Here is a 114901-nt window from a genome sequence, read left to right as displayed (position 1 = left end):
TCGCTGGGCAGCAAACGCACGCATGCCAAGCGGGTCGAGCGCCTGCTAGAAGCGGGTTTCTCCGAAGATGAGATCGCCCGCATTCACGCACCAGTCGGCCTCGACATCGGCGCCAAATCGCCACAGGAGATTGCGCTATCAATCATGGCGGAGATCACCGCTGTACGGCGAGAGGCGTCGCCTTGAAATTCGGCCCCACCGCCACCGGCTTGGCCGAAGGCGCCATCCTCGCCCACAGCACCCGTTGTGGCGACCGCACGCTGAAGAAGGGCTTGGTGCTCTCCGGTGATGACATCGCGGCGCTGCGAGCAGCCGGCGTCGATAATGTGATTGTCGCCCAGCTCGGCCCCGATGACGTTCATGAAGATGACGCCGCGCAACGCGCAGCCGCGGCCATGGCGGGACCGGGGATCGATACCGCCGCGCCCTTTACCGGCCGTGTCAATCTGATCGCCAAGGAAGCTGGCGTCGTCGTGCTGGATAGCGCGCGTATCGAAGAGCTCAACTCACTCGATGAGTCGTTGACCGTCGCCACCTTGCCCGCGTTCGCCATGGCCGAAGCCGGCCAGATGGTCGCGACCATCAAGGTCATCCCGTTCGCCGCACCGCGCGACGGTGTGGCGGCGTGGGAAGCCATTGCCACGCGCGACGATCCGGTCATTCGTCTCGCATCCTTCAAGCAGCAGCGGATCGGTCTGATCCTGACAATGACGGACGCCACGCCGGACAAGGTACTGGACAAGACGGCCCGCGTTGTCGCCGATCGGCTGGCGGCCTTGGGTAGTGACGTCGTTGCTGAAGGCCGGTGCCACCACAATGCGGATGCTTTGGCATCCGAGATTGCACGTGTCACGCCAGGCGTTGATATGACGCTGATCTATGGCGCCTCGGCGATTACCGATCGCCGCGATGTCATTCCCGCCGCCATCGAACAGGCTGACGGCGCGATCCAGCACTTCGGCATGCCGGTTGATCCCGGCAATCTGCTGCTGCTGGCTGAACGGCAGGGCAAGCCGGTTCTCGGACTGCCCGGCTGTGCGCGGTCACCGAAGCTGAACGGCTTCGACTGGGTGTTGCAGCGCATGCTGGCCGGTCTCGCGGTCACGCGCAACGACATCATGGCAATGGGCGTCGGCGGATTGCTGAAAGAGATCCCTTCACGTCCGCAGCCACGGCGCGAGCCGCAGGAAGGGCGCGTGCCGCGCGTCACCGCCCTGGTACTGGCGGCCGGTCAGTCGCGCCGCATGGGCCGCGACAACAAGCTGCTCGCGCCGATCAACGGCCGCGCCATGATCCGCCACGTTGCCGAGGCGGCCGTCGCCTCCCAGGCCCATGCAACCATCGTTGTCACGGGCCACGAGGCAGAGGCGGTGGGAGACGCGCTCGACGGCCTCGACCTGACGACCACGGACAACCCGGACTATGCGGAAGGTCTCAGCACGTCGCTGCGCGCCGGCCTGGAGGCGGCCGGGGACGACTGCGACGGCGTCATCGTGTGCCTGGGTGATATGCCGGGCCTGACGCCGGCCCTGCTCAACCGCCTGATTGCCGCGTTCGATCCGACGGAAGGCCGCGCCATCGTGCTGCCGACCTATCGCGGCAAACGCGGCAACCCGGTTCTGTGGGGCCGCCGCTTTTTTGAAGCGATGCGATCGGTCGCGGGCGATGTCGGGGCGCGTCATTTGCTGGGCGAAAACGAAGACCTGGTTGTCGAGGTCACGGCCGACGACGACGCGGTTCTCGTCGATATCGATACCCCGGAAGCCCTCCAAGCCGCTCGTCGCGGCTAACGCGACGCGGTTGCCATCTCCGGCGTTGGCGCCGCCCGAAGATCCAGCACAACGCGCACGGCGTTGGGATCATCGGGCACGTTGTGCTCCTCAAATCCCAGACCCGAGGTAAAGTCCCGCATGCGGCGGTTCTCGCGCAGCACCTCGCCGGCCATGTGCGCCGTGCCCCGCGAGCGGCAGTAACGGATCATCTTGCGCATCAACGCAGCGCCCAACCCCAGGCCCTTCAGATCAGACCGCACGACGATGGCGAACTCCGTCATCTCATTGTCGGGATCCGTGACCGTGCGTACCACGCCAAGCGTATCGCCTTTGGGGCCAATGGCGACGAACGCCATTTCCCGGTCGTAGTCAATCTGCGTCAAACGCGCCATCTGGCTGTGGGGCAGTTGTTGGACCTGGCCGAAGAAGCGGAAGCGAACGTCTTCGGGCGTCAGCTTGTCGATGAAGGCGTAATGATGCTCCTCGTCTTCGGGCCGTATCGGACGGAACAGAACGTTGCCGACACCGTCGAAGGCAGCATTCTCCTCAAGCTCTTGCGGATAAGGTCGGATCGCGGGACTGTGCGCAACGCCGGGTTGGGCCAGACCAATGCGCGCATCGAGCGCAATCACCCCCTCCTTGTCGACCAGCAACGGGTTGATATCGAGCTCCTCGACCTCGGGCAGATCGACGGCGATCTGGGCGACCTTGATCAACGTCAGATAAAGCGCGTCAAAGTCGATCGACGGCTGATCGCGGTAACCCTCAAGCCGCAGCGCAATGCGCGTGCGTGAAACCAGCTCGGCTGCGAGCTTCATGTTGATTGGCGGCAACGCCACGGCACGATCGGCAATAACCTCAACGGCGCCACCGCCCTCGCCGAACAAGGCAAAGGGCCCGAAAATCGGGTCCTGACCCAGCCCTAAGATGAGCTGGTAGCCACGCGGACGCCGTGCCATCTCCTGGACTGTGAAACCATCCAGGCGCGCTTCCGGCACAAGCCTGGCGATGCGTTCCTGCATCTCCTCGGCCGCGCCACGCACCGCATACGCGTCCTTCAGATCAAGCACGACGCCACCAACATCGGACTTGTGGGTGATCTCAGGCGACAGGATTTTCAGCGCGACGGGAAACCCGATCTCCTTCGCTGTCGTCGCGGCCTCGCCCGGCGTCGCGGCGCGGCGCGATGTCACGACGGGAATGGTGAACGCCTCCAAGACCGCCTTGGCTTCCGGTTCGGTCAGGAGTGTCCGTCCGTCCGCGCGCACCGCATCGATGACCGCGCGCGCGGCATCGATATTCGGCGTAAACGTCTCCGGGACATCAGCGGGCGTCTCCAGCAGCAGTTGCTGGAGTTCCGTATGGCGCGCGGCGTGAAGAAAACCCCTCACCGCGCTCTCCGGTGTGTCGTAGGTGGCCAACCCTTTGTCGCTTAGAGCCTTCCGCGCGCGAACAGCGCCGCGTCCGCCAAGCCACGACGTAACGATCGGTCTTTGCGCCGACGCAAGCTTGTCAGCCACCGCGGAAGCCGCGTCCTGGGAATCGGCTATGGCCGTTGGCGCGTTCAAGACCAGGAGGCCATCGCTGCCGGGATCGGCGATCACCGCCTCAAGCGCTTTGACATAGCGGTCGGGCGGGGCGTCCCCGATGATGTCGACAGGATTGGCGTGCGACCATGTTGCCGGCAAGACGCCGTCGAGCGCGTTGATGGTTGCCGGTTCCAGTTCGGCCAGACGGCCGCCACCGGCAATCAAGGCGTCGACGGCCATCACGCCCGGTCCGCCGCCATTGGTGACAATGGCCAGACGGTTGCCGGTGACACGACGGCAGCGAGCGAGCGTCTCGACGACGCTGAAGAGTTCTTCGAAGTCATATGCGCGCAACACGCCGGCACGCGCCATCGCCGCGTCGAACACATCGTCCGCGCCGGCCAGCGCCCCGGTATGCGAAAGAGCGGCCTGGGCAGCCTCGCTGACACGGCCCGACTTGATCGCAACGACAGGTTTGTTGCGCGCCGCCGCGCGCGCCGCCGACAGAAACTTCCGCGCGTGGCTGATCGATTCGATGTAGAGCAGGATCGACTTTGTCGCGGGATCACTCGCCAGATCGTCGATAACATCACCGAAATCGACATCCAGGCTGTCGCCCAAGGATACAAAGCGGGAAAAGCCGATGCCGCGCGCCGACGCCCAATCGAGAACCGCCGTGCACAGCGCACCGGACTGAGACACGAACGCGATGTTGCCAGCCTGCGCCCCGCCCGGCGCGAAGCTCGCGTTGAGCGATTGCGACGGCACGATCAGCCCGACGCAATTGGGGCCTAGAATGCGCAACAGATGCGGACGCGCCGCATCCAGCATTGCCTGCGCCAGCGTGCGGTCTTCCGACGCGGCGTTGCCCAGGCCCGCGGTCAAGACGACCGCGGCCTTGGTGCCGCGCGCGCCAAGTTCACTAATCAGGCCAGGCACGGTCGCCGGCGGCGTACAGATAACCGCAAGATCAGGTGTCACCGGTAAATCGGCGACCGAGCCATAACAAAGCACACCCGCGACGGCCTGATGTTTCGGATTGACCGGCAGGACCGGCCCCTGGAAACCGCCCGCCAACAGGTTGCGCATGACCGTGGCGCCGACGCTTTGGGCGCGGTCGGAGGCGCCGATGACAGCGACCGATGAGGGAGCAAAAAGGCGGTCCAGATTGCGCGTTGTCATGGCGACCTTGACGAGGCGTTACGGAGACTGTTGATCCATCAATTCGACGAAGGCACGCACCGCACGTTGGGAACGCCTGTCGGCGCGGCAGACGACGTATTCATCCGTTGTAATATCGGCATCACGCAACGGAATTGCGACAAGGCGCTCATCTTCACCAAACTCCGCTTCGTTGACGACACCGACACCCAGGCCGGCCGCTACCGCCTCGCGCACGGCTTCACGGCTCTCGATCTCCATCACGACCTCCGGCTTGATGCCACGCTCGGCAAGTGCCGCCTCGAACACGCGCCTGGTGTTGGAGCCCTGTTCGCGCAGGATCATGGGCGTGCCGTCCAGCTGGCCGACCGCGATCGAGCGCCGGCGTCCCCAGGCATGACTGCGTGGCACGAAGACAACCAGCCGGTGACGGGCGACGTGGTGGAAGTCGAGGCGCTCATCGTCGACCAGCCGGGCAAGCACGGCGACGTCCGTGCGGTAGGCCAGCAGATCCTCCAGCATGTCGTCGGAGTTACCGATGGCCAGGGACACCTTGATGTTGGGGTAGCGTTCGCGAAATGCCGCCAGGTGGGTCATAACGTGATAGGGACCGTCGGCACCGACGGTCAGAGAACCATGCTCCAAGCCGCCGGATTCATTGAGGATGGTCGCGGCCTCATCAAAGGCTGCGAAGCTGCGTTGTGAGATCGCATGTAGCTCCTCGCCCAGCTTGGTGAGGCTCAAGCGCCGATTGACCCGGTGAAACAGCTCGACGCCATAGGCCTCCTCCAGGGCTTTGATCTGCACCGTGATGGCGGGCTGGCTGACACCGAGGCGCTCGGCAGCGCGGGTCACGCTGCCGGTTTCCGCGACCCCGTGAAAGGCGCGAAGCTGTGCGTAGTTCATAACCTGGATATATCAAACCTTTAACGAATAGTAATTTGCTTTATACAACCGTGCTCCCTAGGTTCAGCGCGACATCCCTGGAGGACGCGCCATGAACCATCCGGACCGGCAACCCCTGCTCCTGACGCCTGGCCCGCTCACCACCAATCCAGCGACCCGGCGCGCGATGGATCGTGATTGGGGCTCGCGCGACACCGACTTCATTGCGCTGACCGCGCGTGTGCGCCGGCGTCTGGAGGAGCTTACTGGCGGCGACGACGGTGCGTTCGTCGCGGTGCCGTTGCAAGGCAGCGGCACCTTTGTCGTCGAAGCCACGCTGGGCACCATGGTGCCGCGCGACGGCAAGGTCTTGGTCCTGATCAACGGCGCCTATGGCCGCCGGATGGCGACCATGCTGGAGATCATGGGGCGGGACCACACCACCGTCTCCTGTGCCGAAAACGAGCCGGTTACCGGCGCCATGGTGGAGGCCGCGTTGTCGGGCGACGGTACGATCACCCATGTCGCGGCCGTGCACTGCGAAACCACATCCGGCATCTTGAACCCAATCGAGGAGATTGCGACGGTCGTCGCAAAACACGGCAAGCGCCTGCTGATCGATGCCATGAGCAGCTTCGGCGCTATCGCGATCGACCCGGCCCGTGTCCCCTTCAGCGCCATCATGGCCTCGTCCAACAAGTGCCTTGAAGGCGTTCCGGGGATCGGTTTCGCGATCCTGCGGGCAAGCGACCTGGCTGAAGCCACCGGCAATGCCCATTCGCTGAGCCTCGACCTGCACGCCCAGTGGAAGGGCTTCGAGAGCAATGGCCAGTGGCGCTTCACGCCGCCAACCCACGTGCTGGCCGCGTTTGACGCAGCGCTTGCGCGCCACGAGAGCGAAGGTGGCGTTGACGGTCGGTTCGAACGTTACAGCCGAAACTGCGAGGCGCTGGTCACCGGCATGCGCGCTCTGGGGTTCCAGACCCTGCTGACGGACGACCTACAGGCGCCGATCATCGTGACGTTCCTGGCGCCGTCGGAACCGGGTTTCTCGTTCCAGCGGTTCTACGATCTGCTGCACGCCAGGGGTTTTGCCATCTATCCCGGCAAGCTGACCGAGGTCGACAGCTTCCGCGTCGGCTGTATCGGCGATCTGGATGCCGACGACCTGCGCGCCGCTGTCGCTGCGATTGGCGAGGTCATCGACGAAGCTTGCGCGTCGGAGAAGTCGCGGCGCACCGATTCCGTCCCTCAATCATCAAGTGAGCTAGAGAGCATAAATCAATGACATTTATATATAATCGAGAGTTTCGAGGGCCGCTCGAAGCGTGCATCTTCGATTGGGCGGGCACCGTGCTGGACTTTGGCTGCATGGCGCCGGCCGCCGCCTTTGTCGAGGTCTTCGAGCGCCATCAGGTGCCGATCACGGTCGATGAGGCCCGCGCGCCGATGGGCGCCCACAAGCGGGTGCACATTCAGGAAATCACGGAGATGGCCGGTGTGCGCCAGCGCTGGAACGACGCCCACGGCCGCGCGCCCAACGACGACGACGTCGAGACCATGTATCAGGAGTTCATTCCCCTGCAGCTAAACTGCCTGGCGGACCATTCGGCCCTGATCCCCGGAACCCTGGATGTGGTAGGCGTGCTGCGCGATCGCGACATGAAGATCGGCACGACCACCGGGTACATCGCCGACATGACGGCGATCAACCTGGCGGAAGCCAAGAAGCAGGGTTTCGAGCCGGATTCGACCGTCTGCTCCGACCAGGTGCCCAAAGGCCGTCCCTACCCCGACATGTGCCTGCAGAATGCTATCAATCTTGAGGTCTCCAGCGTGCAGGCCTGCGTCAAGGTCGACGACACGGTGACCGGCATAGAGGAAGGCCTCAACGCCGGCATGTGGACGGTCGCGCTGACCGTCTCGGGCAACGAGGTCGGCCTTTCCCTGGACGACTGGCAGGCGCTTCCCGGCGCCGATCAGGCGCGTCTGCGCGCCAAGGCCGAAGACAAGATGCGCCGCTCTGGCGCCCATTACGTCATCGACACCGTGGCCGACCTGATGCCCTGCATGGACGACATCCAGGCCAGAATAATGCGCGGCGAGAAACCCTGATGATGTCGCTTTAGGGCTCGAAATCCGCCCGGTGATCCGGCACATTCCGTCGCCGCCTCACCGGAGAGATTGTCATGACGGTTACCCTGGAGGACATTCGCCAGGCTGCCCAGGTCTTGGTCGGCCAGGTCGAGCGCACGCCCTGCAGCCATTCACGCACGTTGTCGGAGATTTCCGGCGCCGACGTCTATGTCAAGTTCGAGAACCTGCAGTACACCGCCTCGTTCAAGGACCGCGGCGCTTTCATCAAAATGTCGTCCCTGACCCAGGCCGAGCAGGCCAAGGGCGTGGTCGCCATGTCGGCCGGCAACCACGCGCAGGCGGTCGCCTATCACGCGCAGCGCCTGGGCCTGGCCGCGACCATCGTCATGCCCGAGGGCTCGCCGACGGTGAAGGTGAAGAACACGCGCCGGTTCGGTGCCCGCGTCGTCCTGTCGGGTGAGACGATCGACGATGCCGCGGTCTACGCCAACAAACTGGCCCAAGACGAGGGTCTGACCTTCGTCCACCCCTATAACGACGAGAAGGTCATGACGGGCCAGGGAACGGTCGGTCTGGAGATCCTGGAGGACGTGCCGGACCTCGACGCGGTCATTGTGCCGATCGGCGGCGGCGGTCTGATTGCCGGGATCGCCATCGCCACCAAGGCGATCCGGCCCGCGATCGAGATCTTCGGGGTCGAAGCCTCGCTCTTCCCTTCCATGTACCAGGCGCTTCAAGGGATGCCGGTGACATCGGGTGGACGAACGGTGGCCGATGGCATCGCCGTCAAGACACCGGGCGATCTCACCATGCCCGTCGTGCGTGAGTTGGTCAGCGACATCTTCCTGACCAGCGAGGAGCAGCTTGAACACGGCGTCCAGATGCTGCTGGAAATTGAAAAGTCCGTGGCGGAAGGCAGCGGCGCGGCCCCGCTGGCCGCGCTCCTGGCCCACAGCGACCGGTTCGCCGGCAGGAAGGTCTGCCTGATCCTGACCGGCGGTAACATCGACTCTCGTATTTTGTCGGCGGTCATCGAGCGAGGCCTCGTGCGTGACGGCCGCATGGTTCGGCTGCGCATCGCCATTCCCGACGCGCCGGGCACGCTGGCCAAGATCTCCGGCATCATCGGCAATGCCGACGCCAACATCATCGAGGTCTATCACCAGCGGGCCTTCTCCAGTCTGCCGGTCAAGCAGGCCGACCTCGACGTCATCCTGGAAACGCTGGACCGCGATCACGTCGTCGACGTTATCGGGCGCCTGACCGCTGCGGGCTTCCTTGTGCGCGAGCTGGGGCCGGACGAATCAACCCTTGCCTAAGGCTCTGACATTGAAAGCGTTTCTGGCGCGCCACGTTTGCACCGGGCCCATTACCCGCATGGAGAGTTGACCGCGCCCGCGTGATCGTCAGACTGCACGCCCATGGAAAAAACCAAGGTCATCTGCGTCGTTCACGGCGACTACTCGAGAACCGGGCGTATTGGCGACAACATCCGCGCCAAGGGGTTTGAGGAGGTCCGCTACTGCCTGCCGACCGGCGACGAGCTGCCGACCGATTTTGACGGTGTCGCCGGCGCGATCGTCTTCGGTGGCCCGATGAGCGCCAATGACGACGACAAGCTGGACTTTATCGCCAAGGAACTGCGCTGGATCGACAAGCTGACGGCCGCCGACGTGCCGTTCCTGGGTGTCTGTCTGGGCGCGCAGATGCTGGCGCGGGTCCTGGGCGCGGAGGTCAAACCCCATGACGAGGGCTGGCACGAGATCGGCTTTTGCAAGATCGCGCCGACCGAGGCCGGGCGCGATGTCATCGGCGACCTGCGCTATGTCTACCATTGGCATGGCGAGGGCTTTGACATGCCGGCGGGCGCCGAACACTTGGCGGTGGGCGCAAGCGGCCACTTCCCGAACCAGGCCTACCGTATTGGCGAGCGGATCTACGGTGTCCAGTTTCATCCCGAATGCACCCTCGAGATGATCGAGATGTGGACCAAGGAGGGGGCGGAAAACCTGTCCGAACCCGGCGCGCAGCAGCCCCATGAGCAGATCGCCGGCGCCAAACGATACGACCACCTGGTCGATGCCTGGGTGCCCGGTTTTTTGGACACGTGGCTCGGACTTGAAAGCCGTGAGTTTGAGGTGCGCTCAGCCGCCTCCTGACCCACAGAAACTGTGTTGTGAAAACCGCGCGGGAGCCCATTGCGGCCCCTTGAACGCGCGCCATGGGCGACCATATATTTCTTAGAATTCTTCTAATTATGGAGTTGCCCCGATGTCCACGACAAGCGCCATTTCCAACGACGCTAGCCGGCGTGTCGCCCACGAGCTCGGCCGCGTCCTGGCCGATACCTACACGTTGATGCTGAAGACCCAAGGTTTCCACTGGAACGTGACGGGCCCGCAGTTCAACAGCCTGCATGAGATGTTCGGCTTGCAGTATCAGGAGCTGTTCCTGGCCGCCGACGAAGTCGCCGAGCGCATTCGCGCCCTTGGCGAGCCCGCGCCGGCGAGCTATCGCGCCTACGCGACGCTGCGCTCGATCGACGAGAACGACGAGCCGATGGACGCCCCGACCATGGTCGCGACACTGGCAGCCGATCACGAGGCGCTGTCACGCTCCGCCGGCAAAGCACGCGCCGCGGCCGAGGATGCCGGCGACGAGGTCAGCGTCGACATGATGGTCGCGCGCATGACCCAGCACGACAAGACGGCCTGGATGCTGAGGGCTAACGCGGCCTGACCCATCCAGCCCGCTGCGCCCGCCGGAAGGAGCCCCTCCCCCTCTGCCGGCGGGCGCGGCCGTTTGTCTGTCTAGATACGTCCCTCCAGAACGCCGCGAACCAGCGGCAGGCGGTCATTGCCCCAGATGAGACGGCCACCGATCAGGAACGTCGGTACGCCGAACACGCCGTTTACCTTGGCCGTTTTGATCTCCTCCTGGTGCTCTTGCTTGACCGCGTCGCTGTCGAAGGCCGCCACGAAGGCCTCGTTGTCGAGCCCGATGTCATCGGCCGCTCTCACGTAGTCGTCGCGGACGACCTCGTCGCCGAGCCTGACAAACATCAGGCGAAAAACCTCGTGGCTGTACTCCACCACCGCACCCAACCGCCGCGCCGCCAAGCACGCGAGGCTCGGCAGATCCCGGTCGAAGCTCAGACGGCCGACCGGCTCGACGAAGGGCACGCCGTAAAGCGCGGCCCATTCCTCGGCATCGCGCTGGCGGTAATCCCAGTCATACTGGCCCGACGCGGGTGGGCCGGTGAATGGATTCTGCTCGCGCGCGTCCATCAGGGCGCTGCTCTTGATCGGGTGCCAAACGATGTCGATATCGTAGTCGGCCTCAAGCGCCTCGATCTGGGTCGCGGCCAGGTAGGAGTACCGGCTGGAAAGCCCATAGTAGAAGTCGACGGTCACCGTCATACCTGCCTCCCTCTGTCAACCGTTTGGCAACAATCCGTTGCGATTTGCGCAGATTGTCTGGCGATCGATTGGACCCATCTGCTTCTCAGATTTAACGAGGAGCCAATCTGATGACCAAAGTTCTGGTGCTCTACTACAGCACGTATGGCCACGTCGAAACCATGGCCGGCGCGGTCGCCGACGGCGTGCGCGATGTCGACGGGGTCGAGGTAACGATCAAGCGGGTGCCGGAGTTGATGCCCGAAGACGTTGCCGTCAAGGCAGGCGCCAAGCTCGACCAGAGCGCCCCCCTCGCCGACCCGAAGGAACTCGCCGATTACGACGCCATTATCTTTGGTACACCGACCCGCTTCGGCAACATGGCGGCCCAGATGCGTAACTTCCTGGACCAGACCGGCGGTTTGTGGATGGCCGACAAGCTGGTCGGCAAGGTCGGCAGCGTCTTTGTCTCGACCGGCACCCAACATGGCGGTCAGGAAACCACCATCACCTCGTTCCACACCACGCTGTTTCATCTGGGCATGGTGGTTGTCGGCGTGCCCTATGCCGAGAAACGGCTGCTGGATATGGACGAGATTACCGGCGGTTCGCCCTATGGCGCGTCGACCCTTGCCGCCGGAGACGGCAGCCGCCAACCGAGCGACAGTGAACTTGCCATCGCGCGATACCAGGGCCGGCATGTCGCAGAAATCGCTCACAAACTTGCGGCCTAGGGAGGATTATCGTGGGACTGCTGATTGACGGTGCCTGGCATGACAAGTGGTATGACACCGACGAAAGCGCGGGCCGCTTCGAACGCCAGGAAGCCGGTTTTCGAGATTGGGTGAGCGCCGACGGCACAAGCGGCTTCAAGGCCGAGGCCGGCCGATACCATCTCTATGTCTCCCTCGCCTGTCCGTGGGCCCACCGGACCCTGATCGTGCGTAAGCTCAAGGGGCTGGAAGACATGATCACCGTCTCCGTGGTCGATCCCAGGATGGGCAGCGAGGGATGGGTCTTCGGCGACTTTCCTGGCGCCACCGATGACCCGGTCAATGGCGCCCGTCATCTGCACGAGGTCTACACCAAAGCCCGACCCGGTATGACCGGCCGCGTCACCGTGCCAATCCTATGGGACAAGCAGACCGGCACGATCGTCAGCAACGAGTCCTCGGAAATCATCCGCATGCTGAACGGCGCGTTCGACGGCCTGGGTGCGGACACGAGTATCGACCTTTGGCCGAGCGACCTGCGCGAGGCGATTGAGGCGGTCAACCAGCCGATCTACGACAACATCAACAATGGGGTCTACCGGGTGGGGTTCGCGACGACCCAAGACGCCTATGAGGAGGCCTTTGAGGACCTGTTTCGCACGCTCGACTGGGTCGAGGACCGGTTATCGAAGCAGCGCTATCTGATTGGCGACCGACTGACCGAAGCGGACTGGCGTCTGTTCACTACCCTCATCCGCTTCGATCCGGTCTACCACGGCCACTTCAAGTGCAACCGCCAGCGGCTTAACACGCTGCCGAGCATCTGGAACTACATGCTGGAACTCTATCAGGTGCCGGGCGTCGCCGAGACCGTCAACATGGATCACATCAAAGTCCACTACTATTGGAGCCACACGACGATCAACCCGACCCGTGTCGTCCCGGCAGGACCGGCGATCGATTACACGATGGCTCATAATCGAGAGCAGCTCTCCGCGGCTTAGAACACCAACGGCCTAGACGGCACCTGCCCGCTTTCCTCCCGGTCCCCCAGGATGCCGCGATGGGTGGTCGAGAGGGGAGTCGGCCGGTGATGCCGAAGGATCCATCGACACCTGGAATCAGAAAGGGCCCCGGGCGTTACGCTGCCGGGGCCCTTTCGGGTTCGATAGTCATGGGTCGATTCAGTTGCTGTTGAATTTGGTGTCGCGAGCGAAACTGGAAATCTGACCGCGATGAATACCGATGTCGTGGAGCTGTGCATCGGTGAGCCGGGAAAGCTCGCGGCGGGTCGACCGAATGCGCCAGCCACGGCGCAGGTTGTCAAACATGGTAGCCATTGGCCTTGTCCCTTATCCAAAGGCGTCGCGGGATCGCGACGTCCAATAAGGCGAACATGTGCATTCGCGGTGCGCGGCACCATGGGAAAAACATCATGACTCCCATGATGTAAGTGCATGCCTCGCAAGGGCCAATCTGTGATCGCCGTTACAGCATCCAGACGACTTTCTAGCGCCTGAATTTGGCGTCGCGCCAGGCCAGGGCCGCCTTCAAGCCCTCTTCCTCGCGGATGCGTTTGAACTCGGCCTTTTCGTCGGTCATGGTCGACTCGATCAGGACATCCATGTCGAGCGCCATCTGCAGTGCGTCTCGCATGCCCATCATATCGTAGGTCCGGTTGATCGCCCGTTTGGTCATCCGAACCGAATGGGCGGCGGCAGCGGCCATGTCCTCGGCCATCGCCATCGCCGCGGCGACCTCCTCGCCATCGGGCACGACGCGGTTGACCAGGCCGAAGTCATAGGCCTGCTGGGCGGTGATCTTGTCGTTGCCGGTCAGCAGCAGCTCCTTGGCCTGTTTCGGACCGGTCATCCACGGCATCAGCATGGCGACGATGCCGGAGCTAAAGCGCACCTCCGGCTCGCCAAAGCGGGTGCTCTCGGCGGCGACTGTCACGTCGCAGGCAAGCGCCAGCTCGAACGCGCCCGCCAGGCAATAGCCGTGCACCGCCGAGACGGTCGGCTTGGGGCAATCCCAGAACTGCATAATGAAATCCAGATCGAAGCGCAGCACGTCTTCCCACGCTGCCGGCGTCTCCAGTTTACGTCCCGTCGAGGCGGCGAGATCGAAGCCGGCGGAAAACGCGCGGCCCGCACCCTTGACCAGGATCGCCCGCACCGCGTCATCGGCGGTGAACGCCGCCATGGCGCCGTTGGTCTCCTCGATCAGGGTGTGGTTGAACGCGTTCAACACCTTCTCTCGCTCGAAGGTCAGGATGCCGACCGCGCCCTCACGTTCGACGGAAATCGCTTCATAGCTCATAGCTCGTCTCCTCCACCGGCAGGCAACACCAGCGCGTCAACCGCCACCGCACCACCACCGGACACCAGAACCGGGTTCACGTCCATCTCCGCGATCGATCCGGCGAGATCAGCGGCAAGTCCGGAAAGCCGCGCCACCACATCCGCGAGACTGTCGAGGTCGGCGGGCTCGCGCCCGCGCGCGCCGGTCAGCAACGGATAGGCCTTGAGCCCCTCCAGAAGACGACGCGCTTCGGCCGCATCGACCGGCGGCAGGAAACAGACGGTGTCGCGAAAGATCTCAACGAAAACACCGCCCAGGCCGACGGTCATCACCGGACCGAATGTCGGATCGTCGACGACGCCGACGATGATCTCCGTGCCGCCCTTGGCCTGCCGCTGCAACGTCACCGCCGGACCGAGCTTCGCGCTCATGGCTCGATAGGCTTCGGCGACCGCCGCACTGTCATCCAAGCCGACCACGACGCCGCCGACATCTGACTTATGGGCGATGTCGGCACGCGCCGTTTTCATGACGACGGGGTAGCCGAGGTCGTCGGCTGCCGCACACGCCTCGTCCGATGTCACGGCCTCGCGCATCGCGGGTATGGCGACGCCCCACGCCGCGATCATGGCAAGCGCGTGCTCACTGGTCACAGAACCCTTAGCCAGCCGCCCTCGCCAAGTGGCGACAACGTCATCGCCGGGGCTCGGCGGCGGCTTGGTCTCCGACCGCTTGCGGTGCCACCGGAAGAAATGGCGCAGCGCCAGAAGGCCAGTCTCGGTGCCCATCAGCACAGGCACGCCGAGCGCGCGAAGCCGCGCGGCTTCGACGCGGTCGATCGTGCTGTGCAGGTTGCCGAGCAGCGCGCACGGCTTGTCGCTCGACTGGTGCAGCGCCGCCATCGCGTTGGCGGAGTCATAGAGAATGCGGCGATCGGGCACCATGTTGGTGGCGATGATGACGGCGCCGACTTGCGGATCCTCGGCCAGGATCGGCGCGATCTGGGGCAGCACCTCGAACCCGCGCTCGCCCCAATAGTCGACCGGGTTCTCCGGCTCCAGGCCGGGATCCAGCACCGCTTCCAAACGCGCGCGCGTCGGCGCCTCGAGTTCGGCCAGTTCGACACCGATATCGGCGGCAAGGTCAACGATCAATTGGCGCTCACCGCCGCTGTCGGTTTGAACGCCCAGTTGACAGGTTGCCGGCGCGCGACCACAGGTCATCATCTCGAGTGTGTCCAGCATCTCGTCTAGATTACGCACCCGGATCAGATTGTGGCGGCGGAAGACAGCGTCATAGGCGGCGTCCGAACCCGACAGCGCGCCGCTGTGGGAAAACGCGAACGCCTGGGACTTCTCCGTGCGGCCAAGCTTGAGCACGACGACCGGCAGGCCCTTGTCGTCGGCCCGCTCGACCGCCGCGATGAAGTTCTCGGGATCGCGTACTGCTTCCATGACGCAGGCAATCGCTTTGACGTCCGGCTCACCGCAAAGATGGTGGATGTAGTCGGCCATGGTCGTCGCGACCTCGTTGCCGACAGAGACACCGAACGCAAAGCCCGCCTGGCGCTGGCTGGCACCGACTCCCGACCAGGTCGAGCCGCTATGGGATAGAAGCGCGACCGATCCCGGCTCGTCATTGCCCGCCAAGTGCGTCATCGAGAGCCAGACGTCATCGAGGGCGTTGAAGAGGCCCATGCAGTTGGCGCCGCATACGGCCATGCCGGCCTCGCGTGCGATCGCCGCGACACGGTCTCTCAGCGGCGGATCACCGGGCGGGTCCTCATAAAGGCGGCCTAAGAGCACCGCCGCCTTGACGCCAGCTTCGGCAGCCTCGGTCATCGCCGCCTCGATCCGGTTGTCGCCGACGGCCATGACGGCGCAATCGGCGGGCTGCGGCAGATCGTCGAACCGGGGCACGCAAGGGTGCCCGACGGCGGTGTCGTTGGTGGGGTGGATGCCGAAGAGCTGGCCGGTGAACCGTGGACCCGCGCCATGGGTCATAACGGCCCGGCCGACGGCGCCTTCGCGCGTCGAAGCGCCCACCACGGCGATCGTGCGTGGGCGAAGCAAGGCGTTCATCGCCTCTTGTGATACGGTCATGGAACTGGGCACCAGGAATTGGGTGGCGCATCGAAGCCCAGGCGCAAACGGACGTCAAGCAGGGGAGTGGGGTTCCGGCGTGACCGACACTCGTTTTTGATTGCTACGTCGATCGGCAAATCTGGATGCGATCATTCAGCGCGTCCTGACGGTGCTGCCAGAGCTCTACGCCGTGGCCGAGGGGTGCGGCTGCTGTTATGCCAGCGGTTGCGGACGTGGTGCGATAGGTTGGAGAGAAGAGGATCTGCTTGAATGACGTATGTTTTGTATGGGCACCGACGGTCGGGGTCTCTGACTGTGGAGATGGCGCTAGCGGAAATCGGTGTTGACTATGAGGTTCGCGATATTGATCTCGAGTCTAACGCCCAGCGCGACGAGAGCTATGCGTCCATCAATCCCCAGCAAAAGATCCCTGCCCTCGTCACACCAGCCGGCGAGACGCTGACGGAGTCCGTCGCCATTCTTCTGACGCTTGATGAGCGTCACCCGGAAGCGGCGCTGCTGCCGAAGGACGAAACCGACAGGGCTCTTGCGTTGCGTTGGTTGTTGTTCATTGCGACCGAGATCTACCCGATCGTCGAGATCAATGACTATCCCGAGCGGTTCTCTCCAACCGAGGAAACTGCGGCTGGGGTGCGCGACATCGCGCGCTCCATATGGCGGCGGCGTTGGCTGCTCGTCGAAAACGAGACGGCGGGAACCCCATACTTCCTGCAGTCCGGTTTCTGTCTCACCGACATCTACATTGCGGTCGTTAGCCGCTGGGCGCAGCAAGATAGCTGGCGTGTTGAGCATTTGCCCAAGATTGAGCAGCTCACGGCCGCGGTCGCCGCAAGGCCAACGACGGCGCCTGTATGGTCCCGGCATCGACCGGATGAGATACCGGATCGCTTCGGCTAGGTGGTGCGGATCAGCCACGCGACCAAACGATCAGATTTGGCGGGACCGCGTCGGCTTCCTCTTGTGATACGGTCCTGGACCTGGGCGCCACAGAGTGGATGGCGCTTCGAAGCCCGGGCGCCATCCCGGATCAAGCAGGCGAATGGGATTCCGGGATGACCGGCACGCTTTTTTTGATCGGCACGCCGATCGGCAATCTCGACGATATCAGCCAGCGCGTCTTGACGACGCTGGGTGATCTCGATGCGTTAGCGTGCGAAGACACAAGGCGCACCCGCAAGATCTATGAGCACTTCCAGCTCTCAAGTCCCAAGACGATCTTCGCCTGCCACGACCACAACGAGGAGCTGGCGGTCAAACGCATCGCCGGGCTGTTGCGCGACGGGCGCAAGGTCGGCCTTGTGACCGACGCCGGCATGCCCGGCATCAGCGACCCCGGTTTCCGCGCGGTGCAGATGGCGCTGGAGGACGACCACGCCATCGAGGTCATACCCGGACCGAGCGCGGTCGAGACTGCGCTTGCTGTTTCAGGCCTCTCGGCCGCCAGCTTCACGTTCAAGGGTTTCCCACCGAAGAAGTCAGGCAAGCGGCGTAACTTCCTGGCCGCCGACGCGGCCATGCCGCACACCATCGTCCTGTTTGAATCGCCGCACCGCACCGGCGGGCTCCTGGTCGACGCGCTCGCCGCGCTGGGCGACCGGCGGGCTGCCGTCTGCATCGAGCTCACCAAGATGTTCGAGGAGGTCGCGCGCGGCTGGATCTCCGAGCTCGCCGAACGGTTTGCCGAGGAGACGCCGCGAGGCGAAGTCACGATCGTCATCGCCGGTAACAACCCGAAGTTCATACGGCCTGAGCCCGAGACCGCATGAAGACGCTTCAGACGCGACGTGGCGCGCTCAAGCTGCCGGCATTTCTGCCCGACGGCACGCGCGCGGTGGTGCGCGGTCTGGACGGCGATGATCTGACCGCCTGCGGCATCGACGCGATCATGGTGAACGCCCTGCACCTCTCCACCAATCCCGGCACCTCGACGGTGGAGGCGGTTGGCGGCATTCACCGCTTTATGGATTGGGACGGCATCGTCGCGTCGGACTCCGGCGGTTTCCAAGCGTGGTCGCTCGCCCACGCCAACGCGAAGCTGGGCAGCGTGACCGACAAAGGCTTCGTCTACCGCCACGAAAAAAAGGGTGCGAAGAACCTGCTGACGCCGGAGAAGTGCATCCGCCATCAGATCGAACTGGGCACCGACATCGTCTTCTGCCTCGACCAATGCACCCATCCCGACGACAGCCCGGAGGTGCAGAAGGCCAGCGTCGCGCGCACGCTTACCTGGGCCAAACGCTGCCGCGACGAGTTCACCGCACGCGTCGGCGAACCCGGCGGTCCGGTCAACGACCGGCCCCTGCTGTTCGCTGTCGTCCAGGGCGGCAACGATCCGGACCTGCGCAAACGCTGCGCAAACGAGCTGGCGGAGATGGGCTTCGACGGTTTCGGTTTCGGCGGCTGGCCGATCGCCGAGGACGGCGGGTTGACCGACATGGTTGCCCGTGTCGCGGAGCTGCTGCCGCCCGAGGTACCCAAGCATGCGCTGGGCATCGGAAAACCCGACAACCTGGTAGCCGCGTGGCGGGCGGGCTATCAGCTCTTCGACTGCGCCATCGCAACCAGAGACGCCCGCCGGCGCCGCCTCTATGTGACTTCAGACTTAGATACTATCTATTTGAACAAAAAGGATTTTTACTCGTTTCTTTACGTGGAAGATGAAGAGCATGCCCGCGATGACACGGCGCTTGATCCCACCCTTGATTCGGGCGGCCCCTCACGCGCCTATCTCCATCACCTGTTCAAGATCAAGGATAGCGCGGCAGAGCGATTGGCGACCAAGCAGAACCTCCGTTTTTATGCGGCCATGATTGAACGTTTGCGCCAAACGGCGTCCAATCCATGATTGCCGAACCTCGTCAGGCGGTCATCACTGACCTCCGCAAAAGTGCCAAGTACGCCACCCTATGCGAGCCAACCCTCGAACGGATCGCCGTCTGGGCGATTGCCCGTCACCCGCGTCCGAAAGACGCGGCTAAGGCCGCCAAACGCAAGCTGCATCAAGTGTTTGGCGCCTACCTTGACCCCGGCGCCGTCGCCTTGGCGGAGCGGGCCGTGGATGAGCTGGGTGACAGTCCGGACAAGGCCGCCCTCGCCCAGGCAGCCGATGCCATCCTGCGCCACCACGCGTCCAGCAAGGAGCGCCTCGCCGGCCTGGGCAGCTTCTACAGGGCGCTCTGGCAAGTCACCGGAGCGCCCGCCAGCGTGCTCGACATTGCCTGTGGCTTCTCGCCCTTTGCCCTGCCGATGATGGGCCTGCCGGCCGAATGCCGTTATGACGCCATTGATATCGACACCCGTCTGATGGCCGTCGCCGAGCGATTTCGCGCCCTCTACGGGCAGCCTGGCCGTATCGAGGCAGGCGACGTCCTGGTCGACCCACCGGAAAAAGACGCCGATGTCGCGTTGGTTCTGAAGACCCTGCCCTGCCTGGATCAGCAGGAAACCGGCGCCGGCGCTCGCCTTTTGCGACAGATCAAGGCGCGAACCATCGTCGTCACCTATCCTGTGCGCTCCCTTGGCGGACGCGACAAGAATATGGCGGCGACCTATCGCGACAGCTTCGCCAAGGTGACGGCTGGCCTGGGTCGGCGGGTCGATGAGATCGAGGGCGAAGACGAGCTGGTCTTCGTGCTGACACAATTATGATGACGAATTCCGTGGAGAATTTGGCGGTTTCGCGCCATTGTTGAGACAATAACGACATGAACAAGAGGAGGCGCATGATGCGCGCATTGGCGTTTGCCGCCGTTCTTGCACCGTCACTTGCCTTTGCCGGCCTCTCCGGCCCGGCCACCGTGGTCGACGGTGATACCCTGGGCCTCAACGGCGAGGAGATCTCGCTTTACGGCATCGACGCGTTGGAGATCACCCAGTCCTGCTCGGTCGACGACGAAGCCTGGTTCTGCGGCTGGGACGCCGCCGACCGGCTGGAAGAAATCATCGGGGGACGCGACGTCAGTTGCGAGCCGATGGGAACCGGCACCGAGGGCGAATCGCTCTATCGCTGCATGGCCGGCGAGGACGACTTGGCCGGCTTGATGCTGGACGAAGGTCTGGCCATTACCGCCGCCGATACCGATGACGATTACGTCGTTCGCGAAACCGCGGCGTCGGAAGCGGGCACCGGCATCTGGGCCGGCACGTTCGTCGAGCCACAGGTCTATCGCGACGGCGGCGGCTGCGGTTGCTCGGCACGCAAGAAGGCCATGCAGGAAACCGCGGCCTACATGAAAGAGCAGCGCGAGACCGAGGCCGAGGAAACCGAAGCCTCCAATTGACGCTTTAGCGTCAGACCTGTTCGAGCAGCGCGGCGATACCCTGGCCGACGCCGATGCACATGGTGACGGCAGCGTAACGTTCGTTGCGCCGACGCATTTCATAGGTCGCCGTCGCGGCAAGACGGATACCGCTTGCGCCCAGCGGATGGCCGTAGGCGATCGCCCCGCCATTGGGATTGACGTGTTCGGCATCGTCAGCGAGCCCGAGATCTCGTGTCACCGCCAGAACCTGAGCGGCGAACGCTTCGTTCAGCTCGATGACGCCGACATCGCCGAGCGCCACGCCGTGGCGATCCAGCAGTTTGCGCATTGCCGGTGCCGGGCCGATGCCCATGATGCGCGGCGCCACGCCGGCGGTCGCCGCGCCGGCAATGCGGGCCAGCGGTTCCAGTCCGTGTGCCGCCAGCGCGTTTTCCGACGCGATCAGCATCGCGCCCGCGCCATCGTTGACGCCCGATGCGTTACCGGCCGTCACCGTGCCGCCATCGCGAAACGGCGCCGGTAGACGTGCGAGCTTATCGAGGTCTGTATCGCCGCGCGGGTGCTCGTCGGTATTGACGACGATCGCGTCGCGCTTGCGCTGGGGCACCTCAACCGGGACCAGTTCGTCATCCAGCAGGCCACCGGCCATGGCCTTGGCCGCGCGTTGTTGGCTGCGCCAGGCATAGGCGTCCTGATCCTGGCGGCTGATCTGCCGCTCCTCGGCCAGGTTCTCCGCCGTCTCGGGCATGGCATCGACGCCGAACTGCTTTTTCATCAGCGGATTGACGAAACGCCAGCCGATTGTCGTGTCGTAGATCTCGGCCTTGCGCGAGAACGCCTGGTCGGCCTTGGGCATGACGAACGGCGCGCGCGACATGCTCTCAACCCCGCCGGCGATGACAAGATCCGCCTCGCCGGTACGAACCAAACGGGCGGCCTGCGCCATCGCTTCGAGGCCGGACCCGCACAAGCGGTTAACCGTGACGCCTGAGACCGTCTCCGGGAGACCGGCAAGCAGCGATGCCATGCGCGCGACATTGCGGTTGTCTTCGCCGGCCTGGTTGACGTTGCCGTAGATAACGTCGTCGACCGCCGACCAGTCGACCTTGGGATGACGCGCCATCAATGCCTTGAGCGGTACGACGGCCAGATCGTCGGCACGTACTGACGACAACGCGCCACCGAAGCGCCCGAACGGTGTGCGCACGGCATCACAGATAAACGCCTCTGGCATCGGCACCCTCACCACTATGAGATGACGTAGTCAGCCGTTATGGGATATGCCTCGCCAGAGCACAAGCCGGAGGATGAGAGTTTGCAAGACAAGACGGTGTTCGTGACGGGTGGCGCGCAAGGTATCGGCAGAGCCATCACCGTGGGCTGCCTGGCGCAAGGCGCGCGGGTTGCCGTGCTGGATATTGACGACGAAGCGCTTCGGGCACTCGGCGAGGAAACCGATGCCGGCGACCGTCTGCTGGGCATGACCGGCGCCAACCACGACGAGGCGCGCGTCGCCGAGACGATCGACCAGACGATGAAACACTTCGGACGTCTCGACGGCCTCGTCAACAACGCCGCGATCAGCCGCAACCGACCGGTCACCGAGCTCAGCCTGGCCGATTGGCAGGATGTCATCGCGACCAACCTGACCGGCGCCTTCATCTGCGCCAAACATGCCGCGCCTCACCTGCGCTTGGCGAAAGGCGCCATGGTCAACCTCGCCTCGACTCGCGCGTTCATGTCGGAGGCCGACACCGAAGCCTATTCCGCATCGAAGGGCGGCGTCTTTGGCCTGACCCATGCGCTCGCAGCGAGCCTGGCGCCGGACGTGCGCGTCAATTGCATCAGCCCCGGCTGGATCGCGACACAAGCCTGGCAAAAACCGACCAAGCGTAGCGAGCCCGACCTGGCGCGCGAGGACCACGACCAGCATTGGAGCGGCCGGGTCGGCGAACCCCAGGACATTGCCGGCATGGCGCTTTACCTGTTGTCGGATGCCGCCGGTTTCATCACCGGCTCCAATATCACGATCGACGGCGGCATGACTCGGAAGATGATCTACGTTTAGGTCGTCTCCGTTGAGCGCAAGAACCGGGTGGCGACCAATCGGATTCAACGTTAGCTCAAACACCTCAAACAGTATCCGGAGGTGTTATGACCATTCGATTTGAAGCCTTGCCCACCGAAGCCGTCAGACTTCTGCAAAACGGCGGAACGGACGCCTATGGCCATGCACCCGACCGCCGCCTGTCCGACGGTGTCGGCGTTCCCTGTCGCCATTGCCTGCGGAACATTGAAGCGGGTGACCGGTATCTCGTCATGGCTTACCGCCCTTTCGAATCGCTTCAGCCCTACGCTGAGACCGGGCCGATCTTTCTGCATGCCGAACCCTGCGCACGCGCCCAACCCAGCGATGCGCCGCCACCAATCCTGTCCAGCCCCAACTACATCGTGCGGGGTTACGATGCGGATGAGGAGATCATGTATGGCACGGGTACGGTCGTACCGACCGACGGCATCGCCGCGCGGGCGGAAGAGCTGCTAACCAACGACGAGGTCGCTTTCGTCCATGTGCGGTCGGCAAGCAATAACTGTTTCCAGTGCCGCATCGATCGCGGATGACAGCAATCCTGGTGCTATCTGATGTGCGACGCGCCGTTGATGTCGACGGTCGTGCCGGTCGCGTGCGACGCCAGTCCGCTGGCCAGGAACGCAATGGTGTTGCCGACATCCTCCGCCGGTGCGATGGCACCCAGCGGCACGTCCTTGATCATGTCGTCCATGCCGTCCTGCTCGATGATGTCGTCGACCATGTCGGTCGCGACAAAACCCGGCGCCACCGTATAGGCGAGCACGTCCCAGTGGGCGCACTTGCGCGCGATCGATCGGGTGAGCGCGACAAGACCGCCTTTGGACGCCGCGTAGTTCATGCGGTCATAGTCATCGCCACGGAACGCCGCCCGGCTCGCGACGTTGACGATGGTGCCGCCACCGCGCGTTCGAAAATGGCTGACGGCGTGACGGCATAGCTGGGCTGCCGCCGTCAGGTTGACCCGCAATGTGCGGTCCCACGACGCCAGGAAGGCATCGAGGTCGCCGTCCGGATCGGCGGGTTCGTAGATGCCGGCATTGTTGACCAGCACATCGATGTGACCCTGCCAGGCGAGCGCTTCGGACCAGATCGCCTCCGTCGCCGCCGGGTCCGCCAAATCGCCCTGGACGAGATGGGTCGACCCGTTCCCAAACTCTGCCGCCAGCGCGGCAGCGGCTTCGCGATTGCGGACGTAATGAATGACGACGCGGGCGCCGGCGCCCGCCCTCGCACGCACGGTGGCGGCACCAATGCCCCGCGCGCCGCCGGTCACCAGGACGACCTTGCCGTCAAACGCAATCATGACGAACCTCCATAGCGGCGACACAAGAATTCGAACACGGCCCGTGCGCCCTGGACGTCGGCGCCCTTTGGCCTGCCCGGGCGATCGCTCAGGTTCCAGCAGAGCGTGTCGATATGAAGCCACGGCACCTCGGTGCCGACAAACGTCTCAAGAAACAGCGCTGCTTGAATGTGATCGGCGAAGGGCCACCCCGCGATCGTGTTGGTATCGGCAATGCTACTTGCCATCTTCTCGCGGTAGTCGCCCCAGATCGGGATCGGCCACATGCCGTCGCCGATCTCGTGCGACAGATCGATGATACCGTCCGAGATCGTCTCGTCGTTGGCAAAGAGCGCCGGCAGGTCGGGACCAAGGGCGACACGCGCCGCCCCCGTCAGCGTCGCCATGTCGATCACCAGGTCCGGTGTCTCTTCGGACGCGGCAGCCAACGCGTCGGCCAGGATGACGCGGCCTTCAGCATCGGTATCGCCGATCTCGATGGCCGTGCCCTTGCGCGTCCTGATGACATCCATCGGACGATAGGCGTTGCCATCCACCGCGTTATCGACCGCGGGAATCAGAACGCGCAGATGCACATCGAGCCCCTCGCCCATCACCATGCGCGCTACCGCCAGGACCGCGGCGGCCCCACCCATATCCTTCTTCATGCGCAGCATGCCCGCGGCGGTCTTCAAGTTCAGACCGCCGGTGTCGATACACACACCCTTGCCGACCAGCGTCACCGCCGGCGCGCCGGCCCTGCCCCACGTCACGTCGATGAGCCGTGGCGGCCGGCTGCTGGCCCGCCCGACCGCATGGATCGCCGGGTAGTTGGCATCCAGCAGCGCGTCACCCTCGATAACACGGAAAGTCGCATTGAAGACCGCCGCCATGTCGGCGGCAGCAGCGGCCACGTCGCCGGGGCCCATGTCTTCGGCCGGCGTGTTGATGAGATCACGCGCCATCCAGACCGCTTCGGCGATCCGTTCGGCGCGGTCGATCGCATCAGCCTCCGGCAGCACCAGGCGCGCGGCGTCACGTGGCGCTTGGCGATAGCGTGCAAAACGATAAGCACCGAGCGCCCAGCCCAGATAGAACGATGCGCCTTGCGACGGCGCCGGCGCAAGGCGGTAGTCACCCGGCGGCAACGCGTGCGCGAGACTACCGGTGGTCCAGACATTCGGTGTCTCACCCAGACCAGCCACGACCCCTTCCAGCCCGCCCTGTATGCCGGGCAGCCCGCACCACGCACCGGCCTTGGCGTCAAAACCCATATCCTTGACCCAGGTCGACAAACGCGCCGGTTGCGCGTCCAACCAACTGGTCAGGTCGCCTGTGCCAACCAGATGGATCGGCAGCGCGTCGGGCGTATCGGCGGCGAAACAAGACAGCATGATGGACTATCGCCCGTAGCGTTCTTCCAACATGGCGAACAAGCCGCGCACGGCCATCGGCTCACCGCCTGCCGGACGGCCGGGCCGGCCGCTGAGGTTCCATCCCATGATGTCGAAGTGCGCCCACGGGATCCCGTCATCGACAAAGTGCTGCAGGAACAGCGCCGCGGTGATAGCGCCCGCGCCTGGGCCTGAGCCCGCGTTGTTGATGTCGGCGACGTCGCCTTTGATCATCTTCTGATAGGGCTGCCAGAGCGGCAAGCGCCAGGCGGGATCCATGTGGTCGGCGCCAGCTCTGCGGATGGTGTCGGCTAGGTCGTCGTCATTGCAGAAAAAAGCCGGCAGGTCGGGACCAAGTGCGACACGCGCGGCACCGGTGAGCGTCGCCATATCGATCAGCAGATCGGGCTTCTCGGTCGATGCTTCGGCCAGCGCGTCGCACATGATGACGCGACCTTCCGCGTCGGTGTTGCCGATTTCGATGGTGATGCCCTTGCGCGTCGTGATGACATCAAGCGGGCGGTAGGCGTTGCCCGCGACACTGTTCTCGACGGCCGGCACCAAGACCCGTAACCGCACCTTCAGGCCTAGCCGCATGATCATGCCGGCCAGAGCGAGCACACTGGCGCTGCCGCCCATATCCTTCTTCATGAGCTTCATGCCGCTAGCCGGCTTCAGGTCCAGGCCGCCTGAATCAAAACACACGCCCTTGCCGACCAGGGTCAGCTTGGGTGCAGCTTTGTCGCCCCAACGAATGTCGATGAGGCGCGGGGGCCGATGGCTTGCCCGGCCGACTGTGTGGATCGACGGGTAGTTGTGGGTCAGCAACTCGTCGCCGACCGTAATCTCGCACGTCGCGCCGCAGCGATCGGCGAGCCCCTCCGCCGCCTCGGCAAGTTCCTCCGGCCCCATGTCTTCCGCCGGTGTGTTGATGAGGTCGCGACCCAAACAGAGGCTCTCGGCCATGGCGGTCACCCGTTCTTCGCTGGCTTCACCGGGGATCGTCAGTCTCGCACACGGCTCGGCGTCGCGGTAGCGCGTGAAACGGTAGCTGCCCAGCGCCCAACCGAGCGCCAGATCGTTCGCCTCGCTGGAGCCGAGCGCACCGTCGACGTCGTAGACCAGGTTCGCCGGCAGCGCGCCCGGCAGGCTCCCGAGAGAAAAGACATTGCTGCCGCCGCCCACGCCGACCAGCACCTGTTCGACATCACCGCTGGCCGACGGGATCAAGAGATGGGTGTGTTCCTTGGCTTCAAACTTGTTGGCGCGGACCCACGCGGCATCGCGCGCGGAGGCAGCCTCCAGCCACTCCCCCAACCGCTCCGGCGTCAGGAGAATGAGTGGGACAACCTCGTCCCCGGCTGCGGCAAAGCAGTCCATCAAGAACCTCGTCGATCATTAGAGGCCGGAGACTAGAGCATGTTTGACCGCCATTACATCAATCATGCGGCTTTGATCTAGACAGGAACGTCCATGTGATCGAGCGGCAGCGCGGTCGAGTACTTCACCTGCTTCAACGCGAAACTGGATCTAATGTTAGAGACACCCGGCGCCTTCGAGAGATGATCCAGCACGAAGCTGCGATAGGCGTTGAGATCGGGTACGACGATGCGCAGCAGATAATCGTGATCGCCGGTCATCAGATAACACTCGACGACCTCAGGCCTGGCGCGCACGGCTTCCTCGAAAGCCTCGAGCAGAGCCTCAATCTGACGTTCCAGCGAGACCTGGGCAAACACGCTGACGCCGATGCCGACCTCGGACGGCTCCAGAAGCGCGACGTATTGGCGGATGACGCCCGCTTTCTCCAGTTCGCGCACCCGCCGCAGGCAGGGCGACGGCGACAAGCCGACCTGGCTGGCCAGCTCCACGTTTGTCGCACGGCCATCGTGCTGCAGGTTCTCCAGAATTCTGCGATCGAACCGGTCCATGGCGAATCCTTGCTCTATTCTACGCTCATACGGCATCTTATTGCGCAGTTTGTGGATTGAACAGGTTTCTTCGCACTGACGTGCCGGATTGCCGCCTCTAGGATGGCGTCCACGCTATCGCAAACCCGACGAGGCACGCCATGAGCGTCACGCCCATTCGCGCTGGTATTGTCCCACCCTCGACCGCGCTTGATGCCGATGAACTGGCATGCCTTAGCGCTCTTGAGCGGAAAATCCTGTGGCTGGCGAGTTGGATGATCCACAACGCCAACCACCTGCGCCCCAAGCGCGATGGCCTGAAGGTCGGCGGTCACCAGGCGTCCTGCGCCTCGATGGTCCAGATCATGACCGCGCTCTATTTCCACGTCCTGAAGCCGGAGGACCGCGTCGCGGTCAAGCCCCATGCGAGCCCGGTGTTCCACGCGATCCAGTATCTGCTGGGTCACCAGGAACGCGAGCCCTTGGAAAAGTTCCGCGCGCTCGGTGGCGTGCAGGCCTATCCCTCGCGCACCAAGGACAACGACGACGTCGACTTCTCGACCGGCTCGGTCGGGCTGGGTGTCGCTATGACCTCGTTCTCGGCGCTGGTCCAGGACTACCTGGCGATGAAGGAGATGCTGCCCAAGGGTGTCGAACCGGGCCGCATGATCGCGCTCGTTGGCGATGCGGAACTCGACGAAGGCAATATCTACGAGGCGCTGCTGGAAAGCTGGAAACACCAGATCCGCAACGTCTGGTGGATCATCGACTATAACCGCCAGAGCCTGGACAGCGTCGTCTCCGACGAGCTCTTTGGCCGCATCGAAGGGTTCTTCGAGGCCGTCGGCTGGGAAATCACGATCCTGAAGTACGGCAAGAAGCAGGAAGCGGCCTTCGCCCAGCCCGGCGGCGAGGCGTTGAGGGACTGGATCGCCGACTGCCCAAACGATCTCTATTCAGCGCTCTGCTTCAAGGGCGGCGCGGCCTGGCGCGAGCACCTGAACGACGTCTTCAAGCCGAAGACGGCGACCGCCAAGCTGATTGCCCAGTACGACGATGAAGGGCTGCATGCCCTGATGACGAACCTGGCCGGCCACGACCTGGAGACGCTGATCGAGGCCTTCGACGCGGTCGACGACGACAGGCCGCGCTGTTTTCTGGCCTACACCATCAAGGGCAACGGCCTGCCGCTGGCCGGCCACAAGGACAATCACGCGGGCCTTATGAGTCCGGAGCAGATGGAGAGCTTCCGGACCCAGATGGCTGTGCCGGAAGGCGAGGAATGGGACCGTTTCGCCGGCTTGGACATCGATGGCAATGAGCTCCAGGCGTTTCTGGACGAGGTCGCGTTCGCCAAGGCCTTTCCGCGCCGTCACGACGCGCCGACGATTGCGATCCCCGAGGAACTCGTGGTCGGCGGCGGCAGCTCCAGCATGTCGACCCAGGAGGCGTTCGGCCGGATACTCAACGAGATCGCCCGCGACGAGGACGAATTGGCGCGCCACATCGTGACGACCTCGCCTGATGTCACGGTCTCGACCAACCTGGGGCCCTGGGTCAACCGGCGCCATCTGTTCGACCGGCGCGACCGGGACGACGTATTCCGTAAGGAAAACGTCATGTCGGCCCAGACCTGGACGAAATCCCAGAAAGGTCAGCATATCGAGTTGGGCATCGCCGAGAACAACCTGTTCATTCTGCTGGCCTCGCTGGGTCTGTCGCACAGTCTGTTCGGCACCCGCCTCCTGCCGGTCGGTACGCTCTACGACCCCTTCATCGCCCGTGGTCTCGATGCGTTGAACTATGCGTGTTACCAGGACGCACGCTTCATGCTGGTGGCCACACCGTCGGGCATCAGCCTATCGCCGGAGGGCGGCGCGCATCAGTCGGTCATGACGCCCCTGATTGGCATCGGGCAGCCTGGCCTCTCTTCCTTTGAGCCGGCGTTTGCCGACGAACTGGCCGTTATGATGCGCTGGGGATTCGTCCACATGCAGGAGGCGGACGGCGGCTCGGTTTACCTGCGGCTGTCAACCCGTCCGATCGAACAGATAGCGCGGGAGATGACCGGTCGGCTGGCGGCCGACATCCTGGCCGGCGGCTATTGGCTGGTCGAACCGGCCCCGGATACGGAAATCGCCGTCGTGTGCTCTGGCGCGGTGACACCCGAAGCACTCGCCGCGGTCGAGGCGCTGCGCGAAGACATCCCCGGTGTCGGCCTCTTGGCCGTGACCTCGGCGGATCGCCTGATGGCCGAATGGCACGGTGCGCGGCGCCAGCGGCGCGCCGGCCACAATCCCGGCGTCAGCCATGTCGAGACCCTGCTTTCGCGCCTGCCCGCCCATGCCGGCCTGATCACGGTCCTGGATGGCCATCCCGCGACGCTGTCGTGGATGGCCGGCGTCGGCCGCCACAAGACCCAGTCCCTTGGCGTCGAGACCTTCGGTCAGTCGGCGGATATCATCGACCTCTACCGGGTCGCCGGCATCGACACCGATGCCATCGTGGACGCCGCCGCCAGACTCTGCCTGACCGCCTGATACCCCGGAATACCGGGCGAGTTATCCCCGCCCGGCCCTGGCGCCCGCCGCCTCATGGTGTAACGTTTCCGTCTCATTCGACAGCGGGGGGAGCACCATGGCGCGCAGTGACTTGTGTTACATGTCGGCGACGGAGGCGATCAGTCTGTTCAAGCGCCGATGGCTGTCACCGGTCGAGCTGATGGAAGCGGTCATCAAGCAGACCGACAAGGTCAATCACAAGGTCAATTCCTTGACCGAAACACACTTCGAGCAGGCGCTTGAGAAGGCCAAGGAAGCCGAAACGAAGTACCGCAAGCGCGAGAAGGTCGGCCCCCTTGAAGGCATTCCGCTTGCCGTCAAGGACGAGGCGGAGATCGAGGGCTACATCTCCAGCAGCGGCAGCCTGCCGCTGAAAGACAACGTCGCGGAGACCACCTCTTATTGTGTCGAACGCAGCTTCGATGCGGGCGCCATCATGCATGTGCGCACAACCACGCCGGAGTTCTCCTGCGCCGGTATCTGCCACACCAAACTATGGGGCGTCACCGGCAACCCGTGGAACACGGCCTATACGCCGGGCGGCTCGTCGGGCGGAACCGGCGCGACGCTGGCCGCCGGCATGGCGACGATCGGAACCGGATCCGACATCGCCGGTTCGATCCGTATTCCCGCGTCGGCATCCGGCGTGGTCGGCTTCAAGCCGCCCTATGGCCGCAACCCGCAGGGCCGCATTTTCAACCTGGACTTTTACTGTCACGAAGGACCGATGGCGCGTTCCGTCGCCGATTGCGCGCTGCTGCAGAACGCCATGTCCGGACCGCACCCCCGCGACATCGCGACGGTCAGGCCGAAACTGAACCTGCCGACCGAGTACAAGTCGGTGAAGGGCATGAAAATCGCGTGGTCGATGGACCTCGGCTATTGCGAGGTCGACAAGGAGGTTCAGAAGAACACCAAGGAGGCGCTGAAGAAACTCTCCGATGCCGGCGCCATCGTCGAGGAAGTCGATATCGGCTGGACGTCCGACACCCTGACCGCGGCGATGAACTATCTGGGTCACTTGTTCGGCAACACCATTGCACCGATTGCGCGGCGCCACCGCAACGAGATGACGAACTATGCCCGGCAGTTCGCCGATTTCGGCAAGATGACGGACGGCGCCGACTACGTCGACTCCCTGGAAGTCGCGAGCGAGATGTATGAGACCTTCGGCCCGTTGATGGAGAACTACGACGTTTTTATCTGCCCGACGCTGGCGGCACCGTCGGTTCCCGCCGAGATGGACTCAACGCGCGATAAGGTGTTGATCAACGGCAAGGAGGTCGACCCCATGTTGGGCTGGGTCATGACCTATCCGTTCAACATCTTGAGCCGTTGCCCGGTCCTGAGCGTGCCCAGCGGACGCGCCAAGAACAATGTCCCGACCGGCGTCCAGATCGTCGGCCGTACCTATGACGATCGCAGCGTGTTCCGCGTCGGCCACGCGATCGAAGCCGCCGATCCCTGGTACACGTCGGCGAAACACAGGCCGAAACTCTGATCCCTCTCATGCGAAGAGCCCCGGCGCCTGACGGCACCGGGGCTCTTTTTCGTTGAGACGGCTGCGGCCGTTACTGCGTGGACGCCGCCAGATCCTGACCGGTCGAGCCAGTGGTCCGATGCGCGGTCAAAAGCGCCTGCGCCTCGGCCATTTCCTCAGGCGTCATGTACTCGGCCAGATGATCGCGGGCCTTGTTGCTGATCGCCAAGGTCTGCGAGGCCAGGTCGTAGTACATATAGGCCAGCGCGAAGTCCTGCGGCGCGCCATAGCCTGAGCCGTACATGAAGCCGGCATGGTACTGGGCTTCCGCATCGCCTTGCTCGGCAGCCAGCAGGAAGTACTCAAGAGCCCGCACGTGGTCACGCGAGATGACATCGCCTTCGCGGTAGAGCAACCCAACCTCGTACTGGGCCTGGGCATACCCCTGATCGGCCGCCATCACCATGAGTGAGACGGCACGGTCGATGTTCTGATCGATGCCGTGGCCTTCCAGATAAGCCTCGCCCAGCTCGAGCTGCGCCGGCGCGAAGTCGCGGTCGACCGCGTCGGCAAAGTAGGCGTTGGCTGTCGTCAGGTCGCGGTCAACGCCGACGCCGTTCTGGTAGAGCATGCCGATGTTGAACTGCGCAGCGGGATAACCTCTATCGGCCAGCGGCTGCCAGATGGCCAGCGCACCGTCGAAATCGCCCTGCTGATAGGCCGTCAGGCCCCGCTTGTATTCGGCATAATTGTCGTCGCCCGCCATGGCGGCCTGCCCGCCCAGCGTGGTGACGACGAAAAAAGCAATCGCCAAGGTGGGAACGAACTTCAGCAATTCTCGCAAAGGACCAACCTCCTTCAATGCACGTGTTGCGTTTCGTCCGGTTGCACTTCTTGCAGCGCCCTAGTGGGACCGGCCTGATGATGAATCATGCGCCAGACTTCGTCTTCCAACGAGAAGATGTTCGTGGCGACAAGCATGCCGTCACCGACTGTCTCGTAACAAATCACATATGCGCGTTTACCCTCCAAAAATACCCGCGCCCCGAGACACCTGACGGCGGGTGGACTGGCCAGGATCGCCTCCCAACTGTTCATGACGGCGACCCGGTCGACCAATGCCTGCCAGCCCGGGTGTATACACGAAACGTCGACTCTTGGCGACCATAGCGTCTCCATGGCCGCCACATCACCCGCCGCAAAGGCCCTGTAGAAGTCCAGATTGGCGGCCAGGACAGCGTCTTCGGCCGACGTCGTCATGTCGGCCTTAAGTCGTTGATAATGCTAGACAACGCGTCCAAACACGAACGCCCGAGCGCAGCGCAGCGCGCCGGCGACCAGCCGTGGTTCGGATCTGGGGTGATGGCGCTGTCCTTGAAGGGCTGTTCCAGGGTCATCGACAAGCAATCAAACCGATGGGCGACGTATTTTGACGCGATTGTCAGGTTGGCGCCATCGGCGGAAGGTCTGGGATAGCCGTGTTCGGTCTGAAAGTCCGGATTGGCCACCTTTAGTGCCTCGCAGAAGCGCTCGTTGAGAGCCAGCACGTGATCGGCCAACCCCGGGACGCCATAGGGCCCGACAACGAAGTTATAGGGCAGCGCCTCGTCGGCGTGGACATCCAGCATGAAGTCGACACCGGTCTCGATCATGCGTTCGCGCACGACGAAGACCTCCGGGCTGGTCTCCATCGAAGGCTCCTGCCACTCGCGGTTCAGGTTGGCGCCGGCAGCGTTGGTTCGCAGATTGCCGCGGAAACTGCCGTCCGGGTTCATGTTCGGCACGACGTGGAAGGTGGCCTCGCGCCGCAGCCCGGCCGCGATGCTATCACCGGGGTCGCATAACCGGTCCAGGAAACCCTCCATCCACCAGGACGCCTGGGTTTCGCCCGGATGTTGGCGGCCGATGATCCAGCACGGGCGCGGCCCCTCGCCGATCTCCAGATAATCGATCGGGCGCCCGTCGCAGGTCAGGCCCAGACTGGCCCGCCGCACGCCGTCGTGCGCCTGTACGTCAGCCAGGAAGTCGGCCTGGCGGGCCAGGCCATAGGGCGCGAAATAGGCGAACTCCACGACATCTACCGGCGCTGTGTGCTCGATCACCAGGGCTCCGTCCTGGTAGCGGGTATCGACCCGGATCCAGTTCCGGCGGTCGTGGCTGGCGACCGCGCGATAGTCCTCCCAGCCCTTGGCATAGCTCGCCTCGCCCGCGTTGGCGATGGTCAAGGTCAGCGGAACACCCTTGTTGGCGCCGACACGGAAATAGAACCACTGGCGAAACGGCGCGGCGGTATCGTCGCGTATGGCAAGCGTGGCGGCGCGATCGCTGGTCAGCTCGACGACCTCGATGTTGCCGCCGTCAAAACAACTGGTGATCCACATGAATAAAGACGTCCCGTCCCCGTTCGCGCGCACAGTAGGGGTGTGAGCCGGCCGAAAGCAACCGACTTGACGTGGACAGGCCACGCGACCTCGGCCAACATGAAGCCAACCCGCCGGGGGAGCGCACAGGCGGGACACACAAGGAGGACTTCAGATGACGTATTCATGGAGGAAACTCGCCTGCGCGAGCGCGGTCACGGCCGTCGCGTGGGCCGGAACGGCATGGGCCGAGGACACGATTACGCTGGGCTCGGCCATATCGCTGACCGGCAAGTACTCGACCAACGGCGAACATACCCAGCGCGGCTACGACCTTGCCGTCGACATGATCAACCAGAACGGCGGCGTCCAGGTCGGTGACACCACCTACATGCTGGAGATCATCTACTACGACGATGAATCGACGCCGGCCCGCGGCGCGCAACTGGCCGAACGGCTGATCAACCAGGACGGCGTTGAATTCATGCTTGGACCCTACAGTTCCGGTCTGACCAAGGCGATTGCGCCGGTGACCGAGCAGTACGGCATTCCCATGGTCGAGGCGAACGGCGCATCGATCTCGCTGTTCAAGGAAGGCTACCGCTACCTCTTCGCAGTGCTCTCGACCACCGAGCAGTACCTGGCAAGCGCCGTCGACCTGGCGGCACAGCTGGCCGAAGAGGAAGGCCGGACCGAACCGCTGCGGCTTGCCGCGGTCTTCGAAAACGACCCGTTCAGCCAAGACATCCGCGCCGGCGTGCTGGCCGACGCCGAAAGGCTGGGCATCGAGGTCATCATCGACGACAAGCTGCCGCCGGAACTAAACGACATGGCGCCGACACTTGCCGCGGTCAAACAGCTGAACCCGGACATCCTGGTCGTCTCCGGCCACGCCAAGGGCGCGGCGCTGGCGATCAAGCAGATCGAGGAGATGCGGGTCGACGTGCCGATGCTGGCGATCACCCATTGTGATTCCGCCGACATCATCGGCATCTATGGCGACGCGGCGGAGTACACGCTTTGCGCCAGTCAGTGGGCGCCGACGCTGACCTATTCCGACGACCTGTTCGGTTCGGCCGGCGACTTCGCCACGCTGTTCGAGGAAACCTATGGCTACGCACCGCCCTATCAGGCGGCGGAATCGGCGGCCGCCGTTCAGGTATTCGCCGACGCATTCGAGCGTGCCGGCAGCCTGGACAAGGACGCCGTTCGCGATGCCTTGTCGGAGACCGAGATGGAGACCTTTTACGGCAACATCAAGTTCGATGAGACCGGCAAGAACATCGCCAAGCCCATGGTGCTCTATCAGGTCCAGGACGGCGAGTATGTGGTCGTCGCCCCGACCGAGTGGGCCGCCTCGGAGGTTCGCCATCCGACGCCAGCCTGGTCGGACCGCCAGTAATCCACGCCAGACTGGGCATGCCGGACAGCCAATCAAGTGGTTGTCCGGCATGACCTGTTTGCCGCTGACATAGATCGGGATCTCGCTGCGGTATGTTGGACAACATCCAGCTTCTCTTCGACGCGCCTTTACTGACGACTCAGTTGCTGTTGGATGGCGTTCTGATCGGCGCCATCTTCGCGCTCGCCGCCTATGGCATGGCGCTGGTTTGGGGCGTCACCAACATCATCAACATCGTCCAGGGCGAGTTCGTCATGCTGGGCGGCTACGTGACCTACCAGTTGTATGTCTGGGGGGCGCACCCGTTCCTCGGCATTCCGGTTGCCGCCGCTGTGTTGTTCGTGGTCGGCTACCTCGCCTACCGCACGGTGATCTTTCGCGTCGCCAATCAGGATCTCTTCATCTCCCTGCTCGCGACCTTTGGCCTGTCCATCCTGTTCCAGCAATTGATGAACCAGATCTGGAGCGGCAACGTCCAGAGCGTCGATTCAGGGCTCGACACCTGGTACCTCTTTGACTTCACGGTGACCGTCGCCCAGGTAAAGGTGCTGGCGTTCGCCGTCTCCGCCGTGATCGCCGTGCTGCTGGTGATCTTCCTCAAGCGTTCGCGCCTAGGCCAGGCGATCCGCGCGACCGCCCAGAATCCCCAAGCCGCCCGTGTGCTGGGGATCGACACCGACCGGGTCTATGCCATGACCTATGCGATCAACGCGGCGCTGTGCGGCGCCGCCGGATCGCTGGTAGTGATGGCCTACACCATCCACCCCTATGCCGGCCTACCGTTCACCGTGCGCTCGTTCATGATCGTCGTGACCGCCGGTCTCGGAAACCTGCCCGGCGTCATTGCCGCAGGGTTGGGCTTGGGCGCGGCGGAGAACATCGCCAGTTTCGTCTTGGGCGCCGAACACCGGATCGCCTTTGTCTTCGGTCTGCTTGTCGTCATCCTGGTCGCGCGCAACGCCTGGCTCGGCCGGCACCGGAAGTACCTGAAATGACGGTCTCGCGGAATGCCTGGCTGATGGGCGCGATAGCGATTTTCGCCGCGCTCGCCCCGCTCGTCTTCCCGGATTACCGCACCCAGATCGCCATGCTGTGGGTCATGATCATCTTCGCCCAGACCTGGGACGTCATGGGCGGCCAGATGGGCTACAACAGCTTCGGTAACATCGTTTTCTTCGGCATCGGGATGTACACCAGCGCGGTCGTCCAACGCGACTGGGGGCTCGAGTACTTCATCGGTCTTGGAGTTGGCATGGCGCTTGGCAGTGTCATCGCCGTTGCCGCCGCCGCCATCATGGGGCTGCTTATCTTACGGATGCGCGGCCACTATTTCGCGATCGCGACGCTTGGCCTCGGCATCGCCGCTGGCGAGATCGCCAGCGGATGGGATTTTATCGGTGCCGGCTCCGGCATGGTCACGCCGCTCTATCCCGGCCACATTGACGGGCGGAACCTGTTCTTCGATTACCTGTTCTTCGCCATCGCCGCCATCACCTTCCTGTGCCTCAAGTGGCTCTACGGCACCCGCTTCGGCCTGACGATCAACGCCATCCGCGACAACGAGGATAAGGCGGAGGCGATGGGCTTGCGGACCGGCACATTCAAGGCGTTTGCCTGGTGCGTCAGCGCCGTGTTTTTGGGCCTGTGCGGCGGCGCGCTCGGCAACCTGCTCGGTTTCGTCGACCCGCGCGACGTCGCTTTCGCCGGACCGACCTTTGGCGTCTGGATGGTGCTGATGGCGATTCTGGGCGGCAAAGGCACGCTGTGGGGGCCGGTCCTGGGCGCCGTCGTCTTTCATGTTACCCAGGAGATCTTCTGGACCCACTTGTTGGGCTGGCAACGGGTCGCCCTTGGCCTCTTGATCGTCATTATCGTCGTCTTCTTCCCGCTCGGCATTCTGGGTTGGGCGCGCGAGCGTTGGCCGCACCGGTTCGGCCATCGGGTCGAGGCGTCATGAACGACCAGCTTGTCGTCGAGAACACGTCGAAGAACTTCGGCGGCGTGGTCGCCAACCAGGACATCTCCTTCAGCGTGCCCGAAGGCTCGATCGTCGGCCTGATCGGACCGAACGGGTCGGGCAAGACAACCCTGTTCAACTCGATCGTCGGCTACCATCCGATCGATGCTGGTTCAATCCGTTTCGAGGGCCAGGAGATCACCAAGCTTCGCGTGCCCCAGATCGCGCGTCTGGGCCTGATCCGCACGTTCCAACAGACTCGTGTCTTCACCAAGATGACGTGCATGCAGAACATGGCGATCAGCGACCGCGAGGGTGAAAGCGGCATCCTGCACCTGATGGCCAAGGTAAAGCCCGAGGTCGACGACCGGGCCGAGGCTCTGCTCGAGTTCTGCGGTCTCTATTCCAAACGCCATCTGATGGCGGGCGACCTCTCGTTCGGCCAGCAGAAGCTGCTGGAGTTCGCCATGGCACTGATGATCGAACCGAAGATGTTGCTGCTCGACGAGCCGACCGCCGGCATCAACCCGACGCTGATCAATGGCCTGATCGACCGGCTGAAGCACGCCAACCAGGATCTCGGCATCACCCTGCTGGTCATCGAGCACAACATGCGCGTCATTATGAATCTCGCCGGACACATCCACTGTCTGGCGCACGGCAAACTCTTGGCATCCGGACCGCCGGAGACGATCCGCGACGACCAGCGGGTGATTGATGCCTACCTGGGCGCCTCATGACCGGCGAGAAGCGCACGAGCGGCTATGGCCTCGGCGAAGTCGACACCGTCATGTCGGTTGATGCCGTTGAGGAAGCCGCGCGCGACATGGCCAGCGCCGGCCCAAGCCGTGGTGACCTCAGCGCCCTGGTAGACGGCGAAATCGCCATCGACATCAAGGACCTGAACGCCGGCTACGGCCGAATGGAGATCCTGCACCACGTCAACCTGATCGCCGGCAAGGGCCAGTCGCTGTGCCTGATCGGCCCAAACGGCGCCGGCAAGTCGACCATGCTGCACGCGATTTTCGGCTTCGCGGATGTCATGGGCGGCACGATCACGGTCGACGGAGCTGACATCACCCGCCTTAGCTCCAATGACAAGCTGAAGCGCGCCGGCGTTGCTTACATCCTGCAACACAACTCGGTCTTCCCCGACATGACCGTCGAAGAGAACCTGTTGATGGGCGGCTACCTGAAGGACAAGCCGGCGGAGGCGCGTCAGGCGGCGCAGCGCATCTTCGACAAATACGACCGGCTCGCCGAACGGCGTCATCAGCGCGCGGGTGTGCTGTCCGGTGGCGAGCGCCGGCTTTTGGAAATCTCGCGCTCGCTTATCATGGAGCCGGAGGTCCTTTTGGTCGACGAGCCGAGCATCGGCCTGGAGCCCCGCTACATCGACATGGTGTTCGAGATCCTGGCCGACCTTCAGCAGGTCGACGGCAAGACGATCTTGATGGTCGAACAGAATGCCAAGAAGGGGCTGGAGTTTGCCGACATCGGTTACGTTCTGGTATCCGGCCAGCTCGCCAAGGCCGGACGGGGTGCCGACCTGCTCGCCGACGAGGATGTCGGACGCCTGTTCCTGGGTGGTTAAAAAATCTGACAGATAACCCTTCGCAGGTCTTGGATAGGTCACAGGAGCCGAGTAGCCTGTCGCGCGCCGCGCCCCCCTCTGGCTCCAAGGATAGTCCGACAGCATGACCCAGACTCCGGCGACCAATGACATCAAGTTCATGGATCGCAACCCACCCGCTTTCAGCGAGGACGAGGCCAGAACCATGGCCCGCGACCTGTTCGGTTTGGAGGGCGCCTTTCGCTCCCTGGAAAGCGAGCGCGACCAGAACTTTCACATCACCGGCGACAAGGGCGACTATGTCCTCAAGATCGCCAATGCCGAGGAAGACCCCGGCGTCATCGATTTCCAGACCCAGGCGCTGCTGCACATCGAAGATCGTGACCCAGAGCTTGTCGTGCCGCGCGTCGTGAAGTCCCTTGACGGCAATGTGACAGAAACGGTCGCCGATGCCGACGGTATGGATCATCTGGTCCGCGTCGTCACGTTCCTGCCCGGTACTTTGCTGGAAGACTCAACGCTGGATCAGCCGCTGCTGCACGAGGTCGGCGCGACCGTCGCGCGCCTTGACCGCGCCTTGACCGGTTTCATGCATGCACATGCGGAAAACCCGCACCCCTGGGACATCATGCGCGCCGGTGACATGCGGCCCCACACCAAACACATCGACGACGCGACGGCACGCCGCAACATCGAAACCATCCTGGACCATTTCATCGACGATGTCGGCCCACGCATGCGCCGCCTGCGCCACCAGGTCGTGCACAACGACGCCACCCACAACAACGTTGTCGTCGATGGCACAGGCGAGAGCCGAACCATAGGCGTCATCGACTTCGGCGACATGGTCTTCGCGCCGCTTCTGTGCGAACTCGCCATGGCGGTCGATACGCTGATGCCCTATGTCGACGACCCCATCGGCGCCATGTGCGATGTCGCGGCCGGCTTCGATACGGTGATCACGTTGGAAGAAGACGAGGTCGACCTGCTGTTCGACGCGATCATGACCCGGTTTGCCGTGACATCGGTCATCATCGCATGGCGCCGCGCGGTCACACCAGAGCAGCCGGATTACCTGCGCGAGTACGAGGAGCCGGGGCAACGGCTGATCGCGAAGCTGTTGGATATCGGTGTCGATGCCGCACGCGCGCGCCTGCGCCATCACCTGCGGTTCCCGCCTTATTGTCCGCCCGAAGAAGACCCGACGCTCGACGACAACTTGGATGCGCTGCTTGCGCGCCGCTACGACGTGTTGGGCAAGCACCTGACGATCTTCTACGAACGCCCGGTCCATATGGTCAAAGGTCAGGGCCCGTGGCTGTTTGACGCCCGTGGCAAACGCTATGTCGATGCCTACAACAACGTGCCGATTGTTGGTCATGCCCATCCGCATGTCGTGCGCGCCCTGACGCGCCAGGCAAGGACGCTGAACACGCACACCCGCTATATCTACGAAAGCGTCATCGAGTATGCCGAGCGGCTCACCGCGACCCTGCCGGATCATCTGACCGCCTGCACCTTCGTCAACTCCGGCAGCGAGGCGAACGATATTGCCTGGCGCATGGCAACGATGGTCACCGGAAAGCGCGGCGCGATCATCATGTCCGACGCTTATCACGGCATCACCGAGGCGATTGCCCATCTGTCGCCGGAGGGCACAAAGGAAGAGCGCGCGCCGCACGTGCGCGAATTGATGGCGCCCGACACCTATCGCGGCCCCTACTTTGCTGGCGAAGAGAATCTCGCCAAGCGCTACGCGGCCGACGCCGATCGCGCGATCGCGGAACTGGACGAGGCCGGTTACGGCACCGCCTGCTTCATGGTCGACACATCGTTCGTCAACCATGGCGTCATCGACGTGCCCGAGGGCTACCCACGCCTGGTCGCGGAGAAGGTCAAGGCCGCCGGCGGTCTGATCATCGCCGACGAGGTCCAATTCGGCTTTGGCCGGCCGGGCACGCATATGTGGGGGCTGGACGTCCACGGGATCGAGGCGGACTTCGTGACCTTGGGCAAACCCATCGGCAACGGCATGGCGATTGGCGCCGTCATCACCAGACGCGACATCCTGAAGGCGTTCGGCGACGCGACCGGCCTGTTCAGCACGTTCGGCGGCAACCCGGTTGCTTGCGCGGCGGGTAATGCCGTGCTGGACGTGATCGAGCAGGAGGAGCTGATGGAAAGCGCCCGGGTGACCGGCGAGCACCTGCGCGCCGGCCTGCGCGATCTCATGCAGCGCCACACGCTGATTGGCGACGTTCGCGGTTACGGCCTGATGGCGGGGGTCGAGATCGTGGGGGATCGCCAGACAAAGGAACCGGCGCCCGACGACATGAAGCAAGTCTTGAACCGCATGAAGGACCTCGGCGTGTTGGCCGGTCGCGAAGGTATCTTGGGCAACGTCATCAAGATACGCCCGCCCCTGGCGTTCAAGCGAGAGCACGCCGACATCCTGGTCGACGCGATGGACCAGGCTCTATCCGAGATGGCGTCATAGCCATCCACCAGAAGATCTAGGAGGACACGATGCTCAGTCACATTACCCTTGGCACCAACGACCTGGACCGTGCGTTGGCGTTCTACGACAAAACGCTGGCGCCGCTCGGTATCAAGCGCACCGAGACGGTCGCCGAGCATGGTTTCGCCATGTACCAGAGCGAAGGCGATCCGTTCATGCTCGTCGTCTGCCGACCGTTTGATGACGAGACGGCAACCCATGGCAATGGCACCCATGTCGCTTTCCTGGCGCCGAACCACGCCGCGGTCGATGCATTTCACGCCGCCGCCCTGGCCGAAGGCGGCACCGATGAAGGCGCACCCGGCCCGCGCCCGCATTATCACGAACACTACTACGGCGCCTATGTCAGGGACCTCGACGGCAACAAGCTGCAGGCGTGTTGCCACACACCCGACTAGACAAGCGTCGGCGCGGTTGCGCTAGCGCTCCGACGCCACCGCGAGCACCGGCAGCGGTTGCTCGACGAAATCGAGGGCATCCAGCACCACCTCGACGCCAGCGCCCGGCTTGACCGCGTGGGTGCTGAGGTGACGGCGCCATGACCGCGCGCCCGGCTCGCCGTGATAGAGACCAAGAATGTGGCGGGTCATGCGGTGCAGCGGCGTGCCGCGGGCCAGTTCCGCGTCGATCAACGGCAGATAGGCTTCGACGATCTCGCGCCTGGACCGGAGTTCGGTGCGAGCACTGAAGAAACGTTGGTCCGCCTCGGCCAGAATGTAGGGCGTGTGGTAAGCAGCCCGGCCGATCATGACACCATCGACGTGATCCAGATGGGCCTCCGCCTCCTCGAGGCCGCCGATACCGCCGTTGATGTTAATCTCCAGATGCGGAAAGCGCGCCTTTGTCGCATAGACGACGTCATAGCGCAGCGGCGGGATTTCACGGTTCTGTTGCGGGCTTAGCCCTTGCAGCCACGCCTTGCGCGCATGAACCGTGAAGCTGGTACAGCCCTCGCCCGCGATCTGGTCGACAAAGGACGGCAGGGTCTCCTCGTCATCCATGTCGTCGATGCCGATCCGGCACTTGACCGTTACCGGAATCGCAACGGCCGCGATCATGGCGGCAATCGAGCGGGCGACAAGGTCGGGCTCGGCCATCAGGCAGGCACCGAACCGTCCGGCCTGTACCCGGTCGCTCGGACAGCCGACGTTCAGGTTTACCTCGTCATAGCCTAAGGCCTCGGCAATGCGCGCGGCCTCGGCGAGTTTCGTCGGCTCGCTGCCGCCGATCTGCAGCGCCACCGGATGTTCGATCGGCGCGAACCCCAAGAGCCTTTCGCGGTCGCCATGCAGCACCGCGTCGGCGACGACCATCTCCGAATAAAGCAATGTCCTCGACGTGATGCAGCGCAGGAAGCCGCGATCGTAGCGGTCCGTGCAATCCATCATCGGGGCGACCGAAAGGCGCCGGTGCAAACGTGGTGCGTGATCGCGAGGTACCGTCATGGCCATCCCATCGCACAGCACGTTTCCAACGCCAAGGCCCACGCGGTACGTACCGGCGGCATGAACGGCCCACCTGCTCCTCGCAATACCTTGTTTGAAATATGAAGAAACATAATTAACTTATTATTATATAATAGATTTATTGGCTCGAACGGTTGCGCGATCGGGTCGATTGGCGTGAGCATAGATAAGGTCAGCGCGGTCCCGAGGTTTGATCATGTCACCCCGTCGCGCGATGACATTACCGCGGCGGCCGCGTCAGTGATCCCTACTGCTGGATGAGTTCGACATTCCTGGCGTCGATGCCGTCGGAGAACGTGGCGTTGTGCGTGGTCAGGGTTCCCGTGCCCGATCCGGCTTGTTGCACCCGCAGCCCCATCTTGTCGCCATCGCCGTTGCCGCTTGTTGTGGTGTTGTCAGCGACAACGCTGATGTCGCCCTGGTCCTCTTGGCTGAACCTGGCACCGTATCCGCCGTTTTCCTCGGATTGCACGTCGTACAGCAAGACGCTGACGCTACCGGGTCCTTCTTCGTCGCCTCTGAATCCATCGTCGGTGTTGTTCTGGGCGGTTGTTCGCCACGCCCAGACATCAAGCCCGCCAGCATCTTGTTCGCCGACGTCGAAACCTTCGTCCAGATTGCCGCGAATTGTCGATGCGATCATCAGAACCCGCAGATCTCCGCTACCGGCCTCATCGATATCGATGCCGTCGTCCAGATCGATTTCGATCTCGTATTCCTTCACGAAGCCGGAATCATAAAGTTCGACATCGCGCTCGAAACACGCGTCATCCGGCGTCCCCGTGATGGCGCCGGGAATATCGGACGGAGAGACCTCTCCATCCTCGAACTCGCCTTCGTCGTCCTCCGGCAAGAAGGGTTCGAGGACATCGGGAGCGCAGTACCCACCGTTGTCGGCAAAGGTGTTGCTGATCACCGTAGCAATGACGTCGCCCGCCTGCCCCTCGTCCAGTTCAACACCGTCGGCGCCCACGCCCTCGAACGTCGAGTTTCGCGAAACAAAGCGTATGTCGCCGTCGCCTCGTTCGTCGACCCGTATGCCATCGGCATCAAATTTGCCATTGCCGACGTCCCAAATCGTCACATTGGAGAGATGCACGCTGACCGATGCCGGAGAACCGTTGCCTTCCCCGGTGGCGCCCGCGCCGCAGGCATCACCAAGGTCACAGTCGGAGACATGGATGCCATGATAGGCGGCGCCGGACAGCGAGACGTCCTCAAGTGTCAGGCTCAGCGTACCCGTCTGGTCGTCGCGGAGTTTGACAAAGATCCCTTTGCCGGGTTCCCCCGTCTCATCGCCCCGGTTCACGACGCTGAACTCGCCGGGCCCCCGGAAGTTCAGGCCGCTCACAGACAGATCGGCTCCGTTGCTCATTGAAAGCAGGGTCGTGTTGACTTCGGTGGTGACGCTCTGACCACTCCCGTAAATCGCCAGTGGTGCCGTGCCGTCGTAGGTCAACGTCGTCGTCACAATAATGTCGTCGTCGGTCGTGACAAAGATATGACCCGGCGCGCCTGGCTCGGCGGCCGCCTTCAATGCCGCGCGCAGCGAGCCCGCGCCATCATCGTTTCCGTTGCTGACCACAAACGGGACCGTCGAACCCAGTTCGCCGGCAATACCAAACGAGAGCACGAATGCCGACACCAGCGCGACGCGACCGCACCTGGACCTCACATCACAACGTGACCTCGACCGTACGCCGCCAAACAGTGTCATGAGATCGCCTCCATCAAGTCACCGTCAATCTGGCCATCGGATCATTAGAACTGCGGCGATCAACGACGATCGCTATCGTGAATACTCCACCGCCGCATCCTACTGGCTAGCCTCAAGATGTGGAACCGTGCTCCCAGGCTCACGACGTACTTACGAGCTTAGCGCCCTGTCATCTGTCATAAGCATCACCGCAAAACAGGCGACAAACAGGCCGTAAGCGCATGCCCACAAGAACGCGGCAACCGTGATTGCAGCGTCGTAGGGCATCGGCAGAATGGGTGCGAGGACGCGCACGAGCGCCGACAGGACGATTGCCCCGAACATCAATGTCATCGCCGGGCTCGCGACCAGGGCGCGGCCGGTATGACCAAGAATGGCGCGCGACATCACCGCCACGGTCATCGTGCCGATAGCACCGGCGCCGAGTGCGTGAAGCGACGCGCTTGCATCCAAGGGCCCCACCCTCAGCGCCGTCAGGCCCATGAGGATCAACGCCACGACGAGCCACAGATAGCCGACATGCAGAACAAGCAGCAGTGGCTCGGCAACGGTCAGCCAGCCCCTCCAACGGCCAAGGCGCACAAGATGGGCGGCGCCGGCCAGTACCAAGAGCGCGCCGGCAATCGAACTTTCAGGCGCGAACGACCACCCGGTGACGGCGGCGAGCAACAGTAGAAGACACAGTTTGTCGTAAAGGCCGAAGGGCACCGGCAGGCGCGGCGAATCGCGCTTGGCGAGCCAGTTCCGAGTAAAGCTGGGCGTCACCCGTCCGCCGACGAGGCCGATCAGCAGGGCGACTAAACCCATAGCAAGGCGCCAGCCGATGTCATGGGTCGCCGGCAGCCAGGACAGGATATTGGCGAACGCCAGCAAGCTGACCACCGCGCAGATCGGCGCGTTGCGCCAGTTGCGCCCGGCCACGATCTCGCGCCCGGCAAGCCCGGCGATCGCAACCAGGAACGCGCAGTCGACGATCGCCGTGGCCACCTCCAGCGGCCAGAACGCCACCATGGCGCGCCCGGCAAGCCAGAGCAGAAACAGCAGCCCCAAACCGCCGCCGCGCAGCGGCAAGCGGCCGGTCCAATTTGGTATCGCCGTGAACAGGAAACCGGCCAGGACCGCAGCCAGGTAGCCGAACACCATTTCGTGGCGATGCCAGGAAAAGGCGTCGAATCCCGCGAACCCTTCCGGCGACGCCGCAAAGATCCATGCCCAAAACGGAATGGCGAACAGCGCGAACAATGCCGCGCCCAAGAAGAAGGGGCGAAACGGATCAGCCAACAGACCAATCGGTGTGTTGTTCTGCTTGCGGCTCACGCCACACGACCTCCCAGCAGCGGACAGCCGTTGCTGATCTCGCACGCTAGCGCGGCACCTGCGCCGCACCCCTGCACGGCAACAGGCGCAGAACTGATCGTCGCGGCAAAATCGTTCAACGAGATTCGAACCTTGGGCACCACATCGAAGTCACCGACTCGAAAAATGACCCCAATGCGTTGATAACGATGGGAAATTTTCTTCTATCTGAGATTTCACTTTAACCTACACAAGAAACGGATAGGCGTCTTCATGGCGCAACAAGGCGATCTTGGTTTCGATGCCGCCAGAGCCAGAATAGCCGCCCAGGCCGGTCGCCGAGAGCACGCGGTGACAGGGAATGATGACGGGGATCGAGTTGGCGCCACAGGCCTGACCCACCGGCTGGCCATAGGTGCCGAGATCCCTCGCGATATCGCCGTAGGTCCTGGTCTCGCCAAAGGGAATGGCGAGCATGGCGTCGCAGACTGTCTTCTGGAAGTCATTGCCGGTCGGCGCCAGAGGAAGATCGAAGACCGTGAGGTCACCGTCGAAATAGGCCGTCAACTGCCGCTTCGCCTCGCGCAAAAGCGATGTCTCTTCCCCCTCCTCCGCCGATGACCAGGTCACTCGGATAATGGCGTCATCCGCCTCGGTCACGGCGAGCGGACCGACAGCGGTTTTCAGTACGGTGGTGGCCATGGTGACAGTATCCGTCAGGGCAAGCGCTTGATCGAAACGTGGGAAGTCTAGAGCGGATCATGGATAGGTGGAACCGTCTGTCGGTTCCACCTAACCATGTGAATCCGCTCTCCATCTATGAATAGAGCAGATTCACCTGCCTCGTCGGAATCGCGAAGCGATTACACCAACCAGTCGATCACATGATCGGGCAGATCTTCATCGGGAATGTCACGCTCAGAGACGACCCGACCCTTGATCGAGATACCCAGCTTGTGGACGACATCGCGGTCGCCACAGACCAGGTGGTGCCAGGGATAAAGATCCTTGCCTTCGTGGACCAGGCGGTAGGCGCATGTCGCCGGCATCCAGCGGAGTTCGCCGACATTGTCCGGCGACAGAATGACACAGTCCGGAACCTTGCGCTTGCGGTTGACGTAGTCGCCACAGCGGCAGGTGCCCAGTTCCAGCAGCCGGCAAGCGACGTCGGTGGGGTCGATCTCGCCGGTGTCTTCATCCTCAAGCTTGACCAGACAGCACTTGCCGCAGCCATCGCAAAGCGACTCCCACTCCTTGGGCGTCAACTCGGCCAAAGTCTTGGTTCGCCAAAAAGGTTCAGCCGTCATCACCGGCGTTCGTATCATGGGCAGGACGTCTGGACCACCAGGCGGCCAACGCCGCGCCCGACAGATTATGCCAGACACTGAACACCGCCGCGGGAAGCGCTGCCGCCGCGCTGAAGAACTGTGTCGCCAGCGCCAAGGCCAAACCGGAGTTCTGCATGCCGACCTCGATCGACAGGGTCCGGCACGTCGTCCGGTCCTGGCCGAACAGCACACCACCGCCATAGCCCGCCAACAGCCCAATCAGGTTATGCAAGACGACACCGATGAGGATGAGAAACCCAATCTGCGGAATCCGATCGGCACTCAACGCCACGACCACGGCAATCGCCAGCACGATCGCGGCGACCGATATCAGCGGAAAGACGGCGACGGCCGGCCGCAAAAAACGACCAAGGAAGGTATTGATAAGGACACCCAGCATGACCGGCGCGACAACGATCTTTAGAACGCTCAGCAACATCGCGCCGACCGCGACGTCGACCGCCTCGCCGACATAGAGCCAGGTCAGGGACGGCGTCAGGAGCACCGCAAGCAGGGTCGACACGGTCGTCAGCGAAACGGAGAGCGCGACGTCACCGCGCGCGAGATAGCAGATGACATTGGACGCCGTACCGCCCGGGCTGGCGCCCAACAAGACAAAACCGGCTAGCAGCATGGGCTCCAACCCCAAAGCGAGGCCGATCACAAAGGCCGCGAGCGGCATGGCGATAAACTGAAGAGCCATGCCCAGGACGACGACCAGCGGCCGGGTGGCCACGCGCAGGAAGTCAGCGGGCGTCAATGTCAGCCCCATGCCGAACATGATGACCGCCAGCAGCGGCACGATCGCCCAGCGGAGCGACGCGAAGGTATCGGGGCTGAGGTAAGCGGCGATGCAGGCGATCACCGCCCACAGGGGAAACAGCGCTGTGATACGCGACATCATGCGTTTCAAGTGGCCACTTAGTAGGCTTCCGCGTACATCCGGCAGATCTCGTCGATGTCGAGCCCCTCGAGCATGCTGAGTTCGCCGCGTTTGTGCATGAGATAGGCGCTCAGCATCTCACCGGGCAGAAACTCGTAGCCCTTGGGGTGCTGTTCAAGCAGATCAAGCGCCTGTTCCAACGACGTCGGCAGATCGACGATGCCATGGTCCTTGCGGGCTGCGGCATCCATCTCGGCGGGATCGGATGTCGTCGGTTGGGGCGTCGGCAACTGGCGCTTGATGCCGTCAATTCCGGCGCGCACAAGACAACCAAAGTAGAGATAGGGACTTGCCGCCGCGTCGCCGGCGCGAAACTCAAAATTGAAGCTGGACGCGACATCCACGCCCGGCACGTCGGAGACCGGGCAGATTCGGATCGCCGCCTCGCGGTCGCGATAACCGAGATTGGTGACCGAGGAGCTCCATGAGTTCGGCTTCAGGCGCTCATAGGACATGTAGCTGGGCGCCGTCACCGCGACCAGCGCCGGCAGCGCTTCCAGAATACCGGCGACGAAGCTGCCGGCGGTTTCGCTCAGCCCGCCCGGCTTGTCGGCGTCATGGGTGACGGGCTTGTCTTCAGCGTCACTGAAGCTCATGTGCAGGTGAACGCCGTTGCCCGCGGCGCCACGGGTCACGACCGGCGAAAAGCTGACCGTATCGCCCATGCGCCAAGCTGTCGCGCGCGCGATTTCGCGCACCACGACGGCACGATCCGCGGCGGTCAGCGCGTCCGCCGGTTTGACGGTGACCTCGAATTGTTTAGGCGCGAACTCCGGCAGGAACGTCTCCGGCTCGACGCCAGCTTCAGCGAGCGCATAGAGATAGGCTTCCGGGAACTCGCCGATCCGTCGCACGCCATCTTGGCTGTAGGCATCACCCAGCCGGTCGGCCTGACCGCGATGGACAAACTCATGCTCGAACGCTGCGACCAGACTGAGACCGGTCAGATCGGTGAGGTCTCTCAACGCTTGACGCAGATAACTCCTTAGACAGCAGTCCCAAGGCTGGCGGTCCATGTTCAGGATATCGCCCAGATAGAAGCGCTCGTTGACCGAACCGTCGCCGAAGTCGACGTCGACCTCGGTCGCGGGATCCGGCACCACGATCAGATCGCCGCGCGGTCCCCAGGGCGTCGCCGGGATCTGCCCGAAGCAGTTGATCATCGTGTTGGTAAAGGTCCAGCCGACGCCTTTCTCAAGCCGGGCATCGAGTTCGGACGCCGGAAAGCCTTTGCCGCGCACCTGACCGGCAAAGTCGGTGGAGACCACCATGGTTAACGGAATGCGATTCACGTTCCCTCTCCCGTCCTGCGCCATTCCTGGCGGCGTAACGATAGCCACTCAGACGAAGCCGTAAAGGGTCACGGCGTTGCCGCCCGGCAGGGCGCCAAAGAACATGCGTGTAGCTGTTCCTCTCCAGGAAACCCAGCGAGAGCCGTCAGGGTCACGCGAAAGGCGGAACGCTCGTTAAACTGACGCTGCCTCAGTCGAACGTACGGGCGATCTCCTCGCTGCCGATCCCTTCTTTGGCAACGCGCAGGTCGTGATAGCCAACGGCCAGGATGGAAGCACTTACGCCCGACAACAGCATGTTGACGATCTGCGTGATGAGAAGGCCGGCAACCGGGATGTGAGCGGCGGCCGTCATGTCGGAAGTCGCGCCCAGCGGCACGCCGACGATGAATCCGACGATCAGTTGCACGATGAAGCTAATGACCACCCAGATCACCATGACAAAGAAAATCTGCCAACGGTAACCCTTGGTCAGTTCCAGGCTACGCCTCATGCTGTCGCCGATACCTGTTCGCTCAACCACGGCAGCCGGTACCGCGACCCAGAACATGACGTAGAGGATGATACCGGGAATGATGAGAGCAAGCGTGCCGACGGCCACCAACAGGCCGACAACGATCGAAACGAAGAAGACCGGGATAAGAACCGACAGCGCACCGCTCAGTATCTGACCGACGCTCGCCCTGTTGCCTCTAAGGTCGCTCACCACCCCATAGACCAAGGCCGCGGAAAGCCAGAAGTAAGCAATGAACCAGAGCAACATCGTCAGGATGCCGCCCAGACCCGATCCGATCGCCCCGAATACAAACACGGTCAGTACAATCGGCACGATGAAAATCACAATCGTAACGAGCACGAAGGCAACGATGTTGCGAAAGAACACAGAAATGCCGCGTCCGATGACGCTGCCTATCTGAAAATCATTGACTGTCCCTGACGACATGCCTTCCCCCTACTTTAACCACCGTCGCCCAGAGCGACGGCCCCCAGTCCATAAATTCAATGATATCACAGCGTTGCGGTGTTTTCAGCTCTTGCCTTTAAGGCCGATCACATTGAATACCGGCAACGGTTTCGACAGCCCTCTCACATCCAGCTCTCCGACCGCCTCGGTCTCGGCGATCGTCTCAACGTTCGTGTTGACCCGGCGGGTGATGTAGATGTCGCCGTCGCCGGCGCGCCCGCTTAGCCGCGACGCGACATTGGGGATTTGTCCGATGGCGCCGTAGTGAAAGCGACCCTCGAACCCGATCTGGCCAAGTGTGGCGTAGCCCATGTCGATGCCGACACCAAAGCCAAGCGCGTGTCCCTTCTGTGCCCATGTTTTGGCGAGGTCGGCCATGGCATCGCGCATGTCGACGGCCATGCGCACGGCGCGCTCCGCCGGGTCGTCACAGGGTATGGGATCGTTGAAGAACGCCATCAGACCATCGCCGGCGAAATGCTCCAGCGTCGCCTCATAGGCGAAGATCAGCGGACCGATGGCGTCATGATAGTCGTGAAGCACGGCCATGATTTCATCCGGCTCCACTGATTCGGAAAAGGCCGTAAAACCGCGGAGGTCGCAGAACACCACCGTGATTTCCCGGCGATGGCTTTCCAGCAGCGCCTCGTTGCCGGGCGACACGATGAGTTCCGAGACCTGTGGCGAGAAATAGCTCTTCAATGCGCCCAGCCGCGCGAGCTCGTTCACCTGCTTCTCGACGCGCGCCTCAAGGTCCCGGTTCCAGGCTGCCAGTTGCTCGGCCTGATCCAGTGTCTGATCGTGCAGCGCCTTGACCCGCAGCATCGACTTGACGCGCGCCACAAGTGCGGCCTGCTCGACCGGCTTTGTCAGATATTCCTCAGCACCGGCTTCAAGACCGGCGACGATGTCGGCGGGGTCGGACTTTGCCGTCACCAGAATGATCGGCATGAAGGGCAGCGCCGCGTCGGACTTGAGGCGGCGGCAGAGCTCGATACCGTCGATCTTCGGCATCATGATGTCGAGCAGCGCCAGGTCCGGCCTTTCGTTCAACGCCACATCCAGCGCTTCCTGTCCGTCGCGCGCCTGGAGGATGTCGTACCCCTGCGCCGCCAGCCGGGTCTCCAGGATATCCATGTTCGCGGGGTTGTCGTCCGCGATCAGGATACGCGCCGAATCCGTCATGGCCCGTCGCCCGGAACCAGGCTCCCGACCTTGGCGAGGATTTCGCGCGGGCTTACCGGCTTGGCAAAATAGGCGTCGGAGCCCGCCTCGATGGCCTCCTGCCGGTCACCGTCGAACGCATAGGAGGTCACGGCGACAATAGGAATATGCATCATGTCGGGATCGCCCTTCAGCCGACGCGTGGCCTCGTGGCCGTCCATACCGGGAAGCTGGATATCCATCAAGATAAGGTCCGGGCGCTCGCGCTGGGCAACCTCGATCGCCTCGGCGCCGCTCGATGCCTCAAGCACCTCGTAGCCCGCGCTGCTCAGGAGATCGCGCATGATCTGTTTGTTGTCGTCCTGATCCTCGACAACAAGAATGCGCCCGCTCATGGGTGAGCCTCCTGCTGTTCGGCACGGATCGGCACGGTGAACAAGAAGGTCGCGCCGCGACCCAGCTCCGATTCAACCCACAAACGGCCGCCGTGCATGTTGACGAAACGCCGCGATATGGTGAGCCCCAAACCGGTACCGCCCTGCTCACGCGTGCTGGAACTGTCAGCCTGCTGGAACTCGCCGAAGATGGCTTCGTGGTCACCCTCATCGATACCCGGGCCCGTGTCGCGCACGCGCACCAGGAAGTCGGCATTATCGACCTCGACGGTCACGGAGATCTCGCCGCTCTCGGTGAACTTGATCGCGTTGCCGACCAAATTGGTCAGAACCTGCGACAAACGGTGACTGTCGCCATGGCCGACCGGCAAGTCGGACGGGACCGACCAGTTGAGATCGAGGTCCTTCTCCCGCGCCAAGGGCTCGACGGATGCGATGACGGACTCGACCACCTCGCCCATGGCATAGGCATCGAGCGAGAGTTTGAATTGTCCGGCTTCGACCTTGGAGAGGTCCAGCACGTCGTTGATCAGCCCCAAAAGGTTGCGGCCGTTCTTGCTGACACGGTCGACGACCTTGGTGACCTGTTCGGGCACCTCGCCATAGATGCCGTCGGTGATCAGTTCGGTATAGCCCAGGATGGCGTTCAGCGGCGTCCTCAGTTCATGGCTCATATTGGCCAGAAAACGGCTCTTGGCCTGGTTGGCCAGCTCAGCCTGTTCCTTGGCATCGCGCATCGCGATTTCGGCTTCTTTGCGAAGCGTGATGTCATGGGAAATCGTCAGGACGGCGCGCACGCGGCCATCGGCCTCGGCCAGCGGCACCTTGGTCGTGTAGTACGTCAGCAGACGGCCGCTGGCGTCGCGCGAGGTGTCTTCAAAGCCGAGCAGCGGCGCGCCACCTTCGATCACCTGCCGGTCCCGGCTACGGGTCTTCGCGGCGTATTCGGTGTCGGCGATTTCGTCGATGGCCTTTCCCGTCAACTCATCCGGTTCAAGACCGTAGAATTCGGCCTGAGCCGGGTTGGCAAGAATGAACCGCCCGTCGACATCCTTCAGGTTGATCACCGCCGGTGTCTCGTCGATGACCGTCTTCAACATCTGCTGGCTCTCGGCAAGCGCTGCCTCCGTCGCCTTCCGTTTCGTAATGTCAGTCTGGATCGAGACCGTGCGGCCGAAATCCGTCTTTCGATCGCGGATCTGAAGCCAGCGCCCGGTCGTCAATTGAACATCGATCGAGCCGCGCATGGTGCGGCGGTGATTGTCCCGCTTTTGGAGATAGTCGTCGGAATCGCCACTGACGACGACGATGTTGCGTTGCACGTCCAAACGGCCGAGCTCGGCGAAACGGACACCAGGAACCACGTCTTCATCGGAGTAGCCATAGAACTCTTTGAACTGCCTGTTGCACAGCACCAGCCGATCGTCGGCGTCGTAAACAACAATGCCTTCGGACATGTTCTCGATGGCGTCGGACAGGCGAACTTCCGCTTCGCTGATTGCGTTCTCCGCTGACTTCAGTTCGGTGATATCGGCCTGAATACTGACGGTACCACCGGACGCGGTTTTGCGGTCGCGGATCTGCAGCCAGCGCCCGTCGGTCAGGCGGATCTCCAGCGAACCCTCATGCTCGTCACGCTGCCATATGCGTCGTTTGAAATGCGGCGCGCCGACCTGGTCGGCGATGACACCGTTCTCCAGGTCAAGCCGGATCAGATCGTCAAAATGGGTGCCCGGACGAATGTCTTCATCGCGGTACTGATAGAACTCCTGGAAACGGCGGTTGCACAGTACCAGTCTGTTATCGGCGTCATAGACAACAATGCCCTCCGACATGTTCGCGATGGCATCCAGCAGACGGGCCTCTGCCGCCGCAGCGGCATCCTTGGCGCGCAGAATCTCCTCTTCCACCTGTTTGCGTTCGGTGATGTCGCGCAGATAGGCGGTAATGATCTTCCGGTTGTCCACGTCGCGCGCGGTGATCGCAATCTCGACCGGGATCTCGCTGCCATCGGCGCGAACCGCCGGCAGCTCAAGTCGCTGGCCAAGCACCCGCTCTTCGCCCGTCGTACGATAGCGCTCCATGCCTGTGGCATGGGCCTCGCGCATCGAGTCGGGCACGATAAGGTCGGAAAGGCTCTGACCGATCGCCTGATCGCGCGTGAAACCGAACGTCCGTTCGGCGGCCGGATTGAACTCCAGGACCGTGCCGAGCTCATCGATCGAAATGATGGCATCAAGAGCCGACTCAAGCACCGAACCCTTGAGCATCTCGCTGTCGCGCAACGCCCTGTCGAAGGCCTTTTTGTCGCTGATATCGGTGCCAATCAGGCCGATCGCGACCGATCCGTCTGACGGCATGGTAATGGGAAACTTGACCTCCATGAACGTGCGCTCGCCGCCCGGCGTCGTCACGGTCTGCTCGCGCGCGATTACATCACCGGTGTTCAAGACCTCCTGGTCATGCAGTACATAGGGGTCGGCGAACGATGCCGGAAACAGCTCGCTCGCAGACCTGCCGATGACGTCTTCGCTTCTGAGTTCATGGAGATCCAGGAATTTCTGATTGGTGTAGAGGTAACGGCCTCCCGCATCCTTCAGACACATCACGGTCGGCGAATGCTGGGTGACAGCCTCCAGCAAGACCTGCGTCTCGCGCAGGCTCCGCAACGCGTTCATGCGTTTGCTGACGTCGCGACCATAGATGTTTACACGGCCGGTTTCGCGATCCGGGTAGAGTTCGAACGAAAAGTCGCGGCCATGATGGGCAAACTCGACCTCCCGAAGGCGTCCGGTCTCCATCGCCTGGGCAATACCGTCTGACAAGGCAGTTGGGACCAGGCGATGGGTGTTGCCGTCGATCAGTCCGGGAACCGCTTCCGCAGCAGCGTTGGCGAAGACTAGCCGGCCAGCGTTGTCGGTCGCCAGCACCGGGTTGGGATTGTGCTCGGGAAAGTGAGCGAGATCGTCTTTCGCCGTCGCCGCTTCACGGCCGAAGAAACAGAAGGACCCGTCATTGTCGGACCTGACGATGTCGAAACCGAAACTGACGCCACCAAACGACGCCGCAAGCACGTCCTGTCCGTCCCGTGCCGCAGCTAACAGGCTCTCGTGGACCCGGCTATCACCGCCTTCCTCATCCGCGGCGATCAGCGCGTCCGTCGATGCCGCGGCTTGGTTGACATAGAGAACCTGGCCCTCACGATCGGTCATTACGACGGGGCCGGGAGAAGCATCGATGGCAGCCGTCAGACGACCGTCATTTGAGGACGGACGAACGGAAGCCTGCGAATCCGCAGGCCGCTTCTGCCCTACCCCATCTGCGCGCTTGCCCATCGGAGACCCGTCACCATGCCCATACAGCGGCGCACCATAGCGCGCCGTCGCGATCGCGAAAACCTTGCTGTGCCAGATAGATGGGGCTGGGTCAGGGACAAAGGACGGGGATCAGCCTGTCCGACTGTGTGACCCATCCGAACAGATGTTTCTCGCCATAGATGAGCACGATCGCCTCATCATGCAGCGACTGCTCCTCGGCCGCGCAGCAGTCCTCCACGGTCAGGCAGTAGTAGCCGTAATCCACGGCCGACCGCAGCGTCGAATGCACACAACACTGGGTTGTCACCCCCATGATGATCAAATGCGTTATGCCGCGCGCTTCGAGCGTCGCCTGCAGGTCGGTGCGGAAGAACGCACTGAAACCCGGCTTATCAAAAGCCGGCTCACCCTCCATCGGTGCCAATTCCGGCACCAGCGCCTGGCCCGCCTCGCCGCAGATCAGGAAACGGCCCAAAGGACCACGATCCTGTTCCGGCCGCCGCGCCTTCTTCATCGCCGACATGTCCGAGCCGTCGGCCTGATAGCCTTCCCGCGTGTGGACGACAAAGAGTCCGGCGTCGCGGGCCGCCGCCAGCACCGCGCCGAAGCGCGGCATGATCGCGCGCATCATCGAGATGTCGCCACCTATGGACGCGACATAGCCCTCGGGATCCAGGAAATCGCGCTGCATATCGATCGCCAGCAAGGCCGTTTTATCGGCCTCGAAGGAGAACGTTCGATCGAAATTGCACGGCACCGACAGCATGGCGAGCTCCTGAGGATGATTTGGCGTCGAAACAGCGCCATATCGCGATCATAGGGATAAAGTGACGGAACGCACCAAGGAAGGCGTTTTTCCTGGAAAATCAGGCCGGTACGATCAACTCTTGAGTGCAAATGACGAGAGCGTTGCTACACAAGTCGCGATTTCGGCAAAGCGCGGTGGCCTGTCTGGCCGCCGTGTTCGTCCTTGCCTCGCCTTGGTCGATACAGGCGGAGGTCGACGAAGCCGCCGTTCGCACGGCCGTGGACGCGGTTTATGACGGCAGCGACTATCAGACCAGCCTGCCCGGCGTCGACGAGCCGCTGCCACAGCCAGACCCGGAACCGGAAGTCGACGAGCCGCAATCCGACCCGGTGAACCTGGACTGGCTGGCCGATGTGCTGGAGGTCGTCTCCTATGGTCTTTTGGCCGGAGCCATCATCTTTGTCGCCTATACCAGCATACGCGCCTTCATGAACATGCGGCTCAAGCCGCGACGGTCGGACCTGGATGGGACGGCCGAGGAAAATTGGGGCTCGCGAGACGGCACGCAACAGGGACGGCCGACGCAGTTCGCCGATGCCGAAGCCCTGGCCCGCGAGGGCGCCTATGGCGAGGCCATCCATGCCTTGCTGCTGGTCGTCGTCGAGGCGATGCGGAAGCGCTACGACACCGTGCGCCCTGCGCTGACCGCGCGGGAGCTGGTTCGCTTGATCGAGCTGGGCGCCAATCCCCGCCAGGACTTCGCCCACTTGGTCGGCGCCGCAGAGCTGGGCCACTTTGGCGGCCGCAGCATCAACCGCGAGACCTATGAAGACAGCCATGAGCGCGCCCAGCGCCTGCTGACAGCCTTGGCGGCGAACTGATGGGCGGCCTCGACAACCGCATGCGCGCGCTTATCGGCGCGGTCATCTTGTTGGCTGTCGCTGCCGCCGCCGTCGCCATGCGCCAGGACGTCGGCGACAACGTGACCGGCAGTGATCCCAGCGTGGTCTCCATATCAGCCATCGGCAAAGGCGCGTTCTATGAGCTGCTCGAAGACCTCGATATCCCGGTCGATGTCGACCGCGGCCGAGGTGGTTCGCTGGGCAAACAAAGCGACGATCTTCGCGTGGTCACAGGCAGGCCCGTTACCGCAGACAACCGGGTCTTCGTCGCGAGCCGTCTGGTCGGCGACCGCATGATTGTTATCTTGCCTAAATGGGATGTCGTTGATGACCCGATCCGCGCCGGCTGGGTCGCCGACGCCACCGGCATGGAGGTCGACGACGTCGTCTCGATGCTGCGCATGGTTGTCTCTGACGGCAAGATCGTGCGCCCGCCATCACCCGTCGACTGGACTATCAATGAACTGGGTCTCTCGCCGACCCTGACACAGCCGCAACTCTTCGCTTCCTCGCAGGCCCGCCCCGTGCTGGGCAGCGATGATGGCATGTTGATCGGCGAAGTGGCTTATGGCGACCGCCGTATCTGGGTCGTGGCGGATCCCGACTTTGTCGCCAACCATGGCCTGCACCGTGGCAGCAACGCCGCGCTCGCCGTCACCATGATCGAAGCGATGGCGCCGGCAGACGGTCAGGTTGTCTTCGATCTCGCCGTTCAGGAGACGATCGAGCCAATCAGCCTGACACAGCTTCTGTTCGAGTTCCCAACCGCGATTGTCACCATCCAGACCGCCATCGTGCTTCTGCTGTTGCTATGGGCAATCACCGGATCGTTCGGCACGCGCTACGAACTGCCGCGCCCGCTGCAATCGGGCAGCGCGGCCCTGATCGGCAACATGTCGGCGCTGTTGATCCTGGGCGGCCATTTCCGCGACATGCTGACGCGCTATGCCCAGGCGACCGTGCGCGATGTCGCGCACCGCCTGCACGCGCCCGCCGGGCTGGATCGGGCGGCCCGCGACGCTTGGCTTGAACGTGTCGCCGATGCGCGTGGCATCAGCCGCAACCTCGAACGTCTTAACCAAGACCTCAACCGTACGGCCGATCCCAGAACCCGGCCGGATGCGCGGCGCACGATCGATATCGCCGCCGCCTTTCATCAATGGAGACAGGAGATGATCCGTGGACCTCGAGACGATCGCTAGCGTCAATAGCCGGATCAAAGAGCAGATCGCCAAGGTGGTGGTCGGCCAGCAGCAAACCGTCGACTTGCTGCTTGTGGCATTGCTCTCGGACGGTCACATCCTGTTGGAAGGCGTCCCCGGCACCGCCAAGACGATGATCGTGCAGACGTTCTCGTCCTGTCTGGGCCTGCAGTTCGGACGCATTCAGTTCACGCCCGACCTGATGCCGGGCGACGTGTTGGGGACCAACCTCTTCAACTTTCAGAGCAACGAATTCGTTCTGACCCGGGGCCCGATTTTCACCGAGCTCCTGCTGGCCGACGAAATCAACCGCACGCCGCCCAAAACACAGGCCGCTCTGCTACAGGCCATGCACGAGCGCAAGGTGACGATCGATGGCGAGGACCACGATCTCGGCCAGGGTTTCATGGTCGTCGCGACCCAGAACCCGATCGAGCAGCAGGGCACCTATCCCCTGCCCGAGGCCCAGCTTGATCGCTTCCTGTTCAAGCACGTGCTGGCCTATCCGACGCGCGATGAGGAGCGCGACATCGTCGCGCGTCATGGTCATCGCACGACCATGCCCCAGATCAGCGAGTTCGGCGTCGAGCGGATCATTGATCTGGCCGGATTGGAGGCGATCCGCGACTTCGTGGCACAAGTCCGCCTCTCCGACGATCTCGTGAGCTATGTCGTCGATCTCGTCCGCGCGACCCGCGAACACCCGTCACTCGACTTCGGCGCCTCGCCGCGCGCGGCCAACATGCTGTCATCGGCGGCGCGCGCCTATGCGGTGGTCAGCGGGCGCGATTACGTTATTCCCGACGACGTGAAGTACCTGGCGCCGCCGACGCTGCGGCATCGCCTCGTGTTGGCGCCGGGCGCGGAGATCGAGGGTCTGGATACGGACAAGGTCATCGACGAAATCATCACCCAGATAGCGACGCCCAGATGATCTATCCGACGCGACGCGCCATCCTGCTGGTGGCGGCCGGTGTGCCGCCGACCATGCTTGGCGTCGTCGCGTTGCCGGAGCTCTGGGGCATTGGGCTGGCTTGGCTGTGCGGCACCGTGCTGTTCGTCTTCCTCGATGGCATGCTCGGCGTCTCCGCGCGACGCTTGTCTGTGGACTGGAACGCCCCGACGATTCTTTATGTCGGTGAAAGCGATCCCTTCACAATCCGTTTCGTGGCGGCCGGCGCGGAGCGAACGACGACAATCGATGTCCTGTTGGAAGTCGCCGGCGTCGTCGACCGGCCCGATATGCGGCGCCGGCCGATCGATCATCGGCGCGACGTTACCGTCGCCATAAATCTTGTACCGCACCGGCGCGGAATCGCCGCCATCCAGAGGCTGTGGCTGCGTTGGCGTGGACCTCTCGGCCTCACCTGGCGCAAAACCGGTCACCAGATCAATCTGGACGTTCCGGTTCTGCCCAACATCCGCGCTGTCAGACAATCGGCTCTGTCGCTGCAGATCCGCGACGCATACTTCGGCAGCAAGGTGCAGCGCGAGGCCGGTGGCGGGTCCGAGTTCGACGCGCTGCGCGACCATGTGCCCGGCCTCGACAGCCGCGCAATCGACTGGAAACATTCCGCGCGCCACAGGAAACTCGTCAGCAAGGAGTTTCAGACCGAGCGCAACCACCAGATCGTCATGGCGATCGACACCGGTCGCCTGATGAGCGAGCCGCTCGGCGGCATTCCCAGGCTGGACCGCGCGATCAATGCCGGGCTGGTGCTTACCTATGCCAGCCTGCACGCCGGCGACCGGGTCGGTGTCTACGGCTTCGACGCACAGGTAAGGCTCTATGCCGCGCCATCAGGCGGCGTGCGCGCTTTCCCACGCGTGCAGCAATCGCTCGCCCAGCTCGACTACCGTGACGAGGAGACGAACTTCACCCTGGGCCTGACCGCGCTGTTGGGTCGGCTGAAGCAACGCTCCCTCGTTGTCGTTATGACCGACTTCGTCGATACGATCACCGCCGAGTTGATGGTCGAGAATCTCGGGCGCATGGCCAGCCGCCACCTGATCCTGTTCACAGTCCTGCGCGACCCCGTGCTGGCCGGCGCCATCGAAGACCGGCCCGCGACCCTGGAAGACCTCTCCCAGGCAGTCATCGCCGGCGATCTGGCACGCGAGCGCGCCGGTGTTTTGGAGCGTCTGCGCCGTTTCGGCGTTCACTGCCTGGAGGCCGACGCGACCAACCTGAACAGCGACCTCATCAACCGCTATCTGACCATCAAGCAGCGGGAGCTGATCTGACATGGCGGAGCCGGTTGGCGATAACGGCCTGAAGAGCGCGCTCTTCCGACGCGAACGCGAGGCGACGTGGAAGAAACTGCAGGACCTGCTCGCGCGCATCGAACGCAACGGCATCAAGAGCGCGTCGGCACAGGAGCTGCACGATCTACCGATCCTCTACCGCGCCACCATGTCGTCGCTGTCCGTCGCGCGCAGCATTTCGCTCGACCGCAACCTCTTGCAGTACCTTGAGAGTCTGGCTGCGCGCGGTTACTTCTGTGTCTATGGCGCCCGCGCCACCTTCGCCGAGACACTGAAGGCCTTCGTCTTCGTCGACCTGCCGGAAGCGGTGCGCGCCGCGCGTTGGTTCATCGCGCTGTCGGCCGGTTTGTTTTTCCTGGGCACCGCCCTCGGCTGGCTGCTGGTCGCGTTGGAAAGCGACTGGTTCTATTCCCTGGTCGACCCTGGGATGGCCGCGGGCCGCGATCCCGACGCGTCGCGCGCGGAACTGCGGGAAACGATCACCGACGACGGCGGCGGCCTGACCGACATGCTGATCGCGTTTGCATCGTTCCTCTTCACCCATAACGCGAAGGTCGCTTTGGCGTGTTTCGCCTTCGGCTTCGCGTTCGGTATCCCCGTCGTCTACCTGTTGTTCACCAACGGCCTGATCCTTGGTGCGTTCTGCGCGGTTTTTGCCGGACGCGGCCTGGGTGTCGATTTCATCGCCTGGCTTTTGATCCACGGCTCGACGGAACTGGCCGCCATCATCCTCTCCGGCGCGGCGGGATTCTTACTCGGCCAAGCTATTGGTTTTCCCGGACGGCTCAAGCGTCGCGCGGCGCTCGCGGTCAAGGGACGACAAGCCGCAATCATCGCGCTGGGCGCCGTGGGCATGCTGTTTGTCGCCGCGCTGCTTGAAGGCCTGGGGCGCCAGCTTATCACCGACACCGCATGGCGTTTGTCGATCGCCACGGTCGCCCTGGCGTTCTGGATCGCCTACTTCGCCTTTTCCGGCAGGCAGGGGCGTTAGCCATGGCGGATGCAGCAAGTCCTCTTGGCGCCAAGCGCGACCGCCTGATCCGTCACATCACGACACCCGAAGGCGTGCCGCTGACGGTGCGGCTCGCCGAGCGCAGCAGCCGCTTGATGGCGCTGATCATCGATCTCTTCATCATAATCGTGACGCTGTTGCTGTTCGCGCTGGCACTCTATCTCGCCGCCGGCGATTTCCTGACCTACGGCTGGCTCGACGCCTTTCTGCTGCTGGGATCGTTCCTGCTGAGAAGCCCCTACTTCATCTTCTTTGAACTGAAGTGGCGCGGCCAGACACCGGGCAAGCGGTTGATGCATATCCGCGTCATCGACCGGCAGGGCGGCCCGCTGACCGCCGAGGCCGTCGTTACCCGCAACCTGACCCGCGAGGTCGAGGTCTTTTTGCCGATCTCGGTCTTGATGCTGCCCCACCTCTACGCGCTTGCCGGCTGGTTCGGCGTGATGTGTCTGGTGTGGACGGCTCTCGTCTTTGTGCTCGTGCTTTTCCAACGCGACGCCATGCGTATCGGCGACCTGATCGCCGGCACCTGGGTGATCGAGAACGAGCGCCGCGTCCTCAAAGACGACTTGAGCCAGAAAAAGGCCGCAGACGCAGCGCCGGAAGCCCGCTACACATTCACCGAGGCCGAACTGGATGCCTATGGCATTCGCGAGCTGCAGGTCCTCGAAGACATCCTGCGGCGCAGCGAGCACCAAAAGGACGACCGTACCCTGGCCGATGTCAGCCGGCGTATCCGACGCAAGATCGGCTGGAAGGACGATCCGTTCTTCCGCGACGACGCGCGCTTCCTGCAGGACTACTACACCGCGCTGCGCCGCCGGCTGGAACAAGGTCTGCTGTTCGGTGAACGGCGCGAAACCAAACACGATCCCGCGATCTTCGATGCCAAGCGGCGCAACGGCGCCAACGGCAATGGCGTCAAGAACGATGGCGCCAACGGCAGCAGTACCAAGAACGACGCGGGTTGGAAGCCCTAGTCGTTCTTCCAGTGCCCTTCAACCGCGAACGCCTCGTCCGGGCCAGGCCACGGCGGCATGGTGACGAGAACAAAGGTCAGGGGCTCGGCACCGGTGTTGCGAAACTGGAAGTGGGTGCCCAACGGGATCGTCAGGCTGACGCCGGTTCGAAGCGTCGTCACCTCTTCGCGCTCTCCCTGACGGCGCCACATCTCACCCTCTCCGGTCAAGATGTACCAGAGCTCTTCGACCGTGCGGTGGCTGACCGGTGCCGCCACCTCGCCGGGATCGAGCGTGAAATGCGCCATGCTGCCGCCCTCAAGTTTGCACAGCAGACGCACCGCCGACCCGTCCGGCGCCAGACCTGAGGGCCCGTCGGGAAGGGCAATCGTGTCGAACGGCTCCGGCGTTTCCATTGTGTTACGATCCCCTCGTATCGCTGTGGTCCAACCGTTCGACTGGTAGCGCCGGAGGCGGCCCTGTTCAATGATGTTCTCGCTTGGGCGCGATGTGGCCGCCTTGTCAGCCTTTCCCTTGCCATCCTCGCCATCATGACATCGTCCGCTCACGCAACCTTTGACGACATCCAGATCGAGACGGCGGGGCCGCAAGGTCCGATGCGGGGCACACTCCTGTTGCCCGATGGTGATGATGTTCCGGTCGTTCTGATTATCCCGGGTTCCGGCCCGACCGACCGTGACGGCAACAACCCCCTGGGCGTTAAGGCGTCAACCTATCGCCTGCTCGCCGAAGGCCTGGCGCAGAGCGGCATCGCCAGCGTGCGTGTCGTCAAACGCGGCATGTTCGCCAGCGCCACTGCGGTGGCGGACGCGAACGCGGTAACGCTTGACGATTATGCGAACGACGTCCACGCCTGGGTCGCGACGATCCGCGAGCGCACCGGACGCGGCTGCGTCTGGCTGCTGGGTCACAGCGAAGGCGGCACGGTCGCCATGGTGGCGGCGGCCGAGGATGACGCGGTCTGCGGCGTCCTACTCGTGGCGACGCCCGGACGCCCCCACGGTGATGTCATACGCGAACAGTTGCGCGCCAACCCGGCCAACGCGCCGATCCTCGACGAAGCGTTCGAAGCGCTCACGCGGTTGGAAGCCGGCGACCGGGTCGACACTACGGCCGTGCACCCGGCACTTCTGCCCCTCTTCGCTGATGAGATCCAGGGTTTTATGATCGATCTCCTGAGACACGATCCCGCCGCCCTCGCCGCGGACCTGCGCGTCCCCGTCCTTGTCCTGCAAGGCACGCGCGACATACAGGTAACGACCGCGGACGCCGAACGGCTCGGTGCCGCCAACAAGGGCGCGGATGTCGTGGTGCTACCAGACACCAACCACGTCTTGAAGACTGTCACCACTGATGATCGGAACGCCAACCTCGCGACCTACGCCGACCCGGACCTGCCGCTCGCGCCCGGCGTGGTGCCAGCCGTGGCAGCGTTCATCCGGGGCCATGGCGACCAGCGTTGATGGCCCGGCGGCCTCAGCGAAGACCTCGTTCAGGCCCTCGACCACAGGACGAGCCAAGTCTCGATGAGATCGCGAAACCGCTGCCGGCCAAAGCTGGCGAAATGTCCGCCATGGACGACGGACACGGGAAGCGCAATCAGTCGCTCAAGGCTCGCAACATAGTCGCTTCGCTGACCGACATAATCACCGTCGAACAACGGTCCGTCGTAAATCGTATCGCCGGAAAAGAGGATGCCCGTCGACTCCTCCCACAAGGAGATACTGCCTGGCGAGTGGCCCGGTGTGTGGATTACCTCGAAGTGCCTATCACCAAGGTCGATGATGTCGCCATCGCCGACCGTGCGGGTCGCCGGCGCCGATCTGACCTTGTACTCAGTCGACCGGAACGGGCCCGGCGGTAGTTGGCTAAAGATGGAGTCTCCCGCGAAGACGTTGTCCGCGCTTGGATCGGCAAGCAGCTTAGCCTCCTCGGCATGGATCAATCGGCTCTCGAACTCGTGCATGCCGCCAATGTGGTCAAAATGGAAGTGTGTTGCCACGGCGCTTAGCGACCGTTCGGTTACCAGTGGTATCTGCTGGCGAAGACTGACCACGCCCAGACCACTATCCACGAGCAAGTCCTGATCGCGGCCGCGCACATGCCAGATGTTGCAGCGGGTGAAGGCAACGACATGGGGTTCGTAAATCAGCGTGAGATCATCGGACACGCTCTCAGTTTCGAACCAGGATTCTGGTGTTGCTACGCGCATTGGGTCTCCCCTGACATGTCAGGCATACGGCGTTGACTGTCCCCCGGTCAAACGCAAGACTTGTTTGGGACGGCTTGGGCGGGACCACCGTGCATTTCGCCCTAGACCGGAGCCGGATGGAGGTGACATGAGCCTCGGATCGCCAACGCCTCGTGTAGAGGCTTCATCGGACGCCTTGCGAACACCTCGCGAGGCCTATTCGCGAGACGGCATCACCAAGCTGAGCGGCGTTCTCGACGAAGCTATTCTCACCCTGTGCCGCGACGCCTTCGACTGGAGCCTGAGTCATCCCGGCGCCTTCACCAAGACAATCTACGAAGGCACCGAGCACGAGCACTGGGCGGACAACGTCAACCCGGCCGCACGCGAGCGATGCCGGGCGTTGGTGACCGCGCCAGTGTTTGCTGACATCACCGGTGCGATCTTGGACAGCCAACACGTCTGGTATTCGGCCGAAGAGATCTTCCTGAAACGCGGCACGAACGTCGGCCGCACGCCCTGGCATCAGGACACGGCTTACGCGCCCTATGGCGGCAAACAGTGGTGCAATCTGTGGATCAGCTTTGAATCTCTGCCCGCGCACAACGCGATCGAAGTCGTGCGCGGTTCGCACCTTGGACCGCAATACGACGGCAGTTCTTATGACGATCCGGACAACCCGGCCAAACCGCTTCATGGCGGCCAATGGACGCCACTGCCCGATATCGAGCGCGACCGCGCCACCGATGCTGACGCTTGGGACGTCATTGCCTACCCGTCCGAGCCCGGTGACGTCATCGCCTTCCACCCCCACGCGCTACATGGCGGTGCGCCGTTGGATGCACACTGCACCGAACGTCATACCCTGGTCCTCCGCTTTTTCGGCGACGACGCCTTCTACCGGCCTCTGCCCCCAGGCAGCCACAGCATTTGGGACGACGATGCCGACGCGAATGTGCGGGAAGACTTCGTCGGACTTCAGCCCGGCGATCACCTGAGCGAGGGCGCGTTCCTGCAGATCAAGTAGCCGGCCAGAGCGACGTTCAAGCGGCGGATATCTGTGACAGCGCGGGCTGGTTCGCGCTTTGTGAGAACTGCCGGCAGGCCGCAGCGATCGCGGCGGACGTATAGACGGCCGGCTTTACATTGGTGCGGAAACCCTGTGCTTCCAGGGCTTCCCACGAACGCCGCGTGTAATCCGACAATCGCTCATGGCCGCAATCATAGGCCTCTGGCCGGAACTCTGACCGCTCAACGATCGCCTGCCAATCACACGTATGAATGACTTGCCCGCCTTGGCTCAGCCTGGCGAGCGCGGCGAGACATTTGTTTCGAACTCTCTCAGGAATGCTGCCGCGCGGGTTCGGATGATAGCCATTCTCGGCCAACGCTTCAGACAGCGACAGATTGAACTGGTTTCGATCCGATGGGTCATTCAGGTCGCACTGAAGCCACGCCGCAATGAGGTCGCGTTGCACGAGCGGATAGGAAATCGGCAGGTACCAGTCGCAGAGGTCAAACGACATCGATATCCACCGCGCCTGATGCCATTTCAAACGCAGCATGGCGAGCGCGCGATGCTGCCCGACGTCGCGCGCGAGATCGCGGTAGGTGTCCCTGATAAACGCCGACAGCGTCTCACGCTCCTTCGCGAAGACGTCCTTTAAGATCGGATCGTTCAGCCTTAGCGCCATGACACGAATGACCGCGCTTTCGTCGGACCCATTCTCCAGCACGCCAAACAGGGAATCCCTGAAGACGTCGCCCAGGTAGCCAATGGACGCCAAGTTGGCCTTGTCGGCGACCCAGTCGAAGCCAACCATGTTGTGGGCCGCCTGCAGTCCGGAACAGCCGGCATTGAGCGTCACGATTTCGTCCAGATAGGTTTCCAGTGTCCAGTCCTGGAAAGGCACGGCCGAAAACTCAAGCCCAAGTCGTCGGGCTCTTCTTTTTGCGCGCAGCACGTCGATGGACTTGGGTTCACCAAACGTGGCGCAGCGCGTGGGTGTCGGTGCGCGCGCCAGGGCAAGTGCGAGTGAATCCCGTCCACCGGACAGCATGAGAATGGAGTTGGCGTCATAACCTTCACGCGCCACACCGCTATCCAACATCGAGCGGAAGGAGGCGCTCGTGAGCGGTGGGACGTCGATATCGAGCAGACCGCGAATGCCGTCGCCATGGGTCTGGCGAACATCAATCGACTGGTCGGCGTTGCGGATGGCGCTCAGACGACCGCCCGCCTCCAGTCTGTAGATCCCGCGAAAGTGGGTTTCATCGAAGGCCTGGATACCCGCCAACTGGCTCGCGACGCCCAGGTCGTTGAGCTCGGGCGCGCTCGGCAGCGCTGCGGCGACCAGACCCAGATGGGAGCCAAAGTAGAGGCACCCCTCCACCTGCGCATAGAAGACCGTGCCCGCCCCGATGCAGTCTGTCAGAAGCTCGACGCCATCGAGCTTGACCACCAGCGCGGCAAACTTGCCATCAATCTTGTCGGGTGCTGGCAACGCGTGGTGGTCGATCAGGCAGTTTCCCAGCAGCCGATCGTCGACAAAGGGCCGACCGGTATAGAGGATCTGTGCATCGACCGGTTTTTCGAAGGTGAGAGCGCCGTTGTCGCGCCCGATGAAGGCGAGAGACGCCGGCCCGACACGCAAACGTGTCGTGGGCCTGCCACAGACGGTATTCAGGTCATCGCGTAGGCTTGCACCCGCACCGCACACGCCAACAAATGCCCGGACACCGAGGGGCTGCGATCGCCTCGGAACTTCCATCGACATCAACACTCAAATGTCTATCCCCGGACCCAGTGTACGGCTTCCGGGCGCTCGCGGCTACCAGTCGGAGAACATCTGTGGTCCCATCACCTGAACACAACCAAAGATTCACGGGATCTAGATGTCTTCAAATCTGATTTGCCCTGCACGAACAACGAACTTGCCTTGTCTCTTCGGTCGAACGCTACGAGATAGTGCCTCACGATTGAACACAGGTGTACACACCCCTTCTTTGCGTCTAGCCGACGGGGTCCGGAATGCATCTATTCTCCTACCCCTCGCTTCCTCTGCAATGTCCTTACACTTGGAGTAGCCACTCTCATCCTGACTTGTCAGCTCAGGACATCCTGCCCAGATCTGGAAGAGATCCATCGTACGACCAGAAAAGTCAGCTTCGCATAGCCAATAGTAGCGTGGAGCTGACACAGATCCTGTTGGATTAACGAACGACTGATCTTTCGAAAGGTGAAACCTGATCTCCGCGATAGACGTTTCGTCATCCAACGCCGAGTAGAAGACTGCTTTACTTCCATCAGTAAATCGCGATTTGCGAAACGGTGTCGTGTATCGAGGATTTTTGCTTTGATCAAAGACCTTGTCGATCAGTTGGTCAAAGTTCTCAACGTAACCAATCTTGCTCAGTCTAGCCCGGACATCGCCAATACCATCAGGGCTTACTCCTCGCTCAACAAGCGAGCGAACCACGGATTCTGAGAACGCAGACAACCGAACTACCTGAAGATCCTCATGCTGTACCCCTAGTCGACTCAGCAATTACTTCAGTCCGCGCAATTCTTCGACAAAATCGTTTACGTGTAAGATGTTGAGGAAAGTGCCTTCAAGCATGTAGGAGAGAGCAGTTTCTCCTCGCAGCTCTTCGCGCGGTGACGTTAGCCAATCCAGCTCTGCAGCAGCATCATCATCAAAGACTGCTCCTAAACCCAGGCTAATTGCGACTACATATGTCATCCTATCTTCTACATCGCCCGGCAAAACCGACTGTTCACCGCTCAGTATCCTGGATGCAAGATCCGGTACATTTTCAAGGTGCAACAACATGATCATCGACATCAAATCGAGCTGCCATCTCTGGCAAATCTTGCAAAATGCCTCCACAATCCCGGTTGACTTTTGGCGACGTCCAGATCCCCAGGTATTATTCTTACTGTGAGCAATGAAGACCTGATCAGCAAAAACAGAACCGGGCTTAAGTGAGGCTCGCTCAAGTTCTGCCAGTCGAAACTCCACGTCTTCAAGCTTCGTCCGAACGTTTTTGCTCGATACCTTGTAAATGAAACGCGAATCTGCCCCGCGCACGGAGCCAGCGGTTCTGACTTCGACAAACCGGTTTGACGCTTGATGGCCGAGTGAGTTGGACATCCCCGGGTTGAGCCTCAGGCTGTTTGCACCAACTCTTGGAGCCAACTTCGAAGCAGAAATGTTACTCATGACTCTTAACAGAATTCTCTAAGTTTAGGCCGATTTTACCTAGTATCATATTGTCGATTCTCCTGACTAATTCAAACTGCTCTTCTGGCACTCCAAATTCAGATGTGTCGTGAAGCGCAAATTCCCTTAAAATGAATAGGTTAGCGTCGGTTAGCACAGATCTCTCGATGGTAGCTCTCGCACTCCACACACCATTATCGTCAACCAGGCTGAATCGAATAGCAGGTTGCAGGGTATGACCAGAATAAGCTTCTGACTTAACTCTAAGGTCGGGATGTGTACCTAAGTCGAGTATGCGCGAAAGCTGATCTCCATCACCCAGTCTTAAATGCCAGCTAGAGTTTGCCTCAACTGAAGTAACTTTGACCTCCGCAAACTCTCCCAGAAAGCCGTTGTAGGCTTTCAGCATTATGTCGTCGGCAAAGTTGATTCGGTCAGGCGTTATGGTTGGAAAGTCGACCAATACGCCATTTGGACGGAGCGTAATTGTATCGCTTCCGCCATAGATTTTGAGTGTCGCACTATAGTCGCCTAGGGAATTTCCGGATGTACCTACTAGGTCAGTCGGTTGAATGGACACTTCGTCGTTTAAAGTAGTGTAAAGCGCTTTGAAGAAACGTGTCGGAATTGCTGGCGACCAACCGAGAAACGGCTCCTCGAAAATCGCACCGGCCCGAGCAGAGGCACTTACAAGATCCACCTTGTCCATCGTAGTAATCAATACTCTCTATGATGCAGACCTAGTTGAATACCATCACTTAGCCTCAACCAGGTCAATCAATCTCGCAAATCCGACTTTAGCGTTAGCAGAGAGTGTTGATCGAGCAATCGAGCGCCAGGAGCTTGCTGTCAGAGTTTCCTGCAGGCTCCACTAGACCTGCTCACCTCACCAGATAAAGATGGCATCCCCTAGGGGAATCGAACCCCTGTCTCCACCGTGAAAGGGTGGTGTCCTAACCGCTAGACGAAGGGGACGCTGTGGGTCGGCCTGGCGGCAGAAGAAAGCGTGACATATAGGTTCGACCGCGCGAAATCAAGGGGGCTGGATCACACCCCGCGCGGGGCCCTGTGCGGGCAGCGGGCGGGCAGGCTATAGTGGCCGGGACCGCCTGCGCCGCCCTATCCAGAGGACCCATGACCGATTCCACCCTTGCCCACGCCATCACCCAGGCGGTCGATAACCTGTTCGACGATCAGGTTGCGTTTCTGCAGGAACTCGTGCGCTTCCCCTCCCAGCGTGGCCAGGAGCACACGGCCCAGGATTTCATGCATGACGCCATGAAACAGCGCGGGCTGGCCATGGACCGCTGGGCGATCGATGTCGACACGATCAAGGACCATCCCGGCTTCTCGCCGGTCTGTGTCAACTATGACAACGCGATCAACGTGGTGGGCACGCACCGCCCGCGCGAGGCGGCCGGCCGCTCGTTGATCCTGAACGGCCATATCGACGTGGTACCGACCGGCCCGGTCGACATGTGGAGCTTCCCGCCCTATGAGCCCGCCATCAAAGACGGCTGGATGCACGGCCGCGGCTCTGGCGACATGAAGGCCGGCCTGGCCGCCAACCTGTTCGCCTATGACGCTTTGAGACAGGCCGGTGTACAGCCGGCGGCCCATGTCTATTTCCAGTCGGTCACAGAAGAAGAATGCACCGGCAACGGCGCGCTCTCCTGCCTGGTGCGCGGCTATCACGCTGACGCCGCGCTGATCACCGAGCCGACCCATGACAGCCTGGTGCGCGCCAATGTCGGGGTCGTCTGGTTCCAGGTCGAGATCCGCGGTCGGCCCGCTCATGTCGCGGAGTCCGGCAGCGGCAACAGCGCGATCACCGCGGCCTACCGCATCATCGACGCGTTGCAGGCGCTGGAAGACGAGCTCAACGCCGAGAAGGACGAACACCGCTATTTCGAAGACATGGACAAGCCGATCACCATCAATGTCGGCAAGATTGAAGGCGGTGACTGGGCCTCGTCGGTGCCGTGCTGGTGCCGGCTGGACGTGCGCGCCGCACTTTATCCCGGGACCAAGGTGAAGGACGCTCAGCGCGCCATCGAAACGGCCATCGCCGGCGCGACGCGCGACCACCCCTATCTGTCCAACCATCCGCCGTCGATCACCTATAACGGCTTCACCTCGGAAGGGTATGTGCTGGAAGAAGGCAGCGAAGCCGAGGCCTGCCTCCGGCGGGTTCATTCAACGGTGTTCGAACAGGACCTTGCGTCCGGCGCCACGCCCGCCTATCTCGACGCGCGGGTTTCCGTGCTCTATGACGACACGCCCGCCCTGGTCTATGGCCCGATCAGCGAACGTATTCACGGTTTCGACGAACGGGTCGAGCTGAACTCTTTGCTGCGCGTGACAAAATCGGTGGCCTTGTTCATGGCCGACTGGTGCGGTACCGAACCACATTGAGCGGTTGGGATTCTCTATGATGCGTTATCTGGTGCTTGTGTGGTGTCTGGTTCTGGCGTGGCCCGCGTCGGCCCAAGAGGACGGGGAAACCGGCGAATCCACGGTCGAGGGCGAGGTCCAGCAGCTCGAGAGCGCCGCCGAAGAGGCGGCAGCAGAAGCGGAGGACGCGGAGCCTCGTCCACTCGAACCCTTCACCCTGCAGATCAAGTGGCTGCCCCAGGCACAGTTCGCCGGCTACTACGTCGCCCAGGCAAACGGGTTCTATGCGGAAGAAGGCCTCGACGTCACCATCCTGCCGGGCGGCCCGGACATCGACCCGCTCAGTGCCCTAAGAAACGGATCGGCCGATGTCGCGATCGACTGGCTGCCGCCGGTCCTTTATGCCAGCGAGCGCGGCGCGTCACTGGTCAACATCGCGCAGATCTTTCAGTTCTCCGGCCAGACGGTCACATGCCGTGATGCCGCCGGCATCGAAACGCCGGAGGATCTGCGCGGCAAGACCGTCGCGTTCAACAAGGGCGGTGACGAGTTCACCGTGCGCGCCTGGTTCAGCAGCCTCGGCATACCGCTCGACGGGTCGGACGATGGCATCACGCTGGTCGACCGTGCGGTCGGTGTCAGCGACCTTATCGACGGCACCGCCGACTGCATCACCGCACAGACCTATAACGAGCTTGGCATGCTCGAAGAACGCGGCTTCAACGCCAACAACATGACCATCTTCGATTTCGAGGAACTGGGCGTGGCGACATTGCAGGATGGTATCTATGCGACCCAGTCAGCGCTGAGCGACACCGACAAGGTCGACCAGATCGTCCGCTTCCTGAGAGCATCGCTGAAGGGTTGGCGCTCGGCGCTGGCCCGCCGCGACACCGCCGTCCAACTGGTCCTGCAGGCGATGGAGGACCCCACGGCTTCGCGCGATCATCAGCTCCATATGATTACCGAGGTCGGACGGCTGATCGGACCGACCGACGACTTCCTGGGCTTGCTGACGCCCGAATCCTACGAGGTCACCATCAATCGCCTCGAGGAAGGCGGCGTCCTGGCGCAGGCGCCGGCACAGGGCTGGTCGCACTCACTCTGGCTCCAGGCACAATAGGTTCATCATGTCCCAGCATCACATTCCCCAGATGACATGGCAGGAAGTCGGTGAGCGTTTCGAGGCTGGCGCCATCGTGCTGTTGCCGATCGGCGCCAATGAAGGCCACGGCAGACACCTGCCCCTGGCGACCGACACCATCATCGCGGTCCACACCTGCGAGCTCGTCGCCGAGCGAGTCGATGCCGTCATCGCGCCGGCGATTCACTGGGGCTACAAGTCGCAGATGCGCACCGGCGGCGGCCACCATCGCACTGGCAATATCGGCCTGACTGGCAACACGCTCTCGGCCGTCGCGGCCGAGGTGCTGGTCGACCTGATGGAAAAGGGCGTGCGGCGCGTGGCGCTGATCAACGGCCACTTCGAGAACACCTGGTTCGTCACCGAGGCCTGCCACCGCGCGATTGGCGAGGCCGGCCTGCCGGAAGGCGAGATGCGCATGCTGAGCACGGCATGGTGGGAAATGGCCGATGAGGATGTCCTGAAGGCATGTTTCGAGCGGCCGCCAGGCACAATTGAGTACGAACATGCCGCGCTCCTAGAAACCTCGATCATGCTGTCGGCAAGTCCCGATCTCGTCCATATGGACCGCCTGCCCCAGCACGAATTTCCGGCATTTCCACCCTATGACATCTTCCCGCCCGACATGAGCTGGGCGAACGAAACCGGCGTGCTGGCACCGACCGATGGTTCCAACGCGGAGTCCGGCGCGAAGCTGATGACCATCGTCGCCGATCGCATCGCCGAAGCAGTCATCAAGGAACTGGGCGCCATTCGGCGGGTGTAGCCAACCTCAGGACCTGGCGGGCGCGACGTCCTCGACGACCAGCTGCGCACCTTCCCGGCCCTGCCAGCGGTCGGCCCGCAAGTGACCGGCAACGTGCAGCGGCGCACCACCCGCATTCATCAATGTCTGACCCAGCGGCGACCCCGCGGCGCGGAAGGCAATTGCTTTCAACCGCGCACCGTCGCCGCCGCCGAGAATGCAGCGTACGTGGTCGGTCCCCACGACATCGGCCCGCACGACCGTCGCGTCGGCGACGACAAAGCGCGGCTCGGCGTTACCGACGCCGAACGGACCAACGCGTTCGACTGTCTTGACCAACTCCGGTGTCGCCGCGGCGGCGCTCAACGCACCGTCGATGCCCATGTCCGGCACCGCAGCTACATTGGCACCCGCGTCCGCCAAGTGTGACTGCAAGAAGGCCGTGACATCGCCGAGCTTGTCGGCACCAACCGTAATGCCGGCCGCCATGGGATGGCCGCCGCCGTTGATCAACAAACCGGCCCGACGCGCCGCCGTGACCGCCGCACCCAAGTCGACGCCGGCCACCGAGCGGCCCGACCCCTTGCCGACGCCGTCAGACACCGATACGACGACGAACGGGCGATGAAAGCGGTCGACGAGACGGCTCGCGACAATGCCGATAACGCCGGGATGCCAGTCTTCGGACGCAACGACGACCAAACTGGGGTCCGACGCCATGGCGGCTTCGGCCTGATCCAACGCATCGTTCAGGGCGGCCTTTTCAAGCGAGCGACGCTCGGTGTTGAAATCATCGAGGCGCATGGCGATGCCGACCGCCTCGTCGGCGTCCTCCGTGCTCAACAGTCGCGCGCCGAGATCAGGCTGGCCGACGCGTCCTCCTGCGTTGATCCGTGGCCCCAGCACGAAACCAGCATGGTACGCGCCCGGTGTTTCGCTGATGCCGGCGATCTCCGCCAGTGCGTTCAGGCCCGTGTTGCCGCGCCGGCTCAGAACCTTCAATCCCTGGGCGACGAAGGCGCGGTTAAGACCCGACAGCGGCACGGCGTCACACACCGTACCCAGCGCGACGAGATCGAGCCAAGCCATCAGGTCGGGTTCGGGCCGATCCTTGAACCAGCCGCGCTGGCGCAGCACCCGGTTAAGCGCCACCACGGTCATGAAGGTCACACCGACCGCGGCAAGCTGCCCAAGGCCGCTGCTGTCATCCAAACGGTTGGGATTGACGACGGCGTGGGCACGCGGCAGGTCTGCCTCGGCCATGTGATGATCCAGAACGACAACGTCGATGCCGGCCTCCGCCGCAAGGCGCAACGGTTCATGCGCGGCAATGCCGCAGTCGACGGTGACGACAACGCCTGCACCTCGATCACGCAAGCTGACCAGCGCCGGTGCGTTTGGGCCGTACCCCTCCTTGATGCGGTCGGGAATGTGGACGGCGATCGCGCCGCCGATTGCCCGCACGTAACGTGACAACAATGCCGACGACGTCGCGCCGTCGACGTCGTAGTCACCGAACACGCCGATCGTCTGTTGGGACTCGATCGCGTCGGCAAGGCGCGTCGCCGCGCCTTCCATATCGGTAAGCGAGAGAGGATCCGGCAATGCCGATCGCAAAGTTGGATTGAGGAATGCCTCGACACCGTCGAGATCAACGCCACGCGCGGCAAGCACGCGGGCCACGACATCAGGAAGATCAAGACGCTGGGAAAGCGCCAAGGCCAGGGCCTCGTCTTTAAGGCGCGGCCGCCAACGGCGTCCGGTTACGGACCGGTCAACACCCAAGACCGCGTCCGTCATGACGCCTAGCTGCCGGTCAGATAGGTCTTGCGCGCCAGATTGTGGTCGGCCGAGACCTTACGCACAGTGCCGCTGCGCGAGCGCATGACGATCGACTCCGTCTGCACCTGATCGCCATGGTGATGCACGCCGCGCAGCATCCAGCCATCGGTAACACCGGTCGCCGAAAAGAAGATATCGCCGTGCGCAAGCTCACCGATGCTGTAGGTCTTGGCCAGATCGGTGATGCCCATCTTGCCGGCGCGGAGCTTTTCATCGTCGTTGCGGAAGTGCAGCTTGCCCTGGAACTGGCCGCCGATGCACTGCAGCGCGGCCGCCGCCAGCACACCTTCGGGTGCGCCGCCGATGCCCATATAGATGTCAATGCCTGTCTCTGGCCGCGTGGTGGCGATGACGCCAGCGACGTCACCATCCTGGATCAAGCGAATACGCGCCCCGGAATCGCGTACGGCGGCGATCAGGTCCGCATGACGCGGACGGTTGAGGATCAACACAACGAGATCCTCGACCTTTTTGCCTTTGGCATCGGCAAGGCGGTGCAGATTGGCCTTGGGCTTGTCGTTGAGATCGATGACGCCGTCCGGCAGGCCGCCGCCAACAGCGATCTTGTCCATGTAGGTGTCCGGCGCGTTCAAGAAACCGCCATCCTCGGCAAACGCCAGGACGGCAAGGGAGTTGGCGCCGCCGGTGGCGCAAATGGTTGTGCCTTCCAGGGGGTCAAGCGCTATATCGACCTTCGGCCCCTTCCCGGTGCCGACCTTCTCGCCGATATAGAGCATCGGCGCCTCGTCGCGCTCGCCTTCGCCGATCACCACCGTGCCTTCGATATCCAAACCGTTCAGCCATGTGCGCATGGCGTCGACGGCAACCTGATCGGCGGCCTTTTCGTCACCGCGCCCCATCAACGATGCCGCCGCGACCGCGGCCGCTTCGGTGACTCGAACGGCTTCCAGTGCCAGATCCCGACCCAGCTCCGTCATGGCTCCTCCTGTTTTCGCTCCCCCGCAGTCTACGCTACAGGTTCTCAATTCTGATCATGCGCGGTTCTTCGATCATGACATCCAGCGCAGCGATCCGCTTCAGCGCTTCCATCATGGCGGCTTCTTCGGTGTCGTGCGTGGTCAACACGACGGGCACCCTTTCCCCGGGGTCGCGGCCGCGCTGCAGCAGGCTCTCAAGCGAGATCGCGTGATCGCGAAGGATGGCTGAGATGTCGGCGATAACGCCGGGCTGGTCGACCACGTGCAGGCAAATGTAGTAGCAGCCAAATCGCCGGTCCATGGGGGCGCCGGGCTGGTCTTCCAGATCGCCCGCAGGCATGTTGAACAGCGGCAAACGTAGGCCACGCGCGATATCGATGATGTCCGCCGCCACCGCCGACGCGGTAGGCCCGCCACCCGCGCCCCGCCCGACATAGGTCGTGACATCGGCCTGATCGCTCTCCACCTCCACGGCGTTGAAGACACCGTTGACGTGGGCGATGTTGGCGTTGAGCGGCACCATGCAGGGGTGGACCCGCTGGGCAATGCCGTGTTCCGTCTCCTCGGCGATGCCTAAGAGCTTGACGTCAAAACCGAGTTCGGCGGCAAACGCAATATCCTCAGGCGTCACCTGTTGGATGCCCTCGACATGGACGCCGGCGAAATCCACCGGCCGGCCGAAGGCCAGACTGGTCAGAATGGCAAGTTTGTGGGCGGCATCGCCGCCGCCGATATCCAAGGTCGGATCGGCTTCGGCATAACCAAGATCCTGGGCCTCGGCCAGCACGTCGGCAAACGGCGCGCCATGCTGGCCCATCTGGGTCAGGATGTAGTTCGACGTGCCGTTCAGGATGCCGTAGAGACGTTTGATCCGGTTGCCGGCCAATCCTTCGCGCAAGGCCTTCACGATCGGGATGCCGCCGGCGACGGCGGCCTCGTAACCGACATGCACGCCATTGGCATCGGCGAGCCGTGCGATCTCGGTACCATGGACGGCGAGCAGCGCCTTGTTCGCGGTCACCACATGCTTGCCGGCGCCAACCGCGGCGCGCACCAGATCGAGCGCGACGCCGTCTTCGCCGCCGATCAACTCGACGACGACATCGACATCGTCGCGACCTGCCAAGTCGCGGGCGTCATCGGTCCAGGCGATACCGCCGAGGTCGACGCCACGGTCGCGCGATTTGTCCCGGGCGGAGACGGCACTGACCTCCAGCACGCTTCCAGCGCGCTGTTCGATGGTCGCCTTGTTGTCGCGCAACAGAGCCAGCAAGCCACAACCGACCGTGCCCAAGCCGGCAATTCCCAGACGCAACGTTGCCATTAGTTCGTAAAGTAGACGTCGACGCGCCGCTGCTGGGCCTCGTCGATTTGGCCCTGGGCCAGGTGAGCAGAAGCCTGATCGCCCTGGGCATCGACGACGATGTCGCGGCTGGGGACACCCTGGCGGACGAGTTCGTCGGCGACGGCGGTTGCGCGGTCGACCGAGATCTTGAAATTGACCAGCGCCTCGTCGGTCGCGTTCTTGTTGCCGGGATCATGGCTGGCATAGCCGACAAGGCGGATCTTCCCGCCACGTTCGCGGTAGATGGCGGCAAGTTGCCCGATGATCTCGCGGTCCCTGTTGTCCAGCGCTGTCGATCCAAGGTTGAAACGGATGATCGCGGCCAACGTCTCAAAGCCATTGGCGGTGATGGTTGGCGGTGGCGCATCGGAGAAGCTTGCGGTTACCGTGGCCGCCCCGGAACCGGCCGACACCGCATCGGCACCGGACTCCGAAAACAGCGTGTCAAATGTCTGCTGTACCCCGCCCGCGGGGCTGTCGGATACGGTGACCTCGCGTTCGACGACTTCTTCGGACGACGATGGCGAAGACACCGGTTCGTCAACCGCAGCCACCGCCGGCGCCGCCGCGACAATGACCTCTTCAGCAACGGTATCGTCGACAACAACCGTCTCCGCCTCCATTGAACCCGAGATGGAGGGTGTCGGCGCCGGCGCCACAGCGACTTCCGTGGCCACCGTTCGGCCGACCACCTGCGGCGGCAGCGCGTCATCTGGCGAGCCCTCGGGTATCTGGATCTTCGGTTCACCGGGTTCGACAACCGTCTCGCTCACGACCGTCTCGTCGGACACACCATCGATGCCGGCAGTCTCGGCAACAACCGTTTCCTCGACCACGGCAGCGGAGGATGTGGGCGCCGTCTCGGTCACGGTAGCGCTACCGATCACGGCCTCGTCGATATCATCGTCCGGCATGGCGTAGGCATCTGCGTTGTCGCCGTCGCGTTCGGACTGCGCGACCAGAGACGGGCTTGTCCGGTCGGCCTCATCTTCAACTGCCTGCGCAACAACGGTCTCTTCGGTCATCACGTCGTCGGACACGGTTTCTTCGACAACGGTTTCTTCGACAATGGCCTCCTCAACAGCCGTCTCCTCGACGACGGCCTCGGCGACAACCGTCCGCTCGACCACGACCTCCTCGGCGACGAGTTCGCCCGAGTCCGTTGTGACGGTCTCGACCTCCTGGACCTCGACCTCTTCGACCACGGTCACGGTCTCGACTGTCTCGGTCGCTTCAGCGTCTGTCTCGCCATCCAAATCAAAGAAGCCGAAGAGGTCGTTATCTTCCTCGACCTCTTCCTCGATGACTTCCGGTTCGGGAACCGGAACAGGCTCGAACTCGACCTCGTCCTCGGCACGCTGGTAGTTGCCGCTGCTGTGCTGGGCATTCTGCAGATCCGACGTCAGCGACTGCTCAACCTGCTCGATATCCTCAAGCGTGGAGACGTTTTCCGGTGGCTCGGGCACCGAGCCGAGCGACGGGAAGTCCTCGTCGGCACCGGGAACCTCACCCTCCACCTCCGGCTCGTCCGACCAGTCGGTGATGTCGTAGTCGTCCGGCCAATCCGCACATGCCGCGAGCACGACGCAGGCCGCCACAACCCCTAGGGGCCGGGCAACAGCCAAGCGCCAATGCCGCCAGCCAATCCGATCTTTTGCACTGCAATCTGACATGGAATCCGTATATGTTCCGCGCCAACGCGAGGGCCAATACCTTAACCATTTTGCCCCCCACGACAACCGGGAACCGCCCTATAAGGGTGCCCGATTTGCCGGTGGCGGCAGCGAAAGACAGATTGATGAGCAAGCAAACCACCGAAGACAGCGCCGGGCCGGACTTCGACCCCAAAGAGTGGGCCAAGATCGTCGAGCAGAGCCAGCGGGTCATGCAGGAATACATGAACCGTCAGGCGAACGACTCCGGCGCTTTCGACGATGCCATGCGGATCGGCCAGACGTTCATGGAGGCGACCGCCCGGCTGATGAGCGATCCCGCCCGTCTGTTCGAAGCCCAGGCCAACCTGTGGCAGAGCTATATGGACCTGTGGCAGACGACCGCCCGGCGCATGGCCGGCGAGGAGGTCGAGCCCGTGGTCGCCCCGGCCAAGGACGATCGGCGCTTCCGCGACGAGAACTGGAGCGACAACGCGGTCTTCGACTACCTCAAGCAGTCCTATCTGCTGACGTCGAACTGGCTGACCTCGACCCTCTCCGACGTCGAGGGCCTGGACAAGAAGACCCAGCACAAGCTCGATTTCTACACCAAGCTGATCGCCGACGCGGCGTCACCCACGAACTTTGTCATGACCAACCCTGAGGTCCTGCGCGCGACCTACGAAAGCAACGGCGAGAACCTGGTCAAGGGCCTGAAGAACCTGTTGGACGATTTCGAGCGGGGTAACGGACAGCTCGCTATCCGCATGGTCGATGAAAAGGCGTTCAAGGTTGGCGACAATCTGGCGGTGACGCCCGGCAAGGTCGTCTTCCAGAACGACCTGATGCAGCTCATCCAGTACACGCCGACCACGGAGACCGTGCACAAGACGCCCTTGCTGATCATTCCGCCGTGGATCAACAAGTTCTATATCCTCGACCTGAAACCCGAAAACTCGTTCATTCGCTGGTCCGTGGAACAGGGCTTCACGGTCTTTGTCATCTCATGGGTCAACCCCGACGCCAAGCTCGCCAAGAAGACCTTCGACGACTATCTGGTCGAAGGTCCGCTCGCGGCCATCGACGCGGTCAAGAAGGCGACCGGCGAGGCCCAGATCAACGCGCTTGGCTACTGCATCGGCGGCACGCTTCTGGCCTGCACCATGGCCTATCTGGCCAAGCAGAAGAAGAAGTCGCCCGTGGCCTCGGCGACCTATCTGACAACGCTGGTCGATTTCGAGCAGGTCGGTGATGTCGGCGTGTTCGTCGATGAGGAGCAGGTTGAGGGCCTTGAGAAGCTGATGGCCAAGCGCGGCTATCTCGAGGGGTCCGAAATGGCGGCGACCTTCAACACGTTGCGCGCGAACGACCTCATCTGGTCGTTCGTGATCAACAATTACATGTTGGGCAAGGAGCCTTTCCCGTTCGACATTCTGTTCTGGAACGGGGATTCGACGCGCATGCCGGCGGCCATGCACAGCTTCTATCTGCGCAAGCTCTACCTGGCGAATGCGCTCTCGCAAGGTGAGCTCGTCCTGCTCGACACGACGCTCGATCTGGGCCGCATCAAACAGCCGTCCTATATCCTCTCGACGATCGACGACCACATCGCGCCATGGGTGTCGACCTATAAGGCAACGCAGCTCTATGGCGGCAACACCACCTTCACCCTCGCCATGTCCGGCCATGTAGCCGGCGTCGTCAATCCGCCGGTGAAGGAAAAGTACGGTTATTGGACCAATGCAGACCTGAAGCCGAGCCCGCAGGCGTGGTTGGATGGCGCCGAACAACACGGCGGTTCCTGGTGGCCCGATTGGGCCAAATGGCTTGCCAAGCAGTCCGGCGAACAGGTCCCCGCCCGCGTGCCCGGCGACGGCAAACTCAAGGCCATCGAGGATGCGCCGGGCTCCTACGTCAAGGTCGACCTGCGCCAGGATTGAACCCATTCAATAGAGCACGCGCAACCGGCATCGGCCCCGGTTAAGCTGGGTCGGTCATGGATCTCGTGCTCTTCACCAGCCTGCTCAGTCTGGCCTTTGTCGGGGCGGTCACGCCCGGCCCCAACAACCTGATGATCATGTCATCGAGCGCGGCGTTCGGCTGGCGCCGCAGCTTGCAGCACCTGTGGGGTATTGCGATCGGGTTCGCGTTCATGAACGCGGCGGTCACGCTGGGGCTCGGTCAGATTGTCGAACGGGTTCCGGAACTCCTTATCGCGGTCAAGATCGCCGGCGCCGCCTGGCTGTTATGGCTGGCCTATCAGTTCGTGCGGCCGAAATCGGCCACAGGAGACGGCCGGCCGACACGCGGGCGCCCGCTCCGCTTCCACGAGGCCGCACTTTTCCAATGGGTCAATCCGAAGGGGTGGACGTTCGCGCTGGCCGTGGCCAGCGGTTATGTCGGCCTGTTGCCGTCCCACTGGTGGCGCGCCGGCGTCGTCGCGCTCGTCTTCGTGTTCATGACGCTGCTATGCGCGGGCCTATGGATGCTGGCGGGCGAGGCCCTGCATCGCTATCTCAAGGGACCGCAGGCAAGTCGCATCTTCAGCCTGATCATGGCCGGCGTCATCGCCGCAACGGCAGTGGTGATCCTGCTGTCGTAGCAGGTTCAGCCGAGCTCTTGGATCGTCTCGCGATAGATTTTCGCGTGGTTCACGTAGCGGTCGATTGTCGCCTGGAACCCGGCGACCTCCTCATCCGAAAGATCGCGCATTTTCTTTGCCGGACTGCCCGCCCACAGCTCGCCGGACGGCACGCGTTTGCCCGGCGTGACCAAGGCGCCGGCGGCGACCATGGCGCCGGTTTCGACGACCGCGTCGTCCATTACCGTCGCGCGCATGCCGATGAAGCAGCGGTCTTCCAGCGTGCAGGCGTGGATCAGGCAGTGGTGGCCGATGGTGACCTCATCGCCGATCACCGTCGGCGAGCCGCGTCCGCTGACATGGACGACGGTCGCGTCCTGGATGTTGGTGCGCGCGCCGATTGTGATCGAATTGACGTCGCCGCGCAGGACCGAACTGGGAAAGACGCCGGTCAGCGAGCCGATCGTGACCTCGCCGGCGACAAAGACGCCAGGCGCGACGAACGCGTCGTCGGCGATCTGCGGCCAGGCGCCGTGATGGGGCAGGATGGTCGGGCCCGGCACACTCACGGAAACATGGGCGCGGCGGACAAACCGTCGGTTTCCTCGAAACCGGCCATGACATTCATGTTCTGCAGCGCCTGGCCCGAAGCGCCCTTGACCAGATTGTCGAGGGCAGAGACCAGGATCGCGCGTCCCGGCAGGCGGTCGGCGAACACCCCCATCAGGCAGAGGTTCGAACCGCGCACATGGCGCGTCGCCGGCGCCTGCCCCTGTGGCACCAGCTTGACGAACGGTTCGCCTTCGTAGCGCCTCGCGATCGCCGCGCGCAGGTCGTCGGCCGTGTGGCCGTTCTTCAAACGCACATAGCTCGTCGCCAGGATACCCCGGTTCATCGGCATCAGGTGCGGGGTAAAGCTGACCGCAATTGGCTCGCCCGCTGCCACCGACAGTTCCTGCTCGATCTCCGGGACATGCCGGTGGGTCGCGATGCCATAGGCATGAATGCCTTCGGAAACCTCCGTGTGCAGATTGGCTTCCTTAGGCGAACGGCCGGCGCCGGTCACGCCCGACTTGGCGTCGATGATAATGTCGCCGTGTTCGATCAGATCGTTTTCCAGAAGCGGCACCAGCGGCAATTCCGCCGCCGTCGTGTAGCAGCCGGGATTGGCGACCAGCCGAGCCTGACGCACCTTGTCACGATGAATCTCGGTGAGGCCGTAGACCGCCTCCTTCTGCAGGTCGATTGCGCGGTGCTTGCCGCCATAGACCTTTTCGTAGAGTGCGGTGTCGGTAAGCCTGAAATCGGCGGAGAGATCGACGACCTTCACGTGCTCCGGCAAGCCGGCGATGGTCTCCTGGGTCGTGCCGTGGGGCAGACAGCAAAAGACGGCGTCGACCTCGTCCCACGCGACGTCGTCGATGGTGACGAGATCCGGCAGATCGAGATGATGCAGGTGCGGGTAAACCTCGCCCATGGTCTCGCCGGCACGGCGGTCGGCGGTGAGCGCCACGATACGCAGATCCGGATGGCTGACCGCCAGGCGCAGCAGTTCGGCGCCCGTATAGCCACTTGCGCCCAAAATCGCGACATTCAGCTTACCGTTGGCCGACATGATGGTTCTCCTGCATTAGCGGCGCGGCTTCTAGCACAAGTGCCCGCCCGATGGCTAATCCGCCGATGCCCCGTCGCGGGAAGCGGCCTTGCGATAGGCGAAGGACTCGTCAAACCGTCCACGGATGTAATCACCGCACGTGACCGGCGGATAGTGGGCGTCCTCGCCTGGCCCGCGTACCGGATCGATCACCGTCTGGCTGTCGGGATCGACGGCCACGGCGATCGAAAAGCGCTCGCGCCCTGCCCGGTTGACCACCCGATGGCGTGTCGAGGCAAAGAGATCGTTGGTCCAGCGCTCCAGTAGATCGCCGACATTGACGACCAGGGTGCCGGGGATCGGATGGGCGGTCAGCCAGTCGCCGTCCCGTGCCAGGACCTCCAGGCCGCCGACATCGTCTTGGGCCAGGATTGTCATGCAGCCGTAGTCGGTGTGCGGCGCCACGCCGAACTGTGCGTCGTCGCGGGCCGCCTGGGTTGGATAGTGGATCAGGCTGGCGCGCGAGATCGGACGCTCGAACCCGCCGGTGAACGTATCCCTAGGCACGCCAAGCGCGGCGGCGAACGCGCCGAACATCAGGCGCGCGACATCATGGGCGCCGTCGAAATAGGCCATGAGCGCCTGACGCATATCGGGCATGGTGACCGGCCAGCGATTGACGCCGATCATCGCGCCCTCACCTGTAACGGCGGGATCGTCCACCGACAGGTCGAGCCCCCAGATATAGCTTTCCTTCAGGTCCGGCTGATCGTGTCCAGCCATCTTGGCTTCGCCGACCGGCAGCCAGCCACGATGGCGTTCGCTGACCCTGACCTCCCCTTTCACCGCATCAGGCTGGGCGAAGAACCGGCGCGAGCAGGCAAAGGCCGCGTCGACCACGTCTTGTCCCAGACCGTGGTTGCCGACATAGAAGAAGCCGGCCGTCGTTGCCGCGCGCAACAACCGCGCCCCGATGTCTTGATAAGCCGCATCACCGCCATCGGCATGCAACGGGCCGATGTCGATGACCGGAATGTCGTCGACCGCGATCTCGCGGGCATCGGCAAAGTCAGTCATCGCCCGGGCTTGCGCCGTAATAGCCGACCTGGTCGCCGTCGAGGCTGACACCCAGGCCGTTCAGCACCCGGTTTGAGTAGTTGAAGTAGGCGACGACCTGGTTCACTTCCAGGATCTCGCCATCGTCGCATCCGGTCTCGCGCAACGCGGCGATGTCTTCTTCTTCCATGACGCCGACCCATACGGTGAGCTTTTCTGCATAGCGCAACAGCGCGAGTTCCCTGCCGTCGAACTCCGCTTCCGGCGCGCGGCTCGTCAAGGCGGCGCGCACACGTTTCGCGCGTTCATCGTCACCGATCAGGCGCGCCGCGTTGGCAAAGTGATGTCTCAGGCTGTAGTTGCAGTTGTTGACGACGCTGACATAACTCGCGACGACTTCCAGGAACCACAGCGGCAGCACGGTCTGGGGGTGATGCAGGACGCTGCGATAAAGCGCTAGATGCCCCTCCATGGTGTGCGGCCGCAGCGAGTGAACGCGCATGACATTGTCGACGGTACCATGGGGCGTACGTGCGCTATCGAAAGCCTGAAGCAACGTCGTGTCCGCCTCTTCCTCGGCAATGATCTTGATCCAGGCGGCCATGGTGCACTCCGCTACACGTCAACTGCGCGTGATTATCGGCGATCCCGACACGATCACAAGTGGTGGTCGTCATCCATCCCCAGTTTAGCAGGCAAGACCGGTGCCTCGTCCTAGCGCCTCGAGGGATACACCGTGTTCGGCACGATACCGGCAACGATATCGGCCACTTTTTCGACCAACGCCATGCGCGGGTATCCCTTGCGGTAGGTCAGGCGCACGGTCCGCCCCGCTGTGCCACTTTTCTCGCGGCGCACGGCGATGCCGGCATCGGTAACCCAACCGCCGGAAAGGCTCATCGCCGGCACCAGCGTGATGCCGTCGCCGGAACCGACGAGTGAGAGAATGGTCGAGAGGCTGGTCTTCTGAGTCCTTGGACCGCCATTACCAACCGAATTGGAGCGATCCAGCTTACAGGCCTCGTAGATTTGATCGCGCAAGCAATGTCCGTCCGACAGAAGCAGCAGCTCATTCGGCTCAATCTGCTCAATGTCGACGGTCTCATCGTCGGTCAGTGGGTGATCGTTCGGCATCGCAACCCAGAACGGTTCGTCATACAAAACAATCTCCGACAGGACGGAATGGGTTGGGCTGGTTGCCAGGATCGCAACGTCCAGATCGCCGTTCACAAGCTGCTGCTCCAGATGATCGGTGAAGTCTTCGATCAGCTCCAGGCGAACATCGGGAAGATAGTACTTCATCGCCGGCAGCAGCAGCGGGGTCAGAAAAGGCCCGATGGTGAGCGGCATGCCAAGCGTGCACGAACCGACCAGCGGATCCTTATGCGCCGCCGCCGTCTGTTCCATGGCGTCCACGTTGCGCAGGATGTCGCGAGCCCGTTCGACTGTTCGCTCGCCGATCTCGGTCAGCCGGACATGACGTTTGGTGCGCTCGAAAAGCCTGACGCCAAGCCGCTCTTCGAGCTTGCGCAACTGGCCGCTCAAGGCCGGTTGGCTGGCGTGACAGCGCTCCGCCGCTCGCCCGAAATGAAGCTCCTCCGCAACGGCGACAAGGTATTCCAGGTCCCTGGTGTTCATGGCCCAAACAGTCAGTCTCGATGACGCGCAGCCTAGCGCTTCTGATCGGCAAAGACGATTAGTTTCATCTTTTTATTCTATTTCTCTTATGAAAAAGCCAGCCCTAGCCTAGTTTTGTGAGAAAGGAGCGAGGTAGCCATGACCCTTAGCCCCGACGAAACCGCGGCGAGCGACGCGCCAATGTCCGGCGGCCAGTGCTGTTGGCTCTTCAGGCCACAGGACGTGCCTTCGTCTACCGCAGTTACGATTTGGGCATTTGATCGCATGTCACCGGGGCGCGGTCTCCTCAACACAATCCTCACCCAAACATGTCATAGCAGGAGGCAAACATGGACGAGTCCGTAGGCGGCGCGGGCAAATGCCCGGTGATGGGCGGTGCCCACACGCAATTGATGACCGGTTCTTCGGCCAACCAGAAGTGGTGGCCGAACCAGTTGAACTTGAGGGTTCTGAACGAGAACTCGCCCCTGGTCGATCCGATGGGCGAGGACTTTGACTACGCGGTGGCCTTCAAGAGCCTCGACCTCGACGCCGTCGTGAAGGACCTGCACGCCCTGATGACGGACTCGCAGGCATGGTGGCCCGCCGACTACGGCCACTACGGCCCCTTCTTCATCCGCATGGCTTGGCACAGCGCGGGCACCTATCGGGTCTATGACGGTCGCGGCGGCGCCTCGACCGGAACCCAGCGCTTCGCGCCGCTGAACAGCTGGCCCGACAACGGCAATCTGGACAAGGCGCGACGCTTGCTGTGGCCGATCAAGCAGAAGTACGGCCACAGCCTCTCCTGGGCCGACCTGATGATCCTGGCCGGCAACGTCGCGCTGGACTCCATGGGCTTCAAGACATTCGGCTTTGGCGGCGGCCGCGCCGACGTGTGGGAGCCGGAAGAGGACATCTATTGGGGTCCCGAGACCGAGTGGCTGGGCGACGAGCGTTATAGCGGCGACCGTGAGCTCGCCAATCCACTCGGCGCCGTGCAGATGGGCCTGATCTACGTCAACCCGGAGGGCCCCAACGGCAATCCGGACCCCGTCGCGTCGGGCCGGGACATCCGGGAGACGTTCGGCCGCATGGCCATGAACGACGAGGAGACAGTCGCGCTGGTCGCCGGCGGCCACGCCTTCGGCAAGGCTCATGGCGCCGCCGATCCCGACAAGTATGTCGGCCGTGAGCCCGAGGGTGCCCCCCTTGAGGAACAGGGACTCGGCTGGGCCAACAGCTTCGGCACCGGCAGGGGCGACGATACGATCACCAGCGGCATCGAAGGCGCGTGGACCGAAACCCCGATCACGTGGGACAACAACTATCTTGAGGTCCTGTTCCGTTATGAATGGGTGCTGACCAAGAGCCCGGCTGGCGCCAACCAGTGGACGCCGAAGGATCCGTCCGCCCAGGACACCGTGCCGGATGCGCACGATCCGTCAAAGAAGCACGCGCCGATGATGACCACCGCCGACATGGCGCTGCGGTTCGACCCGATCTACGAGCCGATTTCCCGACGCTTCCTGGCCAACCCGGCAGAGCTCGACGATGCCTTTGCTAGAGCATGGTACAAGCTGACACACCGCGACATGGGTCCGATCAGCCGCTACTTGGGCAAACTGGTGCCCGACGAAGAGATGATCTGGCAGGACCCGGTACCGGCGGTCGACCACGACGTGATCGACGACCAGGACATCGCGGATCTGAAGGCCAAGCTTCTTGCCTCCGGCCTCTCCATCTCGCAACTGGTCACTACCGCTTGGGCATCGGCATCGACCTTCCGCGGTTCCGACAAGCGCGGCGGCGCCAATGGCGCGCGCATTCGCCTTGCCCCCATGAATGGCTGGGCCGTCAATCAGCCGGACGAATTGGCCAAGGTCCTGCCGGTTCTTGAGACCATCCAGGAAGCGTTCAACGGCGCGCAGTCCGGCAACAAGAAGGTGTCGCTCGCCGACCTCATCGTGCTCGGCGGCTCCGCGGCCATCGAGCAAGCCGCGAAGAACGCCGGCCACGACATAACGGTGCCCTTCGCGCCGGGCCGCACGGATGCCTCGCAAGAGCAGACCGAGGTCGACTCGATCGCCCATCTTGAGCCGAGGACCGATGGCTTCCGCAACTACCTCGGCAAGGCCAACGGCCGGTCGCCCGAGCAACGTCTTGTCGACCGGGCGCAACTGCTGACGCTGACCGCACCGGAGATGACGGTCCTGATCGGCGGAATGCGCGCCTTGAAGGCGAACCATGGTGGCAACGATCACGGCGTCTTGACGACACAGCCGGAGACGCTGACCAACGACTACTTCGTCAACCTGCTCGACATGGCGACGACATGGAAGAAGTCGGCCGATGACGAGAGAGTCTATGAAGGCCACGACGCCGCCACCGGTGACGTCAAGTGGACGGCGACCGCCGTCGACCTGGTCTTCGGATCGAACTCTCAGTTGAGGGCCGTCGCAGAAGTCTATGCGTGTGAAGACTCACAGCAGCAGTTCTTCAACGACTTTGTCGCCGCCTGGACCAAGGTCATGAACCTCGACCGCTTCGACCTCGCCTGATCGTCGACGCAATATTGATAACAGTGACGGCCTTCCCGTTTATCGGGAAGGCCGTCTCCTTTTGCGGGAAGCTGTTCCAGATCGGTGCGCCAGATTCAGCAGCGCGAACAAACCATGAGGGTCGGCTTCTTTGGTTCATCGACGTAATTGTAAGAACGATGCAACGTTATAACATTGCAGCCGTTGGGGCATCGCGTTAGTCTTGAACCAAGGGGCGGCCAAGAGGAGACTGGTCGTGGCAAAAGGCAAATCACGCCGCCGAACCCATGCAGATCGCGTGCTTGATCACTTGCGGCACCAAGACAAACCGCTATCCGCCTACCAGATCCTGGAAGCTCTCCGCAGCGAAGGTGTGACCGCGGCGACGACAGTGTACCGCGCGTTGGACCAACTTCTTGCTGCAGGGCGCGTCCACCGGATCGAATCGCTGAACGCGTGGACCGTGTGTTGCGATCCCAGACACACGGAGACCCCGGTGTTTGAGATCTGCGAGGATTGTGGCGCCGTGACCGAGCACGTCGACACGCGCCTCGCCGAGAACATTGCCGCCCTATCCAGCCACTCGGGCTTCAAACCTGAGCATTCCGTCATCGAAATCCGCGGCCGCTGCGGCGCATGCCGCCCAGACGCGTCAGCCAACTGAGGTACCCAACCATGGATCAGATCCCGCAAATCCCTGTCACCGTGCTAACCGGTTTCCTCGGTGCAGGAAAAACGACCCTTCTCAACCGGATCCTTACAGAGCGGCACGGCAAACGGTACGCCGTGATCGTGAACGAGTTCGGTGAGGAGGGAATCGACAACGATCTCGTCGTCGACGCGGACGAGGAAGTCTTCGAGATGAACAACGGCTGCATCTGCTGCACGGTACGGGGAGACTTGATCCGCATCCTCGGCGGATTGATGAAACGAGCCGACAAGTTCGACGCCATCATCGTGGAAACCACGGGTCTTGCCGACCCTGCCCCGGTAGCACAGACCTTCTTCGTCGATCAGGACGTGGCTGACCGTACACGGCTCGATGCGATTGTGACGGTGGCGGACGCTGTACATCTCGACAACCAGCTTGGCGAACACCACGAGGCCGAAGAGCAGATCGCCTTCGCTGACATCGTTTTGCTGAACAAGACGGACCTTGTGGCAACAGATGGTCTTGGCCGTGTGGAAGAGCGCATTCGCCGTATCAACCCCTATGCCAAGATCATTCGCACGGAGCGTTGCGGGACTGAGCTCGACGAGGTGATCGGCCTTAACGCCTTCAGTCTTGACCGTGTGCTGGAAGTGGAGCCCGACTTCCTGACATCGGACCACGACCATGAACACGACGACGACGTGAAGAGCATCTCGCTTGTGTCAGACGTGCCGCTGGATCTCGAGAAGTTCCAGGAATGGTTCGGCAACCTTCTGCAGACCCGAGGGCCGGACATCCTGCGCTCCAAGGGAATCCTCGACTTTAAGGGCGAGGACGATCGGTTCGTCTTCCAGGGTGTCCATATGCTGATGGATGGCGCACCGATGGGGTCTTGGCCGCAGGGAGCGCGGCAGTCGCGGCTGGTCTTCATCGGACGCAACCTCGAAACAATGGGTCTCGAAGACGGTTTCGCCGCATGTCAGGCGGCGTAGCAACAGAAGCGGCGCGCCAAGACCGACGCCGCAAAGGCTTTGAGGAGACTCAACTCGAACGCCAGGGCCTCACGCTCGATACTGGCGCGCCAGTGACCGCCGCGGTTTCCAGCGGCACGGGCGTTGCCGTTGGGTTCGGAGACGGTTCGGTCCGGTTCTTCCGCCCGGATGAGCCACCAGAAGTCGTGGAGGCGCATCGCGGCGCGGTCTTGTGTCTTGCCGCCGAAGGACAATCGGGCGCGATAGTTACTGGTGGCGATGACGGGCGTTTCCTGCGTCTCTCGCCCGACGGATCCCTCAAAGAAATTGCGAGCTTCGGCACACGTTTGGTCGATTGCGTCGCCGCAGGGCCCGGTCTGTACGCCTGCTCTTCAAGCCGTACTGCCCATGTCTGGCGCTCAGACGAAACCACTTCAAAGACCTTCGAACACCCAAGCACCGTCGGTGGCCTCGCCTTCGACACCAAGGGCCGCCGGCTCGCCGTCGCCCATTACGGGGGCGCCACGGTTTGGGAACGGGGCGAGCGGCGCTGGAAAGCAACGAAGCTCGTCTGGAAGGGATCGCACGGCGCCGTCACATTCAGCCCCGACGGGAAGTATGTCGCGACTTCGACGCAGGAAAATGCGCTTCACGGCTGGCGTTTGCGTGACAAGGCCGACATGCGGATGTCTGGCTATCCCACCAAGGTTAAGAGCTTTGCCTGGGTCGGTACCGCACCCTTTCTCGCCACCTCCGGCGCAGACGAAGCAGTCTGCTGGCCCTTCGACACCAAAGATGGCCCCATGGGACGTCCACCGCAATCTTGCGCCTATGGCGGAAAGCAGCTCTGTACGGCCGTTTCGGGGCTAGTCGGTCTTGACGGCGTCTTCGCCGGTTTTGCTGATGGTTGCGTTCTCGCCGGGCGTCCGTCGAACGACGGCAGCATGGAAGACATGGTTATCAAGGGGTCGAGCGGCACGCCGGTCTCGGCGTTGGCGATCACGCCGGATGGATGGCTCTTCGTCGGCGACGAGGCCGGCCGCATCCTCTGGGTTCGTCTTGACGGAGGAGTCGAATGAAGAACCTCTTCGAACGCCGCGCCGCACCCGGCCGTGCCGGGATGGTTAAAGCCTGGGTGACGGAACACCTCGACCTCGCAGAAACCGACATCGTGTCCGTCGCAGAACTCGCCTGCCACGAACCGGACTGTCCGCCCGTAGAAACTGTCGTGACCGTGCACGGTTCGAATGGCCAGCACCGCACATGGCACATCCACAGACCGCTGGCGGAGATCGAGCAAACCGACATCGTGACTGCCTTGGCGGAGCAGATCGGTCACTGAACGCCCAAGAGCGCGTCGGTTCATGCAGGCGTGGTGGTTCTTGGCTTTGCGCTGATGGCGGACATTGCGAATTGGACACGAGACGTCCATGCGGAAGTTTTTCGACCAACCTTCCTTAAGGCACCGCGATCCACACCCTCATCCCGTCTTGTGTAATGTTATATTATTACATTATAAGGAGTGACGTGGATGGAGAAGTTGCATGGGCAAGCGGGGAGAGAAGATGCAGGCGGAGGTGCTGGCGGTCCTGCGCTGGCGCCACGAGCCGCAGTCTGCCTACGATGTTCTGCGCGTGTTGAGCGAGGCCAATCCAAAGATCGCGCCGCCGACGATCTACCGGGCACTGTCCGCGCTTGAAGACCGCGGGTCCGTTCGTCGCGTTGAGTCGCTAAACGCCTACATTGCTTGCGCGGGCGACTGCCAGCACCACGATTCGATCCTGTCGATTTGCGATGACTGCGGCGCCGTTGAAGAAAGCGCCGCACCCGATCTGCTGAAGGCGCTTTCGCGCATTACCGGCAAGTCCGGCTTTTCCCCTGCCCGGCACGTGATTGAGGTGCACGGGAGATGTGCATCCTGCGCCGCCGGGAAAGTGCCGGCATGACGGAACGACGGTCAATGCTGCGTCTGCTTCACTTCGGGGCGGGAACCCGGTTGGCCGTAGCGGCGCTGGTTGTGGTGGCGCTTTGGGCGGGCTTCTTCTGGGCGACCTCGACACCGGGGGGCCCATGAACACCGCGCTCACCTTCCAGAACCTTACGCTGGGCTATGACCGTCATCCGGCGGTCCGTCATCTTCAGGCGGAGATAGCCGAGGGAAGTCTCACAGCCATCGTGGGCCCAAACGGTGCGGGCAAGTCAACCCTGCTGAAGGGCGTGATCGGAACGCTCGAGCCGCTGGAAGGTCAAGTGGCGTTCGGTTCGCTGGGCCGCGACGACATCGCCTATCTGCCGCAGCAAGTAGACATCGACCGGGCGTTCCCGATTTCGGTGGTCGATCTTGTCGCCATGGGTCTATGGCGCGAGATCGGTCCCTTTGGTTGGCTCGGACGGAAGCGTCGGGCACGCGTCGATGCCGCGATCGCGGCTGTGGGCCTGACCGGGTTTGAACTCCGCCCTATCGGATCGCTGTCTGGCGGTCAGATGCAGCGTGCGTTGTTCGCGCGGCTTCTCTTGCAGGATGCCCGTTTGGTTCTGCTGGATGAGCCCTTCACCGCGATTGACGCCCGCACCATGGCCGATCTCATCAGCGTCGTGCGGCGATGGCATGGCGAAGGCCGGACGGTGCTCGCCGTACTGCATGATCACGATACGGTCCGCGCGCACTTCCCCGACGCACTCATGCTGGCGCGCGAGCTCGTCGCCTATGGGCCGACGGAACAGGTCCTCACCGCTGAGAACCAGTTTCGTGCCCGGCAAATGTGCGAGGCTAGCGCGGGCCCGCCACATTCCCGTGGACGGAGTGCGGCATGATTTGGGACGCCGTCTTCCAGCCCTTTGCCGATTTCGGCTTCATGCGCCGCGCACTGCTCGGCTGCATCGCGATTTCCATCGGCGCGACTCCAGTCGGCGTGTTCCTGATGTTGCGGCGGATGAGCCTAACCGGGGACGCGATGGCCCACGCGATCCTGCCCGGCGCCGCCATAGGCTATCTAATCGCGGGGCTCTCGCTCGGCGCGATGACCATCGGGGGCCTGATCGCCGGCATGGCCGTGGCCCTGCTCTCGGGCTTTGTCGCCCGCGTTACGGCCCTGCGCGAGGATGCAAGTCTGGCAGCCTTTTATCTGATCTCGCTTGCACTGGGCGTGCTGATCGTCTCGACCCGCGGCAGCAACGTGGATCTGATGCACGTGCTTTTCGGCACAGTGCTGGCGCTTGATGACGCGGCCCTGATCCTCTTGTGCTCAATCGCGAGCCTGTCCGTACTAGTTCTGGCGGCCCTCTTCCGGCCGCTGGTCTTGGAGTGCGCCGACCCCCAATTTTTGCGCTCGGTCAGCGGGCTTAGTGCGGTCACGCATTTCACCTTCCTTGCTCTCGTGGTGCTGAACCTTGTCGGCGGTTTTCATGCGCTCGGTACGCTCATGGTGGTTGGCATCATGATCCTGCCCGCGGCAGCAGCGCGCTTTTGGGCCGTCAGCATCGGCGGCCTTGTCTTTGTCGCGGTCACTGTGGCCGTTCTGTCGAGCCTCATCGGCCTGTTGCTCTCCTACCACTACAGCCTGCCATCTGGGCCGGCGATCATCCTCGTGGCCGGTATCGCCTACGGATTGTCGCTGGTGTTGGGACCGGCAGGCGGACTTATCGCGCGCGTCAAGCCGCGCCCTGGTTTCGAAACATGAAAGGAAACACCATGACGACCCGCAGAATCCTTCTGAAGTCAGCCGCGACGGTTTTCGCTCTGTCACTGGCGACGCCTACTCTCGCGCAGTCGGACGAGCCAGTCCCCGTCGTGGCGACCTTCTCGATCCTCGGCGACATGGTTGGGCGCATTGGGGGTGAGCACGTAGAGGTCACGACACTCGTCGGCCCGGATGGCGATGCGCATGTCTACCAGCCTACCCCAGCTGACGCCCGCGCCGTCAGCAGCGCCGAGGTCCTTTTCGTCAACGGGCTCGAGTTCGAAGGCTGGATCGACCGCCTGGTTGACGCTTCAGATTTCAATGGCACGCGCGTTGTCGCCACCCAGGGTATCGAGCCGATTGCCTTCGAAGAAGGCGATGAGCACCACGACGATGACGGCCATGATGATCACGACGATCATGCCGACCACGATGATCATGACGATCATGCCGACCACGACGATCACGCCGACCACGATGATCATGACGACCACGACGACCATGCCGAGTCAGGCCACGACGACCATCACCACGGTGCCTTCGACCCGCATGCCTGGCAAAGCCTCGCCGCTGGTGAGATCTATGCCATGAACATCGCCCAAGCGCTTGCCCAGGCCGATCCCGACAACGCCCAGGACTATCAGGCCAATGCTGAAGCTTATGTCGCTGAAATGCAGTCACTCGACGCCGAGATCCTTGCGCTTGTCGATGCACTGCCAGCAGACGCCCGCACTGTCGTGACATCTCATGATGCCTTCGGGTATTTCGCGGATCGTTATGGTCTCGTCTTCGAGGCTCCGCAGGGGCTCAGCACCGAAAGCGAGCCATCCGCGGCAGATGTGGCCGAGCTGATCACGCAAATCCGCGACGAAGAGATTTCTGCGGTATTCGTTGAGTCGATCACCGACAACCGGCTGCTGGAACAGATCGCCAGCGAGACCAACGCAACGGTCGGCGGCACGCTGTATTCCGATGCACTCTCCGGATCGGACGGTCCGGCTTCGACCTATCTCGACATGATGCGCCACAACGCGACAACGCTCGCGCAAGCGCTTGGCTCCTAATGGAAGTGGACGAAGTCATGGATACTCAAGACTCACGCCTTCCGGTTACCGTGTTGTCTGGTTTTCTCGGCGCCGGCAAAACGACGCTGCTGAACCGCATCCTGAACAACCGCGAGGGTCGGCGTGTCGCCGTGATCGTCAATGACATGTCGGAAGTGAACATCGACGCAGACTTGGTGCGCGCCGATACCGAGTTGAGTCGCACCGACGAAACCCTGGTTGAGATGTCGAACGGCTGCATATGTTGCACGCTGCGTGATGACCTCCTCGACGAGGTACGACGCCTCGCCGGGGAGGGCCGTTTCGACTACTTGTTGATTGAGTCGACCGGCATCTCCGAGCCCTTGCCTGTCGCCGCCACGTTCGACTTTCGCGACGTTGACGGTGAGAGCCTGTCCGATGTCGCCCGCCTCGACACCATGGTGACGGTCGTGGATGCGGTGAACCTGCTGCGCGACTACGCCAGTCAGGATTTCTTGCGCGACCGGGGCGAAACGATGGGTGAGGAAGACGAACGTACCCTCGTCCATCTTTTGACCGACCAGATCGAGTTCGCCGATGTGATCATTCTCAACAAGGCCGGCGATGCCGAGACATATCAGCTTGACGCCGCGCGCAAGATCATCCGCAGCCTGAACGCGGACGCGCAGGTCATCGAGACCAACCATTCCGATGTTCCCTCAGAATCGATCCTCGATACCGGGCTCTTCGATTATGAGAAGGCCCACGAGCATCCGATGTGGGCCAAAGAACTCTACGGCTACGCCGATCATGTGCCGGAGACCGAGGAGTACGGGGTGGTGAGCTTCGTCTACCGCGCCCGCCGGCCGTTCGTACCGGAACGTATCCACGATGTGCTGACCGGTGAAATGCCCGGCGTGATCCGTGCCAAGGGGCATTTCTGGATGGCCACGCGACCGGACTGGGTCGCAGAGTTCTCCCTTGCGGGTTCGCTGTCTTCGGTCAGTCCGCTCGGCATTTGGTGGGCCTCCGTTCCGCGAGAGCGCTGGCCGGATGAGGAAAGAGCGCGCGCCTACATGCGGGCGCATTGGGAGGAGCCCTGGGGCGACCGGCGCCAGGAGATTGTCTTCATCGGCAGTGGGATCGACTGGTCGGAACTGAAGGCCAGGCTGGACGCCTGCCTCGTCCCCGACGACCTTGCCATAGGTCCCGAATCGTTCGTCGACTTGCCCGACCCGTTCCCGGCTTGGCAGCGCGCCGAGACCGCGGCATGACATCGGCTCGACAAAATGCGTGGGATTTCACCACGGCTCCCGTGACCCCAGAACATCGCGTCGACGTAGAGCCTGTCGCGTTGGTCGACGTAGAGCCTGTCGCGTTGATGGATGGCGTTCGGACAGTGGAGACGAGAGACGGTCTCGCCACCATCAAAGAGCCAGGCACAGAACTCGTGATTTGGCAGCGATCACTGCCCTCGCCCGTGAGTGATTGGCTCGATCGTTTGGACGTTGAGTCACTTCCTTATCTGCGGATCCTCGTCCAGCCTGACGATCTTCAGCACGCCCTTGAGCCATTGCTGGATAAATGTGGGATGGCCGCATGTGACATGCGCGATCACCTGGTCGACGACATCGACCGTCTCGTTCGCGCCTTTGCCGCCATCACCGATAGCGACAGCGTTGATGTCCGGCTGGAGAGGGTCGATCACGATGCCTGCTGGAAGTTTCATCGCGACACCGTTGAAGCGCGCTTGGTCACAACCTATCGCGGACCCACGACACAGTGGGTTCGCATGGCGCAAGCCGAAGAAGCCATCACCGGTCAAAAGGACTACAACGGTCCTTTAGAGCGCCTTGGCGACCATGATGTCGCGCTCTTCAAGGGCAACTGCGCCGGACCGAACAGCGGGGTCGTTCACCGGTCACCGCCAATCGCCGGGACAGGACTGTCCCGGCTGTTTCTTTGCCTGAATAAGCAGACAGTCATCTCACCGGACCCGTGGGTCAGAGCCTGAGCGGCCTCGGCATTTAGCCGCCGCCCATCTGGGTAAAAGAAACGGCGCTTCCAGTATCTGGAAGCGCCGCATTTACTGCCGACTCTGTTGTGCTGCTTGTCGCTTAGCGCTTCGAGAACTGGAAGCTGCGGCGCGCCTTGCGCTTGCCGTACTTCTTGCGCTCGACGACGCGCGGGTCGCGGGTCAGGAAACCGCCCTTCTTGAGCGTCGCGCGCAGCGCCGGCTCATAAAGCGAAAGCGCCTTGCTGATGCCGTGACGGATGGCGCCGGCTTGACCGGACAGCCCACCGCCCCTGACGGTGGCAAAGACGTCGTACTGCTCGCCACGGCCGGCGGCCTGGAACGGCTGGTTCATGATCAGGCGCCACGTGGGCCGCGGGAAATACTTCTCGACCTCGCGGCCGTTGACGACGATGCGTCCGCTACCCGGGCGGATCCACACGCGGGCGATCGCGTCCTTGCGCTTACCGGTCGCGTAGGCGCGGCTCTTGTCGTCGATCTGCGGTTCCGGCAGTTCGACGGGCGCGGCCTGCTCGACGGTCTCGGTCGCTTGCTCGAGCGCTTCGGAAAGTTCGGTACCAGCCATGGTCAGGCAGCCCTCTTGTTCTTGCGGTTACGGCTCGCGAGATCCAGCACTTCGGGGTTCTGGGCCTCATGCGGGTGATCGGGACCGGCGTAGACCTTCAGCTTCGTCATGACGTCGCGGCCCAAGGGGTTGCGCGTGATCATGCGTTCGACCGCCTTGATCACCACCCGCTCGGGATGATCGCTTTCCAGGCGTTCGCCCATGGTGCGGCCCTTGACGCCACCGACCCAGCCGGTGTGCCAATAGAACGTCTTCTGATCGCGCTTGTTGCCGGTCAGCGCCACCTTCTCGGCATTGACGACGACGACGTAATCGCCGCAATCGACGTGAGGCGAAAAGGTCGGCTTGTGCTTGCCACGCAGGATCTTGGCGATTTCGGTCGCCATGCGGCCCAGGACCATGCCCTCGGCATCGATGACGTACCATTTACGCTCCACGTTCGCGGGCGTCGCGACGTAAGTCTTCATAACGTACCATGTCCCAAAAATTCAGGGGCCGCGAGCGCTTCGAGAGCCGCCGCAGCCCAGGGCGGCGGAAACTACCATAAAAGGCCGGGCTGTCAACGCTTTCAGGGTTCCCTTGTGGGCCCGGTTTCGCGCTGCCAGGATGCGTCCCCGCCCACAGGACGTTCCCAGCATGTTTCAGACCTTATGACCGACCCGAAAACCGCCAGCAACAGCGCCAGCGTGGAGGCCCTCCAGGACGTTCTGGACCCGGTTGTCGACGGCATCAACCAGCTTTTCTTCCATTCACGGGCTCTGAGAGCATGGGGCATCACCGAGATTGGCCGTGCCGAGCACCGGGAATGGATCGTCAAAATGCAGCTTGCGGAGGTGCTGGTCGTGCGCCTGTCGGCTCTCGACGGCACGCCGCGCAGCCGGGACGCCATCGATCTGGATCTGGCCGGCGACGTCGTTGGCGCCCTCCTCTCCAACCGCGCGCTGACCGAGCGCCTGATCGCGGTTCTCGACAAGGCGATCGCCGCGTGCGCCGGTGATACGGCGACAACGGACGTCCTGAATTCCTGCCGCAAGGTCGAAATCGCCTATCTGGACAGGCTGAACGGATGGCTGGAAGCGCCGGACGCCCTGCCCCAGCCCAGCCAGGCCAAACATCTGATGCCCAAGGATGGTGGCAAAAGCGCCATCGAAGCGATCAACCGCCTGATGGTGCCACTGACCGACTGCGTCAGTCAGTTTTTCTACCACAGCCTGATCTTCACCGGCTGGGGCGAGAGGGATCTCGCCGAGCGCGAACTGAATGCCGCGCTCGACAAGATGTACCGGTCCGAAGCCCTGCTCGAGCGCCTGCTCGATCTGGGCGGCGCGCCCGACGGCCACGGCTTCGGCCATTTCGATATCGGCATCAGTGAAGCCGACATCGACCGCGTCAGCCTGGCGCGCCAGAAGACGATTCCGCCACTGGTCGCATCGGCCCGCGACCTCGTCGACCCGTCCGACGATCCGACGACCTATGTCATGATCGATGGCGTCCTGCGTTCGGAGGAAGCCGATCTCGCCGCCAGGAACGCCGCGGTTTCCTGAACGAGTAAGGTTCTTGCGCCGGCTACACAGCACCCGCACACTGCCCCGCCATGACCGACACCGACGACATCCTACTGCGCGACGACCATGACAACGGGGTCACCGTGCTGACGCTGAACCGGCCGAAACAACGCAATGCGCTGTCGGTCGGGTTGATGACCGAGTTGCAGGACGCGCTTAGTGCCATTGCGGCCGACAAGGCGGTTCACGTGGTCGTGCTGGCGGCTGACGGCCCCGCGTTTTGCGCCGGCCATGACTTGAAGGAGATCCGCGCCAACCCGGGTCGCAACTATTACAACGCCTTGTTCGGCCAATGCAGCCAGCTCATGACATCGATCGTACGCCTGCCGAAGCCCGTCATCGCGCAGGTCCAGGGCATCGCGACGGCGGCCGGGTGCCAGTTGGTCGCAAGCTGCGATCTCGCCATCGCCTCGACCGAAGCGCGCTTTGCAACACCGGGCGTCAACATCGGGCTCTTCTGCTCGACGCCCATGGTGGCGCTGTCACGCAATGTCGGGCGCAAGGCGGCGATGGAAATGCTGTTGACCGGCGAGCTCGTCGACCCCGATTGGGCCGTCTCGATCGGCCTGATCAACCGTGTCGCCGAGCCCGAGCGCCTGCCGGAAACCGTGCTCGAACTCGCCGGATCGATCGCGGCGAAATCACCACTGACGCTCGCCATCGGCAAGGAAGCGTTCTACCGCCAGGTCGAGATGCCGCTGGACGACGCCTACCGCTATGCCAGCGAGGTCATGACGCGGAACATGCTGGCCCGCGATGCCGGCGAAGGCATCGATGCGTTCATCGAAAAACGCGATCCCGTGTGGACCGGCGAGTGAGCGCATGAACCACGATCATTACGACGACGCTTACCTGCGCGACATCCTGCGCCGATGCCGCACGATCGCCATGGTCGGCGCCAGCCCGAAATGGGTCCGGCCCAGCTTCTTCGTGATGAAGTACCTGCAGGTCAAAGGCTATCGCGTGCTGCCCATCAACCCCGGTGCCGCCGGCCAGACGATTTTGGACGAGACCGTTTATAGCTCGCTGGCCGAGACGCCCGGCCCGTTCCAGATGGTCGATATCTTCCGCAATTCCGAAGCTGCCGGCGCGATTGTCGACGAAGCCATCGCGCTCAAAGACGACAAGGGCATCGAGGTCATCTGGATGCAGCTTCTCGTGCGAAACGACGAGGCCGCCGCGCGAGCCGAGGCGGCCGGACTCAAAGTCGTCATGAACCGGTGCCCCAAGATCGAGTACGGCCGCCTGTCGGGCGAGCTCTCCTGGGGCGGCATCAATTCCGGCATCATCACCGCCAAGGCGTTGCGGGCGCCATGAAACGGGCGCTCCGTTTGAGCGTCGTCGCCACCGTTTGCCTGATCCTGGGCGGCTGTGGCTGGACCGTTGATTGGCAGAAGACCGGCGAGTTATGGATCGGCGCGCTGTGCGACGGTTACTCGAAGTGCAGCTACGACGCCGACGGCGACCCTTACACCCTGCAGTAGACGGAAAGGCCCATGGCGGACAGCGACGGCAAGACCTATGGCATCGAAACCAAGGCGGTCCATGCCGGCGCGCGGCCCGATCCGGTGACCGGCGCGCGCGCCACGCCGATCTATCAGACCACCAGCTTCGTTTTCGACGATGTCGACCACGCGGCCTCCCTCTTCAACCTTCAGACCTTCGGCTACATCTATTCGCGCATTACGAACCCGACGGTCGCGGTGTTCGAGGAACGCATCGCGAGCCTGGAGGACGGCCGCGCCGCCGTCGCCTGCGGTTCCGGCCATGCCGCCCAATTCCTGTGTTTCTTCACCCTGCTGGAACCGGGCGATCATATCGTCGCGTCGAAGTACCTCTATGGCGGATCGGTCACCCAGTTCACCCGCACGTTCCCGAAGATCGGCTGGACCTCGACCCTGGTCGACCCCAACGATCTGGGCGCCGTCGAGGCGGCCATCCAGGTGAACACGAAGGCCCTCTTCGTTGAGGCACTGGCCAATCCCGGCGGCATCATTGTCGACCTAGAACCGCTGGTGGCGCTGGCCCGCAAGCACAAGATCCCGTTGGTCGTCGACAACACCATGGCGACGCCCTATCTGTGCCAGCCGATCCATTGGGGCGCAGACATCGTCGTGCATTCCGCGACCAAGTTCATCGGCGGCCATGGCAACTCCATGGGCGGCGTGATCGTGGAGGCCGGCACCTTCGACTGGTTCGCCAGCGGCAAGTTCCCCGGCATGACCGAGCCGGAGCCGGCTTATCATGGCCTCACCTTCGCCGAGACCTTCGGCGACTTCGGCTTCACCATGAAGGCGCGCGCCGTGGCGCTGCGCGACTTCGGCCCCGCATTGTCGCCAACCAACGCCTTCAACCTGATCACCGGCTGCGAGACGCTGCCGCTTCGGATGCAGCGTCAATGCGACAACGCGCTGGCCGTCGCGACGTTCCTGGAGACCCATCCCAAGGTCGCCTGGGTGTCCTATGCCGGCTTGCCGGCAAATCCCTACCATGAGTTAGCAAATCGTTATTTAAAAGACGGTTACGGCAGTGTCTTCACCTTTGGCGTGAAAGGTGGTTTTGACGCCGGCACCCGGGTTGTCGAGACCGTCAACCTGTTCAGCCACCTCGCCAATATCGGCGATACCAGAAGTCTGATCATCCATCCGGCCAGCACGACCCACCGTCAGCTCGAACCGGCGGAGCGGGAAGCCGCCGGCGCCGGCGACGACGTGATCAGGCTCTCGATCGGCATCGAGACGGTCACCGACCTGATCGACGACCTCGACCAGGCGCTCAACGCCGCCTAGAGCCTGAGTTCCTTGGTGATGACGTCCGGCGACGGTGCGTTGTCCGAGGCAATGACTTCGAAACCCAGATCGTCATAAATCACGTTCGCGGCCACCATGGACGGCAGAGTCTCCAGCCGCACGCTGCGGCAGCCGAGGTCGCGCGCCTCGCCCAGGACCGCCTCGGTCAGGCGGCGCCCCAACGCCATGCCCCGCGCACCCGGCTCCACGTAGAGCCGCTTGATCTCGCAGGCGCCGCCCTCGCCCATCGACCGCAGCGCGATGACGCCAAGGATATCGCCGTCACGTTCGGCCAGGAGCAGGCGCCCCTTCGGTGGCGCATACTCTCCCGGCAAAGATTCAATTTCCTTATCAAACCCCTGAAAACACGTCTTAAATCCCAAAGACTTCGCGTAAGACATGAAAAGCTCTCGGGTCGCTGTCATGTCATCGGGACCGGCGGCCTGGCGCAAGGTGAGCGATGGCTTGTCGCAATCGCCACGAGATTCCTGGTCGGTCGACATCGTTCGCCTCTTATCTGTTCGCCGCGATCATTTCGCGCCGGACGCTCTTGTGTCAATCGGGACAATTGCCGCGTGGACGCCGGCCGTCCGGGCGGTTAAGCAGCCTGCCCCTCCGTGGAGTTCCCGCATGGTACCGCCGGATCGCAGACATATGGCCCTGGGCATCCTGTTCGGATTCCTGGTCGCCAACCTGTGGGCCGGCTGGATGGTCGTGTCGCGTTATGGCGCGACCCACGACCTCACGGCGCCGGACATCACCTTTCTGCGGTTCCTAGCCGCCGGCCTCGTGACACTGCCGATCTTCATTATCCGCTGGCATGAAATCCGCCGCCTGGGCTGGCGGGGGTTGTTCATCATGGCGGCCTTCGGCGGCGTGCCCTACAGCATCACATCCGTTGCCGGCATGGAGTTGGCGCCTGCCGCTCAAGCGGCGGTCGTTATTACCGGTTCTCTGCCGGTTTTTGCCACCCTGCTTGCCTGGGCATGGCTGCGGGAGCGGCCAGGCGGTCTGCGATGGATCGGCCTAGCCCTGGTCCTTTGCGCGTTGGCGCTGATCGGCCTGGAGGGCGAACTGACGGGCACCTGGGCGGGCTATGGCCTGTTCCTTGCCGCCTCGGCGATGTGGGCGGCGTTTACGGTCGGCACGCGCGTCTACGGCCTGCGGCCGATGAGCAACGTCGCGGTGATCTCGGTCATCTCGCTCATTTGGTACACGCCGCTTTTTCTAGCATGGGGCGCCAGCAGCCTCGGTGACGCCGGCTTCGGTGATATCGGCCTTCAATTCGTCTATCAGGGCCTGATCGCAGGCGTGCTCGCGCCAATCATGTATACCCGCGCGATCCATTCGATCGGCGCGCCGCGCGCCGCGCTGATTATGGTGTTGGTGCCTGTGCTGACGCCGATCCTGGGCTGGCTGTTTCTCGCCGAGGTTCCCGGCTGGCTGACCATCGCGGGTATTTTTCTAGTGCTGCCCGGCATGGCGATGGCCGGCGGCGTGGTCGACGCGTTGACCAAAGGACGGCGAAAGTGATCGCCGCGACCCGCTAGCGGCAGACGCCGACCGAACCCTCGGCGCAGATTGTCTCGCCATCGGTCCATGTCGCGCCGGAGAGATTGGCGCCGGTGAAGTCGGCGCTTCTGAGGTTGGCGTCGGTGAAATCGACATTGGTCAAATCGGCGAACAGGTACTTGCTGTTGCGCGCGTTGACGCCGCGAAACGAGGCGCCCGACAGGTCGGCGCGATCGAAACGGGCGTCGGTCAGGCTGGCGTCATCGAACACGGCGCCGGTCAGGATCGATTCGACAAACCGGGCGCGGTACCCGTCGATGCGCGAGAAGTTGGCGTCCTTTAGATCGGAATTGCTCAAGGTCGCGCCACGCATGTTGGCGCCGGTGACGTCGATGCCGGGAAAGTCGGACCGGCTGAGATCGCAATTGCGCCAGTTCACGCCCGGCCTGGGCAGGTCGGTGCAATCGGCCATGGCCGGCGGCGCATAAAGCAGCGGCAGAAGGCCGACGCCGACGCCGATCAAACAGAAAAGTCTCAACATGGCGGGCATTAGGGCATTGCCCGCCCGCGAACACAAGACGGCTGAACCAGGCGCGGTACATTCATGTCATGGAACCTTGTCTTTTCACTCAAGGCGATGTGCAACCGCGACACGGCTCCTCACCAAGCCGTTCGCCGCGCCGCCACGCATCGGGGTCGACAAAGTCGCCGCGCCACATGCCGATGCCGTCAATCTTCGCCCGGGCCTGCGACGCGTTGAGCGCGTTGCTGAAAAACGCCCGGCCAAGCGCCATGCCCGACCGAACCATGGCCACACCGATGTCGGTTTCCCCATCCAAACACGTCGCAAGGGTACGTCCTCTCTCATCTACGCCGCAGGCCAGACAGGCGAGCTCCCGGCCGTCGACAAGACCGGCAAGGGTTGCTTTGGCTTCGCGACCGCAGTCCCAGATATCTTCGCCGACACGGCATGTCTGGATCATGTCGGGCGCGTCGATGGCGTGCAGGCGAATGACAATGGTGCCCCCGCCCGCCGTTGCCAATGTCAGCGTGTTGCCGTCGATGGCTTTGGCAACGCCGGTCATGACCGGTGGCTGACACGCCTCGGTAATCGGATCAAAGAAGGCTGTGGCCGCGCCAGGCACGCAGAAGGCGGCCGCAACGACGGCCATGAGACATCGCACCATCGCGCCACCATAACCGATGGGCTGAGCCATGCCGTTCACATCGTGGAGGGTAAGGCGCGATGGGGTGGCTGATGGGATTCGAACCCACGGCCTCCTGGACCACAACCAGGCGCTCTAACCAACTGAGCTACAGCCACCATCCGAAACGCTTGCTTAACCGCCGCTTCTGTACGATCAACCCCTATCCGGGTCAACCGCGATCTGGCGTTCTGAGGGGGACACGCGCGGTCATGAAGACAGCGGCCAATCTCGATAATCTGGGCTCCGAGACAGCGTTTGCCGTGCTCGCACGCGCCACCGAACTCGCCGGCCAGGGCCGCGACATCATTAACCTCGGCATCGGTCAACCGGACTTCAAGACGCCGGACCACATCGTCGACGCCGCGGTCAAAGCGCTCCATGACGGTCATCACGGCTACACGCCGGCGCCCGGCATTCCGGCCCTGCGCGAGGCGGTCGCCGCCGACGTTCTGGCCCATCGCGGTGTCGAGGTAAGCCCCGGGCAGGTCATGATCGTGCCCGGCGGCAAGATGACCATGTTCTTCGCCATCCTCATGTTCGGCGAGCCGGGCACCGAGATCCTATATCCCAATCCCGGTTTCCCCATCTATGAGTCGATGATCCGTTACACCGGCGCCAAGCCCGTGCCGATCGCGCTTCATGAGGACAAAGGGTTCTCCTTCGATGCCGACGCGGTGCTCGCCAATCTGAATGAGCGCACCCGTCTGATCATCCTGAACAGTCCGGCCAACCCGACCGGTGGGGTGATCGATGACGACGCCCTCGAACGCCTCGTCGAAGGTCTCGAAAACTGGCCCGACATCACCGTTCTGTCCGACGAGATTTACAGCAGACTGCTTTATGACAACCGTGAACATCGTTCACTTTTGAGCTTTTCCGCCATTCGCGACCGTGTCATCCTCTTGGACGGCTGGTCGAAGACTTATGCGATGACCGGCTGGCGTATTGGCTATGGGGTGTGGCCTGGGGCGCTGGTTCCCATGATCGACAAGCTAATCGTTAACGCGAACTCCTGCACCAACGCGGCGACCCAGCACGCTGCGCTGGCGGCGCTGACTGGTCCCCAGGGTTGCGTCGACGCCATGCGCGAAGCCTTCGATGAACGGCGCAAGCTGATCGTCGAGTTGCTGAATGGCCTGCCGGGATTCCGGTGTCAGACGCCGCTCGGCGCCTTCTATGCGTTCCCGAACATCGAAGGAACCGGACGCACGGCCCGCGAGTTGGGCCACGACCTCTTGGAGGAATGTGGTGTCGCCACCATTCACGGCACCAGCTTCGGCGCCATGGGCGAAGGTTTTCTGCGGTTTTCATATGCCGCATCCGGCGATGACATCCGCACCGCCGTCGCGCGCATCGCCGACTTTCTGGAGCGCACGCAGTGAGCCTGTTGCCCGACCCAGCGGCTTTCGCTGTCTTCTTGACCGCCAGCGTCGTTATCTCGATCACGCCGGGCCCGGATCTTACTTACGTATTCGCACGAGGTCTCGCTCACGGCAGCCGGGCCGGCCTGGTCTCCGTCGCCGGTATCGTCTCCGGGCTGGTGGTCCACACCCTTCTCGTCGCACTCGGCCTGGCGGCCCTGGTCGCGGAGTCCGATACAGCGTTCGATGTCATCCGTTATGTCGGCGCGGCCTATCTTTTGTGGATGGGCTATCGGCTGATCCGCAGCCGCGCGAGCCTGGCCGAGAACGGCCCGCCTGACACCAGCCAATGGGCGACCATCTATTTACAGGGCCTCTTAACAAACCTACTTAACCCTAAGATTCTACTGTTCTTCTTGGCGTTCCTCCCACAGTTCGCCGATCCAACCCGCGGGTCGGTCGGACTGCAAATCGCGATCCTGGGCGCCATCCTGATCGCCTGTGGCCTCGTCGCATTGACGAGCACGGCTCTGGCCAGCGGCTCGCTGCGCCAGTTGCTGGCGCGCCACCCGCTGTGGCTGAGAATCCAGAACATCGTGACCGGTTCGCTGATGATCGCGCTGGCGGTCCATCTACTGGCGTTTGGGCGGCGCTGAGGCGTTGGCCGAGGCGATGGCGATCGACCGCCAGATCTGTGACGTCACACACATTTGCGCCCCCACCCCCTGTAATCCGCCATGTTCTGGCCCACATGTTGCGACGGGTGAGGGACGATTTACCCAGGATGGGACCAGATGATCCGTATTTCAGCGTTTTTGGTTGTTGTTGCCCTCGCACTCTTTCCCGCCGCAGCTGCAGCAGCGCCCGACAAAGGTGACGTCACAAACCGCCTGTTGGCGGCGCTTTATGGCGATTCCGGGGCTATCGAGACCGATTTGACCGGTGATTTGCGTGCGCTCTACGCGGGCACAGGCTATCAGCCGATCTGGTGGCAGAAGACCGGCTGGTCCGCCCGGGCCCATGATGCCATCGCGGTACTGGACGTCTCGAATTGGCACGGAATCAACAACACGCGGTACGGCGCTGACACATTGAGCCAGCTGATGGCTCTGCCGCCGGAAAGTCTTTCGGTTGAGGGGGTTACCTATATCGATCTGGCCCTCTCCTCGGCCATGCTTGCTTATGTCGGCGACCAGGCGTCCGGCCGCGCCGACCCCAGCGCAACGAACTGGCACTCGCGGATCGATGCCGCCGTCGATCCGGTCGACCTGCTGATAGACGGTCTGGGTGCCCGGGATTTCGGCGCGTGGCTCCATAGCACCGCGCCGCTTCATGGCAGTTACGGCGCCCTGGTGGTTGAGTTTTCCGAACTCAGCTATCTGGCGCCCCTGCCCTGGGAAGATCTAGAACGTCAGGGCCTGATCCGTGCCGGCGAGGCAGACGCGCGCATTCCTGAGATCCGCGACCGGCTGATCACGTTGGGCGATTATCGCGTGCCGCGTCCGGTCAACCCGGTCGACCAGCGCCTTGATGCCCGAAGCGAGGTTTATGACGACGCGCTTGTCGCCGCTGTCGAGGCCTTCCAGCGCCGCCACGGGCTCGAGGACGATGGCGTCATCGGGCCGAAGACGATGACCGCCCTCAACATGTCGCCGGCCGAGCGCATGCAGACGATCGCCGTCAACCTGGAGCGGCTGCGTTGGCTGCCCGACCCCTCGCTGTTCACCGGACGTCATATCGTCATCAATGTCGCGGGCTATCAGCTGACTGCCTATCACGACGGCGAGGTCGCGCTGACCATGCCGGTGATCGTCGGTAAGCCGCGCCACAAGACACCGTTGCTGGCCGACCAGATCGTCAACGTGAAGTTCGCGCCGACCTGGACGGTGCCCGAGCGTATCGCCCGGCGCGAACTGCTGCCGAAGATCCAGCAAGACCCGACCTATCTGACCGACAACAACTTCCGTGTGTTCGCCGACTGGTCGGCCAATGTCGAGGTGGACCCCGCCAGCGTCGACTGGATGAGCTATTCGACCAGCTATCTGCCCTACATGCTGCGTCAGGAGCCTGGCCCGTCGAACGCGCTTGGTATGATCCGCTTTTCGCTGTCGAACGATTTGGACATCTACCTGCACGACACCGGCTCAAGGCACCTGTTCACCGAAGCCGAACGGAGCCTGAGCCATGGCTGCGTGCGCGTCGGCTCGCCGGTCGAGCTGGCCGACTTCGTGCTTGATGGTCTGGACAAGGCGTGGACGCCCGATGAGATCCTGACCGCCATGGACGCGCCGCGGCCTCACTACCAACGCCTGGCCGAACCGATCCCGGTCGACCTGGTCTACGTGACCGCTTGGGCCGACGACGACGGCCGCGTTCACTATCGCAAGGATATCTACGGTTACGATCAGGCGCTGTCTGAGCAGCTGGTGGCAGTGGATAACAATGGTCACGCCAGCCTGGTGTCGTTGATGGAAACCCTCGACGGGCTCGAAATTGAACATTTCGACACCCCCGATTCGCCGACCATCACCGCGGCCTTGACCGAAGTTGCCAACTGACAACAAGAACTTACCTTAGTCACTTGAAATAAAATAACTTTTGCGCCCCGTCGATTTGGCGGGGCGCGGCGTTTTCGCGGCTGCAACACAACTGCAACAATCGCCGCCACATTTCCGCCACACTACTACTTTCGAGTGATACCACCGGTTGGGGCAATATCACTGACCAAACTGTGACAACGCCCTTTTTCTGTTTATTCTCATATAGTTGACCTAGACCCGCGCGCCCGCGATCGCGCCGATTCCTGGCGTGTCCTTTACACGCTACTCCGGAAGTTGCTAGACCCTCTCCATTGAGGGAGTACACAATTCGGGGCACACCGATGAAGGTTAGGGACGGCGTTGCGCGCCGGGGGCTGAGCCGGCGCAGCGCACTTCGTATGGTTGCCGGCGGTTTGGCCGCCACAGCAAGCTTTTCGGCGGTGGAGACGGGCAGAGCCTTGGCCGTCCCCCTGCCCGGCACAAAACCTGAGTTTGACATTGCCTCGGGCGTGCCAATTCCCGAGCCGAAACCACAATGGGTCGAGGAGAGCTTGAGCCGGGATGTTCGGACGATTTCGTTCGAACATCAGTGGACCGGCGAAAAGTTGAATGTCCCCTACTATGAGCAGGGCAACGTCTTGATCGACGCGCTCGCCGAGATCGACCACATTCTTCGCGACCACCGCAGCAACGAAACGCATCCGACCGATCCGGCGGTGCTCGATATCCTGGCTGCCATGCGTGTGCGCTTGGGTTCGGACAAACCCTTTTATGTCGTCTGCGGTTACCGGTCACCGGCAACCAATGCGATGCTGGCGGAACAGAACGGCGGCGTTGCGAAGAACAGCTATCACATGGTTGGCAAGGCAATCGACGTGCGTATGCCCAACCGTGACACCGCATCGATGCGGGCTGTCGCGCTTGACCTGGAGGCGGGCGGCGTCGGCTACTATGCCCGCTCCGACTTCCTGCACGTCGACTCCGGCCCGGTGCGCAGCTGGACCTGATCTCGATCCGTCGATTGTTGCGCTAGGCTGCGAACCGTTTGGCCAGCCTGTCTGAAGCTTCGTCCAAAATGTCGTCCTGTTTGGAAAAGCAGAAGCGCGCGAGGTGGTGCACCTCGCCGGTGCGATAGAACGCGCTGACCGGCACCGCGGTGACGCCGGCTTCCAACGTGATGAGCCGACAGAACTCTTCGTCTGTGCCGTTGAAACCCAACGGCCTGAAGTCAGCGCTGACGAAGTAGGTGCCGCCGGACGGCAGGACGTCGAAACCGGCGCGGGCGAGCCCGGCCGAAAGCCGGTCGCGCTTGGCCTGCATGTCGCCGGCCAAGTCGCTGAAGTAACCATCGTCCTTGGCAAGCCCATAGGCCACCGCCTTCTGCAGGTCCGGTGGCGTGGTGAAGGTCATGAACTGATGGGTCTTCATGATCGGCGCCAGCAGTTCCGGCGCACCGACCACCCAGCCGACCTTCCACCCCGTCAGCGAGAAGATCTTGCCCGCCGAGCCGATCCGCAGGGTTCGCTCGCGCATGCCCGGCAGATTGATGAGCGGCAGGTGGTCGGCGCCATCGAACACCAGGTGCTCGTAAACCTCGTCACATATGGCGACGACATCGTGACGCACGCAGAGTTCGGCGATGGCCGACAACTCCTCGGCGCTGAAGACCTTTGATGCCGGGTTCATCGGCGTGTTCAAGAGGATCGCTTTCGTCTTCGGGCCAAACGCCTCTTCCAACGCTGCCTTCGGCAGCGTCCAGTCCGGCGGTTCCAGGCGAACGTAACGCGGCACCGCGCCGGCGCGCGCCACGATAGGCGGATAAGAGTCATAAAGTGGCTCGAGCAGGATAACCTCGTCACCCGGGTTCAGCAGGCCAAAGAAACAGTCGGCCAGCGCCTCCGTCGCGCCGGAGGTCACCAGCACCTCGCGCTGCCAGTCGACATCGAGACCATAAAACCGCGCCGCGTGGGCGGCGATCGCCTGGCGCAGTTCTGGCAGACCGGCCATGGGCGGATACTGATTGGGGCCGGCCATCAAGGCATCGGCGGCCGCCCGTCGCACGTCTTCCGGTCCGTCCTCGTCGGGGAAGCCCTGGCCCAGATTGATCGAGCCGTGCTCGATTGCCAGCCGCGACATGACCTCAAAAACGGTCGTGCCCAGACCGTCCATCACCTGATTGGCGGGTTTCATAACGACCTCCCGGAAACGCCGGGCGCACCTTGCCGCAGCACCATGGCTGCCGCAACTGACCAAAATTTAGGCAGACGCCTAATTAGGCAGCATACTCAACTCATTCTCGACATGAGATTTCTATCTTAACTTATTGATAAAAATACAACAACGAATCTCCAGGCACTTGGCACGCGACGTGCTCTTATGACGTCGAAACACACCGCACCAACCCGGATACCAGACCCGTCATGAAAAAGATCGAAGCCATCATCAAGCCGTTCAAGCTGGATGAGGTTAAGGAAGCGCTGCACGAAATCGGCCTGCAGGGCTTGACCGTGATCGAGGCCAAGGGCTTCGGCCGACAGAAGGGCCACACGGAGCTTTACCGTGGCGCCGAGTATGTCGTCGACTTCCTACCCAAGGTGAAGATCGAGCTGGTCCTGGACGACAACCTGGTCGACCGGGCGGTCGACGCCATTCAGGACGCCGCGCGCACCGGGCGTATTGGCGACGGCAAGATTTTTGTCACACCGATCGAAGACGTCATCCGCATTCGCACCGGCGAGCGCGGTCCCGACGCCATCTGAACCCACCCTCACCGCATCAACACTCTCGCATTCAAGGAGCAACAGCCGTGTCCGACGCCGAAAGCCTTCTCAAGCAGATCAAGGATGACGACATCCCGTTTGTCGATCTCCGCTTCACCGATCCGCGCGGCAAGTGGCAGCATCTGACCATCGCCAACCGCATGGTCGACGAAGACTTCTTCACCGACGGCATCATGTTCGACGGTTCCTCGATCGCCGGCTGGAAAGCGATCAACGAATCCGACATGACGCTGATCCCCGACCCCTCGTCTGCCGTGATGGATCCGTTCGAGCCGCAGCCGACCATGGTCATCAACTGCGACATCATCGAACCGTCGACCGGCCAAGCCTATAGCCGCGATCCCCGCTCCACCGCCAAGCGCGCGGAAGCCTATCTGAGCTACTCCGGCATCGGCGATACCGCCTTTTTTGGACCGGAGCTGGAGTTCTTCATCTTCGACAGCGTGCGCTTTTCCATCGACGCCGATCACACGTTCTACGACCTTGATTCCGACGAAGGCCCTTACAACTCCGGCACCTTCTACGAAGAGGGCAACCAGGGTCACCGGCCGCGCGACAAGGGCGGCTACTTCCCGGTCGCGCCGGTCGACCGCGGCAGCGAGATCCGCGCGGAGATGTTGACCACCATGGCCTCCATGGGCGTGCCGATCGACAAGCACCATCACGAAGTGGCGCCGGCCCAGCATGAGCTGGGCGTCACCTATGACACGCTGGTGAAGTCGGCCGACGATGTGCAGAAGTACAAGTACGTCGTGCATCAGGTCGCGCACAGCTACGGCAAGACCGCGACATTCATGCCGAAGCCTGTCATGTATGACAACGGATCGGGCATGCACACCCATCAGTCGATCTGGAAGGACGGCAAGCCGCTGTTCGCCGGTACCGGCTATGCCGATCTCTCGGAGACCGCGCTGTTCTATATCGGTGGCATCATCAAACACGCCAAGGCGCTGAACGCCTTCACCAATGCGTCGACCAACAGCTACAAACGCCTGGTGCCGGGTTTCGAAGCGCCGGTCCTGTTGGCCTATAGCTCGCGCAACCGCTCGGCCTCGTGCCGCATTCCGTTCGCGGCCTCGCCCAACGGCAAGCGTGTGGAGATCCGTTTCCCCGACCCGACGTGCAACCCCTACCTCGCCTTCTCGGCGATGCTGATGGCCGGCATCGACGGCATCGAGAACAAGATCCATCCCGGTGACGCGATGGACAAGAACCTCTACGACCTGCCGCCGGAAGAACTGCAGGACGTGCCGACGGTCTGCGGTTCCTTGCGCCAGGCGTTGGAAAGCCTTGAGGCCGACAGCGACTTCCTGAAAAAGGGCGACGTCTTCACCGACGACCTGATCGAGGGTTACGCCGATCTCAAGTGGGAAGAAGTCCTGCGCTTCGAGACGACGACCCATCCGATCGAGTTCGACATGTACTACAGCGTCTGATCAATCCTGTTATCTGTTTCCGGGGCGCGGGCCGCATAGGGCCCGCGCCCCACTTTTTTGTTGGTCGCTGCTTGCCTACCCTGGCAATGCGCAGTTGATCGGACTCTCCCGTCTCGACGGCCTCGCGAAGCGATTCCATCATGCCGGGATCTGCTCTAGCGTGAGCGCATTGCAAACACCGGGTGATGTCATGCGCAAAAGCCTCGAGATCGATCCGTTGACCCCGACCATCGGCGCGGAGGTGTCCGGCATCGACTTGACTCAACCGCTCAGCGCGGCCGACCGCCAGGCCGTGCTGCAGGCGCTTAACGACCATCTGGTGATCTTCTTCCGCGACCAGCCGCTTGATGCCGGAAGCCTCTCGGCACTTGGCTGCAGTCTGGGCGCCCCGCATACCCATCCGACCGAACCGGATATCGAAGGTCATCCCGGCGTCATCGCGATCCACACCGATGCCAACTCGAAGACCTATTCCGGGCGCCTGTTCCACTCCGACGTTTCATGCGACGAAGCGCCGCCCATGGGCAGCATCCTGCACCTTTACGATGTACCCAGGACCGGCGGAGACACGATCTTCGCCAGCGCCATCGCCGCCTATGACGCCCTTTCCGACAGCATGAAACAGACACTTCAAGGCCTGACCGCCCGCCACGATTCCCAGCACGACTTCGGCCGTTACTTCGATTACGACCTCGCCAACTCGCGCGACGGCGTTTACCCGGCCAACGTCCATCCGGTGGTCGCCTCAGACCCGGACAGTGGACGCAAATCCCTGTTCGTCAATGAGATCTTTACCACCCGCATCATGGAATTGGAGCAAGCCGAAAGCGACTCGATGCTGCAGTTTCTGTTCGACCACATCCGCCATCCTCGCTTTCAGTGCCGCTTCCGCTGGCGAACGAATTCGGTGGCGCTCTGGGATAATCGGGTTACCCAACACATGGCGCTGTGGGACTACTATCCGCATACCAGGTCTGGCAGGCGTTTCACCATCGCCAGGCTGAAGCCCCACTGACAACCACGAAGGCCCCGTTATCCCCGCTTGGCGCGTCTTCGCGCGCGCCATTCTGTCTCGCCCCCCAGGTAACCCCATGACAACACCAGTACCGACCTCCGACCTGACGCCATCCCAGCGGCGACGCGGCCTGACAGCCGTCTTGATCGGCATGGCGGTGATCGGCATCAATGTCGGACTGTTCAATCCGCTGGTCGCCCTGAACCTGGAGGCGCGAGGCGTCAGCACGACCATGAACGGCATTAACGCTGCGCTGCCCTACGTCGCGGCGATCATGTTTGCACCGCTCGTGCCGATGCTGGTCAAACGGATCGGCCTTTTGAACCTTCTGTTTCTGAGCGGGGCCATCGACGTCATCGTTATCCTGGCCTTCACGCTGACGGAGAACATCTGGGCCTGGATGGTGCTGCGCTATCTCGTCGGCTTCGGCATGCTGTTCCACTGGGTCGGCAGCGAGATCTGGGTCAATGCGGCAGTCACCGACCAGAACCGCGGCAAAATCATCGGCCTGAACGGCGCCCTGTTTTCCGCCGGCATGTTCTGCGGTCCGATCGTGCTGGGCGTCATGGGCACCGAAGGCAGCCTGCCGTTCATCGCCAGCGCCTGCCTGATCATGCTCGCCATGTCGCCGCTCTTGATGGCGTTCGGCACCGCACCCGCCGCCAGCTACGAACATCGCACCCGCCTGATCACCGCCATCCGCAAGGCGCCGACACCGATGCTGTCGGCCCTGGTCGAAGGGGTCCTCTTTGTCGCGCTTTTCGTGCAGTTGCCGATCTACGGATTGCGCAGCGGTCTGAGCGAAGCCGAGGCGGTCACGCTCCTAAGCGCACTGGTCATCGGCGGCATGACAGCACCCATCCCCGTCGGCTGGATGGCCGACCATGTGAACCGCCGTCTGCTGCTCATTCTGTGCGGCGTCGTCATCTTGATCGCGACGCTGCTGCTGCCGGTCGTCTTCCACAACACGCTGATGCTTTGGATCCTGCTGTTCATCTGGGGTGCCGGTGGCGGCGGCCTCTATACCCTGGGCCTGGTCCGGCTGGGCGAACTGTTCGGCCCGGGCCAGCTGGGCGCGGCAACCGCCGCCTTCGTCATGATCACCCATATCGGCAGCATTGCCGGCCCGGTTCTGGCCGGCGGCGGCATGGATATCTGGAACCCCCACGGCTTTGTCGTCGTGACGGCGGCGACCGCCTTCCTGTTCGTGGCATTCGGCGTGTGGCGCTACATGACAACGCCTGACGCCGCGAAGCAAAAGCGGCAAGCCGGCTCCGAGACAACGTCGACGTTTGATTGACGCGACCGTTTCCCTTTGTGGAGCGTGAGGTCAGCCCTCCAGCACCGCCGGAAAACCGTCGGCGCGCAGGTCGGTGCCAAGCGCGTCTTCCAGCAGCTTGACGACCTGGGACGACCAGGCGTCGCCGCCGTACTCTTCGCGTGCTCGCACGAAGAACTGGTCGACCAGGGCGGCCAATTCCAACGGCACGCCGAAGCTTCGGCCCATGCCGAGCGCGAAACCCATGTCCTTCAAAGCCAGGTCCATGGTGAAGCCGATGTTGTAGCTGCCGTTCAGGATCACCTGGCTTTCGGTCTCGTGCACGAAGCTGTTGCCGGAACTCGCGCGGATCGCCTCGAACGACTGGGCGAGATCCAGGCCGCCGCGCTTGGCGAGCATCAGCGCCTCGCCCGCCGCGACCAGATGGATGAAGGCCAGCATGTTGGTGATGACCTTGATGACGGACGCGCTGCCCAACGGTCCCATGTGGAAGATCTCGCCACCCATGGCCTGCAGCGCCGGGCGGTGTTGGTCAAAGACAGCCTTGTCGCCGCCGACCAGAACCGTGATTTCGCCCGATGCCGCGCGATGGACGCCGCCGGTAACCGGCGCCTCGAGCGTCGCCGCGCCCTTCTCGGCCAGAAGGCCGGCCAGACGTTCAATCTCGTCGGCGTCGTTGGTGCTCATCTCGATCCAGGCGGCACCATCGCCGATGCCCTCGAGAACCCCGTTCGGACCGGCGACAACGGCGGTCGCCGCCTTGGGCGACGGCAAACAGGTAAACACCGCATCGGCACCATCAGCGGCAGCGCGCGGCGAGTCCGCCCAGGTCGCGCCGGCCTTGATCAGATCCTCGGCGGCGTTCTTGTCGAGGTCGTGG

The 114901-nt window shown here is 62.9% G+C and carries 111 protein-coding genes and 2 tRNA genes (1 of these 113 cut by a window edge); 63 read left to right on the top strand and 50 right to left on the bottom strand.

Features of this window, described 5'->3' with window-relative positions; all coding sequences use genetic code 11:
* Together AAF563_05910 and AAF563_05905 are read left to right on the top strand one after the other, a co-directional pair.
* Window positions 1–186 carry the 3' end of an XdhC family protein gene (locus AAF563_05910; GenBank protein ID MEM7120792.1) on the top strand. The gene continues 501 nt to the left of window position 1, outside the view, so only the last 186 of its 687 coding nucleotides appear in the window; its start codon lies beyond the left edge, outside the window; its stop codon occupies window positions 184–186.
* Window positions 183–1790: a molybdopterin-binding/glycosyltransferase family 2 protein gene (locus AAF563_05905; GenBank protein ID MEM7120791.1), complete on the top strand. Its 1608-nt coding sequence runs from the start codon at window positions 183–185 to the stop codon at window positions 1788–1790. Before AAF563_05910 ends, AAF563_05905 begins: the two co-directional genes overlap by 4 nt.
* On the opposite strand, the gene AAF563_05900 is transcribed toward AAF563_05905, so the two are convergent.
* Window positions 1787–4483, bottom strand: a complete 2697-nt coding sequence (locus AAF563_05900; GenBank protein MEM7120790.1) for a bifunctional acetate--CoA ligase family protein/GNAT family N-acetyltransferase — start codon at window positions 4481–4483, stop codon at window positions 1787–1789. The genes AAF563_05905 and AAF563_05900 overlap by 4 nt on opposite strands.
* An 18-nt stretch (window positions 4484–4501) precedes the next feature.
* The gene (locus AAF563_05895) at window positions 4502–5368 is read right to left on the bottom strand and encodes a LysR substrate-binding domain-containing protein (protein ID MEM7120789.1); all 867 of its coding nucleotides are present in this window, start codon (window positions 5366–5368) and stop codon (window positions 4502–4504) included.
* Window positions 5369–5459: 91 nt separating this feature from the next.
* On the opposite strand from AAF563_05895, the gene AAF563_05890 reads away from it, so the two are divergent.
* The 5 genes from AAF563_05890 to AAF563_05870 all read left to right on the top strand — a co-directional run bounded on the left by AAF563_05890 (window position 5460) and on the right by AAF563_05870 (window position 10183).
* Window positions 5460–6635, top strand: coding sequence for a 2-aminoethylphosphonate--pyruvate transaminase (locus tag AAF563_05890; GenBank protein MEM7120788.1), 1176 nt, complete (start codon window positions 5460–5462; stop codon window positions 6633–6635).
* Window positions 6632–7462, top strand: a complete 831-nt coding sequence (gene phnX / locus AAF563_05885) for a phosphonoacetaldehyde hydrolase (GenBank protein ID MEM7120787.1) — start codon at window positions 6632–6634, stop codon at window positions 7460–7462. Before AAF563_05890 ends, phnX begins: the two co-directional genes overlap by 4 nt.
* Before the next feature lie 74 nt (window positions 7463–7536).
* Window positions 7537–8763 carry a threonine ammonia-lyase gene (locus AAF563_05880; GenBank protein ID MEM7120786.1) on the top strand — a complete coding sequence of 409 codons (1227 nt, stop codon included), beginning with the start codon at window positions 7537–7539 and terminating at the stop codon, window positions 8761–8763.
* A 102-nt stretch (window positions 8764–8865) separates the two neighbouring features.
* Window positions 8866–9603 (top strand): glutamine amidotransferase, encoded by a 738-nt coding sequence (locus AAF563_05875; protein MEM7120785.1) that lies wholly within the window; start codon window positions 8866–8868, stop codon window positions 9601–9603.
* A 112-nt stretch (window positions 9604–9715) separates the two neighbouring features.
* On the top strand, window positions 9716–10183 hold the full coding sequence (locus AAF563_05870; protein MEM7120784.1) for a DNA starvation/stationary phase protection protein: 468 nt from the start codon (window positions 9716–9718) through the stop codon (window positions 10181–10183).
* Window positions 10184–10254: 71 nt separating this feature from the next.
* On the opposite strand, the gene AAF563_05865 is transcribed toward AAF563_05870, so the two are convergent.
* Window positions 10255–10863 (bottom strand): DsbA family protein, encoded by a 609-nt coding sequence (locus tag AAF563_05865; protein ID MEM7120783.1) that lies wholly within the window; start codon window positions 10861–10863, stop codon window positions 10255–10257.
* Window positions 10864–10973: 110 nt separating this feature from the next.
* Between AAF563_05865 and wrbA the strand changes: the two genes are divergently transcribed.
* Window positions 10974–11576 (top strand): NAD(P)H:quinone oxidoreductase, encoded by a 603-nt coding sequence (gene wrbA, locus AAF563_05860; GenBank protein MEM7120782.1) that lies wholly within the window; start codon window positions 10974–10976, stop codon window positions 11574–11576.
* A gap of 11 nt (window positions 11577–11587) precedes the next feature.
* Complete coding sequence (locus tag AAF563_05855) at window positions 11588–12559, top strand: glutathione S-transferase family protein (protein ID MEM7120781.1); 972 nt, start codon at window positions 11588–11590, stop codon at window positions 12557–12559.
* A 180-nt stretch (window positions 12560–12739) separates the two neighbouring features.
* On the opposite strand, the gene AAF563_05850 is transcribed toward AAF563_05855, so the two are convergent.
* The 3 genes from AAF563_05850 to AAF563_05840 form a co-directional block, all read right to left on the bottom strand.
* The gene (locus AAF563_05850; GenBank protein ID MEM7120780.1) at window positions 12740–12895 is read right to left on the bottom strand and encodes a DUF1127 domain-containing protein; all 156 of its coding nucleotides are present in this window, start codon (window positions 12893–12895) and stop codon (window positions 12740–12742) included.
* A 169-nt stretch (window positions 12896–13064) separates the two neighbouring features.
* Window positions 13065–13877, bottom strand: coding sequence for an enoyl-CoA hydratase/isomerase family protein (locus AAF563_05845; protein MEM7120779.1), 813 nt, complete (start codon window positions 13875–13877; stop codon window positions 13065–13067).
* The gene (locus tag AAF563_05840; GenBank protein MEM7120778.1) at window positions 13874–15961 is read right to left on the bottom strand and encodes an acetate--CoA ligase family protein; all 2088 of its coding nucleotides are present in this window, start codon (window positions 15959–15961) and stop codon (window positions 13874–13876) included. Before AAF563_05840 ends, AAF563_05845 begins: the two co-directional genes overlap by 4 nt.
* A gap of 252 nt (window positions 15962–16213) precedes the next feature.
* Here AAF563_05840 and AAF563_05835 point away from each other — a divergent pair, with 252 nt between their 5' ends.
* The 5 genes from AAF563_05835 to AAF563_05815 all read left to right on the top strand — a co-directional run bounded on the left by AAF563_05835 (window position 16214) and on the right by AAF563_05815 (window position 20244).
* Complete coding sequence (locus AAF563_05835; GenBank protein MEM7120777.1) at window positions 16214–16861, top strand: glutathione S-transferase family protein; 648 nt, start codon at window positions 16214–16216, stop codon at window positions 16859–16861.
* Between the two features lie 155 nt (window positions 16862–17016).
* Window positions 17017–17730: a 16S rRNA (cytidine(1402)-2'-O)-methyltransferase gene (gene rsmI / locus AAF563_05830; GenBank protein ID MEM7120776.1), complete on the top strand. Its 714-nt coding sequence runs from the start codon at window positions 17017–17019 to the stop codon at window positions 17728–17730.
* Window positions 17727–18809 carry a tRNA guanosine(34) transglycosylase Tgt gene (locus AAF563_05825; protein ID MEM7120775.1) on the top strand — a complete coding sequence of 361 codons (1083 nt, stop codon included), beginning with the start codon at window positions 17727–17729 and terminating at the stop codon, window positions 18807–18809. Before rsmI ends, AAF563_05825 begins: the two co-directional genes overlap by 4 nt.
* Window positions 18806–19612, top strand: a complete 807-nt coding sequence (locus AAF563_05820) for a 16S rRNA methyltransferase (protein ID MEM7120774.1) — start codon at window positions 18806–18808, stop codon at window positions 19610–19612. The genes AAF563_05825 and AAF563_05820 overlap by 4 nt, the downstream gene beginning before the upstream one ends.
* Before the next feature lie 74 nt (window positions 19613–19686).
* A complete protein-coding gene (locus tag AAF563_05815; GenBank protein MEM7120773.1) occupies window positions 19687–20244 on the top strand; it encodes a thermonuclease family protein in 558 nt (185 codons plus the stop codon).
* Window positions 20245–20254: 10 nt separating this feature from the next.
* Here AAF563_05815 and pcaF read toward each other — a convergent pair whose 3' ends face one another.
* A complete protein-coding gene (pcaF, locus tag AAF563_05810) occupies window positions 20255–21460 on the bottom strand; it encodes a 3-oxoadipyl-CoA thiolase (GenBank protein MEM7120772.1) in 1206 nt (401 codons plus the stop codon).
* A gap of 39 nt (window positions 21461–21499) precedes the next feature.
* Between pcaF and AAF563_05805 the strand changes: the two genes are divergently transcribed.
* Both AAF563_05805 and AAF563_05800 read left to right on the top strand, forming a co-directional pair.
* On the top strand, window positions 21500–22294 hold the full coding sequence (locus tag AAF563_05805) for a glucose 1-dehydrogenase (GenBank protein ID MEM7120771.1): 795 nt from the start codon (window positions 21500–21502) through the stop codon (window positions 22292–22294).
* A gap of 86 nt (window positions 22295–22380) precedes the next feature.
* Window positions 22381–22848: a DUF1203 domain-containing protein gene (locus tag AAF563_05800; GenBank protein MEM7120770.1), complete on the top strand. Its 468-nt coding sequence runs from the start codon at window positions 22381–22383 to the stop codon at window positions 22846–22848.
* 14 nt (window positions 22849–22862) lie between these two features.
* Here AAF563_05800 and AAF563_05795 read toward each other — a convergent pair whose 3' ends face one another.
* The 4 genes from AAF563_05795 to AAF563_05780 all read right to left on the bottom strand — a co-directional run bounded on the left by AAF563_05795 (window position 22863) and on the right by AAF563_05780 (window position 26925).
* Window positions 22863–23621, bottom strand: coding sequence for an SDR family oxidoreductase (locus AAF563_05795; GenBank protein MEM7120769.1), 759 nt, complete (start codon window positions 23619–23621; stop codon window positions 22863–22865).
* Complete coding sequence (locus AAF563_05790) at window positions 23618–24994, bottom strand: leucyl aminopeptidase family protein (protein ID MEM7120768.1); 1377 nt, start codon at window positions 24992–24994, stop codon at window positions 23618–23620. Before AAF563_05790 ends, AAF563_05795 begins: the two co-directional genes overlap by 4 nt.
* A gap of 6 nt (window positions 24995–25000) precedes the next feature.
* Window positions 25001–26374, bottom strand: coding sequence for a leucyl aminopeptidase family protein (locus tag AAF563_05785; protein ID MEM7120767.1), 1374 nt, complete (start codon window positions 26372–26374; stop codon window positions 25001–25003).
* 77 nt (window positions 26375–26451) lie between these two features.
* Window positions 26452–26925: an Lrp/AsnC family transcriptional regulator gene (locus tag AAF563_05780; GenBank protein MEM7120766.1), complete on the bottom strand. Its 474-nt coding sequence runs from the start codon at window positions 26923–26925 to the stop codon at window positions 26452–26454.
* Window positions 26926–27065: 140 nt separating this feature from the next.
* Between AAF563_05780 and AAF563_05775 the strand changes: the two genes are divergently transcribed.
* Complete coding sequence (locus AAF563_05775) at window positions 27066–29444, top strand: 1-deoxy-D-xylulose-5-phosphate synthase N-terminal domain-containing protein (protein ID MEM7120765.1); 2379 nt, start codon at window positions 27066–27068, stop codon at window positions 29442–29444.
* 97 nt (window positions 29445–29541) lie between these two features.
* A complete protein-coding gene (locus tag AAF563_05770) occupies window positions 29542–30966 on the top strand; it encodes an amidase (protein MEM7120764.1) in 1425 nt (474 codons plus the stop codon).
* A gap of 70 nt (window positions 30967–31036) precedes the next feature.
* Here the strand turns inward: AAF563_05770 and AAF563_05765 are convergent, their stop codons facing one another.
* From AAF563_05765 to AAF563_05755, 3 genes are read right to left on the bottom strand one after another with little or no spacing between them, the layout of a single operon-like run.
* The gene (locus tag AAF563_05765) at window positions 31037–31789 is read right to left on the bottom strand and encodes a tetratricopeptide repeat protein (protein MEM7120763.1); all 753 of its coding nucleotides are present in this window, start codon (window positions 31787–31789) and stop codon (window positions 31037–31039) included.
* A 14-nt stretch (window positions 31790–31803) separates the two neighbouring features.
* Window positions 31804–32205: a nuclear transport factor 2 family protein gene (locus AAF563_05760; protein MEM7120762.1), complete on the bottom strand. Its 402-nt coding sequence runs from the start codon at window positions 32203–32205 to the stop codon at window positions 31804–31806.
* A complete protein-coding gene (locus AAF563_05755; GenBank protein ID MEM7120761.1) occupies window positions 32202–33326 on the bottom strand; it encodes a M14-type cytosolic carboxypeptidase in 1125 nt (374 codons plus the stop codon). Before AAF563_05755 ends, AAF563_05760 begins: the two co-directional genes overlap by 4 nt.
* A gap of 154 nt (window positions 33327–33480) precedes the next feature.
* On the opposite strand from AAF563_05755, the gene AAF563_05750 reads away from it, so the two are divergent.
* From AAF563_05750 to AAF563_05720, 7 genes are all read left to right on the top strand, one after another.
* Window positions 33481–34707: an amino acid ABC transporter substrate-binding protein gene (locus tag AAF563_05750; protein ID MEM7120760.1), complete on the top strand. Its 1227-nt coding sequence runs from the start codon at window positions 33481–33483 to the stop codon at window positions 34705–34707.
* 92 nt (window positions 34708–34799) lie between these two features.
* Window positions 34800–35702 (top strand): branched-chain amino acid ABC transporter permease, encoded by a 903-nt coding sequence (locus tag AAF563_05745; GenBank protein ID MEM7120759.1) that lies wholly within the window; start codon window positions 34800–34802, stop codon window positions 35700–35702.
* The gene (locus AAF563_05740; protein ID MEM7120758.1) at window positions 35699–36664 is read left to right on the top strand and encodes a branched-chain amino acid ABC transporter permease; all 966 of its coding nucleotides are present in this window, start codon (window positions 35699–35701) and stop codon (window positions 36662–36664) included. The genes AAF563_05745 and AAF563_05740 overlap by 4 nt, the downstream gene beginning before the upstream one ends.
* Window positions 36661–37404 carry an ABC transporter ATP-binding protein gene (locus tag AAF563_05735; GenBank protein ID MEM7120757.1) on the top strand — a complete coding sequence of 248 codons (744 nt, stop codon included), beginning with the start codon at window positions 36661–36663 and terminating at the stop codon, window positions 37402–37404. The genes AAF563_05740 and AAF563_05735 overlap by 4 nt, the downstream gene beginning before the upstream one ends.
* Entirely contained in the window at window positions 37401–38258 is an 858-nt protein-coding gene (locus tag AAF563_05730) for an ABC transporter ATP-binding protein (GenBank protein MEM7120756.1), read from the top strand. Before AAF563_05735 ends, AAF563_05730 begins: the two co-directional genes overlap by 4 nt.
* A 103-nt stretch (window positions 38259–38361) precedes the next feature.
* The gene (locus AAF563_05725) at window positions 38362–40734 is read left to right on the top strand and encodes an aminotransferase class III-fold pyridoxal phosphate-dependent enzyme (GenBank protein MEM7120755.1); all 2373 of its coding nucleotides are present in this window, start codon (window positions 38362–38364) and stop codon (window positions 40732–40734) included.
* Window positions 40735–40763: 29 nt separating this feature from the next.
* Entirely contained in the window at window positions 40764–41153 is a 390-nt protein-coding gene (locus AAF563_05720) for a VOC family protein (GenBank protein MEM7120754.1), read from the top strand.
* A 21-nt stretch (window positions 41154–41174) separates the two neighbouring features.
* Here the strand turns inward: AAF563_05720 and dusA are convergent, their stop codons facing one another.
* The 12 genes from dusA to AAF563_05660 all read right to left on the bottom strand — a co-directional run bounded on the left by dusA (window position 41175) and on the right by AAF563_05660 (window position 55403).
* On the bottom strand, window positions 41175–42200 hold the full coding sequence (gene dusA / locus AAF563_05715) for a tRNA dihydrouridine(20/20a) synthase DusA (GenBank protein MEM7120753.1): 1026 nt from the start codon (window positions 42198–42200) through the stop codon (window positions 41175–41177).
* 268 nt (window positions 42201–42468) lie between these two features.
* On the bottom strand, window positions 42469–43854 hold the full coding sequence (locus AAF563_05710; protein ID MEM7120752.1) for a hypothetical protein: 1386 nt from the start codon (window positions 43852–43854) through the stop codon (window positions 42469–42471).
* 234 nt (window positions 43855–44088) lie between these two features.
* Window positions 44089–45255: an NnrS family protein gene (locus AAF563_05705; protein ID MEM7120751.1), complete on the bottom strand. Its 1167-nt coding sequence runs from the start codon at window positions 45253–45255 to the stop codon at window positions 44089–44091.
* A 225-nt stretch (window positions 45256–45480) separates the two neighbouring features.
* A complete protein-coding gene (locus AAF563_05700; protein MEM7120750.1) occupies window positions 45481–45936 on the bottom strand; it encodes a methylated-DNA--[protein]-cysteine S-methyltransferase in 456 nt (151 codons plus the stop codon).
* A gap of 161 nt (window positions 45937–46097) precedes the next feature.
* Window positions 46098–46541, bottom strand: coding sequence for a YcgN family cysteine cluster protein (locus tag AAF563_05695; GenBank protein MEM7120749.1), 444 nt, complete (start codon window positions 46539–46541; stop codon window positions 46098–46100).
* Complete coding sequence (locus AAF563_05690) at window positions 46531–47463, bottom strand: bile acid:sodium symporter family protein (GenBank protein MEM7120748.1); 933 nt, start codon at window positions 47461–47463, stop codon at window positions 46531–46533. The genes AAF563_05695 and AAF563_05690 overlap by 11 nt, the downstream gene beginning before the upstream one ends.
* A gap of 20 nt (window positions 47464–47483) precedes the next feature.
* Window positions 47484–48797: a glutamine synthetase family protein gene (locus tag AAF563_05685; protein MEM7120747.1), complete on the bottom strand. Its 1314-nt coding sequence runs from the start codon at window positions 48795–48797 to the stop codon at window positions 47484–47486.
* Window positions 48798–48987: 190 nt separating this feature from the next.
* Window positions 48988–49740, bottom strand: coding sequence for a hypothetical protein (locus AAF563_05680; GenBank protein ID MEM7120746.1), 753 nt, complete (start codon window positions 49738–49740; stop codon window positions 48988–48990).
* Window positions 49741–49824: 84 nt separating this feature from the next.
* Complete coding sequence (locus AAF563_05675; protein ID MEM7120745.1) at window positions 49825–50946, bottom strand: response regulator; 1122 nt, start codon at window positions 50944–50946, stop codon at window positions 49825–49827.
* Complete coding sequence (locus tag AAF563_05670) at window positions 50943–51320, bottom strand: response regulator (protein ID MEM7120744.1); 378 nt, start codon at window positions 51318–51320, stop codon at window positions 50943–50945. Before AAF563_05670 ends, AAF563_05675 begins: the two co-directional genes overlap by 4 nt.
* Entirely contained in the window at window positions 51317–54655 is a 3339-nt protein-coding gene (locus tag AAF563_05665; protein ID MEM7120743.1) for a PAS domain S-box protein, read from the bottom strand. Before AAF563_05665 ends, AAF563_05670 begins: the two co-directional genes overlap by 4 nt.
* A gap of 91 nt (window positions 54656–54746) precedes the next feature.
* Window positions 54747–55403, bottom strand: a complete 657-nt coding sequence (locus AAF563_05660; protein MEM7120742.1) for an isochorismatase family cysteine hydrolase — start codon at window positions 55401–55403, stop codon at window positions 54747–54749.
* 131 nt (window positions 55404–55534) lie between these two features.
* On the opposite strand from AAF563_05660, the gene AAF563_05655 reads away from it, so the two are divergent.
* The 6 genes from AAF563_05655 to AAF563_05630 are packed head-to-tail and all read left to right on the top strand — an operon-like array spanning window position 55535 to window position 61746.
* Window positions 55535–56266, top strand: a complete 732-nt coding sequence (locus tag AAF563_05655; GenBank protein ID MEM7120741.1) for a hypothetical protein — start codon at window positions 55535–55537, stop codon at window positions 56264–56266.
* Window positions 56266–57489: a hypothetical protein gene (locus AAF563_05650; protein MEM7120740.1), complete on the top strand. Its 1224-nt coding sequence runs from the start codon at window positions 56266–56268 to the stop codon at window positions 57487–57489. The genes AAF563_05655 and AAF563_05650 overlap by 1 nt, the downstream gene beginning before the upstream one ends.
* The gene (locus AAF563_05645) at window positions 57467–58423 is read left to right on the top strand and encodes a MoxR family ATPase (GenBank protein MEM7120739.1); all 957 of its coding nucleotides are present in this window, start codon (window positions 57467–57469) and stop codon (window positions 58421–58423) included. The genes AAF563_05650 and AAF563_05645 overlap by 23 nt, the downstream gene beginning before the upstream one ends.
* On the top strand, window positions 58420–59733 hold the full coding sequence (locus AAF563_05640; GenBank protein MEM7120738.1) for a DUF58 domain-containing protein: 1314 nt from the start codon (window positions 58420–58422) through the stop codon (window positions 59731–59733). Before AAF563_05645 ends, AAF563_05640 begins: the two co-directional genes overlap by 4 nt.
* A 1-nt stretch (window position 59734) precedes the next feature.
* Window positions 59735–60745 (top strand): stage II sporulation protein M, encoded by a 1011-nt coding sequence (locus AAF563_05635; GenBank protein MEM7120737.1) that lies wholly within the window; start codon window positions 59735–59737, stop codon window positions 60743–60745.
* 2 nt (window positions 60746–60747) lie between these two features.
* Entirely contained in the window at window positions 60748–61746 is a 999-nt protein-coding gene (locus tag AAF563_05630; GenBank protein ID MEM7120736.1) for an RDD family protein, read from the top strand.
* Here AAF563_05630 and AAF563_05625 read toward each other — a convergent pair.
* A complete protein-coding gene (locus tag AAF563_05625; protein MEM7120735.1) occupies window positions 61743–62141 on the bottom strand; it encodes a cupin domain-containing protein in 399 nt (132 codons plus the stop codon). The genes AAF563_05630 and AAF563_05625 overlap by 4 nt on opposite strands.
* A gap of 135 nt (window positions 62142–62276) precedes the next feature.
* Here AAF563_05625 and AAF563_05620 point away from each other — a divergent pair, with 135 nt between their 5' ends.
* Entirely contained in the window at window positions 62277–63209 is a 933-nt protein-coding gene (locus tag AAF563_05620) for an alpha/beta fold hydrolase (GenBank protein ID MEM7120734.1), read from the top strand.
* A gap of 29 nt (window positions 63210–63238) precedes the next feature.
* Here the strand turns inward: AAF563_05620 and AAF563_05615 are convergent, their stop codons facing one another.
* On the bottom strand, window positions 63239–63958 hold the full coding sequence (locus AAF563_05615) for an MBL fold metallo-hydrolase (GenBank protein ID MEM7120733.1): 720 nt from the start codon (window positions 63956–63958) through the stop codon (window positions 63239–63241).
* 127 nt (window positions 63959–64085) lie between these two features.
* Between AAF563_05615 and AAF563_05610 the strand changes: the two genes are divergently transcribed.
* Window positions 64086–64964, top strand: a complete 879-nt coding sequence (locus tag AAF563_05610; protein MEM7120732.1) for a phytanoyl-CoA dioxygenase family protein — start codon at window positions 64086–64088, stop codon at window positions 64962–64964.
* Between the two features lie 16 nt (window positions 64965–64980).
* Here the strand turns inward: AAF563_05610 and AAF563_05605 are convergent, their stop codons facing one another.
* The 4 genes from AAF563_05605 to AAF563_05590 all read right to left on the bottom strand — a co-directional run bounded on the left by AAF563_05605 (window position 64981) and on the right by AAF563_05590 (window position 69135).
* A complete protein-coding gene (locus AAF563_05605) occupies window positions 64981–66591 on the bottom strand; it encodes a hypothetical protein (GenBank protein ID MEM7120731.1) in 1611 nt (536 codons plus the stop codon).
* 894 nt (window positions 66592–67485) lie between these two features.
* Window positions 67486–68160, bottom strand: coding sequence for an antitoxin Xre/MbcA/ParS toxin-binding domain-containing protein (locus AAF563_05600; GenBank protein MEM7120730.1), 675 nt, complete (start codon window positions 68158–68160; stop codon window positions 67486–67488).
* Window positions 68153–68869, bottom strand: a complete 717-nt coding sequence (locus AAF563_05595) for a hypothetical protein (GenBank protein ID MEM7120729.1) — start codon at window positions 68867–68869, stop codon at window positions 68153–68155. Before AAF563_05595 ends, AAF563_05600 begins: the two co-directional genes overlap by 8 nt.
* 191 nt (window positions 68870–69060) lie before the next feature.
* Window positions 69061–69135 (bottom strand) — tRNA-Glu (locus AAF563_05590).
* A 159-nt stretch (window positions 69136–69294) separates the two neighbouring features.
* Here AAF563_05590 and AAF563_05585 point away from each other — a divergent pair.
* Genes AAF563_05585 through AAF563_05575 form a run of 3 tightly spaced genes read left to right on the top strand, consistent with a single transcriptional unit; the run spans window position 69295 to window position 72464 of the window.
* Window positions 69295–70575 carry an ArgE/DapE family deacylase gene (locus AAF563_05585; GenBank protein ID MEM7120728.1) on the top strand — a complete coding sequence of 427 codons (1281 nt, stop codon included), beginning with the start codon at window positions 69295–69297 and terminating at the stop codon, window positions 70573–70575.
* Between the two features lie 16 nt (window positions 70576–70591).
* Window positions 70592–71677 carry an ABC transporter substrate-binding protein gene (locus AAF563_05580; GenBank protein MEM7120727.1) on the top strand — a complete coding sequence of 362 codons (1086 nt, stop codon included), beginning with the start codon at window positions 70592–70594 and terminating at the stop codon, window positions 71675–71677.
* 7 nt (window positions 71678–71684) lie between these two features.
* Entirely contained in the window at window positions 71685–72464 is a 780-nt protein-coding gene (locus tag AAF563_05575; protein MEM7120726.1) for a creatininase, read from the top strand.
* A 6-nt stretch (window positions 72465–72470) separates the two neighbouring features.
* Here AAF563_05575 and recJ read toward each other — a convergent pair whose 3' ends face one another.
* From recJ to AAF563_05555, 4 genes are read right to left on the bottom strand one after another with little or no spacing between them, the layout of a single operon-like run.
* The gene (recJ, locus tag AAF563_05570; protein ID MEM7120725.1) at window positions 72471–74243 is read right to left on the bottom strand and encodes a single-stranded-DNA-specific exonuclease RecJ; all 1773 of its coding nucleotides are present in this window, start codon (window positions 74241–74243) and stop codon (window positions 72471–72473) included.
* A gap of 5 nt (window positions 74244–74248) precedes the next feature.
* Window positions 74249–75223, bottom strand: a complete 975-nt coding sequence (gene glpX, locus AAF563_05565) for a class II fructose-bisphosphatase (GenBank protein MEM7120724.1) — start codon at window positions 75221–75223, stop codon at window positions 74249–74251.
* 34 nt (window positions 75224–75257) lie between these two features.
* Entirely contained in the window at window positions 75258–76547 is a 1290-nt protein-coding gene (locus AAF563_05560) for a homoserine dehydrogenase (protein MEM7120723.1), read from the bottom strand.
* The gene (locus AAF563_05555) at window positions 76547–78151 is read right to left on the bottom strand and encodes an OmpA family protein (protein MEM7120722.1); all 1605 of its coding nucleotides are present in this window, start codon (window positions 78149–78151) and stop codon (window positions 76547–76549) included. The genes AAF563_05560 and AAF563_05555 overlap by 1 nt, the downstream gene beginning before the upstream one ends.
* 215 nt (window positions 78152–78366) lie before the next feature.
* On the opposite strand from AAF563_05555, the gene phaC reads away from it, so the two are divergent.
* Together phaC and AAF563_05545 are read left to right on the top strand one after the other, a co-directional pair.
* Window positions 78367–80160, top strand: a complete 1794-nt coding sequence (gene phaC / locus AAF563_05550; protein ID MEM7120721.1) for a class I poly(R)-hydroxyalkanoic acid synthase — start codon at window positions 78367–78369, stop codon at window positions 80158–80160.
* A gap of 56 nt (window positions 80161–80216) precedes the next feature.
* Window positions 80217–80822, top strand: a complete 606-nt coding sequence (locus tag AAF563_05545) for a LysE family translocator (protein ID MEM7120720.1) — start codon at window positions 80217–80219, stop codon at window positions 80820–80822.
* A 5-nt stretch (window positions 80823–80827) separates the two neighbouring features.
* Here AAF563_05545 and AAF563_05540 read toward each other — a convergent pair whose 3' ends face one another.
* The 5 genes from AAF563_05540 to AAF563_05520 all read right to left on the bottom strand — a co-directional run bounded on the left by AAF563_05540 (window position 80828) and on the right by AAF563_05520 (window position 85089).
* Entirely contained in the window at window positions 80828–81364 is a 537-nt protein-coding gene (locus AAF563_05540; GenBank protein ID MEM7120719.1) for a gamma carbonic anhydrase family protein, read from the bottom strand.
* Window positions 81365–81366: 2 nt separating this feature from the next.
* Window positions 81367–82416 carry an N-acetyl-gamma-glutamyl-phosphate reductase gene (argC, locus tag AAF563_05535; protein ID MEM7120718.1) on the bottom strand — a complete coding sequence of 350 codons (1050 nt, stop codon included), beginning with the start codon at window positions 82414–82416 and terminating at the stop codon, window positions 81367–81369.
* A gap of 54 nt (window positions 82417–82470) precedes the next feature.
* Window positions 82471–83472 carry a 2OG-Fe(II) oxygenase family protein gene (locus tag AAF563_05530; GenBank protein MEM7120717.1) on the bottom strand — a complete coding sequence of 334 codons (1002 nt, stop codon included), beginning with the start codon at window positions 83470–83472 and terminating at the stop codon, window positions 82471–82473.
* Window positions 83465–84055 (bottom strand): peroxidase-related enzyme, encoded by a 591-nt coding sequence (locus tag AAF563_05525; protein MEM7120716.1) that lies wholly within the window; start codon window positions 84053–84055, stop codon window positions 83465–83467. Before AAF563_05525 ends, AAF563_05530 begins: the two co-directional genes overlap by 8 nt.
* A 110-nt stretch (window positions 84056–84165) precedes the next feature.
* On the bottom strand, window positions 84166–85089 hold the full coding sequence (locus tag AAF563_05520) for a LysR substrate-binding domain-containing protein (GenBank protein MEM7120715.1): 924 nt from the start codon (window positions 85087–85089) through the stop codon (window positions 84166–84168).
* Between the two features lie 368 nt (window positions 85090–85457).
* Here AAF563_05520 and katG point away from each other — a divergent pair, with 368 nt between their 5' ends.
* The 3 genes from katG (at window position 85458) to AAF563_05505 (ending at window position 89252) form a co-directional block, all read left to right on the top strand.
* Window positions 85458–87629 carry a catalase/peroxidase HPI gene (gene katG / locus AAF563_05515; GenBank protein ID MEM7120714.1) on the top strand — a complete coding sequence of 724 codons (2172 nt, stop codon included), beginning with the start codon at window positions 85458–85460 and terminating at the stop codon, window positions 87627–87629.
* A 235-nt stretch (window positions 87630–87864) separates the two neighbouring features.
* Window positions 87865–88272, top strand: a complete 408-nt coding sequence (locus AAF563_05510; GenBank protein MEM7120713.1) for a Fur family transcriptional regulator — start codon at window positions 87865–87867, stop codon at window positions 88270–88272.
* A gap of 11 nt (window positions 88273–88283) precedes the next feature.
* A complete protein-coding gene (locus AAF563_05505) occupies window positions 88284–89252 on the top strand; it encodes a GTP-binding protein (protein ID MEM7120712.1) in 969 nt (322 codons plus the stop codon).
* Here AAF563_05505 and AAF563_05500 read toward each other — a convergent pair.
* A complete protein-coding gene (locus AAF563_05500; protein MEM7120711.1) occupies window positions 89240–89449 on the bottom strand; it encodes a hypothetical protein in 210 nt (69 codons plus the stop codon). The two genes, AAF563_05505 and AAF563_05500, sit on opposite strands and share 13 nt — an antisense overlap.
* Between AAF563_05500 and AAF563_05495 the strand changes: the two genes are divergently transcribed.
* The 8 genes from AAF563_05495 to AAF563_05460 all read left to right on the top strand — a co-directional run bounded on the left by AAF563_05495 (window position 89438) and on the right by AAF563_05460 (window position 95950).
* Window positions 89438–90310: a WD40 repeat domain-containing protein gene (locus AAF563_05495; GenBank protein ID MEM7120710.1), complete on the top strand. Its 873-nt coding sequence runs from the start codon at window positions 89438–89440 to the stop codon at window positions 90308–90310. The two genes, AAF563_05500 and AAF563_05495, sit on opposite strands and share 12 nt — an antisense overlap.
* Window positions 90307–90573 carry a hypothetical protein gene (locus AAF563_05490; protein ID MEM7120709.1) on the top strand — a complete coding sequence of 89 codons (267 nt, stop codon included), beginning with the start codon at window positions 90307–90309 and terminating at the stop codon, window positions 90571–90573. Before AAF563_05495 ends, AAF563_05490 begins: the two co-directional genes overlap by 4 nt.
* 202 nt (window positions 90574–90775) lie before the next feature.
* Window positions 90776–91177, top strand: coding sequence for a Fur family transcriptional regulator (locus AAF563_05485; GenBank protein ID MEM7120708.1), 402 nt, complete (start codon window positions 90776–90778; stop codon window positions 91175–91177).
* A 124-nt stretch (window positions 91178–91301) separates the two neighbouring features.
* The gene (gene aztA, locus AAF563_05480; GenBank protein ID MEM7120707.1) at window positions 91302–92045 is read left to right on the top strand and encodes a zinc ABC transporter ATP-binding protein AztA; all 744 of its coding nucleotides are present in this window, start codon (window positions 91302–91304) and stop codon (window positions 92043–92045) included.
* Window positions 92042–92911, top strand: coding sequence for a metal ABC transporter permease (locus AAF563_05475; GenBank protein MEM7120706.1), 870 nt, complete (start codon window positions 92042–92044; stop codon window positions 92909–92911). The genes aztA and AAF563_05475 overlap by 4 nt, the downstream gene beginning before the upstream one ends.
* Window positions 92912–92922: 11 nt before the next feature.
* Window positions 92923–93975 (top strand): metal ABC transporter substrate-binding protein, encoded by a 1053-nt coding sequence (locus AAF563_05470; GenBank protein ID MEM7120705.1) that lies wholly within the window; start codon window positions 92923–92925, stop codon window positions 93973–93975.
* Window positions 93976–93992: 17 nt separating this feature from the next.
* Window positions 93993–95210: a GTP-binding protein gene (locus AAF563_05465; GenBank protein ID MEM7120704.1), complete on the top strand. Its 1218-nt coding sequence runs from the start codon at window positions 93993–93995 to the stop codon at window positions 95208–95210.
* Window positions 95207–95950: a DUF1826 domain-containing protein gene (locus AAF563_05460; protein ID MEM7120703.1), complete on the top strand. Its 744-nt coding sequence runs from the start codon at window positions 95207–95209 to the stop codon at window positions 95948–95950. Before AAF563_05465 ends, AAF563_05460 begins: the two co-directional genes overlap by 4 nt.
* A gap of 103 nt (window positions 95951–96053) precedes the next feature.
* Here AAF563_05460 and rpsI read toward each other — a convergent pair whose 3' ends face one another.
* Both rpsI and rplM read right to left on the bottom strand, forming a co-directional pair.
* The gene (gene rpsI, locus AAF563_05455) at window positions 96054–96536 is read right to left on the bottom strand and encodes a 30S ribosomal protein S9 (protein MEM7120702.1); all 483 of its coding nucleotides are present in this window, start codon (window positions 96534–96536) and stop codon (window positions 96054–96056) included.
* Between the two features lie 2 nt (window positions 96537–96538).
* The gene (rplM, locus tag AAF563_05450) at window positions 96539–97003 is read right to left on the bottom strand and encodes a 50S ribosomal protein L13 (protein ID MEM7120701.1); all 465 of its coding nucleotides are present in this window, start codon (window positions 97001–97003) and stop codon (window positions 96539–96541) included.
* Window positions 97004–97186: 183 nt separating this feature from the next.
* Here rplM and AAF563_05445 point away from each other — a divergent pair, with 183 nt between their 5' ends.
* Genes AAF563_05445 through AAF563_05425 form a run of 5 tightly spaced genes read left to right on the top strand, consistent with a single transcriptional unit; the run spans window position 97187 to window position 100890 of the window.
* On the top strand, window positions 97187–98080 hold the full coding sequence (locus AAF563_05445; protein MEM7120700.1) for a ferritin-like domain-containing protein: 894 nt from the start codon (window positions 97187–97189) through the stop codon (window positions 98078–98080).
* A 50-nt stretch (window positions 98081–98130) separates the two neighbouring features.
* Window positions 98131–98919, top strand: coding sequence for an enoyl-CoA hydratase (locus tag AAF563_05440; GenBank protein ID MEM7120699.1), 789 nt, complete (start codon window positions 98131–98133; stop codon window positions 98917–98919).
* Window positions 98920–98923: 4 nt separating this feature from the next.
* A complete protein-coding gene (locus AAF563_05435; GenBank protein MEM7120698.1) occupies window positions 98924–99418 on the top strand; it encodes a CoA-binding protein in 495 nt (164 codons plus the stop codon).
* Window positions 99415–99585 (top strand): hypothetical protein, encoded by a 171-nt coding sequence (locus tag AAF563_05430; GenBank protein ID MEM7120697.1) that lies wholly within the window; start codon window positions 99415–99417, stop codon window positions 99583–99585. The genes AAF563_05435 and AAF563_05430 overlap by 4 nt, the downstream gene beginning before the upstream one ends.
* A 12-nt stretch (window positions 99586–99597) precedes the next feature.
* A complete protein-coding gene (locus tag AAF563_05425) occupies window positions 99598–100890 on the top strand; it encodes an O-acetylhomoserine aminocarboxypropyltransferase (GenBank protein ID MEM7120696.1) in 1293 nt (430 codons plus the stop codon).
* On the opposite strand, the gene AAF563_05420 is transcribed toward AAF563_05425, so the two are convergent.
* Entirely contained in the window at window positions 100887–101393 is a 507-nt protein-coding gene (locus AAF563_05420; protein ID MEM7120695.1) for a GNAT family N-acetyltransferase, read from the bottom strand. The two genes, AAF563_05425 and AAF563_05420, sit on opposite strands and share 4 nt — an antisense overlap.
* Before the next feature lie 127 nt (window positions 101394–101520).
* Here AAF563_05420 and AAF563_05415 point away from each other — a divergent pair, with 127 nt between their 5' ends.
* Window positions 101521–102423 carry a DMT family transporter gene (locus tag AAF563_05415; GenBank protein ID MEM7120694.1) on the top strand — a complete coding sequence of 301 codons (903 nt, stop codon included), beginning with the start codon at window positions 101521–101523 and terminating at the stop codon, window positions 102421–102423.
* Window positions 102424–102436: 13 nt separating this feature from the next.
* Here AAF563_05415 and AAF563_05410 read toward each other — a convergent pair whose 3' ends face one another.
* From AAF563_05410 to AAF563_05400, 3 genes are all read right to left on the bottom strand, one after another.
* Entirely contained in the window at window positions 102437–102943 is a 507-nt protein-coding gene (locus AAF563_05410) for a pentapeptide repeat-containing protein (protein MEM7120693.1), read from the bottom strand.
* 88 nt (window positions 102944–103031) lie between these two features.
* Window positions 103032–103619: a thermonuclease family protein gene (locus tag AAF563_05405; GenBank protein ID MEM7120692.1), complete on the bottom strand. Its 588-nt coding sequence runs from the start codon at window positions 103617–103619 to the stop codon at window positions 103032–103034.
* A 30-nt stretch (window positions 103620–103649) separates the two neighbouring features.
* A tRNA-His gene (locus AAF563_05400) sits at window positions 103650–103726 on the bottom strand.
* Window positions 103727–103819: 93 nt separating this feature from the next.
* On the opposite strand from AAF563_05400, the gene AAF563_05395 reads away from it, so the two are divergent.
* The 4 genes from AAF563_05395 (at window position 103820) to AAF563_05380 (ending at window position 108518) form a co-directional block, all read left to right on the top strand.
* Window positions 103820–104992 carry a pyridoxal phosphate-dependent aminotransferase gene (locus tag AAF563_05395; GenBank protein MEM7120691.1) on the top strand — a complete coding sequence of 391 codons (1173 nt, stop codon included), beginning with the start codon at window positions 103820–103822 and terminating at the stop codon, window positions 104990–104992.
* Window positions 104989–105627: a LysE family translocator gene (locus AAF563_05390; protein ID MEM7120690.1), complete on the top strand. Its 639-nt coding sequence runs from the start codon at window positions 104989–104991 to the stop codon at window positions 105625–105627. The genes AAF563_05395 and AAF563_05390 overlap by 4 nt, the downstream gene beginning before the upstream one ends.
* A 138-nt stretch (window positions 105628–105765) precedes the next feature.
* Entirely contained in the window at window positions 105766–107529 is a 1764-nt protein-coding gene (locus AAF563_05385) for a L,D-transpeptidase family protein (protein ID MEM7120689.1), read from the top strand.
* A 323-nt stretch (window positions 107530–107852) separates the two neighbouring features.
* A complete protein-coding gene (locus tag AAF563_05380) occupies window positions 107853–108518 on the top strand; it encodes a DUF882 domain-containing protein (protein ID MEM7120688.1) in 666 nt (221 codons plus the stop codon).
* Between the two features lie 22 nt (window positions 108519–108540).
* Here AAF563_05380 and AAF563_05375 read toward each other — a convergent pair whose 3' ends face one another.
* Complete coding sequence (locus AAF563_05375) at window positions 108541–109701, bottom strand: aminotransferase (GenBank protein ID MEM7120687.1); 1161 nt, start codon at window positions 109699–109701, stop codon at window positions 108541–108543.
* A gap of 230 nt (window positions 109702–109931) precedes the next feature.
* Between AAF563_05375 and AAF563_05370 the strand changes: the two genes are divergently transcribed.
* From AAF563_05370 to AAF563_05355, 4 genes are all read left to right on the top strand, one after another.
* Window positions 109932–110270, top strand: coding sequence for a P-II family nitrogen regulator (locus AAF563_05370; protein ID MEM7120686.1), 339 nt, complete (start codon window positions 109932–109934; stop codon window positions 110268–110270).
* Between the two features lie 47 nt (window positions 110271–110317).
* On the top strand, window positions 110318–111727 hold the full coding sequence (gene glnA, locus AAF563_05365; protein MEM7120685.1) for a type I glutamate--ammonia ligase: 1410 nt from the start codon (window positions 110318–110320) through the stop codon (window positions 111725–111727).
* 190 nt (window positions 111728–111917) lie between these two features.
* Window positions 111918–112742 (top strand): TauD/TfdA family dioxygenase, encoded by an 825-nt coding sequence (locus tag AAF563_05360; GenBank protein MEM7120684.1) that lies wholly within the window; start codon window positions 111918–111920, stop codon window positions 112740–112742.
* Between the two features lie 76 nt (window positions 112743–112818).
* On the top strand, window positions 112819–114042 hold the full coding sequence (locus AAF563_05355) for an MFS transporter (protein MEM7120683.1): 1224 nt from the start codon (window positions 112819–112821) through the stop codon (window positions 114040–114042).
* A 30-nt stretch (window positions 114043–114072) separates the two neighbouring features.
* Here the strand turns inward: AAF563_05355 and AAF563_05350 are convergent.
* A partial coding sequence (locus tag AAF563_05350; protein ID MEM7120682.1) for an NAD(P)-dependent oxidoreductase occupies window positions 114073–114901 on the bottom strand: 829 nt, incomplete at its 5' end.

The sequence above is a fragment of the Pseudomonadota bacterium genome (assembly GCA_039028155.1).
Lineage (GTDB): Bacteria > Pseudomonadota > Alphaproteobacteria > SP197 > SP197 > JANQGO01.
This window is presented reverse-complemented; position numbering and strand designations above follow the sequence as displayed.

Bases quoted from the DNA above. Each gene is read 5' to 3' on its own strand.
- AAF563_05900 (MEM7120790.1), bottom strand. From the start codon at position 4,483: ATGACAACGCGCAATCTGGACCGCCTTTTTGCTCCCTCATCGGTCGCT.
- AAF563_05895 (MEM7120789.1), bottom strand. From the start codon at position 5,368: ATGAACTACGCACAGCTTCGCGCCTTTCACGGGGTCGCGGAAACCGGC.
- AAF563_05890 (MEM7120788.1), top strand. From the start codon at position 5,460: ATGAACCATCCGGACCGGCAACCCCTGCTCCTGACGCCTGGCCCGCTC.
- phnX (MEM7120787.1), top strand. From the start codon at position 6,632: ATGACATTTATATATAATCGAGAGTTTCGAGGGCCGCTCGAAGCGTGC.
- AAF563_05880 (MEM7120786.1), top strand. From the start codon at position 7,537: ATGACGGTTACCCTGGAGGACATTCGCCAGGCTGCCCAGGTCTTGGTC.
- AAF563_05875 (MEM7120785.1), top strand. From the start codon at position 8,866: ATGGAAAAAACCAAGGTCATCTGCGTCGTTCACGGCGACTACTCGAGA.
- AAF563_05870 (MEM7120784.1), top strand. From the start codon at position 9,716: ATGTCCACGACAAGCGCCATTTCCAACGACGCTAGCCGGCGTGTCGCC.
- AAF563_05865 (MEM7120783.1), bottom strand. From the start codon at position 10,863: ATGACGGTGACCGTCGACTTCTACTATGGGCTTTCCAGCCGGTACTCC.
- wrbA (MEM7120782.1), top strand. From the start codon at position 10,974: ATGACCAAAGTTCTGGTGCTCTACTACAGCACGTATGGCCACGTCGAA.
- AAF563_05850 (MEM7120780.1), bottom strand. From the start codon at position 12,895: ATGGCTACCATGTTTGACAACCTGCGCCGTGGCTGGCGCATTCGGTCG.
- AAF563_05845 (MEM7120779.1), bottom strand. From the start codon at position 13,877: ATGAGCTATGAAGCGATTTCCGTCGAACGTGAGGGCGCGGTCGGCATC.
- AAF563_05840 (MEM7120778.1), bottom strand. From the start codon at position 15,961: ATGACCGTATCACAAGAGGCGATGAACGCCTTGCTTCGCCCACGCACG.
- AAF563_05835 (MEM7120777.1), top strand. From the start codon at position 16,214: ATGACGTATGTTTTGTATGGGCACCGACGGTCGGGGTCTCTGACTGTG.
- rsmI (MEM7120776.1), top strand. From the start codon at position 17,017: ATGACCGGCACGCTTTTTTTGATCGGCACGCCGATCGGCAATCTCGAC.
- AAF563_05825 (MEM7120775.1), top strand. From the start codon at position 17,727: ATGAAGACGCTTCAGACGCGACGTGGCGCGCTCAAGCTGCCGGCATTT.
- AAF563_05820 (MEM7120774.1), top strand. From the start codon at position 18,806: ATGATTGCCGAACCTCGTCAGGCGGTCATCACTGACCTCCGCAAAAGT.
- AAF563_05815 (MEM7120773.1), top strand. From the start codon at position 19,687: ATGATGCGCGCATTGGCGTTTGCCGCCGTTCTTGCACCGTCACTTGCC.
- pcaF (MEM7120772.1), bottom strand. From the start codon at position 21,460: ATGCCAGAGGCGTTTATCTGTGATGCCGTGCGCACACCGTTCGGGCGC.
- AAF563_05805 (MEM7120771.1), top strand. From the start codon at position 21,500: ATGGGATATGCCTCGCCAGAGCACAAGCCGGAGGATGAGAGTTTGCAA.
- AAF563_05800 (MEM7120770.1), top strand. From the start codon at position 22,381: ATGACCATTCGATTTGAAGCCTTGCCCACCGAAGCCGTCAGACTTCTG.
- AAF563_05795 (MEM7120769.1), bottom strand. From the start codon at position 23,621: ATGATTGCGTTTGACGGCAAGGTCGTCCTGGTGACCGGCGGCGCGCGG.
- AAF563_05790 (MEM7120768.1), bottom strand. From the start codon at position 24,994: ATGCTGTCTTGTTTCGCCGCCGATACGCCCGACGCGCTGCCGATCCAT.
- AAF563_05785 (MEM7120767.1), bottom strand. From the start codon at position 26,374: ATGGACTGCTTTGCCGCAGCCGGGGACGAGGTTGTCCCACTCATTCTC.
- AAF563_05780 (MEM7120766.1), bottom strand. From the start codon at position 26,925: ATGGACCGGTTCGATCGCAGAATTCTGGAGAACCTGCAGCACGATGGC.
- AAF563_05775 (MEM7120765.1), top strand. From the start codon at position 27,066: ATGAGCGTCACGCCCATTCGCGCTGGTATTGTCCCACCCTCGACCGCG.
- AAF563_05770 (MEM7120764.1), top strand. From the start codon at position 29,542: ATGGCGCGCAGTGACTTGTGTTACATGTCGGCGACGGAGGCGATCAGT.
- AAF563_05760 (MEM7120762.1), bottom strand. From the start codon at position 32,205: ATGACGACGTCGGCCGAAGACGCTGTCCTGGCCGCCAATCTGGACTTC.
- AAF563_05755 (MEM7120761.1), bottom strand. From the start codon at position 33,326: ATGTGGATCACCAGTTGTTTTGACGGCGGCAACATCGAGGTCGTCGAG.
- AAF563_05750 (MEM7120760.1), top strand. From the start codon at position 33,481: ATGACGTATTCATGGAGGAAACTCGCCTGCGCGAGCGCGGTCACGGCC.
- AAF563_05745 (MEM7120759.1), top strand. From the start codon at position 34,800: ATGTTGGACAACATCCAGCTTCTCTTCGACGCGCCTTTACTGACGACT.
- AAF563_05740 (MEM7120758.1), top strand. From the start codon at position 35,699: ATGACGGTCTCGCGGAATGCCTGGCTGATGGGCGCGATAGCGATTTTC.
- AAF563_05735 (MEM7120757.1), top strand. From the start codon at position 36,661: ATGAACGACCAGCTTGTCGTCGAGAACACGTCGAAGAACTTCGGCGGC.
- AAF563_05730 (MEM7120756.1), top strand. From the start codon at position 37,401: ATGACCGGCGAGAAGCGCACGAGCGGCTATGGCCTCGGCGAAGTCGAC.
- AAF563_05725 (MEM7120755.1), top strand. From the start codon at position 38,362: ATGACCCAGACTCCGGCGACCAATGACATCAAGTTCATGGATCGCAAC.
- AAF563_05720 (MEM7120754.1), top strand. From the start codon at position 40,764: ATGCTCAGTCACATTACCCTTGGCACCAACGACCTGGACCGTGCGTTG.
- dusA (MEM7120753.1), bottom strand. From the start codon at position 42,200: ATGACGGTACCTCGCGATCACGCACCACGTTTGCACCGGCGCCTTTCG.
- AAF563_05700 (MEM7120750.1), bottom strand. From the start codon at position 45,936: ATGGCCACCACCGTACTGAAAACCGCTGTCGGTCCGCTCGCCGTGACC.
- AAF563_05695 (MEM7120749.1), bottom strand. From the start codon at position 46,541: ATGACGGCTGAACCTTTTTGGCGAACCAAGACTTTGGCCGAGTTGACG.
- AAF563_05690 (MEM7120748.1), bottom strand. From the start codon at position 47,463: ATGTCGCGTATCACAGCGCTGTTTCCCCTGTGGGCGGTGATCGCCTGC.
- AAF563_05680 (MEM7120746.1), bottom strand. From the start codon at position 49,740: ATGTCGTCAGGGACAGTCAATGATTTTCAGATAGGCAGCGTCATCGGA.
- AAF563_05675 (MEM7120745.1), bottom strand. From the start codon at position 50,946: ATGACGGATTCGGCGCGTATCCTGATCGCGGACGACAACCCCGCGAAC.
- AAF563_05670 (MEM7120744.1), bottom strand. From the start codon at position 51,320: ATGAGCGGGCGCATTCTTGTTGTCGAGGATCAGGACGACAACAAACAG.
- AAF563_05665 (MEM7120743.1), bottom strand. From the start codon at position 54,655: ATGGGCAAGCGCGCAGATGGGGTAGGGCAGAAGCGGCCTGCGGATTCG.
- AAF563_05660 (MEM7120742.1), bottom strand. From the start codon at position 55,403: ATGCTGTCGGTGCCGTGCAATTTCGATCGAACGTTCTCCTTCGAGGCC.
- AAF563_05655 (MEM7120741.1), top strand. From the start codon at position 55,535: ATGACGAGAGCGTTGCTACACAAGTCGCGATTTCGGCAAAGCGCGGTG.
- AAF563_05650 (MEM7120740.1), top strand. From the start codon at position 56,266: ATGGGCGGCCTCGACAACCGCATGCGCGCGCTTATCGGCGCGGTCATC.
- AAF563_05640 (MEM7120738.1), top strand. From the start codon at position 58,420: ATGATCTATCCGACGCGACGCGCCATCCTGCTGGTGGCGGCCGGTGTG.
- AAF563_05635 (MEM7120737.1), top strand. From the start codon at position 59,735: ATGGCGGAGCCGGTTGGCGATAACGGCCTGAAGAGCGCGCTCTTCCGA.
- AAF563_05630 (MEM7120736.1), top strand. From the start codon at position 60,748: ATGGCGGATGCAGCAAGTCCTCTTGGCGCCAAGCGCGACCGCCTGATC.
- AAF563_05625 (MEM7120735.1), bottom strand. From the start codon at position 62,141: ATGGAAACGCCGGAGCCGTTCGACACGATTGCCCTTCCCGACGGGCCC.
- AAF563_05620 (MEM7120734.1), top strand. From the start codon at position 62,277: ATGACATCGTCCGCTCACGCAACCTTTGACGACATCCAGATCGAGACG.
- AAF563_05615 (MEM7120733.1), bottom strand. From the start codon at position 63,958: ATGCGCGTAGCAACACCAGAATCCTGGTTCGAAACTGAGAGCGTGTCC.
- AAF563_05610 (MEM7120732.1), top strand. From the start codon at position 64,086: ATGAGCCTCGGATCGCCAACGCCTCGTGTAGAGGCTTCATCGGACGCC.
- AAF563_05600 (MEM7120730.1), bottom strand. From the start codon at position 68,160: ATGAGTAACATTTCTGCTTCGAAGTTGGCTCCAAGAGTTGGTGCAAAC.
- AAF563_05595 (MEM7120729.1), bottom strand. From the start codon at position 68,869: ATGGACAAGGTGGATCTTGTAAGTGCCTCTGCTCGGGCCGGTGCGATT.
- AAF563_05585 (MEM7120728.1), top strand. From the start codon at position 69,295: ATGACCGATTCCACCCTTGCCCACGCCATCACCCAGGCGGTCGATAAC.
- AAF563_05580 (MEM7120727.1), top strand. From the start codon at position 70,592: ATGATGCGTTATCTGGTGCTTGTGTGGTGTCTGGTTCTGGCGTGGCCC.
- AAF563_05575 (MEM7120726.1), top strand. From the start codon at position 71,685: ATGTCCCAGCATCACATTCCCCAGATGACATGGCAGGAAGTCGGTGAG.
- recJ (MEM7120725.1), bottom strand. From the start codon at position 74,243: ATGACGGACGCGGTCTTGGGTGTTGACCGGTCCGTAACCGGACGCCGT.
- glpX (MEM7120724.1), bottom strand. From the start codon at position 75,223: ATGACGGAGCTGGGTCGGGATCTGGCACTGGAAGCCGTTCGAGTCACC.
- AAF563_05560 (MEM7120723.1), bottom strand. From the start codon at position 76,547: ATGGCAACGTTGCGTCTGGGAATTGCCGGCTTGGGCACGGTCGGTTGT.
- phaC (MEM7120721.1), top strand. From the start codon at position 78,367: ATGAGCAAGCAAACCACCGAAGACAGCGCCGGGCCGGACTTCGACCCC.
- AAF563_05545 (MEM7120720.1), top strand. From the start codon at position 80,217: ATGGATCTCGTGCTCTTCACCAGCCTGCTCAGTCTGGCCTTTGTCGGG.
- argC (MEM7120718.1), bottom strand. From the start codon at position 82,416: ATGTCGGCCAACGGTAAGCTGAATGTCGCGATTTTGGGCGCAAGTGGC.
- AAF563_05530 (MEM7120717.1), bottom strand. From the start codon at position 83,472: ATGACTGACTTTGCCGATGCCCGCGAGATCGCGGTCGACGACATTCCG.
- AAF563_05525 (MEM7120716.1), bottom strand. From the start codon at position 84,055: ATGGCCGCCTGGATCAAGATCATTGCCGAGGAAGAGGCGGACACGACG.
- AAF563_05520 (MEM7120715.1), bottom strand. From the start codon at position 85,089: ATGAACACCAGGGACCTGGAATACCTTGTCGCCGTTGCGGAGGAGCTT.
- katG (MEM7120714.1), top strand. From the start codon at position 85,458: ATGGGCGGTGCCCACACGCAATTGATGACCGGTTCTTCGGCCAACCAG.
- AAF563_05505 (MEM7120712.1), top strand. From the start codon at position 88,284: ATGGATCAGATCCCGCAAATCCCTGTCACCGTGCTAACCGGTTTCCTC.
- AAF563_05500 (MEM7120711.1), bottom strand. From the start codon at position 89,449: ATGCGCCTCCACGACTTCTGGTGGCTCATCCGGGCGGAAGAACCGGAC.
- AAF563_05490 (MEM7120709.1), top strand. From the start codon at position 90,307: ATGAAGAACCTCTTCGAACGCCGCGCCGCACCCGGCCGTGCCGGGATG.
- AAF563_05485 (MEM7120708.1), top strand. From the start codon at position 90,776: ATGGGCAAGCGGGGAGAGAAGATGCAGGCGGAGGTGCTGGCGGTCCTG.
- aztA (MEM7120707.1), top strand. From the start codon at position 91,302: ATGAACACCGCGCTCACCTTCCAGAACCTTACGCTGGGCTATGACCGT.
- AAF563_05475 (MEM7120706.1), top strand. From the start codon at position 92,042: ATGATTTGGGACGCCGTCTTCCAGCCCTTTGCCGATTTCGGCTTCATG.
- AAF563_05470 (MEM7120705.1), top strand. From the start codon at position 92,923: ATGACGACCCGCAGAATCCTTCTGAAGTCAGCCGCGACGGTTTTCGCT.
- AAF563_05465 (MEM7120704.1), top strand. From the start codon at position 93,993: ATGGATACTCAAGACTCACGCCTTCCGGTTACCGTGTTGTCTGGTTTT.
- AAF563_05460 (MEM7120703.1), top strand. From the start codon at position 95,207: ATGACATCGGCTCGACAAAATGCGTGGGATTTCACCACGGCTCCCGTG.
- rpsI (MEM7120702.1), bottom strand. From the start codon at position 96,536: ATGGCTGGTACCGAACTTTCCGAAGCGCTCGAGCAAGCGACCGAGACC.
- rplM (MEM7120701.1), bottom strand. From the start codon at position 97,003: ATGAAGACTTACGTCGCGACGCCCGCGAACGTGGAGCGTAAATGGTAC.
- AAF563_05445 (MEM7120700.1), top strand. From the start codon at position 97,187: ATGACCGACCCGAAAACCGCCAGCAACAGCGCCAGCGTGGAGGCCCTC.
- AAF563_05440 (MEM7120699.1), top strand. From the start codon at position 98,131: ATGACCGACACCGACGACATCCTACTGCGCGACGACCATGACAACGGG.
- AAF563_05435 (MEM7120698.1), top strand. From the start codon at position 98,924: ATGAACCACGATCATTACGACGACGCTTACCTGCGCGACATCCTGCGC.
- AAF563_05430 (MEM7120697.1), top strand. From the start codon at position 99,415: ATGAAACGGGCGCTCCGTTTGAGCGTCGTCGCCACCGTTTGCCTGATC.
- AAF563_05425 (MEM7120696.1), top strand. From the start codon at position 99,598: ATGGCGGACAGCGACGGCAAGACCTATGGCATCGAAACCAAGGCGGTC.
- AAF563_05420 (MEM7120695.1), bottom strand. From the start codon at position 101,393: ATGTCGACCGACCAGGAATCTCGTGGCGATTGCGACAAGCCATCGCTC.
- AAF563_05415 (MEM7120694.1), top strand. From the start codon at position 101,521: ATGGTACCGCCGGATCGCAGACATATGGCCCTGGGCATCCTGTTCGGA.
- AAF563_05410 (MEM7120693.1), bottom strand. From the start codon at position 102,943: ATGTTGAGACTTTTCTGTTTGATCGGCGTCGGCGTCGGCCTTCTGCCG.
- AAF563_05405 (MEM7120692.1), bottom strand. From the start codon at position 103,619: ATGGCTCAGCCCATCGGTTATGGTGGCGCGATGGTGCGATGTCTCATG.
- AAF563_05395 (MEM7120691.1), top strand. From the start codon at position 103,820: ATGAAGACAGCGGCCAATCTCGATAATCTGGGCTCCGAGACAGCGTTT.
- AAF563_05385 (MEM7120689.1), top strand. From the start codon at position 105,766: ATGATCCGTATTTCAGCGTTTTTGGTTGTTGTTGCCCTCGCACTCTTT.
- AAF563_05380 (MEM7120688.1), top strand. From the start codon at position 107,853: ATGAAGGTTAGGGACGGCGTTGCGCGCCGGGGGCTGAGCCGGCGCAGC.
- AAF563_05375 (MEM7120687.1), bottom strand. From the start codon at position 109,701: ATGAAACCCGCCAATCAGGTGATGGACGGTCTGGGCACGACCGTTTTT.
- AAF563_05370 (MEM7120686.1), top strand. From the start codon at position 109,932: ATGAAAAAGATCGAAGCCATCATCAAGCCGTTCAAGCTGGATGAGGTT.
- AAF563_05360 (MEM7120684.1), top strand. From the start codon at position 111,918: ATGCGCAAAAGCCTCGAGATCGATCCGTTGACCCCGACCATCGGCGCG.
- AAF563_05355 (MEM7120683.1), top strand. From the start codon at position 112,819: ATGACAACACCAGTACCGACCTCCGACCTGACGCCATCCCAGCGGCGA.